This window comes from Streptomyces sp. NPDC126499 (assembly GCF_040302485.1).
Classification (GTDB): domain Bacteria; phylum Actinomycetota; class Actinomycetes; order Streptomycetales; family Streptomycetaceae; genus Streptomyces.
The window spans coordinates 446,103-542,489 of sequence record NZ_JBEOUO010000001.1; the positions used below are offsets into that span (position 1 = coordinate 446,103).

Below are 96,387 nucleotides of genomic sequence, written 5' to 3' on the forward strand. Positions count from 1 at the left end.
CACGACGACGACGGGCGCGCCGAGCTTCTCGACCATGCCGGCGTCGTCGGTGGCGCCCTCGCCGGTGAGGGCGACGGTGGCGTGGGCGTTGACGAGGGTGTCGCGGTCGAAGCCCTGCGGGGTCTGTACGGCGCGCAGGCGGGCCCGGACCGGGGTGGCGACGACCTGTTCGGGGTCGCCCGCCTTCTCGGCCGGCTCGACCTCCTTGACGGTGTCGGCGACGGGCAGCGCGGGGACGACGGCGACGGCCCCGTCCCGTACCGCCTCGATGACGGCGTCGACGGTGTCGACGGGCACGAGGGGGCGGGCGGCGTCGTGGACGAGGACGGTGGTGACGTCCTCGGGCAGCGCCTTCAGGCCGAGGTGGACGGACTCCTGGCGAGTGGCGCCGCCGGGGACAACCGCGTAGTCGGTGCGCTCGGGCAGCGCGTGGGTGTCGAGGAGGTTCTTGACCTCGGCGGCCCCGTCGGGGGGCGCGACCACGACGACGAGGGAGACCGCGCGTGAGGCGGCCATCGCCCGGACGGCGTGGATGAGCATGGGTGTGCCGTTCAGCGCGCGCAGCGCCTTGGGGGCGCCCGGGCCGAGGCGCACGCCCCGGCCGGCCGCGGGGATCACCACGGCGGTACGTGGAGGACGCGCTTCGTCTGTCATCGGTTGCACTCCGGCAGGTTTGTTTCCGCGGACGAGGTGGGTATGGCGTCAGCAAGCTTGCTGAGACGCCTCGACCGGGCCCTTTCCGTGACGACGGTCGGGGCGTCGCCATGCGAGAGGCGTCGCCGCGCCAGTGGCGTCGCCGTGCGAGAGCCGCAGGTCAGGGGGTCGGGAGAAGAGAGACGAACATGCCGCAGTGCCCGGCGACGGCACTGTGGAATCAAAGGATTCACAGCGCGCCGACGGGCACCGCGGCATGTGCTGGGCTTGGCATGGACGCCAGGCGTCAGACGGTTCGGAGCGCAGGCGTCAGGACGCGAGCACCTCGTCGAGGAGTGCCTCGGCCTTGTCCTCGTTCGTGTTCTCCGCGAGGGCCAGCTCGCTCACCAGGATCTGGCGCGCCTTGGCGAGCATGCGCTTCTCACCCGCGGACAGTCCACGCTCGCGCTCGCGGCGCCACAGGTCGCGCACCACTTCGGCGACCTTGATGACGTCGCCCGAGGCGAGCTTCTCCAGATTTGCCTTGTAGCGACGAGACCAGTTCGTCGGCTCCTCGGCGTACGGTGCGCGCAGCACCTCGAAGACCCGGTCCAGCCCATCCTGACCGACCACGTCGCGAACACCGACGAACTCCGCATTGTCCGCCGGCACACGAACCGTCAGGTCACCCTGCGCGACCTTGAGCACCAAGTAGGTCTTGTCCACGCCTTTGATCTGGCGAGTTTCGATGGCCTCGATCAGCGCGGCCCCGTGATGGGGATAGACCACGGTGTCGCCAACCTTGAACGTCATGTGACAGGTACCCCTTCCGTGGCTATCCAGGGTAACACGGATACGGCTTCTTCTGAATGGCGTTTTCGCAGGTCAGGGCATATCTCGGGGCTTGACAACAGCGACGCGGACGTGCTGCGGAGGGCTTCCGGAAGGCGGTATTCGCAGGTGGGAGCGGCTGCGCGGACACAGAGAAACACCCACGTTACAGGTGCCAGGAGGGGCGCGAACGAGGGGCGATGTCCCGTTTTGCCGGGTTCGGTGTGGCCCGGTTCACGTACTCCGTTCGAGGATCGACCACCCGTACGGACGACGCGCGAACGGATTCTCGAATTGATCACGGCCGACCGGACGGATTTTTTCCGAGGACGCGGACGGAGGAATGCGGGACGGCGCGCCGAATTGATCACGACGGATATGTGAACGGCGGGCCAATGGGGCGTGATCCGGCCATGGCGGCGCGTTCGCGACGGTGGCCCGGGGAGGCGGGGAGCGCGCGGGGGGCGGGTCGGGTGCGGGACGGAGAGTGCGGCTCGGTAACCTAAGCGCGCTGACACACCTTTAGCCGTCCATAGCCCGTCCGTACGTCCTAGGAGTTGCCGCCGCCGTGAGCCGCAGCCTTCGACGCGGCGCCCTCGCCGCCACCGCCATCGTGATCTCGATCGCCTCGCTGTCCGCCTGTGGTGCGGGCAACGACGCACAGACGCTCGGTGTCCGGCCGGACAACGCCGCCGTCACGGTGGACGACGTCCAGATCCAGAACGCCGTCGTGATCACCCAGCCCGAGCCGGGCGCGGAGGGTCCCGCGGTCGTGTCCGCGACCGTCTTCAACAACGGCCGCGCCCCCCAGACCCTGGAGTCGATCACCCTGCCGGGCACCCCCGCCAAGGTGACGCTCAAGGCGGCCCAGGGCTCCGGCCCGATCACCGTCCCCGCGGGCGGCTCGGTCGTCATCGGCGGCAAGGGCAACGCGTCCGCCACGATCGAGAACGGCCGCGAGGCCGCGAAGAACGGCGACACGCAGAAGGTCGTCTTCAAGCTGAGCAAGACCGGTGACGTGGAGCTGAGCGCGTTCGTCGTCCCCGCGACCAGCTACTTCAAGGACTTCGGCCCCACCGAGATCCCGAAGCCCCCGGCCGCCACGCCGACCGGCACCGCCACGCCGACCGGCACCGCCACCCCGGGCCACGGCGCCGAGGGCACGGCCACGGCCACGCCGACGGGCGAGGCGAGCCACTCGGCCGGCCACTGAGCCGTCGTACACACGTGAAGGGCGCCCCCTCCCAGGAGGGGGCGCCCTTCACGTACACCCAGGGGCCGTCGTCGGCCTACGGGCCTCAAGCCCTACGGTCCACGGCCAACGGCCTACGGCCTACGGCTCGAACTTGTAGCCGAGCCCCCGCACCGTCACCAGGTACCGCGGCGCCCCCGGGTCCGGCTCGATCTTCGCGCGGAGGCGCTTGACGTGGACGTCGAGGGTCTTGGTGTCGCCCACGTAGTCCGCGCCCCAGACGCGGTCGATGAGCTGCATGCGGGTCAGGACGCGGCCCGCGTTGCGGAGCAGCATCTCCAGGAGGTCGAACTCCTTCAGGGGGAGGTCGACCTTGGCGCCGGCGACGGTGACCACGTGGCGGTCGACGTCCATGCGGACCGGGCCGGCCTCCAGGGCGGCCGGGGTGACCTCCTCCGGCTCGCCGCGGCGGCGCAGGACCGCGCGGATGCGGGCGACCAGCTCCCGCGAGGAGAAGGGCTTCGTGACGTAGTCGTCGGCTCCTATCTCCAGGCCGACGACCTTGTCGATCTCGCTGTCCTTGGCGGTGACCATGATGACCGGGACGTTCGAGCGGCCGCGCAGCTGGCGGCAGACCTCCGTACCGGGCAGACCCGGCAGCATCAGGTCGAGGAGGACGAGATCCGCTCCATTGCGCTCGAACTCGTCGAGGCCGTCGGGCCCGGTCGCCGCGACGGCGACCTCGAAGCCCTCCTTGCGGAGCATGTACGACAGGGCGTCGCTGAAGGATTCCTCATCCTCGACGACAAGCACTCGGGTCACGGAAGGACCTCCGGGGCGGGGAGCGGTTCGGTCATGAGATCAGGGGTGGTCGAGGCGGACTCGGAGGACCGGCGGTCCCGTACGGCGCCCGCCTCGGGCAGCCGCAGGGTGAAGGTGGACCCCTGGCCCTCGGTGCTCCACACCGTGACCTCCCCGCCGTGCGAGGCGGCCACGTGCTTCACGATGGCCAGGCCCAGCCCCGTACCGCCGGTGGCACGGGAGCGGGCGGGGTCGACGCGGTAGAAGCGCTCGAAGATGCGCTCCTTGTCCTTGTCGGGGATGCCGATGCCCTGGTCGGTCACGGCTATCTCGATCATGTCGCCGCCGGGCGCCGCGACGCGGCGGGCGGCGATGCCGACCCGGGTGTGGGCCGGGGAGTAGTTGACGGCGTTCTCGACGAGGTTGCCGAGGGCGGCGGCGAGCTGCCCGCGGCTGCCCCAGACGAACAGGTCCGAGGTCCCTCCGGACGCCATGGTGATCTGTTTCGTCGACGCGGTGTGCCGGGAGCGGTCGATCGCCTCGGCGACCAGCTCGTCCACCCGCACCGGCTCGGAGTCCTCCAGCGGGTCGTCGTTCTGCACCCGGGAGAGGTCGATGAGCTCCTGTACGAGGTTGGTCAGGCGGGTCGCCTCGATCTGCATCCGGCCCGCGAAGCGGGTGACCGCCTCGGGGTCGTCCGAGGCGTCCATGACGGCCTCGGAGAGCAGCGAGAGCGCGCCGACGGGCGTCTTGAGCTCGTGGCTCACGTTGGCGACGAAGTCGCGCCGTACCGCTTCGATACGGCGGGCCTCGGTCAGGTCCTCGACGAGCAGCAGCACCAGGCGCGACCCCAGCGGAGCGACCCGGGCGGAGACGGCGAGGGCTTCGCCCCGGCCGGTGCCGCGGCGGGGCAGGTCGAGCTCGACCTGGCGTATCTCGCCGTCGCGGCGGGTGTCGCGGGCCATGTTGAGCATGGGCTCGACGGCCAGCTTCCCGCCCCGGACCAGGCCGAGCGCGTACGCCGCCGAGCTGGCTTTGACCACCGAGTCGCTCTCGTCGAGGACGACCGCGGAGGAGCGCAGCACGGACAGCACGGTGTCGACGCCGGGCGGCAGCACGGCGTCGGTGTGCAGGGAGGTACGGGTGGGTCGCGCCTGGTCGCGCTCGCTCCAGCGGAACGCCAGCATGGCGATCACGCCGGTGCACACGCCGGCGATCGCGGCCAATGCGGCGACCGCCGCGTTCACGTCCATGCCATCCAGGTTATGCGGGTCGGCTGACACTCTCCCAGCCGTGCGAGTGGCTCCTCGAACAGTCGTCGCCCAGAGTTCACCGGGGGGACGGGGGTGGTTCATTTGCCCTGGTGGCGACCGCGGTGCGAGTCGCCCAGAGTTCACCTGGGGGAAAGTACCGGTTCATGTGTGGGGGTGGAGCCGGACGCGTACGGGCCCGAACGTGGGAGCGTGGGAGTACCGGCCCCCTTCCGGGTCCGGTCCGGCTCCCGGAGCATTGCGCAGGACGACCGGCCGCGAGGCACGTAGTCGCAGGAGATCGCAGGAGAGAGGGACACCCGATGCGGGACGCGTACCACGAGGAACTTGACTCGATCGGCGAGGGCCTGGTCGAGATGGCCCGCCTGGTCGGGTCGGCGATCGGGCGCGCCACGACGGCCATGCTCGACGCCGACCTGAAGCTCGCGGAGAGCGTGATCGCCGCGGACCAGAAGGTCGACGACCTCCAGCACGACCTGGAGGCGCGGGCGATAGCGCTGCTCGCCCGTCAGCAGCCGGTGGCGACGGACCTGAGGATCGTGGTCACCTCGCTGCGGATGAGCGCCGACCTGGAGCGCTCGGGCGACCTGGCCCAGCACGTGGCGAAGCTGGCCCGGCTGCGTTTCCCGGACCGGGCCGTGCCGAACGACCTGCACGCCACGATCCTCCAGATGGGACAGCTGGCGCAGCGCCTGATGGCGAAGGCGGCGGAGGTCATCATCACCAAGGACGTCGACCTGGCGCTCCAGCTGGAGCAGGACGACGACGAGATGGACACGCTGCACCGCACGCTGTTCAAGCACCTGATGGACGACCGCTGGAAGCACGGCATCGAGACGGCCGTCGACGTGACGCTGCTCGGCCGTTACTACGAGCGGTTCGCGGACCACGCGGTGTCGGTGGCCAAGCGCGTGGTCTACCTGGTGACGGGCGAGCACGCGGACGAGCTGCAGCCGGCGGAGGCGCCGGTCGAGGGGGCGTAGGGCGCGGAGCGGCGGGCGCGGAGCGGCGGGGCGCGGACGGCTGCGGGTGGGCGCGAAGGCGGCTTCGGGCCGCCGTTCGCACAACAGTGCGCCGTTGATGCGCCCCGGGACCAGGGCATGCAATGGGGGAGGCGAGGTACGCCTCTCAGGGAGGGACCCCATGGCCCAATCCGCTCCGATCACCGATCCCCAGCAGGAGACCGTGCTCCCGCGCGACGCGGAGTTCCTGCCCGTCCTCGGCGCCTGCGGGTGCGGCTCCGGCTGCGGCTGTGGCTGCCAGTCGGGCGGGCCGTGCCAGTGCGGCGGCTGCTCCGGCTAGACGACACGGGGCGCGGGCCCTGCTCCCGAGCGGAGCGGGGCCCGCGCGACGTCGTGCCGAGGGGGCCGGGGTGCGGGCCTAGGCCGGGGTGATGTCGAGGACGCCGACGGTCTGCCGGCCGGTGGTCTCGCCGGTCGGGCGGAATCCCAGGCCCTCGTAGAAGGCGCCGGGCCCGTCCTCGCCCGGCTCCCAGCTCACGTACATCTCGCGCGTCCCACGCCGCCGCAACTCCTCGCGCACGGCGCCGACGGCGAACCGCCCATAGCCCTTGCCCTGGTGCTCGGCCCCGATGTTCAGCCGCCACAGGCCGCTGCGCCGGTCGTCCGGGTCCTTCTCCGGGTCCCACGGGATGTCGACGAAGGCCATCAGGAAGCCGACGAGCCGGTCACCGTCGAAGATCAGCCGGGGCCAGGCCCGCTCACCGAAGGCGTACGCCTCGGCGAGGGAGCGGACGACGGGCGCGACGTTCTTCTCCTGGTGGGGGTGGACCCGCAGGGCGAGGGCGGCGTCGATGGTGTCCGGGGTGACCGGTTCCAGATGGGGTGCCATGGCGCGCACGGTAAAGGATGGGGGACGGGAGCGCGCGGGAAATACGGTGCGGGCCCCGGGGGGCGGGCGTGGCGGGCCGCCGGCACTGGCGGGGCCCGAGGCGTGGGGACCCGAGGTGGCTGGGACCCGTGGGCCCGTGGGCCCGGATGGGACGTGGGCGAGGATGGGCGGGTGATCATCGCGCTCGCCCATGCCACCTCACCCGCGGACGTGTCCCCCGCGCTCCGCCGACGCCTGATCGACTGCTGGATCGCGGTCACCAACGCGGGCGGCGCCGCCGGTTTTCCCTTTCCGCCGGTCGGCGAGGCGGAGGTCGCGCCGGTGCTCGACGCCCTGGTCGGCCGGCTGGGCCCGGACGGCCACCGGCTGATCACCGCGACGGCCGGCGGGCGGCTCGCGGGCTGGGTCGTGCTGGGCCGCGACCCGAACCCGCTCGTCGCCCACTGGGGCTCGGTCCACCACCTCCAGAGCCACCCGGACTTCCGGGGTCTCGGCGTCGGTACGGCGCTGATGCGTGAACTGCACCGCGTGGCCCGCGAGGAGCTCCGCCTCGACCACCTCCGCCTCGCCGCCCGAGGCGGGGAGGGCCTGGAGCGCTTCTACTCCGCCCTCGGCTGGCAGGAGTCCGGCCGCTGGCCCGACGCCCTGCGCCTCGCCCCGCACGACACGCGCGACGAGGTCCTGATGCGGCTGGACCTGCGGGTCGCGGCGGGCGAGTGAGCGGTCAGGGCTCGAGGAAGGCCACCGAACGCAGCGTCAGCCGGTCCGAGGCGGGGCGGCCGTGCGGCCGGAGGGTGCGGTTTCGTCGGCGGCGGCATGGGCGGGGGCGGCCATGACGGCCGGGAGGTTTCTCCGTCACGTCGTCCGGCCGGGACCGATCACTCGGCGGCGTACGAGCCCGTCTGGTAGTCGAGCCCGGGATCGGGCGGCCCGCAGTGCAGGATGGCGTCGACTGCGGGCCACACCTCAAGGGGCACCTCGTAGCCGAGGTACATCCAGGGGTCGTCCGCGTCCGGCTTGATCACTTCCCGAAGCTGCCGAATCTGATCACGGCTGATGGGAAACTCGGTGCGCAGGAATTCGTCCGCCTTGCTGAACCCCATCAGGGACCAGACGACTCTCGGTTCCTCTGAAGACATCCGCCGATCGTATGCCGAGGTTTTCCCGTGGCTCCCGTCTTTCAGGGCGCCTAGGCTCGCGGTCGCTGAGGAAGGGGGGCGGGTTGGCCGACGACGAGTCCGTCGAACACTTCACGCTGCTCTGCGACGACCCGCCCCACGAGGTGGTGCTCGTCGACTGCGGGCCCCGCGAGAGGGACCTGGTCGTGGCGGTGCGCCAGGTGGCCGGACTGAGCTTGTGGCGCAGCCGGAACCTCATGCGGAAGGCCCCCGTCACCGTCCTCGAAGGGCTGCCCGCCGACCGGGCCCAGGACGCCGTTGCGGTGCTCCAGAGCGCCGGCGCCACAGCGGAATGGCGGCCGGAGCCCGCCCGCTCACGTCGGCGCCCCGCTAGCGGCTGCCCCTTCGCAGGGCATGGGGTCAGCTAGGTCCTGTCCGGGCGATCAGTTGCTGTCGACTCAGTTGGTCACTGCCCGGGTGCCGCCACGTACATACGTAGGGACGGACGGAGAGGCCTGTTCGCCGTAGACGGTCGCTCGCTTACCCGATTCGGCTACGTCGAGATCGAAGTAGCATCTCTCGGCTGTGTCGGGATGCCGGACTTCTATGTGCACCACGCGAGGATCGTCGATATCGCCGAAGGTCCACGTCGCCGCAGCCCGCCCGTCGTGTGCCGGCACCCATGCGCAGGCCTCGGCCTGCGCCTTGGGCTCCAGCTCGGCCGAACCGTCCGCCCGCATCACCAGGCGTACGTCGCCGTCGTCCTCAGCGATCCATGCCCCTTCTACGTCGCCCACGCCGATTGCGGCCTTACCGGCACTCTCCGCCACAAGCCCGTACACACTTCCCCCCACCACCACGGCGACGACTGCCGCCATGACGCCCGCCATCCGGAGCGACGCGCGCCCTTCATCGGCCACAAGGGCTCCTGTCCGTCGGGCGGCGAAAGGTGATACCCCGTGCTGCGGCCCAGGCCGATATCGGCAGCCGCAACGCGACGACTCGCGCCTCCTGGCCATGAGCGTGATCGACCGGACAAGTCCTAGCCATCTGCGTTCGCTTGCTCCTGACGATTACGGGCCATCTGCTCGGTTTGGCCAAGTGCGCCCAGAACCGGCGTCCACTTGGCGAGGAGTTCCATCAGGTCTGGGAGAGTAGCCGCGTACACAAGAAGCAAAGAACCGTCGGTGTTGCCGGTCAGCTCAATGGCGAATCGGGGTACCCGCGTGTGGCGTTCATAGACAACAAGGTTCAGTGGCAGAACACGCTCCCGTTAGATCGAGCTACCAGCCACGTCACTGGGCCGTGAAACGTGCCGCCAACGGCCTCGTTATTGGTCCGAGCCGTCCCCTCGACGTGTACCCCGTCGGCACTGGGGCCTCTTTCCACGCTGCACCCCCGAGTGAGCTTTACGTCCATCGTGCCGCATAGTCGGCCGCGATGACATGCGATCGGGGCGCTCTAACCTGCCGTTACGTGGAGCTCCGGGAGGGCTTTTCAGGGCTCAAGGAATCGCTCCAGGTGAGAGCGCCCTTAGCCGCCGGGCACTGCGGAGGATGGGTCTCCCGCTCGCGGCCACAGCTCGGGGCATCCTCGAGGCCCAGCGTGGGCCCAGAGCGCGAAAATGCCCCCGATCTGCACCTTGGGCGCAGGTCAGGGGCATGATCGCTTTTCCTACTTCTTCTTGCCCTGGTTCTTCACGGCCTCGATCGCCGCCGCCGCGGCCTCCGGGTCGAGGTAGGTGCCGCCGGGGGTGAGCGGCTTGAAGTTCTCGTCGAGCTCGTAGGCGAGGGGGATGCCGGTCGGGATGTTCAGGCCCGCGATGTCGGCGTCCGAGATGCCGTCGAGGTGCTTGACCAGGGCGCGCAGGCTGTTGCCGTGGGCGGCGACCAGGACCGTGCGGCCGGCGAGGAGGTCGGGGACGATGCCGTCGTACCAGTAGGGCAGCATCCGCTCGACGACGTCCTTGAGGCACTCGGTCTGCGGGCGCAGCTCCGGCGGGATCGTCGCGTAGCGGGCGTCGTGGGCCTGGGAGAACTCGTTGTCGTCGGCGAGCGGCGGCGGCGGGGTGTCGTACGAGCGGCGCCAGAGCATGAACTGCTCCTCGCCGAACTCGGCCAGAGTCTGCGCCTTGTCCTTGCCCTGCAGCGCGCCGTAGTGGCGCTCGTTCAGGCGCCAGGAGCGGTGGACCGGGATCCAGTGGCGGTCGGCGGCCTCCAGGGCGAGCTGCGCCGTGCGGATGGCGCGCTTCTGGAGGGAGGTGTGGACCACGTCGGGGAGCAGACCGGCTTCCGTCAGCAGCTCACCGCCGCGCGCCGCCTCCTTCTCGCCCTTCGGGGTGAGGTTGACGTCCACCCAGCCGGTGAACAGGTTCTTCTCGTTCCACTCGCTCTCGCCGTGGCGGAGGAGGATCAGCTTGTACGGTGCGTCGGCCATGCGTCCGAGCCTAGACGACGGCCGACGATTGACGCGCACCGTCAATTCACTGGCGTCCGGCGTATGAGATCCGTAAGTTACGAGAGCCGTACGAGGGACTTACACGCACCAGGGGGCCGGCCACACATGTCCATCGCATCGCTCAGACGATCAGCGCGCGCCACGGTCTCGGGGCTCCCCGGCGGCTTCTGGTGGCTCTGGCTGTCGACCCTGGTCAACCGCACCGGTGCCTTCGTCCTCACCTTCCTCTCCCTCTACCTCACCCAGGAGCTCGGTCACTCCGCCTGGTTCGCCGGGCTCGTCGTCGCCCTGCACGGCCTCGGCGGTGTGGCGGGATCGCCGCTCGGCGGCATGCTCACCGACCGCTGGGGCCGGCGCCCCACCATGGTCACCATGCACCTTGCGGCGGCCGGCTGCACCCTGCTGCTCGCCTTCGTCACCAGCGCCTGGGGCGTCGCGCTCGTCGTCCTCCTCATGGGCGTCGCCATGCAGGGCGTGCGGCCCTCGATCAACGCCACCATCGCCGACCTCGTCCCGGCCCACGAGGTCCGCCGCGCCTACGCCCTCAACTACTGGGCCCTGAACCTCGGTTTCGCCATCGCCGCCATCGGCGGCGGGGCCGCGATCGTCCTCGGCTACCGCACCCTCTTCGTCGTCGACGCCGCCGCCACCGCGCTGTGCGCCCTGATCGTCTTCCTCCGCCTGCCCGAGACCCGGCCGGAGGCGAAGAAGGACCACACCACCGGTGAGCCGGTCGCCGAGGCCAAGGTGAGCGTCCTCACCGTCCTGCGCGACGCGCCCTTCCGCACCCTGGTGGCCCTGAACCTGCTCGTCTGCCTCGTCTTCACCGCGCCCTGGATCGGCCTGCCGCTCACCATGACCGGCGAGGGGCTGGACCCCTCCGCCTACGGTGTCGTCATCGCCGTCAACGGCATCGTGATCGTCGGCTTCCAGCTGCTCGTCAACAAGGTCACGGACAAGCGCTCCCCGGTGATGCTGCTGACCGTCTCCTCGCTGCTCTTCGCCGTCGGCACCGGTGCCACGGCGCTGGCCGGCAGCTCCGTCGCCTTCGCCGCGACCGTCGTCGTCTGGACGATCGGCGAGATGGTCCACGTCCCCACCAACGCCGCCGCCACCGCACGGCTCGCCCCCGAGCACGCCCGGGGCCGCTACCAGGGCGTGATGGGGATGTCGTGGGCGGTGGCCGGTTTCGTCGCCCCGATCCTGGCCGGCTGGGTCGTGGACGGGCCCGGGCCCGACGTCCTGTGGATCGCCTGCGCGGTCATCGGCGCCGTCGCCGCGCTCGGCTACCAGACCCGGCTCCGGTCCGCCCTCGCCGACGCCGAGGAGGACGTGCCCGCCCCGGTCCCGGTCCCGACCCCAGCCCCGGTCCCGGCCACGCCCACGGTCCCGGCCACGCCCACGGCCCTGGCCGAGGAACCGGCTCCCGCCTCCCTCGCCAAGGCCCCGGCGCCCCCGGCGGCCGCCGCCGACACCGTCAGCTCCTCCTGAACCGCCGCTGCGCCTCGTAGAGGTTCGAAGGGCGTACGGCGCCGGGCGCGCCGTACGCCTCCAGGCGGGCGTGGAGCTCGCCCGCGAAGTCCGGTGCGTCGATCTGGTCGAACTCCCGCACCTCGCTGATGCCGACGGTCGCGCTGTACGGGGCGACCGTGTCCAGCCTCACCAGGCCCGCCCGGCCGTTGGTCACCGTCACGTTCCAGTGGGTGAACCGGGCCCCGTAGAGCGGGCCCGCCGAGGCGTCGCCGCCGTGGCGGCCGTCGTTCTCGACCGTGATGCCGGTGCGGACGTTGGCGAAGGGCATCCCCCGGTGGGTGTCGAAGGTGCCCGTCTCCATCACCCCGCGCGACCAGACGTTGTGGCTGGACAGGCCCTCCACGTTGATGCCGTGGAGCTGGGTGCCGGCCGGTGCGGGGACGGTACGGGCGGCGATGCGGAAGTCCTCGACGAGGTTGTCGTGCGCGCCCTCCCGGCAGAAGTACGGATGGTGGGAGCCGCGCCCCTCCACCCGGGTGCGGCGCAGGGTGCAGGCGGAGGCGGCGACGAACCCGAAGCCGTTGTCCCCATGGCGCACCACCACGTCCTCGGCCCAGCAGTCGTACGCGCACTGGAAGGTGACGCCGTTGTAGCCGCGGTCGAGCAGGTGCGGGGCCTGCGGGAGCGGGGGCGCCTCCAGGGTCAGGCCGGCCACCCCCGAGCCGGTCAACGGGGCCGTCCCCGAGACGAGTCGGGGGTCCCACTCGGGGCGTACGTCGAGGGGCAGCGGGCGTTCGAGACGGACGCGGCGGCCCTCGACCCGGGTGATCCGTACGGGCCACTCGTAGGGGACGTACGAGGTCAGCTTCGTCTTGTCGTCCCACGGATACGCCTCGGGGCCGGGGCCGCCACCGGCCATGTGCTCCAGGAGGGTGTGCCCGGCGTCGTCGGCGAGCCGGAGCAGGACGAGCCGGCCGCGGCGAAGGCCCGTGGGGTCGTCGACGGTGACGGTGTGGTCGCCGCGGCGGGCCGGGCGGACCGTGGTGAGGGTGGTCCACTCGTCGCGCCGGTTGCCGGTCCAGCCCTCGAAGGGCCAGGCCCGCTCCCGGATCGCGGCGAGGAGGGCGGCGTGGCGGGCGCGCGGGGAGAGCCAGATCAGGCCGCCGGCCCAGGACCAGGCCGACTTGTCGCCGCCGTACCGGGACCCGTAGGGGCCGATCAGCTGGGTCAGGCTGCGGGTGGCGACCAGGGTCGTACGGCCGGAGCCCGCGCCGCGCAGGACGACGCCGCTGTCGCCGATGTGGAGATAGCCGTCGACGCGGTACCTGCCGGGCGGGAGCAGGACCGTGCCGCCGCCCCGCTCGCCGGCCGCCGCGAGGGCGCGGTTGACGGCGGGGGCGGAGTCGGCCGAGCCGTCGGGGGTGGCGCCGTAGGCGAGGGCGTTCGCGACGACGGGAGGGCGGGGAAGCCGGGTGGCGCCGCGGTGGGCGCCGGCGGAGCCCACGTAGGGGATCTGGGGGTGGGTGTAGGGGGCGTCCAGGTACTCCTCCCAGAGGGAGGCGTACGGGGTGCGGGGCGCGGACGTGAAGCCGGTGGCGGTGGTGGCCGCGACGACGCCGACCGCGCCGCCGACGAACCGCCTTCTGCTGAGCGTGCGCCCGGTGCCGGACCCGGGACTGAGCCTGTCGTCGTCTGCCATGAACCTGAGCCCTTCACGTACATGAATGGTGTTCAGATCTGCGCTGGGCGCGAGCATGGCACTCCTCCGCCCCGTCAGGGAAGAGGCGGGAAGAGGTCGGAGACGGACGTCAGTCGGTGGTTTTCCGCGTCAGGTTCTTGAACGCGTCGAGGTTGCGCGTCGACTCGCCGCGCGACACCCGCCACGCGTACTCCCGGCGGATCGCCGTCGCGAAGCCCAGCTCCAGGAGCGTGTTGAAGTCACCGTCCGCGGCCTCCAGGACGGACCCGAGGAGCCGGTCCAGTTCCTCGGGCGTGACGGCGGACAGCGGCAGTTTGCCGGCCAGGTAGATGTCGCCGAGCTGGTCGATCGCGTAACTCACCCCGTACAGCTTGAGGTTGCGTTCGAGCAGCCAGCGGTGGACGCCCGCCTCGTTCTCGTCCGGGTGGCGGACGACGAAGGCGTTGAGGGAGAGGGAGTGGCGGCCCACCCGCAGGGACAGGGTGGTGAAGAGCTTGCGGGTGCCCGGGAGCTTCACCACGTAGGAGCCGGGTTCGGGGGACTCCCACTCCAGCTCGGCGTCCTTGAAGGTGTCCTCGATGATCCGCCGTACGTCCTCAGCCACGTCCTCAGCCATGGTGCGAGCGTACGCGACGGCGGTGGTCGCGCAGCCGGTGGTCGTGCACGGCGGCGGTGTACACGTCCGCCGTCCCCGACGCCGCCGTGTCCCAGCCGAAGGACGCCGCGTGCCGGGCGGCGGCCGCGCCCATCCGGTCGGAGAGCCGGGGGTCGTCGACGAACCGGCCGAGCGCACGGGCGTAGTCGACCGGGTCGTGGCCCTGGACGAGGAAGCCGGTGACGTCGTCGCGCACGGCCACCGGCAGCCCGCCCACCGCGGCCGCGACGACCGGGGTGCCGGCCGCCTGGGCCTCGATGGCGACCAGGCCGAAGGACTCGCTGTACGAGGGGACGACGAGCACGCTGGCCGCCCGGAACCAGTCCGCGAGCCGGTCCTGTCCGACCGGCGGGTGGAAGCGGACGACATCGGAGATGCCGAGCCTGGCCGCGAGCTTCTGTAGCCCCTCGGGCTTGGCGAGGCCGCTGCCGCTCGGGCCGCCGACCACCGGCACGACCATGCGCGAGCGCAGCGACGGATCGCGCTCCAGGAGCAGGGCCGCGGCCCGCAGCAGGATGTCCGGGGCCTTCAGCGGCTGGATGCGGCCGGCGAAGGCGGGCACGAAGGCGTCCTTGGGCAGGCCGAGCCGGGCCCGGGCGGCGGCGCGGCCGTCGGCGGGGCGGAAGTGGTCCAGGTTCACGCCCGGGTGGACGACGGCGATCTTGGCGGGGTCGGCCTCGTAGAAGCGGGCGAGCTCGTCGGCCTCCTCGGCCGTGTTGGCGATCAGCCGGTCGGCCGCCGCCACGATCTGGGTCTCGCCGATCACGCGGGCCGCGGGCTCGGGCGTGTCGCCCTCGGCGAGCGAGGCGTTCTTGACCTTGGCCATGGTGTGCATGGTGTGGACGAGCGGGACGCCCCAGCGCTCGGCGGCGAGCCAGCCGACGTGACCGGACAGCCAGTAGTGGGAGTGGACCAGGTCGTAGTGGCCGGAGCGGTGGCCCGCCCAGGCCCGCATCACGCCGTGGGTGAAGGCGCACAGCTGGGCCGGCAGCTCCTCCTTGGCGAGACCTTCGTACGGCCCCGCGTCCACGTGCCGTACGAGCACGCCGGGCGCCAGCTCGACGACCGGGGCGAGACCGCCGGTGGTGGCCCGGGTGAAGATCTCCACCTCGATGTTGATCGCGGCCAGCCGCTTGGCCAGCTCCACGATGTAGACGTTCATGCCGCCGGCGTCGCCGGTGCCCGGCTGGTGCAGCGGGGAGGTGTGGACGCTGAGCATGGCGACACGGCGCGGGGTGCGGGACCGGCCGGGGAGCCGGAGCCGTGGCGTCGCCGCCAGGGTGCCGGCGAACCGGGACACGTACTGGCTCACGTCGGCGGTCCTTCCGCTGTCGGGCGCTGTCGGGCATCACGGGCATGACGGAGAGGGGGGCGGGCGGGCCTCCTCCAGGCGCCACAACACCGGAATGCCCCCTTTCATTTCCACCGTCGGGGGCGTTTTGCCAAGTCATTACCGACGAATCCGGCGCGTCGCGCACCCTCGGCGCAGGCCGGAGCCCTCGGGACGCACCTCAGGACCCCGCCGGCAGCACCCTCGGCGCAGGCCGGAGCCCTCGGGACGCACGACAGAGCCCCCGCCGGCGCCCCTTACGCTCGTTGCATGGCCCCCCGCACCACCCCCCGTCCCCTGGGCACCGTCACCCGTGGGACGACCAACCCCAACCGGCTGCGCCGCCAGGACCGCTGGATCGCCGCCGTGCACGGCCCGGCCCTGCGGCGGTCCGCCGAGCCGCCGGTGGCCGTCGACCTCGGTTACGGCGCCGCGCCCTGGACCGCGGTGGAGCTCCTGGCCCGGCTCCGTACCGCCGACCCCCGCACCCTCCTCTACGGCGTCGAGATCGAGCCGGCCCGGGTCGCCGCCGCGCGGCCGTACGAGCGCGAGGGGCTGGCCTTCCGGCACGGCGGCTTCGAGGTGCCGGTGCCCGGCGAGGTCTCCCTGATCCGGGCCGCGAACGTGCTCCGCCAGTACGACGAGGAGCAGGTCGCCGCCGTCTGGGAGCGGCTGTGCGCGCGGCTGGCGCCCGGCGGGCTCCTGGTGGAGGGCACGTGCGACGAGATCGGGCGGCGGCACGTGTGGGTGGCGCTGGACGGAACGGGGCCGCGGACGGTGACCTTCGCGACCCGGCTCGCCTCGCTCGACCGGCCCTCCGACCTCGCGGAGCGGCTGCCGAAGGCGCTGATCCACCGGAACGTGCCGGGCGAGCCGGTACACGCCTTCCTGCGGGACTTCGACCGGGCGTGGGCGGCGGCGGCCCCGTTCGCCTCGCTGGGCGCCCGGCAGCGCTGGATCCGCACCGCCCGCGACCTCGCGGCGGACTGGCCGCTGACGGACGGGCCGCGGCGCTGGCGGCAGGGCGAGCTGACGGTGCGCTGGGAGGCACTGGCCCCGAGGGGGTGACGCCGCACCTGACGCGCCCGCACGCGGGAGGCGTACGGGAGGCGTGCGGGAGGCGCGCGGGAGGTGTGCGAGAGGCGCACGGAAGCGGAGCTGCCGAACTCCCCCTGGTTTTCCCCCGAGTGGGGAACGCAACGGGCGCAACGCTCGTCCCCCGTGGGGGGATGTGACCCGACAGGACCCGCTTTCCCCTGTCGTTTTCCCGCTCCGCATGGCACTATCACCAAGGTCACGACCAAGTTACTGACGGTAAATCAGATATGGGTCACTTGAGGGGGAGCCTGTGAACCGACGCCGCCATGCCATCGCCGCCGCGATCGCCGTGGTCTGCGCCCTGACGGTGCTCGTCTCGCCCGCCCTCACCCTCCCGGCCGCCGCGGCCCCGCTGCCCCCGCCGCCGAAGCAGCCGAAGAAGACCCTCGAAGAGGTCCGCAAGGAGATCGACGGCCTCTACCGTCAGGCCGCGGCCGCCACCGACGCGTACAACCTCGCCGAGGAGCGCGCCGAGGAGCAGTCCGAGGAGCTCGTGAAGCTGGCCCGGATGATCGTGGCCGGCCGCGAGCGGATCGACGACCTCAAGGCGCGCGCGGGCGCCGCCGCCCGCGCGCAGTACCGCAACGGCGGACTGCCCGACGGCGCCCAGTTCGTCCTCACCGACGACCCCCAGCTCTTCCTCGACAACGCGGGCCGGCTCAAGGAGGGCCACAAGGCCACCAAGGACCTGCTCGGCGAGATGAACCGTACGCAGGCCGAGTTGACCACGTACGCGAACGAGGCCAGCCTCAACTGGACGAAGCTCGAGGCCAACCGGGTCAAGCAGGCCCGCGCGAAGAAGGAGATCAACGACAAGATCGAGGCGGCGAAGAGGCTGGAGTCCCAGCTCGCCGCCGAGGAGCGGGCACGGCTGCTGCGCATGGAGGAGCAGGAACGCTCCCGCGCGCAGACCGCCTGGCTCGGCACCGGCGTCCTCAAGGGCGGGAGCGGCAGCGCGACCGCGGCGGGCAAGCGGGCCGTGGAGTTCGCCACGGCGCAGATCGGCAAGCCGTACGTGTGGGGGGCCGAGGGCCCCGGCTCGTACGACTGCTCGGGGCTCACCCAGACCGCCTGGGCCAGCGCCGGCCGCGACATCCCGCGCACCTCGCAGGAGCAGTGGCGGCTGCTGCCGCGCGTGGACGTCCGGGACATGCGGCCCGGCGACCTGATCGTCTACTACAAGGACGCGAGCCACATCGGGATGTACGTGGGCGACGGGATGATGGTGCACGCGCCGCGCCCCGGCCGGAACGTCACGCTCGCTGGCGCGGGCTCGATGGAGATCCTGGGCGTGGTCCGGCCGGACTGAGCGGGGGCCGGCTGCCGGAGTGATGTTCCTCATCCTCCCGGAGCCCTCCTGACGCCGGGCCGACGCGCGGCCGACGCCGTCCTGAGGCCGTTCCGAGGCCGTCCGGGCGGCGGCTACCTCCCCATCCGTGGCATATGCCATACCGCCATGGCGGTTCACAGGGTGATCGCCATTCCAAAGCGGTGCGCGGTACCGCTATGGTCGGTCCCCGGCCCTCGGGGGGAGGGAAGGAAGACCAGACCGATGTCCGTACCCGTCCCGCGACAGAGAATCGATTCTGCCGCGCCGTCCGGCACGCCCGGAGCATCCGGCACGCCAAGCACGTCCGGCACGCCCGGCACGTCCGCCGGCACCGCGACCGATCTCACTCTGCTCGTGGTCGAGGACGACCCGGCCGGTGCGCTCGCCGTACCCGAGCTGCTCGACGCGGCCGGTACGCGGGTCCGTATCCGTACCGCCCGCAATCTCACCGAGGCCGAGCGGCTCCTCACCGACGACGTGCACTGCGTGCTCGTCGACCTCGCGCTGCCCGCACCCCGCACGGCCGAGGACGACCCGCTGGCGCCCCTCCGGCACATCCTGCGGCTCGCGCCCCGGCACGCCGTCCTCGCGCTCGCCGCGTCCGCAGACGCCGAACTCGCGGCCGAGGCGGTACGGGTCGGGGCACAGGACCACCTCTTCCGGGAGGAGCTCGACGGGCGGCTGCTGAGCCGCGCCATCCGGTACGCGGTCGAGCGCAAGCGCGCCGACGCCGTACAGGTCAAGCTCACCGAGTCCCGGCTGCGCGCCCAGGAGAACGCCCGCCTGGAGCGCGGCCTGCTGCCCACGCCGCTCCTGGAGGGCTCGGACCTGCGGTTCGCCGCCCGCTACCGGCCCGGCCGGTCCCGCGCCCTGCTCGGCGGCGACTTCTACGACACCGTCCGCACGCCCGACGGCACGGTCCACGCCATGATCGGCGACGTCTGCGGCCACGGCCCCGACGAGGCCGCGCTCGGGGTGGAGCTGCGGATCGCGTGGCGCGCGCTGACCTTCGCCGGACTGTGCGGGGACGAACTGCTCTCCACGCTCCAGCAGGTCCTGGAGCACGAACGGGAGAGCGACGAGATCTTCGCGACCCTGTGCACGGTCGACATCGCGCCCGACGGCCGCCGGGCCGGCCTGTGCCTGGCCGGGCATCCCTCGCCGCTGATCGCCCGGCACGGCCGGGCCGCACGGCTCCTGCCGTACGAGGACAGCGGGCCGGCCCTCGGGCTGCTGCCCCGCGCCCGCTGGCCGCGCCGCCAGGTCGAGCTGGGCCCGACCTGGAGCCTGCTGATGTACACCGACGGCCTGATCGAGGGCCGCTCGGCCGGACCGGGCTCCCCGCGGCTCGGCCAGGAGGGGATGGTCGACATGATCAACCGGCAGCTGGCGCAGGGGCTGCGGGGCGAGGAGCTGCTGGACGCGGCCGTCACGGAGGTGCGGTCGCTGAACGGCGGGGAGCTGACGGACGACGTGGCCGTCCTCGCCCTGGAACGGGACAGGGCCCGGGGTTAGCCCCCGGGCCCCGCGCGCTCGGCCGCGTCCGTCACCACCGGCGACTGGCGCCACCGGCCTGGTCCGTCACCGGCCGCGTCGGCCACCGGCCTGGTCCGTCGCCCGGCTTGGTCCGCCACCGGTCTGGTCCGTCACCGGCCGCCGTTGTAGGGGCCGTACGGACCGTCGCTGCTGGAACCGCCGCCGCGCCGTCCGCTGCCGCCCGTGACCTCCCGCAGGGCGGGCCGCACGTCGACCATGAAGACGATGGCCGCGATGAGCCCGGCGATCTGCAGGAACAGCATGGGCAGCAGCAGGTTGATCAGGAGGTTGACGCCGAGCAGGATCAGCCAGAACTTCTTCGTCTGCTTGTCGGCGGCGCGGTAGGCGTCCTCGCGCGCCGTGGCGGCGAAGGCGAACGCGGCGATGGCGAAGCCGGTGAAGACCAGGAAGGTCACCAGGGACAGAATCGAGTCGAAGCCGTTCGCCAACATGCTGAGCACCGCCTAGGTGAGTGGGTGTTGCGCCTCGCGGCCAAGGTACCCGTTACAACGCTCCGGACACCGGGATTGGTGCCCGGACCCCCCGCCTACTTCTCGACGCCGTCGGCGACGACCGTCTTCTTGGCCGGAGCCTTGCGGGTGGTGGTCCTGCGGGTGGCCGCCTTGGGGGTCTCGTCCCCGGACTCCGCCTTGGTTTCGTCCTTCGCCTCGGCCCCGGTCTCCGCCTTGGCCTTCGGCTCCGGGTCCGGCTCGACGGCGATGGCGATCTCGGTGATCTCCTCGGCGGCCTCGCCGCGCCAGGCCCTGACGGCCTCCTCGCCGTGCGCGGCGAGCTCCTCGTACTTCTCGCGCGCCTTGACCGCGTACTCGGCGGCGACGCCGACCCCGCGCAGGGCCAGGTCCTGCGCCTGCTCGCCCAGCTTCTTCAGATCGGTGTCCAGGCCGCCCACCAGCTCGGCGAACTTCGCCTGCGCCTTCTCCTGCACCGCCTTGGGGTCCGTCTTCTTGACGGCCTCGATCCGCGCGGGCGCCTCGGCGGCGATCTGCTCGATCAGGCCGGGCACCTTCTTGGCCTGCTGCACGGCGAGGTCGGCGGTGCCGGCGGCGAAGTAGAGGGGGGTACGCAGTTCGTCGATGATGGCCATGGTCGTGGTCCTCCTAAGTGGCGGTGGGGTGCGCCTGCTCGGCGGCGTTGCCGGCGGCGGTCTCGGCGGCGTTCTCCTTGCGGAAGGAGTCGTAGATCTGGAGCAGCACCTGCTTCTGCCGCTCGTTGATCGAGGGATCGGCCAGGATGACGGCACGCGTCTCCAGCTCCTCCCGCTCCTGCTCGTCGAGGATTCCGGCGCGCACGTACAGCGTCTCGGCGGAGATCCGCAGGGCCTTCGCGACCTGCTGCAACACCTCGGCACTGGGCTTGCGCAGCCCCCGCTCGATCTGACTCAGATACGGATTCGACACCCCCGCGGCCTCGGCGAGCTGCCGCAGGGACAACTGCGCGGTGCGCCGCTGCTCGCGGAGGTAGTCGCCGAGATTGCCGACGTTGAGTGAAGCCATGCCTCGACCATGCCAGCCGGTGCTAACTATTGCAAGCAGGCGCTTGCAATAGTTCTGTCACGTGTCGGGCCCCGCGCGCCGGCGCCCGGTTGACGGGTCTTGTTGAAGGTGACCGGATCTCGGCCTATCTGGGTCGGCCGTACCGGTGAGTTCTGTGCGGATCCGCAGTCCACACCATGGATCCACCACAGCGGTGGGCCTGTGCTGGGAACGTTCCAGCGCGGGAGGAAGCACATGGAGGCAGTGATGGGCGCCAACGACTCCGAGCAGGAGCGCACGGTCCGGACGGGCGGGCAGGGGACGCGGGAGAGCGGTCCCAGGGTGTTGGTGGCGGGGGCGAGCATCGCGGGACCCGCCCTGGCCCACTGGCTGCGCCGGCGGGGGGCCGAGGTGACCGTGGTGGAGCGGGCTCCCGAGCTGCGTCCCGGCGGGCAGGCGGTGGACGCACGCGGGGTCGCCAAGGAGGTCATCGGGCGCATGGGGCTGGACGCGGCGGTCCGCGCGGCGTGCACCGAAACCGCCGGCGCGCACACCGTGAACGCGGACGGGCAAGTGCTGGAGACCTTCCGCGCGGACGACGACGGTGGCGACGGGTTCATCGCGGACATCGAGATCCTGCGCGGGGACCTGTCCCAGGTGCTCTACGACGACACCCGCGACGGCGTCGAGTACATCTTCGGCGACCGAATCGCCGCGCTCGCCCAGGACGTGGACGGGGTCGACGTGGTCTTCGCGGGCGGCGACCGGCGGCGCTTCGACCTGGTGGTGGGGGCCGACGGGCTGCACTCGGAGCTGCGGGCGATGGTCTTCGGGCCGCATGAGCGGTTCCTCCGCCATCTCGGGCACGTGCTGGCCTTCTACAGTGTGCCCAACGAGTTCGGGCTGGACCGCTGGCTGCTCGAGTACCAGGACCAGGAGTCCGGGCGCTCAGCCCTCCTGCGACCCAGCCAGGACGCCACCCGGGCGATGGCCATGTTCTACTTCGCCTCGGCCGACTTCGACGTCGACTACCGTGACGTCGCGACCCAGAAGCGCCTGCTGCGTGAGCGGATGGTGGGCCTGGGCTGGCTGGTCCCGGGCATCCTCGCGCACCTGGACGACACCCCGGACTTCTACCTCGACCAGGTCGCCCAGGTGGTGATGGACCGCTGGTCGAGCGGACGGGTGGGGCTGCTCGGGGACGCGGCGTTCAGCTCGTCACCGATGTCCGGGCAGGGCACCGGGCTGGCACTGGTCGGCGCCTACCTGCTGGCCGGAGAGCTTGCCGCCGCCGAGTGGGACCCCGACACCGGGTTCGCCCGCTACGAGGCGCGGATGCGCTCGTTCGTCGAGGCCAACCAGGAGATCGGCCGGCTGAACGCCCGCAGCCGTGACGTCCCCGGACCAGACGCCGAGCCGCGCCCCGATTTCACCGGCGAATGGTTCACCGAGCTGGTCGGGCGCGCGATCAACGGCATCGAGCTGCCCGACTACGCGGGGGCGCCGGACTCGGCAGCCCCAGCCGGATCCCCGATCACCTCGTCATCCAAGCCGTAGGTGTCACATAACGTGTCGAGAGGGAGCCCGGTTCGCTAGGAGACGCCGGACGACCTCCGCCGGAGTCGATCTACGCGACCATCCCCGGAGACTGGGCCTGCGGATACTCCGAACTCCCGGAAGCCGACGAACCGCCCTTCTAGATGAGCGGCTGGAGGGGAAACATCGAGCTCAGCTGCCCAGGGCACACCGTTCTCCGATTGACCGAGACGTCGGGCCGCGCCGCGTCTCACTCAAGATGACCCATCACCGGTCACGGCCTCGCCTGATTCACCTTCACTGAGACAGTGACAACACGTGGCCCTGTCGTCGGCCAGCAGCCCGTACACGTACATGTCCCGCCGCTCGCCGCCCACCTCCTGCCAGCCGCGCAGCAGGCCCTCGCGGCGGAAGCCGGCGCGTTCGGCGGTGCGCTGGGAGGGCTCGTTCCAGGGCTCGACGTGGAGTTCCAGGCGGGGTACGCGCAGGTCGTCCAGGGCCCAGGAGGAGACCGCGGTCAGGGCGGAGGCGGCGGCGCCGAGGCCGCGGGCGGAGGGGGCGAGCCAGTAGCCGAGGGAGGCCCGGCCCTGGGGGAGGTCCCGCACCCAGAGGCCGATGGTGCCGAGGGGGCGGCCGGCGGCGGAGACGATGACGAAGGGGTAGCCCGCGCCGGTGGCCGCCCGGGACCACTGGCGCTCGACGAAGGCGACGCCCTCGGCGTCGGAGTACGGCGAGGGGACCGTCGTGATCAGGGGGATGTACGGGTCCCGCGCGGCCTCGCGGACGAGGGGCAGGTCCGTCAGGCGCCACGGCCGCAGGGTGAGCCCGCCGGGCGCCGCGAGTTCGGGTACGTCAAGCGGCATCCGTCCATCCTGCCCCGCCGACCGTCACGTGCGGGGCCAGAGCGCGCAGGAAGTCAGGGGCGTCGAAGAGGGCGCCCGCCGAGTGGACGCCGCCGCCCGTCAGGCGGGTGTGGCCGGAAAGGAGCCGGGCGAGGGCCTCCACCGCCAAGGGGGCCGTCACCGCGTAGATGTCCCGGCCCCTCGCCACCGCGCGGCGCTCCTCGGCGCCGGAGCGGACCCGCACGTCGACGAGGAAGGTCTGGTCGGAGCGCCCGCTCGCGTCGGCCGGGACCGGTGGCGGGGTGTCGGCGGCGGCCAGGTCGCCGGCCGCCTCCGTCGTCATGTACGTGCGCACCTCGGGGACGGCGAGATGGCTCGGCACCGTCACCACGTCCGCCATCGTGAAATCGCCGATCACCGTCCGCGGCCCCATCGGTGCCGGGAACGCCCACTCCAGCACCGGCGGCGCGTCGTCCCGGTAGCCCAGCCGGCCGCCCGTGTGGACCGGGCGCCGGCCGCCGCGCCGCTCGCGCGAGACCGCCCCCGCCGCGCGCGTCCCGGCCGTCGGGTGCCAGCTGTCCAGGCCGTACGCCACGTGGACCTCGTCGGCGACCGTCCAGTCGCCCATCGCGGCGGTGGCGAGCAGGTCGCCGAGGCCGCCGTAGAACGCCATCGCCGGGACCACGGGGACCCCGGCGGCCCGGGCCCGCTCCCCGAAGAGCGCGAACGTGTCCGCGTTGGCCTCGATCTCGGCCGCCACGTCCACGTACGGGATCCCCGCCCGCAGGGCCGCCTCGATCACCGGCCCGGCCGTCGTCGCGAACGGGCCCGCGCAGTTGACGACGGCCGCCGCGCCCGCCAGCGCCCGGTCGAGCGCCGCCGGGTCGTCGACCGCGGCCGGGCGCACCTCCAGACCGTCGGCCGTCTCCTTCAGCTTCCGCTCGTCACGGCCCGAGAGCACCGGCACGAAGCCCCGCTCCCGCAGCTCCGCCACCACGAAACGGCCCGTGTGCCCGTACGCGCCGTACACCACCACGCTCCGCCCGGCGGTCCGCCGTGCGGTCTTCCCGGCAGTCGTCTCGGCGGTCTTCCCGGCTGTCTGCTCGCTCGTCATGCGGACAGTCTCGCCACCGGCCACGTCCCGCCGTGAGTGTCGGAAACGACGTACCCCGTACAGTTCCCGACATGGCACTTCCGGAGGACCGTTCCCTCGCCCTCGCCGTCACCGACGGCATGCTGCACTTCGAACTCTCCATCGCCCACGAGGTGTTCGCCCGCGACTACGAGCTCACCGTCTGCGGTCCGGGACCGGTCCGCGCCGGACGGTTCCTGCTCGAACCCGACCACGGGCTCGACCGGCTCCCCCTCGCCCGTACCGTCGTCGTCCCCGGCTGGGCCGACGTCGACGTCGCCCCGCCCGCCGAGCTGGTCGACGCCGTGCGCGCCGCGCACGAGGCCGGCGCCCGGGTCGCCTCGCTCTGCACCGGCGCGTTCGTGCTCGCCGCCGCCGGGCTGCTCGACGGGCGGCGGGCCACCACCCACTGGGCCCACACCGACGTCCTGGCCGCCCGGCACCCGAGGGTGACGGTGGACCCGGACGTGCTCTACGTGGACGAGGGCAGCGTGCTCACCTCCGCCGGCAAGGCCGCCGCCCTGGACCTGTGCCTGCACCTGGTCCGCCTCGACCACGGCTCGGCCGCCGCCAACACGGTGGCCCGCCGGCTCGTCGTGCCCCCGCACCGGGACGGCGGGCAGGCCCAGTTCGTCACCACCCCGGTCCCCGCGCCCGGCAACCACCCGCTCGACGCGCTGTTCCCCTGGGTCATGGAACGGCTCGACCGGCCGCTGACCGTGGAGGACCTGGCCCGCCGGGCCGGGATGAGCTCCCGTCACCTCGCCCGCCACTTCCACGCCGTCACCGGCACCACCCCGCTGCGCTGGCTGCTCGCCCAGCGGATCCGCCGCGCCCAGGAGCTCCTGGAGACCACCGACGACGGCGTCGACCGCATCGCGGCGGCCACCGGCATGGGGACCGCCACGACACTGCGCCGCCACTTCGCCCGTACGGTCGGGGTGCCCCCGGACACGTACCGCCGCACCTTCCGCGTACGGGCGAACGGTCAGCGCCGGGCTCAGGCGCCCACGTAGTCCGCGAGGTGCTCGCCGGTCAGGGTGGAGCGGGCGGCGACCAGGTCGGCCGGGGTGCCCTCGAAGACGATCCGGCCGCCGTCGTGACCGGCGCCGGGGCCCAGGTCGATGATCCAGTCGGCGTGCGCCATGACCGCCTGGTGGTGCTCCACGACGATGACCGACTTGCCGGAGTCCACCAGCCGGTCGAGCAGCCCGAGCAGCTGCTCCACGTCGGCCAGGTGCAGACCGGCGGTCGGCTCGTCGAGCACGTAGATCCCGCCCTTCTCGCCCATGTGCGTGGCCAGCTTCAGCCGCTGCCGCTCGCCGCCGGAGAGGGTGGTGAGCGGCTGGCCGAGGGTGAGGTAGCCGAGGCCGACGTCGGCGAGCCGCTCCAGGACGCGGTGGGCGGCCGGGGTGCGGGCGTCCCCCGCGCCGAAGAACCGCTCCGCCTCGCTCACCGGCATCGCGAGCACCTCGGCGATGTTCCGGCCGCCGAAGCGGTATTCGAGCACCGAGGCCTGGAACCGCTTGCCCTCGCACTCCTCGCACACGGTGGCGACCCCGGCCATCATCGCCAGGTCGGTGTAGACGACACCGGCGCCGTTGCAGGTGGGGCAGGCGCCCTCCGAGTTGGCGCTGAACAGGGCCGGCTTCACGCCGTTGGCCTTGGCGAAGGCCTTGCGGATCGGCTCCAGGAGCCCCGTGTACGTGGCGGGGTTGCTGCGCCGCGAACCGCGGATGGGGCCCTGGTCGACCGAGACGACGCCCGCGCCCGCCGGGATCGACCCGTGGACGAGCGAGCTCTTTCCGGAGCCGGCGACACCGGTGACGACGGTGAGGACGCCGAGCGGGATGTCCACGTCGACGTCGCGCAGGTTGTTCGCCGACGCCCCGCGCACCTCCAGGACTCCGTTCGGCTCGCGCACGGACTTCTTCAGGGAGGCGCGGTCGCCGAAGTGCCGGCCGGTGACGGTGCCGCTCCTGCGCAGCCCGGCGACGGTGCCCTCGAAGCAGACGCTGCCGCCCGCCGTCCCGGCGCCCGGGCCGAGGTCGACGACGTGGTCGGCGATCGCGATCGTCTCCGGCTTGTGCTCCACGACCAGGACCGTGTTGCCCTTGTCGCGCAGCCGCAGCAGCAGGTCGTTCATGCGCTGGATGTCATGCGGGTGCAGCCCGGTGGTCGGCTCGTCGAAGACGTACGTGACGTCCGTGAGCGAGGAGCCGAGGTGGCGGATCATCTTCACGCGCTGCGCCTCGCCGCCGGACAGGGTGCCGGACGGCCGGTCGAGCGCGAGGTAGCCGAGGCCGATCTCGACGAAGGAGTCCAGGGTCTGCTGGAGCGTCGCGAGCAGCGGCGCGACGGACGGGTCCTCGATGCCCCTGACCCACTCGGCCAGGTCGCTGATCTGCATCGCGCAGGCGTCCGCGATGCTCACCTCGCCGATCTTCGAGGAGCGGGCGCCCTCGTTGAGCCGGGTGCCGTCGCACTCGGGGCAGGTCGCGAAGGTGACCGCGCGCTCCACGAAGGCGCGGATGTGCGGCTGGAGGGAGTCGATGTCCTTCGACAGCATCGACTTCTGCAGCTTGGGGATCAGGCCCTCGTAGGTGAGGTTGATGCCCTCGACCTTGATCTTCGTCGGCTCCCGGTGCAGCAGGTCGTTCAGCTCGCGCTTGGTGTAGCGGCGGATCGGCTTGTCCATGTCGAAGAAGCCGCTGCCCGCGAAGATCCGGCCGTACCAGCCGTCCATGGTGTAGCCGGGGATGGTGAGCGCGCCCTCGGCGAGCGACTTGGAGTCGTCGTACAGCGCGGTCAGGTCGATGTCGGAGACCGAGCCGCGGCCCTCGCAGCGCGGACACATGCCGCCGGTGATCCGGAAGCTGCGCCGCTCCTTCACGGTCCGGCCGCTCTTCTCGACGGTGACCGCACCGGCGCCGCTGATCGAGGCGACGTTGAAGGAGAAGGCCTTGGGGCCGCCGATGTACGGCTTGCCGAGGCGGCTGAAGAGGATCCGCAGCATCGCGTTGGCGTCGGTGGCGGTGCCGACCGTGGAACGCGGGTCGCCGCCCATCCGCTGCTGGTCGACGGTGATCGCGGTCGTCAGACCGTCGAGGACGTCGACGTCGGGGCGGGCGAGGGTGGGCATGAAGCCCTGGACGAAGGCGCTGTACGTCTCGTTGATCAGCCGCTGCGACTCGGCGGCGATCGTGTCGAAGACCAGGGAGCTCTTGCCCGAGCCGGACACGCCGGTGAAGACGGTCAGCCGGCGCTTGGGGAGCTCGATGCTGACGTCCTTGAGGTTGTTCTCGCGGGCGCCGTGCACGCGGATCATGTCGTGGCTGTCGGCGGCGTGCGTCCTGCTCATGATTCTCCCTGCTCGTGTCCTTGGGAGTCAGGCTAGGCGGGGGCGGGCGGCGGTGCTTCTCGATTCCTGACCGACCCGTTTCGTGTACGCGTTCATGGCAGGGTGGGTGCGTGACGCCGACGCTCGACGACCTGGCCCGACTGCGCCGGGCCCGCGACATGATGGACCGCGACTACGCGGAGCCGCTGGACGTCCCGGCCCTGGCCCGGGCCGCGCTGATGTCCCCCGGGCACTTCTCGCGCAGCTTCCGGGCCGCGTACGGGGAGACGCCGTACGGCTACCTGATGACCCGGCGCATCGAGCGGGCGAAGGTGCTGCTGCGGCGGGGCGACCTGAGCGTGACGGAGGTCTGCTTCGCGGTGGGCTGTACGTCGCTGGGGTCGTTCAGCACCCGGTTCACGGAGCTGGTCGGGGAGAGCCCGAGCGCCTACCGGGCGCGGAACCACGAGGCGGGGGCGGCGATCCCGGGGTGCGTGGCGATGTATCTGACCCGCCCGACGCGGGCCTCCGTCCGCGGGGCCGCCGAACCGGTCAGGAACGGAGAAGCGGAAAGCGCGGACGGCTCGTAGCGTCGACGCCATGAACACCGACGCCACTCAGGCCACTCAGTCCACCCCCCAGTCCACCCAGTCCCCTCAGTCCACCCGGTCCCCTCAGTCCTCCCCGACCACGATCGACCTCGCCCAGTGCTTCATCGCCGTCGACGACCACGACAAGGCGCTCGCCTTCTACCGCGACGCCCTGGGACTCGAGGTCCGCAACGACGTCTCCTTCGAGGGGATGCGCTGGGTCACCGTCGGCTCGCCCACGCAGCCGGACGTCGAGATCGTCCTGGAGCCGCCGCTCGCCGACCCCAACGCCCCCGCCGCCGACCGGCAGGCCGCCGCCGAACTCCTCGCCAAGGGGATGCTGCGCGGGGTCATCTTCCGCACCGACGACGTGGACGCCACCTTCGAGCGGATCCGCGCCGCGGGCGGCGAGGTGCTCCAGGAGCCGATGGACCAGCCGTACGGCGTGCGCGACTGCGCGTTCCGCGACCCGGCGGGGAACATGCTGCGGTTCAACCAGCCGCGCAAGGGCTGATCGTCAGGACGCCGCCTGGGCGAGCCAGACGAGGATCCCCACCGCGATCGGCAGGGTCACGAGGCCGAGGGTGAGGAAGCGGCCGGGCATGGACATGCGGCGGACGACGGGCGTCAGGGCGACGAGGGTCGGCACCGCGACGGTGGCGAGCGCCACCCCGAGGGCGCCGAGGACCCAGCCGTCGACCGCTTCGCCCTCGGCCGCCAGCCAGACCACGGTGAGGAGGACGGCGCACGCGGGCCAGGCGAGCAGGGTCAGCACCGCCGCCCACACGAGCCCGGCGAGGACCGCGAGCACCGTCTCGCCCCCGCGCCCCGCGCGCGCCGGAACCGGCCGTCCGGGTCCGTACAGGGCCGCGTAGGTCTCGGGGTTCATGGTCGGCTCCATCCGTGGGGCGGGTGCGGGGTGCACGGGGCGTGGGTACGGGGTGCGGGGCGTGGGGCGCGGGGCGTGGGGTGCGGGGTGGACGGGGCGTGGGGTTGCGGGGTGCACGGGGCGTGGCCCGGTGCTCTCCGCTCATCCTGGCCGCGCCCCGCGCCACCGGGATGAGCACGACCGCTCATCCCGCCCCGGCCCCGTACTCAGCCGCCCGAAGCACGCACCCAGGCGGCGACCCGTGCGTAGTCCGCCGCCGTGAGGCCCGTGGCCGGGTCCACGCGGTGGAGGAGGGCGGGGGCGGGGTGGTGGGCGCGGGCCCAGGCGCGGTCGGCGCCGGTGATCTCGTCGTCGAGCCAGACGTACGGTCGCCCGTCGGCCCGGGCGGCGAGCGCCCGGGTCTTCCAGTGCAGGCCGCCGGTGAGGGGGGCGGCGTCCTCGTCGGGCCAGTCGACGACCGGGAGCGGCGGAAGGCCGAGCCGGGGCGCGATCACCTCGTTCGCCTCCTCGCCCCAGGTCGTGGCCCAGACGAGCGCACAGTCGAGGGCCGCGAGGCGCGGGCCGTGGGCGGGATCCACGCGGTGCAGGAGCGGGTGGGCGTCCGGGGGAGGCTCGGGGGCGTACGCGGGATGGGGCGCCGAGCCGCCGAAGGGGATCAGGGGGCCGTCGACGTCGAGGAAGAGAAGGGGCCGCATGGGGCCAGGGTCTCTCGTCCCCGCGTTCATTCGTTCGCTCGCCGATCGTCCGCAACGGACCGGTTCTCGCTACCCTGGTCGTATGACCGCCATGGCTCCCGCCCGCACCGAACCCGACCTCTCCTATCTGCTCGACCACAGCAGTCACGTGCTGCGGACGCAGATGGCCGCCCGGCTCGCCGAGATCGGGCTGACCGCCCGGATGCACTGTGTGCTCGTCCATGCCCTGGAGGAGGAGCGGACGCAGGCGCAGCTCGCGGAGATCGGCGACATGGACAAGACCACGATGGTGGTGACCGTGGACGCCCTGGAGAAGGCCGGGCTCGCCGAGCGGCGGCCGTCGAGCGCGGATCGGCGGGCGCGGATCATCGCGGTGACCGAGGAGGGCGCGAAGGTCGCCGCCCGCAGCCAGAAGATCGTGGACGAGGTGCATCAGAGCGCACTCGGCTCACTGCCCGACGAGGAGCGGGAGGTGCTGGTGCGGGCACTGAACCGGCTGGTCACGGGCCATCTGGAGACGCCGGTCGAGGGGCCGCACACCGCGCGGAGGGCCCGCCAGACCAACAAGTGAGTCCGAGAAAGATGGTCTGCAACAAAACTATCTGCTAGCGTCCTTCCTGTCGCCATACCCGACAGGAAGGCCGACCATGCCTGCCACGCCCACGTCCTCGCCCTCGTCCACCTCCTCGTCCACCTCCTTGTCCACCTCCTCGTCCACGTCGACGCCCCCGTCCGCCACCTTGCGCAGCTCCCGCTGGACCGCGCTCGGCGTCCTCGCCAGCTCCATGCTGATGACGATCCTCGACGGCAGCATCGTCACCGTCGCCATGCCCGCCATCCAGGCCGACCTCGGCTTCACCCCGGCCGGCCTCAGCTGGGTCGTCAACGCCTACCTCATCGCCTTCGGCGCCCTGCTCCTCCTCTCCGGCCGCCTCGGCGACCTCATCGGCCGCAAGCGGATGTTCCTCGCCGGCACCGGCGTCTTCACCGCCGCCTCGCTGCTCGCCGGCGTCGCCGCCTCGCCCGGCGTCCTGATCGCCGCCCGCTTCCTCCAGGGCGTCGGCAGCGCGATGGCCTCCGCCGTCAGCCTCGGCATCCTCGTCACGCTCTTCACCGAGCCACGCGAACGCGCCAAGGCCTTCGCCGTGTTCAGCTTCACCGGCGCCGCCGGCGCCTCCCTCGGCCAGGTCCTCGGCGGCCTCCTGACCGACGCCCTCACCTGGCACTGGATCTTCTTCATCAACCTGCCCATCGGCGCCGCCGCCCTGCTCGTCGCCCTGCCCGCGCTGCCCGCCGACCGCCCGGCAGGCACCCGGGGCGGCGCGGACGTCCTCGGCGCCCTGCTCGTCACCAGCGGCCTGACGGCCGGCATCTACGCCGTCGTCAAGATCGAGGAGTACGGGGCCGGTTCGGCCCATACCCTGGGCCTCGGGGCCCTCGCGCTCGCCCTGCTGGCCGGCTTCCTCGTCCGCCAGGCCACCGCCGCCCACCCCCTGATGCCGCTGCGCGTGCTGCGCTCCCGGGCGGTCGCCGGCGCCAACCTCGTGCAGATGCTGATGGTCGCCGCGCTGTTCTCCTTCCAGATCCTGGTGGCCCTCTACCTCCAGAAGGTCCAGGGCTACGGCGCCGCGGAGACCGGCCTCGCGATGCTGCCCGCCGCGGCCGTCATCGGCGCGGTCTCCCTCGGCCTGTCCGCCCGCCTCATCGCCCGCTTCGGCGAACGGAACGTCCTGCTCACCGGCCTCGCCCTGCTCGTCGGCGTCCTCGGCCTGCTCACCCGCCTCCCCGTCGACGCCTCCTACGCCGTCGACCTGCTGCCCGTGATGCTGCTGGCCGCCGGCTTCGGACTCGCGCTGCCCGCGCTGACCGCGCTCGGCATGTCCGGCGCGAAGGAGGAGGACGCGGGCCTGGCCTCCGGCCTGTTCAACACCACCCAGCAGATCGGCATGGCCGTCGGCGTCGCGGTCCTGTCCACCCTGGCCGCCGCCCGCACCGACGCCCTCACCGCCGCCGGCCGCCCCGCCGCCGAGGCCCTCACCAGCGGCTACCACCTCGCCTTCGCCGTCGGCGCCGGCCTCCTCGTCGCCGCCTTCGCCGTCGCCTTCACCCTCCTGCGCACCCCAAAGCCCGCACCGCGCGAGCTGACGATGGCGGCGTGAGCCCCGACCGTCCGCGCCCTCGAAGCCCTGACTGCCGCCGCGTCCCCGCCCTCCCCGGGCGGGACGCGGCGGCCGGCGGCTCGGCACCGGCACCGGCACCGGCACCGGCTCAGCCGGGCGCACCGGCCGCTGACCCCGCCACTGCCCCCGCCGCCGCCTCCGCCAGCGCGTCCGGCAGGGGATCCCGGTGGACCAGGTCCAGGCGGGACACCGCCCGTGTGAGGACCACGTACAGGCGGTGGAGCCCGCGAGGTTCGGCCGCGACGATGGCGGCGGGCTCGGCGACGATGACGTGGTCGTACTCCAGGCCCTTGGCGAGCGACGCCGGGACGAGGGAGACCCGGCCGCCGGATCCGCCCTGGAAGCCGTCCCCAAGGCCGTGCCCGGATCCGTCCCCGGATCCGTCCCCAAGGCCGTGCCCGGATCCGTCCCCGAAGCCGGCCCCGAGGAGGGACGCCGTCAGCTGCTCGACCGCCGCGTCCGCCGCGATCACCCCCACCGAGCCCTCCTCCTTCAGCGCCGCCCGTACCGCCTCGGCCACCCCCTCCGCCAGGTCCCCCACCTGACGTACGGTCACCTCGCCGCCCGCACGCAGCGAGCGTCCGGCCCAGGCCGCCGCGCCGAGGTCCGGAAGGAGCCGGTTGGCGAGGTCGACGACGGCTGCCGGGACCCGGTAGCCGGTGGTCAGCGGCACTATCTCGGCGTCCGGCCTGCCCAGGTGGGCCAGCTGTTCGCGCCAGTCGCGGGCCGCCCACGGGGTCGTCCCCTGCGCCAGGTCGCCGAGCACGGTCAGGGAGCCGAAGCCGGCACGGCGGGCGATGGCCCGGCACTGCATGGGCGACAGGTCCTGGGCCTCGTCGACGACGACATGTCCGTACCCCTCAGGGCGCTCGATCAGGCCGGCGAGTTCGTCGAGGAGCACGAGGTCGGCGGCGCTCCAACGGGCCGTGCGGTACGAACGCGGGGGTCTGGGCCAGCGGATCGCGGCCCGCTCCTCGTCCGTCAGCAGGTCACCTGCCAGGAGACCGGCGTCCGGGTCCGTCAGGACTTCGGCGAGCACCTCCTCCGGGGTGACCTTCGGCCAGCAGGCGTCCACCAACTCCCTGACCGGCCCGGCCCGTTCGACCTTGCGCAACCAGGCGTTCCCCAGCGTCCCGGCCCGCCGCTCGGCCTGGAGCCGCAGGGCGCGGACGACGCGGGCGCGGACCCGTTCGCGGCCGGTCCCGTAGGGCGGGGCCTCCTCCCGTACGGCCGTGACGATCGCGGCGAGCTCGTGGGCCGGCACGCGCCAGCGGTAGGAGCCGTCCGGCACGGTCAGGTCCCCGGCGGGCGCCGGGTCGACCCGCGCGTACAGCGCCCGGCGCAGCACCTCGGCCATGCGGGCGTCGTGCTTGACCCGGGCCGCCGCCTCACCGTCCACCGCGCGCACCTCGTGGCGGGCGAGCTCGTCCTCGAGGGTCGCCTGGCGCACCCCGGTCTCGCCGAGCGCGGGCAGCACCTCGGAGATGTAGGAGAGGAAGGTGCGGTGGGGGCCGAGGACGAGGAGGCCGGAGCGCTGGAAGCGCTGCGGGTGGGTGTAGAGGAGGTAGGCGGCCCGGTGCAGGCCGACGGCGGTCTTGCCGGTGCCGGGCGCGCCCTGCACGCAGATCGACGCGGCGGGCCCGGAGCGCACCAGGTCGTCCTGCTCGGGCTGGAGGGTCGCGGCGATGTCCCGCATGGGGCCGACGCGGGGGCGTTCGATCTCGCCGGCGAGGATCGCGCCGGCCCCGCTCACCTCGACGCCCTGCCCTCCGCCCTCCCCCGCACCCGCACCGGCTCCCGTCAGGTGCTCGTCCTCCAGCGCGGTCAGGTCCTCCGAGGCGCCGAGGCTGCCCGGCGTCCACCCGAAGCGGCGGCGCCGGACGACGCCCTGCGGGTCCTCGGGCCCGGCCTGGTAGTAGGCGCGGGCGACGGGAGCCCGCCAGTCGACGACGAGCGGCGGTGCGGCCGGGTGCTCGGCGATCCGGCGCCGGCCGATGTGGTGGATCTGGCCGTCCTCGCGGTCGAGGCGGCCGAAGAAGAGCGGCCCCGGCGGCAACGCGCGGAAAGCCTTGGCGCGGCTGCGCAGGTGGTAGCCGAGGGCCTCCGCGTCGGCTCCGGAGGCAGCGGTGTCCTCGCCGGTGACGACCTGGTCGTCGATGTCCTCGGCCATCCGGGCGAGGGCGGCGCGGCAGTGGTCGTGGTGGGCTCGTTCCTGGTCGAGGTCGTGGCGGAGCGGCTTCATGGGTCCAGGATAGACCAGAAGCGTTACCGAGTTACATTTTTTATTCGGTTGTGGAAAACGGGCCTCACGTCGGCCCCGGCTCGTCCGCGAGGCCCAGGCCCAGGCCCAGCCCCTCCGTGAGCCGCCGGAACGCCAGCCGCGTCGCGGCCACCGCGCCCGGCAGCACGTCCTCCACCCGCTCCCCCGCCGAGATCCGCCGCACGTTGTCCTCCGCGAGCACCCGCAGCACCGCCACCACCTGCGCCGCCGCCAGCCGCGCCGCCAGCGGGTCGGCGCCGCCGAGCGCCGCCGCCAGAAGCTCCTCCGACCGCCGCTGGTAGGCGTGCATGCGCGCGACAAGCGCCGGAGTGCCGTACAGCAGGCGCAGGTAGGCGCGCACGGCCGGCGCGTCGTTGAGGCCCGTCACCGGGTCGTGCCGCTCCAGACCGGCGAGCACGTGGTCGCGCAGCGCGTCGAGCGGCGGCACCCCGGCCTCCCGCGCGGCCGTCACGATCCTGGCCGGCTCGTCCTGGTGGTCCGCGAATCGGTGGAGGACCAGGTCCTCCTTGGCCGGGAAATAGCGGAACAGGGTCGGCTTCGACACCTCGGCGGCGGCCGCGATCTCCGCGACCGACACCGCGTCGAAGCCCTTCTCCAGGAAGAGCTCCACCGCGGTGTCGGACAGGACCTGCCGCGTCCGCTCCTTCTTCAGCTCCCGCAGCCCGCCCACGACACCCTCCACCCGCTCGCGATCAGAAGATGTCCATACTCCACGGCCGCAGCGGGGTCCGCAGCAGCAGGTCCGCCCGGGCCGCCGCACCGGCCGTGGCCTCCTCGATCCGGCCGAGCGCCGCGAGCCGTACGGCCGACTCGTCTCCGAGCGCCAGCGGCGCCAGGTCCGCCACGTCCAGGACCAGGTCGGCCGGCGCGGTCGTCGGCGTCACGGACGCCCCCTGCGGGGACGCCTCCAGCAGGTGGCGCCCGCCCGCGAAGCCGGCCCCGTCCCGCACGTCCAGGACGAGGCTGCCCTCCGTCGCGTACGTCCGCGGCTCGAACACCTTCGCCACGTCCAGGACCCGCAGCCACAGCATGTCGGCGTGGGTGAGCACGCGCGCCGCGCGCGCGTCGGGCAGCAGCAGCGGCAGGACGTCGTGGGGCGGCCGGTTGCCGGTCGTCACGCGGGTGATCCAGTCGACCGAGCACACGTACCGCCACAGCGCCCGCTCGGCGGCCGGGGTGACCGCGATCAGATCGCGCACGTTCGCCGTGTTGACCGGCTGCTTGGCGTCGCTCCACTTGTCGTCCGCGCCGTACGCGACGAAGCCCTCGACCTCGCCCGACGCGGAGCGGTAGACGGCGTAGAACGGCTCGGTCCACGGATCGGGGCTGTACGCGTTGCCGGTGCCGACGTCCCAGCCGCGAGCCGTGCGGTCGGTCACCCCGGCCCGGCGCGCCGCGACCCGGCGGTGCAGTTCCGGGCCCTCCTTGCGGATCTCGGCGCCGTCCGACAGGTCGATCCGGCCCCCGCCGTCCTCGGCCGTGGGACCCGACCAGCGGCGGTCGAAGCCGGCCCGCGTCAGGTCGACCTCCCAGACGGTGGTCCAGCTCGCCACGCCGAAGCCGAACCGCCCGTAGATCGGATACTCGGCGGCGATCAGCGTCGCGCACGCGTCGCCCCGCTCCTTCGCCGCCGCCAGGTCGTCCGCCATCATGCGGCCGAGCAGTCCGCGCCTGCGGTGGGTCGGGGACACCGTGACGCCGGTGACGGCCGCCGCCGCCAGGTTCGCGCCGCCGACGGTGCTCACCTGCTGCGCGAACGACTGGAAGGTGGCCACGATCCGGCCCCGGTCGAAGACCCCGTACGTACGGGACAGGTCGGTGTGCGGAAGCCGGTCCGCGACCTCCTCGTCCGGCACCACGGGGGGCCGGAGGAACCCGACCCGCTTGGCCCGCTGCCAGTCCCGGAACTCCGACTCGTCGATCGCCCGCACCTCGAAACTCATCCTTCGAGGCTAGGCGGGCGGCCCCGGCCGCCGCACCCGAGTTTCCGCGCCCCTCGGCGCCCTCCGACCGGCCCGCGGCCCGCGGCCTCGGCGCACGGCTCACGGCTCACGGCTCACGGCTCACGGCTCACGCCAGCAGGTCGTCGACCTGCGCCTCGCCCTCCCGGTAGCGGCGCGCGATCTCCGCGCTGCAGTCGTCCGCGGTCCGCTGGAGCTGCTGCCGGCGCCGCGACACCTGCTGCTCGTAGCCCGCGAGGCGCCCCATCGCCGTGTGCAGCTCCTCGTCCGTACGGGCCGTCAGGTCCGACAGCTCGACCTCCGACAGCATCTCGGCCGCGAGCCGCCGGTACTCGTCGCTGCGCGGCGTCGACAGCGTCACGTGCCGCGCCGAACGCGCCACCGCCCCCGGCCGCGACGGCGTGTCCGCGAGGATCTCCGAGAGCCGGTCGAGCACCGGGGCCTCCGGGTCGCTGCGCCGCGCCAGCTCCGCCCGCAGGATGTCGATCCGCCCCTGCAGCATCCGCCGCACATAGCTCAGATCGGCCTCGTCGCCCTGCGCCTCGCGGCGCAGCGCCCGCAGCTCGGGCAGCCGCAGCGCGGCCAGGTCCGGCTGCGGCCGGTCCGGCAGGCCCGGCTCGGCGGTCCGCTGGACGGGCGGCCGTCCGACGGCACCCCCGACGGAGCTGCCGGCACGGGTCAGCGGTACGGGACCGGACGGCGTGTGCCCGGCGCCAGATGCACTCATGTGTATCGTCCCCTCGACCGGTGCGGAGGCGCACCGCCTGACAGGCATGGTGCCACTCCCGCACCGGCCGACGCAGGCCGTCTGCACCCGTTCGGCCCTGCACACGTCCGCTCGGTAGGTTGGTCCGTATGCGAGCAGTGGTGCAGAGGGTCGACGGCGCGAGTGTCGTCGTCGCAGGGGAGACCGTCGGTGAGATCGTCGGCGAGGGGCTGTGCGTCCTGGTCGGGGTGACCCATGACGACACCCCCGAGAAGGCCGCGCAATTGGCCAGAAAGCTCTGGTCCGTCCGGGTGCTGGACGGCGAGAAGTCATGCTCCGACGTGAACGCGCCGCTGCTGGTGATCTCCCAGTTCACCCTCTACGGAGACGCCCGCAAGGGCCGCCGCCCCACCTGGAACGCGGCCGCGCCCGGCCCGGTCGCCGAACCGCTCGTCGACGAGGTCGTCGCGCGACTGCGGGAGCTGGGCGCGCGCGTGGAGACGGGCCGGTTCGGAGCGGACATGCGCGTGTCGCTCACGAACCACGGCCCGTTCACGGTGCTGATCGAGGTCTGAGAGAGACCTCAGGGCGCGGAGGCGCAGGGCGCGGAGGCGCAGGGCGCAGGGCGCAGGGCGCAGGCCCCAGAAGCTCACGGCTCACGGCCCAGACCTCCGGCTCAGGGCTCGACGACGGTCTCCTGCGCGGCGGCCGTCGTCCCCGCGATCAGATCGGCGTCCACCGGCACGTTCCGCTTCACCAGCGCGAGGGCGATCGGCCCGAGCTCGTGGTGGCGCACCGCCGTCGTGACGAAGCCCAGCTGACGGCCCTCGGGGCCGTCGGCGGCCAGCCGCAGCGGCGTGCCGGGGGCGGGCAGGTGCACCTCGCTGCCGTCCAGGTGCAGGAAGACGAGGCGGCGCGGCGGCTTGCCCAGGTTCTGCACCCGGGCGACGGTCTCCTGGCCGCGGTAGCAGCCCTTCTGGAGGTGCACGGCGCTGCCGATCAGCCCGATCTCGTGCGGGATGGTCCGGTGGTCGGTCTCGCAGCCGAGGCGCGGCCGGTGCGCCTCCACCCGCAGCGCCTCGTACGCGAGGATGCCGGCGGCCGGGCCGTGCGAGGCCGCGAACGCCTCCAGGTCCGCCCGCGGCAGGAACAGGTCCCGGCCGTGCGCCGTCTCCCGTACGACCACACCGTCCGGCACCGGGGCGATGGACCCGGCCGGCAGGTGCACGACCGCGAAGTCCTCCGTACGGTCGGCGACCTCGACCCGGTAGAAGAACTTCATCGACTCCAGGTACGCGACGAGCTCGGCCTGCGTGCCCGGCTCGACGTGCGCCCAGACCGTCGCGCCGTCGTCGACCAGGTACAGCGCGTGCTCGATGTGCCCGTTCGCGGAGAGGATCAGGGCCTCGGTGGCCCGGCCGGCCGGCAGCTCGCTGACGTGCTGGGTGAGCAGCAGGTGCAGCCAGCTCAGGCGGTCGTCGCCGGAGACGGTGACGACGCCGCGGTGCGACAGGTCGACGAAACCGGTGCCGTCGGCGAGGGTCCGCTGCTCGCGGAACAGGTCGCCGTAGTGCGCGGCGACACCTTCGTCACGTCCTTCGGCGGGGACGGCGCCGGGCAGGGACAGCAGAGGGCTCTTCATGGGAAAAGCCTACGACCCGGCGGCGGTGTCCTTCGTGGCGCAGTCCTGACAACGGCCGAAGATCGCGAAGTGCTTCATGTCGGTCTCGAAACCGAAGGTCTCGCGCAGCTTCCCGGTGAACTCCGCGGCCACCTCCACGTCCGCCTCGATGACCTCGGCGCAGTCCCGGCAGACCAGGTGCAGGTGGTGGTGCCGGTCGGCCAGGTGATAGGTCGGCGCCCCGTGCCCGAGGTGGGCGTGACTGACCAGACCCAGCTCCTCCAGGAGCTCCAGGGTCCGGTAGACGGTGGAGATGTTGATCCCGGCGGCGGTCTTGCGGACCTCGCCCAGGATGTCGTCCGGGGTCGCGTGCTCCAGCGCGTCCACGGCCTCCAGGACAAGCTGGCGCTGAGGCGTCAGCCGGTAGCCGCGCTGCCTCAGGTCGCTCTTCCAGTCGGTGCTCACCACGCCCCCAGTGTATGAGGGCGCGGCGGGCGGGCCGGGGTCGTCGCCGTCGCCTAGCGGAAGAAGGCGATGCCGTCGTCCGGCATGTCGGGGAGGTTGCGCGCCATCTCGGCGACCTCCTCGGGCGTGACGACCTTCTTCAGGTGCGCCGACATGTACGGCCGCAGCGGGACCTCGGGGGTCGACTTCTCGCCCACCCACATGAGGTCGCTCTTGACGTAGCCGTAGAGTCGCTTGCCACCGCTGTACGGGCCGGAGGCCGCGGTGCGCGCGACGGCGTCCGTCGCCAGGTCGATCTGCGGCTTCTGGTCGGCGAGCTCGCCGTACCAGACCTCGACGACGCCCTGGTCGCGGACCATGACGACCTCGACCTTGCGGTCCTTGTCGATGCGCCAGTAACCGCTCTCGGTCTCCAGCGGGCGGACCTTGTTGCCGTCGGCGTCCAGGACCCAGGAGTACGAGTGGTACTCGAGGAAGTCCCGGCCGTCGTGGCTGAAGGTCACGGACTGGCCGAAGTTGCACTTCTCGGCGCCGGGGAAGTCGGAGACGCCCGCGCCCTCCCACGTGCCCAGCAGGAACGCGAGGGGGACGAGGCCCGGGTTGAGGTCGGACGGGATCTCGATCATGAGCAGCTCAGACGATCTGTGTAGGTCTGGAGGTGTGGGGGGTCAGCGCTGGCCCTGGTACAGCTTCTTCACGGTCAGACCGGCGAAGGCGAGGACCGCGACGCAGACGAGCGCCAGCAGGACTTCGAAAAAGACGATCACTTGGTGCTCCTCGGTGAGCGGTGAAGGCGGAACGGGCCGGACCCCAGCTTAGTGGGCGGGGGCCCGGCCCTCGCGGTGAGGTGGGTCTCGCGGCGCGGGACGGGGCCCTGGCGCCGGCGCTCAGCCGAGCAGCTGGTTCTGCAGGGTCACCGTCTGCTGGAAGGGGACCTGGAGGGCTTCGCCCTTGCGGGTGTGGACGACGAGGGCGAGGGTGTCGCCGGCCTGGATGTAGGCCCAGCGGGTCTGCTCGGGGCCGTAGGGCTCCGGCTCGTGGTAGCCGTACACCATCGTGTCGGCCACATCGATGTCGTCGGCGTAGCCGTCCAGCTTCGCGCTCTGCACACCGGCCGGCAGGATCTCCGGCGTGGCGTCACCGTCGTCCGACGCGATGAGCTCGTCCTTGAACGCCTCGGCGTACGCGACCGACCCGAAGCGGAGCAGGTGGACGGTGCTCCTCGTGCCGTCCGGCATGGTCCACGACCTGGTCGTGACGTGCCGGAGGGTGGAGTCGGCCAGGGTCTGCTCCAAGCCGGGCCTGGCCTCCTTGTCGAAGAAGGCGAGGACGGCGTCCCCGCTCGTGGTCAGACGGCCGTCCGCCTTGGCGTCGACCGTGGCGCCCGCCGGGGCGGGCAGCAGCAGCCGGCGCGGGTCGGCGTGGTGGACCTGTCCCTCGTTGCCGAGGGTGTAGGGGCGCGGGGAGCCCTCGGGCAGGGGCGGGAGGCTCAGCCTGGGGTAGGCCCAGCGGCCGTCGCTCTCGGTCGCGAGGCCGGGCACGTCCGTGCGCTCCATGGAGGTGAGGGCGGCCGCCGTACCGACCCCGGCCCCGCCGCAGACGATCACGGCGGCGGTCCAGCGGGCGATCGCCCGGAGCACCCGCCGCCGCCGGCGGCCGTCCCCGGGCGGTGCCGCAGGCTCCGGAGCCGTCTCCGCCAGCGGCTCCGGTGCGGACTCGGGGGCCGTCAGCTGCTCGGTCATACGTACTCCCCCGGGGTCTTGATGTGGTCGAGCTGCTTCTTCAGCAGGTCGGCGACGGAGCTCTTCTCGAAGGGCGCCGCCCCGTAGGCGCGGACGGACACCAGCAGCTCCGAGTCGTAGGCCGAGCAGCTCATCCCGCCGAGCTCCGCCTTCTCCTTCTTCTTGTCGTCCTCCTCCTCGTCGTCGAGGTCGGGCAGCAGGAAGCAGGACGCGTTCTTGTGGCCCTCGATCTTCGGCCCCTTGGGGAACTCGAAGATCTCGGCGATGTCCTGCTTGACCTCGTGCAGGTCGTGGATCCGCTTCTTGTTCTTCATGCGGACGATCTGGACCTCGACGACGAGGTCGTTGGACAGGGTGCTGTACGAGCGCACGGCGATGCCCTGGACGCCGAGCCGGTCGATCCGCTTCTCGTAGTCGCGGCGCTTCTTGCCGGAGAGCCCGCGCGCGTCGGACTTGAGGAGCGCGACGGCCTCCTTCTCGCCGAGCTCGCCGTCGTTCCCGTACGACTCGGCGTCCGGGCCGAGCCGGAAGCCGTTCGGGGCGGGCAGCAGCAGTCTGCTCATCGGTGTGGACGCCCGGCCCCGGAGGGCGGCCTCGGCGGGGTCCTTCTCGGGAGCCTTGTCGGCGGCGCCGGCGGGCGGGTCCGCCCAGGCGATGGTCTCCGCCGACCGGTCGGCTCCCGAGACGGTCACGGCCGTGTAGGTGATTCCGCCGCCGACGGCGCCGAGCACCAGCACGGCGGGCAGGACGACGGACAGCAACCTGCGGCCCCGGCCCGGGCCCTGGACCGGCGGCACGTCGGCCAGGGGCTCGGCGGGCCGCTCCTGCGGGACCTGCCGATCCTGCGAGTCCTGCGGGACCTGCCGATCCTGCGCGTCCTGCGGCGCCTGCCGGTCCTGCGGAGTGATCTCCTCGTTCACAGGCGCTCCAGCTGCTTCTCGGCGAGCGTGCGGATCTCGTTCTTGCCGATCTTCTTCGTGTCCCCGATCGTGATGTCGACCATCACGTCACCGCGCTGGAAGAGGGCGCGGGTCCGGTACAGATCGAGGTAGCCGGCCTTCTTCCGCACGGGGTAGACGTAATAGCGGCCGTTGCCGCTGCCCTTGAGCGCGTCGCCGTCGTTGCCCGCCCATTCGTCGTCGGGCATGTAGTCCATCTGGCCCTCGGCGTGTTCCAGGGCCCCGAGGGTGTCGCCCGGCGCGAACTGGACCAGCCGCACGATCGTCGTCCGGTGCTCGCCGGAGTCCCAGCTGCGGACCGCGATCCTGCGGACCTCGGTGTCGAGCAGCGACTCGAGCATCCAGCTCTTGTTCTCGAAGTCGGCGGCGTACGAGGAGAGGTCGTACCAGCCGTCCTCCGGCCCGAACTCGGAGGCCCGCGCGCCGGCGGGCCGCGGCACGAGCAGCTTGCGCAGGTCCCCGCTCGTCCTGGCCTGCCGGTCCTCCGCCGCCGACAGCGCCACCGGCTCCTGCCCCTTCGGCAGCGGCTTCGCCGGGTAGGCCAGGCCCGGCTGGTTGAGGGCCGGGAGCGGCGTGGGCTCGCGGTCGGCCTGGATGCCGTAGCCGACGGCCGTGCCGCCGACGATGCCGAGCACGGCGGCGACGGCGATCAGCGCGACCGTACGGCCGAACCGGCGGCGCGGCGGCGTGGCGGAAACCGGCGCGGGTGCGGGTTCCGGGGTCCGGTCCGGCGCGGGCGCCGGGGCGTTCTGAGCGGTTTCCACCGCTTCCGTCGCTTCCAAAAGAGTCCCCCCACGAGACGAGAAGCGCGGATTCCGTTACCCGCGCACCCACCTGACCCGCGAGGGGGGCGTGAGGTTGCCACGTACCGCATTACAGTTCGGTATATGGCGAAGAAGCTCGTGATCAAGGTGACCGCCGGGGCCGACGCCCCCGAACGCTGCTCCCAGGCCTTCACGGTGGCCGCCGTCGCCGTCGCGAGCGGCGTCGAGGTCTCGCTGTGGCTGACCGGCGAGTCCTCCTGGTTCGCCCTCCCGGGGCGCGCGGCCGAGTTCGAACTCCCGCACGCCGCACCGCTGCCCGACCTGATCGACTCGATCCTGGCCACGGGCCGCATCACCCTGTGCACGCAGTGCGCCGCCCGCCGCGAGATCACCGAGGCCGACGTCCTGAAGGGGGTCCGCATCGCGGGCGCCCAGGTCTTCGTCCAGGAGGCGATGGCCGAGGACACCCAGGCGCTCGTCTACTAGGTCTCCCGGGCCCCGCAAGGGCGCTCAGGAGTCGCGGCGCTTCCTGCCGTCCAGCTCGTCCCACCACTCGTCCGACTGAGGATCGCCCGACGGGTCGTCCCACCAGCGGTCGTCCGGGCCCCGGCGGTTCGCGATCACCGCGGCGACCGGCGGGATGACCATGGCGGCCAGGCACATCCCGACGGCCGCCGGCACCGACCACAGGCGCACGACGGCCCAGGCGCCCACGAAGAGGACCAGGCAGACGCCCATCAGCCAGAAGTAGACGCGCCGACGCCGTGCGTACACGCCTTCAGCGTACGACCGGGCGGCCACGGCCGACAGCCGCCGACCGGCGGTCCGCACGGGACCGCGGGGGCGTCGGTACGGGACCGCACGGGCAGCCGTACGGGACCGCGCGGGCGGCCGTACGCGGACAGACCGGAGGGCCGTGCCTCGAATCCTGGAAATGGCGTCCAACCCCCCAGGAGGCACGGCCCTCCGGCCGTTCGGGTGTCGCTGATCAGACCGCGATCGCGACCTCGGCGAGGCCGCCCTGCTGGGCGACGACCTGACGGTCGGCGGTGCCGCCGGGGACCAGGGCGCGGACGGTCCACGTGCCCTCGGCCGCGTAGAAGCGGAACTGGCCGGTGGCGGAGGTCGGGACCTCCGCGGTGAACTCGCCGGTCGAGTCCAGGAGGCGGACGTAACCGGTGACGGGCTCGCCGTCCTTGGTCACGTAGCCCTGGATGGTGGTCTCACCGGGCTTGATCGTCGAGGCGTCGGGGCCGCCGGGCTGCGCTCCACACATGGCTGAGAATCCTTACGGTCGAGGGGTCCGGAGAAGGGGAGGTCCGGGGACTTACTTGGCGGGGCCGAGCTCGATCGGCACGCCGACGAGGGAGCCGTACTCGGTCCACGAGCCGTCGTAGTTCTTGACGTTCTCGACGCCGAGCAGCTCGTGCAGCACAAACCAGGTGAGCGCGGAGCGCTCGCCGATGCGGCAGTAGGCGACGGTGTCCTTCGCCAGGTCGACGTTCTCGGCCTCGTAGAGGGCCTTGAGCTCCTCGTCCGACTTGAAGGTGCCGTCGTCGTTGGCGTTCTTCGACCACGGGATGTTCTTGGCGCTCGGCACGTGGCCGGGGCGCTGCGACTGCTCCTGCGGGAGGTGGGCCGGGGCGAGCAGCTTGCCGGAGAACTCGTCGGGCGAGCGGACGTCGACGAGGTTCTGGGTGCCGATCGCGGCCACGACGTCGTCGCGGAAGGCGCGGATGGAGGTGTCCTGGGCCTGGGCCTTGTACTGGGTGGCCGGGCGGTTCGGGACCTCGGAGCCGTCGACCAGGTCGCGGGAGTCGAGCTCCCACTTCTTGCGGCCGCCGTCGAGGAGCTTGACGTCCTGGTGGCCGTAGAGCTTGAAGTACCAGTAGGCGTAGGACGCGAACCAGTTGTTGTTGCCGCCGTAGAGGACGACGGTGGTGTCGTTGGCGATGCCCTTCGCCGAGAGGAGCTTCTCGAAGCCCTCCTGGTCGATGAAGTCACGGCGGACCGGGTCCTGGAGGTCCTTCGTCCAGTCGATCCGGATGGCGTTCTTGATGTGGTTCTTGTCGTAGGCCGAGGTGTCCTCGTCGACCTCGACGATGGCGACCTTCGGGTTGTCGAGGTTGGCCTCGACCCAGTCGGCGTCGACCAGGACGTCGCTGCGAGCCATGCTTTTCTCCTCCGGGGCAGTGTGCGGCGGTGTCATGCGGGGTGGTGCGGGTACGCCTCGGCCCGGGGGGTCGACGGCGTACGGCTGCGCGAGGGTGGCCCCGACATCACGTCGTAGGGCCTGGGAATCCGAGGAATACGGGCGCTGTGGACGGCGTCCCGCTCAGACGGAGCGACAGAGCATGGCGGCGACGCGGCACAGGTCTACTGCCCGCCGCTTCGTGAGTTCCGCCTGTCGCTTCATGCGGACGATCGTAGGGACGGACGGGCGGCCGTGTCACCGGTGTGTCGTATTTTGAGACGCGATCGTCCGGCATACGGGATACGAGACGGGTGCGGCTCGCCGTGGGGGAGGCTGGGGCACGGCGCGCCGGCCCGGGCATCTGCCTGTCGGACGGCTGCGTCTCAGATGGTGATCAGCGGGTAGGAGAAGGGCAGTCGGCGGGGCGCTCAGCCGGCCGTCAGGACCACATCGCGGCCGGTCACCGTCACCGCGAGACCGTCCTCGCGTGCCTCGACCTTCGTCAGCCGCATGCCCTTCGGCAGGCCCTCGATCCGCCGGTCGAAGTCGGTGCGGGCCCGCACCATGTCCTCAAGGCCCGGGATGCCCTCGCCCGGCACCTCGTCGGCTCGCACCCGGATGGTGTCCCCGTCCACCAGGGTCACCGTGGACAGCACGCTGCGGGTCAGCGTCCGGCCGAGGAGCCGCACCCCGCCGGTGACCTTCAGCTTGCCGTCGCCGCCGTACGCGACGGTGGCCTCCCGCCCCGAGGCGGCGGCCAGGTCGGGGTAGGAGATCAGCGCGGTGCCGTCGGCGCTGCCGGCCCGCTCGATGGCGTAGCCCGAGCCGAGCGTGACGTCACGCAGATCGGCGGTCAGCTCGCCGATGCGCACCGGTCGGCCGCCGGCGGTCGCCTTGAACCCGGTCACCCGCACCTCGACCTCGTCGAGACGCCGGTCCATGACCTGGGTGAGGAACGGGAAGCCCCGGATGTCCACCTCGGTGGACTCCGCCTTCGCGGTGCCGAGCCGCACGCCCTCGGCCGCCTCCGACTCCGCGTATCCGACGGTGATCCGGTCCGCGCCGACGAAGAGCCCCCCGAGCACGACGGCCACGATCAGCACCATCCGCAGTGCTCGCATGTGCCTGTTCCCCCCGAGACGACTCCGGCCGACGAGTCCGGCCCTCCGACACAAGATCGACGTGTCGGAGGGCCGGTCGGTTCCCGAGGGGCGCGGGGCGGCGTGCGCGGGGCCGTTACGCGAGCGCCCTGCCCAGCAGGTGGACGGCCGGGACGGCGGCGGTCAGCGGCAGCGCGACACCGGCCGTCATGTGGACGAACCGCGACGGATAGTCGTAGGCGGCCACCCGCAGCCCGACCAGGGCGCACACCCCGGCGCCCAGGCCGAGCAGCGCGCCGCCCGTGCCGAGCTCGGTGAGCCCGCCGGCCGCGATGCCCGCGCCCGCGGCGGCGAGCAGGGCGACGATCACGGACACCGGTCCGGGCAGCGGGACGGCCCGGGCGAGGACCGCCGCCGCGACCGCGACCGCGCCGACGACCACCGCGTCCGGCTCGGCGCCGAGGTGACCGGCGGCGAGGACGGCGAGCGCCGCCGAGACGACGGTCGCCATCAGGCCGTACATCCTCTCGTCCGGGTCCGCGTGGCTGCGCAGCTGGAGCACCAGGGTGAGCAGCACCCAGACCCCGAGCGTGCCGATGATCGCGGCGGGCGCGTGCTCGCGTCCGGCGACGAGCAGCGCCGCGTCGGCGGTGACGCCGCCGAGGAAGGCGAGGGCGATGCCCTGCCGGGCGGGCCACATGCCGTTGAGCCGGAACCAGCCGGCGGCGGTGACGGCCTGGAGCAGGACGAGCGGCACGAGCAGCGCGTACGGGCCGACGGCCGCGCCCACGGCGAGCAGCACGCCGAGCAGGGCCGTCAGGGCGGCCGGCTGCATCCCCGGTTCGATGATCGGCGACCGGCCTTCGGCGCGGGCCCGCTGGGCGTCGGTGAGCCGGATGTTGCCGGAGGTGGTGGGCGAGGAGTACGCGGGGCCGGCGCCGGACCCCGCCTCGGCCGCCGCAGCCGGGGCCGGGGCCTCGTACGCCGGGGCCTGGGCCGGGGCCTGGTACGCCGGGGCCGGGGTCTCGTACGCCGGGGCCGCGCCCGGGGCCTCGTACGCCGGGGCCTGGGCCCGGGTCTCGTACGCCTGCGGGTAGGCGGGCTCCGACGGGTGGGCCGTCTCCGGCGGCAGGGGGTGGCCGCCGGTCTGCGGGCCGTAGGCGCCCTGCGGCGGCAGGTACGCCGTGTCGTACGAGACGGGCGCCTGCTGCCGCACGGCCTGGGGCTGAACGGCCTGAGGCTCCACGGCCTGGGGCTGAACGGCCTGAGGCTCCACGGCCTGAGGCTGCACGCTCTGCGGGCTCACCGTCGGCTGGTACTGGGTGTCCCAGGTCTGGCCCTGCCACGTCTGGGTGACGTTCGGGTCGTACGGCTGACCGCCCTGCGGCTCGTACGGGTAGCGCTGGTCACTGCTCATGGTGTGCCGTTCACCCTCCTGCGAACGGGGGGAGCACCTCGACCGTGCCGCCCTCCGCCAGCCGTACCGTCTCATGCGCGCGCGTGCCGACGGGATCGCCGTCGATCAGGAACGAGCAGCGCTGGAGGACCCGTACCAGCTCGCCGGGGTGCCGCTCGCGGGCCGCGTCCAGCGCCTCCGCGAGGGTCTCGGCGGCGTACGGCTCCTCGGCGACTCCGGCGGCGGCCTTCGCCGCGGCCCAGTAGCGGATGGTTCCCGCTGCCATAGCGGCACTCCTCTCGTTCGTGTGCGCGCCGCCCCCCATGATGGGCCATGGTGCGCGGCGGCCGTCCTACGGCCGGACGAGCCAGGCCCCGAGCCGGTCGAGCAGCCCGTCGTCCGCCGCGTTCTCGGCGTGGCCCATGCCGTGCTCCAGCCACAGTTCGGCCGTGCCATCGGGGGCCGCCGCCAGGAGGCTGTGCGGGTGGTCGACGGGGAAGTACGGGTCGCGGTCGCCGTGCACGATCAGCAGAGGGGTCGGCGCAATCAGCGGAACCGCCTCGACCGGCGACAGCGGCACCGGGTCCCAGTCCCGGTGGTGGATGCGGGTGCCCAGGCCGTAGCGGCCGATCAGTCGGCCCACCGGACGGGTGATCACCCAGTGGACGCGGCGCATGGACGGCGTCCCCCGGTAGTACCAGCGGGCGGGGGCGGACACGGCGGCGACGGCGTCCGTCCGGGCGTCCGCGCCCCGCTCCAGGGCGGCGTGCCGCAGGACGACCGAGCCGCCCATGGAGAAGCCGACCGTCACCACGCGCGCGTGGCCGAGCTCGCGGGCCCAGCGGACCGCCGCCGCCAGGTCCAGGACCTCGCGGTCACCGACCGTGGAGCGTCCGCCGGAGCGGCCGTGGCCGCGGAAGGAGAAGGTGACGACGTCGGCGTGGCGGCGCAGCACCTGGGCGGCGCGCCGCAGCGCGGGCCGGTCCACCGATCCGGTGAACCCGTGGGCCACGACGATCGCCGTTCCGACCGCCGCTGCGGCCCCCGTACCGGCACCTCGACCGGCCGTCGCATCGGCCGCCGTGCCGGTGACACCGGCCGTACAGGGCTCGTGGAGCGCTTCGATCCGGACACCGTCGTCGGTACGGAGCACGGCGCGGCGGGGTACGGAAGTGAGCCAGGAAACATCCACCATGTGAAATCGACCCTCTGCCGCGGAAGTCATGTGGGCTATTCTGCTGTCAGAGGATCCGGGCAACGCAGCCCCCGGGTCCTTTTGTGTTTTCCGACTGTTGTTACGACCGGATGAACAAACGCTCTCAGGGCGCGAGAGTGATACGCAGACGTCCTCGCAGGGACCGAGGAGGAACCGACGTCATGGACGAGCGAACGACGCAACGCCGAGCGGTGAGCCGGTCGACGACCCGGGCAGGTGGGTCGCGATGAGCTCACTGCTGCTCCTCACCAACGCCCTGCAGCCGTCGACCGAGGTGCTTCCCGCCCTCGGCCTGCTGCTCCACAACGTGCGCGTGGCGCCCGCCGAGGGCCCGGCCCTCGTGGACACCCCGGGCGCCGACGTGATCCTCGTCGACGGCCGCCGTGACCTGCCGCAGGTGCGCTCGCTGTGCCAGCTGCTGCGGTCCACGGGCCCCGGCTGTCCGCTGATCCTGGTCGTGACGGAGGGCGGACTCGCGGCCGTCACCGCCGACTGGGGCATCGACGACGTGCTGCTCGACACCGCCGGGCCGGCCGAGGTGGAGGCGCGGCTGCGCCTGGCCATGGGCCGGCAGCAGATCACGGCCGACGACTCCCCGATGGAGATCCGCAACGGTGACCTGTCGGTGGACGAGGCGACGTACAGCGCCAAGCTGAAGGGCCGGGTCCTGGACCTGACCTTCAAGGAGTTCGAGCTGCTCAAGTACCTGGCCCAGCACCCGGGCCGGGTCTTCACCCGCGCCCAGCTCCTCCAGGAGGTGTGGGGCTACGACTACTTCGGCGGCACCCGGACGGTCGACGTCCACGTACGGCGGCTGCGGGCGAAGCTCGGGCCCGAGCACGAGTCGCTGATCGGCACCGTACGGAACGTCGGCTACCGCTTCGTCACGCCGGAGAAGGTGGAGCGGGCGGCCGAGGAGGCGCGGGCCAAGGAAGGGGCGCGCGTCAAGGACGCCACGCGGGAACTCACTCCTGTGGAGGACCGCTGACGTGGCGTATGCCACAGTCCGACCTGCCGGTAGGTAGGTCCCCCCGCGTAGACTGCCGCGCGTGGCCAAGGTGACGCGGGATGACGTAGCGCGACTGGCGGGTACTTCGACCGCGGTCGTGAGTTACGTCATCAACAACGGACCCCGGCCGGTCGCCCCGGCCACGCGCGAGCGTGTCCTCGCCGCCATCAAGGAGCTGGGCTACCGGCCCGACCGGGTGGCCCAGGCGATGGCGTCGCGCCGCACCGACCTCATAGGCATGGTGGTGCCGGACGCGCGGCAGCCCTTCTTCGCGGAGATGGCGCACGCGGTCGAGCAGGCCGCCGCCGAGCGCGGGAAGATGGTGCTGGTCGGGAACTCCGACTACCGCACCGAGCGCGAGATCCACTATCTGCGGGCCTTCCTCGGCATGCGGGTCTCCGGCCTGATCCTGGTCAGCCAGGGCATGAGCGAGCAGGCCGCGAGCGAGATCGAGGCCTGGGACGCGCGCGTGGTGCTGCTGCACGAGCGGCCCGAGGCCATCGACGACGTGGCCGTCGTGACGGACGACATCGGCGGCGCGCAGCTCGCCACCCGGCACCTGCTGGAGCACGGCCACCCCTACGTGGCGTGCATGGGCGGCATCCCGAACACCCCGGCGGTCGGCGACCCGGTCGCGGACCACGAGGAGGGCTGGCGCCGGGCCATGCTGGAGGCGGGCCTCTCGATCGAGGGCCGGCTCTTCCAGGCCCCGTACAACCGCTACGACGCCTATAAAGTCGCGCTGGAGGTGCTGTCGGGACCGGACCGGCCGCCGGCCATCTTCTGCTCGACGGACGACCAGGCCTTCGGTGTGCTGCGGGCCGCCCGTGAGCTGCGGATCGACGTGCCGACGGAGCTGGCGGTGGCGGGCTTCGACGACGTCAAGGAGGCGGCGCTGACGGACCCGCCGCTGACCACGGTCTACTCCGACCGCCCCGCGATGGCCCGTGCGGCGGTGGACCTGGTCCTCGACGACTCGCTGCGGGTGGCGGGCTCGCGGCGCGAGCGGGTGAAGCAGTTCCCGTCGGCGCTCATCGTGCGCCGCTCCTGCGGCTGCGGCTGACCCTCGACGGGCTCGGAGAACGCCCGCCTTTATTTCGGGCATACAGGCTTCTGTCGGGCTTCTCACCCCGTCCTCAGACGGTTCTCATGTACGGCTCCGAGAGTCGTGGTCATGACGGACCACACGCAGCCCCAGCCGCAGCAGCAGCCGTACTACCCGCCGCGTCCCCCGTACGACCCCACGCGGCCGGTCATGACCGGCCCGGGGACGACGATCTGGCCGTCCGGCGGTCACGTACCGCCCGCCTCGGTGCCCGCCCCGCCCCCGGCGCCGCACCGCAGGGCCCGGCGCGGGGTCGGACTCCTCGCGGCCGTGGCGATCGCCGCGGCGGCGGTCGGCGGCGGGACCGCGACCCTGGTCGATCGGTGGACGGCCGACGGCACCACGGCCGCCTCGGGCGCCGTGAGCGGGACGAACGTGTCGGCGAGCAGCACGGGCACGGTCGCCGGCGTCGCCCAGGCCGTGTCCCCGTCCATCGTGGAGATCTCCGCGAGCTCCGGCTCGGGCCGGTCCACCGGATCGGGCGTGATCATCACCTCCGACGGCGAGATCGTCACCAACAACCACGTGATCTCCGGCGCCTCCGCGATCACGGTGCGCACCTCCGACGGCAAGAGCCACGACGCGAAGGTCGTCGGTACGGACCCGGACAAGGACCTGGCGCTGATCAAGCTGGAGAACGCCTCCGGCCTGAAGGCGGCCACCCTCGGCGACTCCTCCAAGGTGCGGGTGGGCGACGAAGTCGTGGCGATCGGCTCCCCCGAGGGCCTGACCGGCACCGTCACCAGCGGCATCGTCTCGGCCCTCGACCGCGATGTGACCGTCGCCAAGGACGACGGTGACGGCCAGGGGCAGGGCCGGCCGTACGACCCGCGGCAGGGCTGGCCGTTCGAATTCGGCGGGCGGCAGTTCAACGGCGACACGGGTTCGTCGAAGACCACGTACAAGGCGATCCAGACGGACGCTTCCCTCAATCCCGGTAATTCCGGCGGCGCGCTGATCAATATGAACGGCGAGATCATCGGAATCAATTCGGCCATGTACGCGCCCGGTTCGTCGAACGGTTCCACGGCCGGAAGCGTCGGTCTCGGATTCGCGATTCCGGTGAACACCCTCAAGGCGGACCTGGACGACCTGCGCTCGGGCGGTGCCGCCTGAACGCATGGGACGCTGAGTTCATGACCGGCCAGCAGAACGATGCCGAACGCATCCTGATCGTCGACGACGAGCCCGCCGTACGGGAGGCGCTGCGCCGCAGCCTCGCCTTCGAGGGGTACGCGACGCGCGACGCCGTCGACGGGCTCGACGCCCTCGCCGCGATGGAGTCGTACGCCCCCGACCTCGTCGTCCTCGACGTGCAGATGCCGCGGATGGACGGCCTGACGGCGGCCCGCCGGATCAGGGCCTCGGGCTCGACCGTGCCGATCCTCATGCTGACCGCCCGCGACACGGTCGGCGACCGGGTCACCGGCCTCGACGCGGGCGCGGACGACTACCTGGTGAAGCCCTTCGAGCTGGACGAGCTGTTCGCCCGGATCCGGGCGCTGCTGCGGCGCAGCGCGTACGCGGCCGCGTCGGCACCCGCCGACGGCGGCGACGTGCTCTCCTTCGAGGACCTGCGGATGGACCTGGCCACCCGTGAGGTGACGCGCGGCGGGCGGCCGGTGGAGCTGACCCGTACCGAGTTCACGCTCCTGGAGCTGTTCCTGGCCCATCCGCGGCAGGTGCTGACCCGCGAGCAGATCCTGAAGGCCGTGTGGGGCTTCGACTTCGAGCCGAGCTCGAACTCGCTGGACGTGTACGTGATGTACCTGCGGCGCAAGACGGAGGCGGGCGGCGAGCCGCGCCTGGTCCACACCGTCCGCGGGGTCGGCTACGTGCTGCGCGGAGGGGGCGCGGAGTGACCGGTCCCGTCTCCTGGTTCCGCTCCCGCCCGCTGCGCTCCCGCCTCGCCCTGCTCACCGCGCTCGCGGTGGCGGTCGCGGTGGCGGCGGTGTCGCTGGCGTGCTGGTTCGTGACGCGGGCGCAGCTGGAGAGCGAGTTGGACGCGGGCCTGCGCGGCAGCAAGGTCGACAACGGCTATCTGAACCTGGTCCTCAGCGGCTGCCGCTCGGGCCGGCAGGCCCCGCCGCTGCCGCCGTACACCGTGCAGCTGACCCTGGTCGACGGCACGATCTGCACCTCCGGCAAGGCGCCGATCCCGGCGCAGACCTCGGACGTGGCGGTGGCCCGCGGGCTGCTCGACGACACCCTGCACACGACGAAGGACGACGACGGCCGCGAGATGCGGGTCTACACCTACGCCGATCCGAACCGGCCCGGCATGGCGGTCTCGCTGGCCAGGCCGCTGTCCGAGGTGGACAACTCGATGTCCACGCTCGCGTGGGTGCTGCTGCTGGTCTCCGGCATCGGCGTGGTCGGCGCCGGCGCGGCCGGGCTCTGGGTGGCGCGGACCGGTCTGGCGCCGGTGGACCGGCTGACCGGGGCGGTGGAGCACGTGGCGGCGACCGAGGACCTGACGGTGCGGATCCCGGTGGAGGGCGAGGACGAGATCGCCCGTCTGTCGCGGTCGTTCAACGCGATGACGGCGGCGCTCGCGACCTCCCGGGACCGCCAGGCGCAGCTGATCGCGGACGCGGGCCACGAGCTGCGCACCCCGCTGACCTCGCTGCGCACGAACGTCGAGCTCCTCGCGCGCAGCGAGGAGACGGGCCGGGCGCTGCCGCCGGAGGACCGCCGGGCCCTGATGGCCTCGGTGAAGGCGCAGATGACGGAGCTGGCGGCGCTGATCGGGGACCTCCAGGAGCTGTCCCGGCCGGAGGCGGCGGCGCCGGGGCCGCTGGAGGTGGTGCCGCTGCACACGATCCTGCGGTCGGCGCTCGACCGGGCCCGGCTGCGGGGTCCCGAGCTGACCTTCGAGACGGAGCTGGCGCCGTGGTACGTACGGGCCGAGCCGGCGGCCCTGGAGCGGGCGCTGGTGAACGTGCTGGACAACGCGGTGAAGTTCTCGCCGCCGCGCGGGACGGTCCAGGTGCGGCTGATGCGGGGCGAGCTGACCGTACGGGATCACGGGCCGGGCATCGCGGCGGAGGAACTGCCGCATGTCTTCGACCGGTTCTGGCGCTCGCCGTCGGCGCGCAGCCTGCCGGGGTCGGGCCTCGGGCTCTCGATCGTGGCGCGGACGGTCGGCCGGGCGGGCGGCACGGTCGCGCTCGCGCCGGCCGCCGACGGCGGGGGCGGCACGGTGGCGACGGTGCGGCTGCCGGGGGCGCCGACACCGCCGCCGGGCGTGGCCGGTGGGCCGGGAGGGTCGGGTGGTCCGGGAGGGGCAAGCGGGTCAGTTGTGGCGGATGAGGGACTCGACGAGTCCTGAGCGGGTGTTGGGGTAGTCCATGGGGACGATGCCGAGGCCCTTCCAGCCGGCGCCCTCGCCGTCGATCAGGGAGTGCGTCTGGGGGTTGAGGCGGTCGGCGTTCCAGCGGGGCGGGAGTCCGGCGGCGGTGGAGACGAAGTTGACGTAGAAGGGCCCGGGGCGGCCGGCGGCCTCGCGGAACTGGTCGCGGATCCTGGTCCACTTGGCGAAGGGCTCGGCCTGGTAGTCGTCCTGCACGTCGAAGTACGTGCCGTCGGCCCACCGCAGGCCGGGCAGGCCGCCGTTGTCGGCGAGCAGCACGACCTTGCCGCGGGCCTCGCCGAGGGTGGGGACGCCGGGTCCGATACGGAAGAGGGGGCGCCAGCCGCGCCGGTCGAGGTAGTCGTCGAAGACCGCGCGGAAGGTGGCGTCGGACTCGGACGAGTACTCCTGCTTGACCCGCATGAGAACGGTCTCGGTGGGGTGGGCGGCGAGGAAGTTCCAGCAGGCGACGAGGACGTCACCGAACATCAGGTTCTGGTAGAAGGCCCCGTGGTGGATCGCGAAGGAACCTCCGGTGACACGGCAGCGGATGTCCAGGAAGCGGATGCCGCTGTCCAGCTGCTGGGCGATGGTGGTGTTCTGGCACTCGGTCCACAGGCCGCCGAAGCGGGCGCCGGAGTCGTGGGTTCCGGGGATCGTGAGGCTCTGGAGCGGGGTGGGGTCGCCGTGGGCAGCCATCCAGTCCCGGGTGCCGAGCGCGGTGCCGGCCGCCCGGGCGGAGGGGGCGCCGGCGAGGAGGGCGGCACCGGCTGCGGCGGCACCCGCGAGAAAGCGTCGTCGGTCCATGGGCGGCACTATGACAGGGGTTGACGTGACCCTGCCATAGTCGTGCGGACGGGGCTGCGGGCTCCGGCCACGGCCATGTCTTGTGGGCTTCGGGCTACGGGCCACGGGCCACGGCCTACCGCGTCGCGGGAAGCCGGACCGTGACGACGAGGCCGCCCTCAGGACGGGCAGCGAGGTCGAGGGTGCCGTCGTGGGCGCGGACGATGCTGTGCACGAGGGCGAGACCGAGGCCGGCGCCGGCGTGCTCGTCGGTGCGCACGCGTTCCGTCCCGCGCTGGAACGGTTCGGTGAGGGTCGGCACCAGGTCCGGCGGGACGACCGGGCCCGTGTTCTCCACCCGCAGCACGGCGGCGCCGTCCCGCGCCTCGGTGTGGACGGCCACGGTGCCGTGGGCGGGGAGGTTGTGGACGACGGCGTTCTGGACCAGGTTCGTCACCATCCGCAGCAGCAGCTCCGCCGAGCCGCGGACCGGGGCCGCCGTGCCGGTCACGTCGAGCGTGGTGCCGCGCCGCTCGGCGAGGGGCAGCAGGGTCTCGGCGGCCTCTTCGGCGAGGAGGGAGAGGTCGACGCCCTCGCGGGTGAAGGTGCCGCGGTCGCTCCGGCTGAGCAGCAGCAGGGCCTCGGTGAGGCCGATCGCCCGGGTGTGGACGGTCCGCAGCCGTTCCAGGACCTCGTCCCGGTCCCGGGTGGGGTCCCTGCGGGCGACGTCGAGCAGCGTCTGCGCGATGGCCAGCGGGGTGCGCAGCTCGTGGGAGGCGTTCGCGGCGAACCTCCGCTGCTCGGCGACGTGCGATTCGAGCCGTTCGAGCATGGTGTCGAAGGCGTCGGCGAGCTCCCGGAACTCGTCCTGGCGGCCTTCCATCCGGATCCGGTGGGACAGCGAGCCGCCGCCGGCCGTCCGCGCCGCGGCCGTGATCCGGGTGAGCGGGGCGAGCATCCGGCCGGCCAGGAACCATCCCCCGACCAGGCCGCACACCAGCAACAGGCCCATCGCGACGGCCGCGGCGCGACCGAAGATCCGCGACAGGAGGAACCGGTTGGGCGAGATCCCGAGCAGGCCCTGCGAGCTGTCGGGCACGTACCGCAGCAGGAACAGCCACACCACCGCCAGCAGCACGGCACCGGTGACCAGAACCACCCCGGCGTAGCTGAGGGTCAGCTTCAGGCGGACGCTCGGACCGGGAGGTCTACGCACGGGGTCCGCCGGTGTCGATGCGGTAGCCGACGCCCGGCACCGTGGCGATGACCCACGGCTCGCCGAGCCGCTTGCGCAGGGCGGAGACGGTGATGCGGACGGCGTTGGTGAAGGGGTCGGCGTTCTCGTCCCAGGCCCGCGCGAGGAGCTCCTCGGCGCTGACGACCCCGCCCTCGGCGGCGACCAGGACCTCCAGGACGGCGAACTGCTTGCGGGTCAGCGCGACATGGCGCCCGTCGCGGAAGACCTCCCGGCGGAAGGGGTCGACGCGCAGGCCCGCGAGCTCCCGGACCGGGGGCCGGGCGTACGCGCGCCTGCGGTCGAGCGCCCGCAGCCGCAGGACCAGCTCGCGCAGCTCGAACGGCTTGGTGAGGTAGTCGTCGGCACCGAGCTCGAACCCGGACGCCTTGTCGTCGATCCGGTCGGCGGCGGTGAGCATGAGGATCGGCATGCCGCTGCCGGAGGCGACGATCCGCCGGGCCACCTCGTCGCCCGAGGGGCCGGGGATGTCGCGGTCGAGGACCGCGAGGTCGTAGGAGTTGACGGCGAGCAGTGCCAGGGCGGAGTCGCCGTCGCCGGCGATGTCGGCGGCGATCGCTTCCAGCCGCAGACCGTCCCGTACGGCTTCGGCCAGGTAGGGCTCGTCCTCCACGATCAGTACGCGCATGCCCGCAGCCTAGGCAGGACGACGTAGCGCCGGCATGAGGGAAGCCCCTGGCGCCCCGGTCCGCCACCAGCGGCGGGAGGCAAGACCGGCGAGCAGGGCGCCGGTGGCGTTGACCAGGACGTCGTCCACGGACGACACCCGGTCCAGGCGCAGCACGTACTGCGCGGTCTCGACCAGGACCGAGCAGCCCGCCCCGAGCGCGAGGACCCGCGGCACGGTCGCCGGCGCCGCCCACCGCATCGGGGCGAAGAACCCCAGCGCCGCGAAGACCAGCAGATTCCCCGCGATGCCCAGCGACCCCATCGTGACCAGGTCCCGCAGCGGCACCAGACTCACCCGGGCCGGGACGACACCGGCCCCGCCCCCCGGCATCATCGTCAGCCACAGGAACGGCACCGTCCCGTGCACCATCCCCACCTCGGCCAGCGACCTCCGCCACGCCACCGACCCGTCGACCCCCCGGCCCCGCCGGAGGCGTGCCAGCGCCCCCGCCACCAGGAGGGCCGCCGGCAGCGTCACCAGGGTCATGAGCACCACCCCGTTGAACGTGTCGAAGCAGCCGTGCCACCGCCCGGCCAGGCACGCCGGAGCGGACATCATCAGCGGCCGCCGCAGCACGAACAGGACGGCCACCAGGGCGAGGACGGCGAGAGCGAGGACGACGAACCGGAGCGCCGTGCGGCGGGCCGGTCCGGGCGGGGAGAGGCGGTGATCCTGGTTCATGGCTCCATGACAGCCGGGGAGCCGTTGCGGGGGCGTATGCGCTTTTCGATACGCGGGCGATAGGGCGGGGTGCCAGGGGGCCGGGGGCGGGATCCCCGTCGGAGACGACGAAGGGTGGGGCCCCCGTCGTGCTCGACGGGAACCCCACCCTTTCTCGCTCGGCGCGTGCCGCTACTTCGTGTAGTAGCCGAACGCGTCCACGATGATGTCGACCGAACCGAAGCGGTTGAAGAAGTCGACCGTGCCCTCGTGGGACACCCCGACCACGACCTGGTTCGCCACGGTCGCCCGCGGCACCAGGTTCAGGTTCGAGATCGTCGGCATCGTCTCCAGCCACGGGTGGACCGCGATCCACGTCGAGGCGGTCGCGTTGGTGCCCGTGACGTTGAACATCATGGTGGACACGCCGGTCTCCGGGATGCCGGCGTAACCGACGACACCCAGGGTGCCGACGCGTCCTCCCGGAAGCGGTCCGCCCGAGCCCTCCCACCGGCTGTCGAAGAGCCGGGTCGGGGCCAGCGGCTTGAAGCGGTCGCCCTGGCCGGCCACGTTGGTGAAGTAGCCCGCCACGTCACCGATCAGGTCGATCGTGCCGCCGTGGTTGTACAGCGTGACCTTGCCGTCCCTGACCGGCACGGTGACCAGGTTGGCGACGGTCTGCCCCTTGACCACGTTCAGGTTCGAGGAGGTCGGCCTCGGAGTCCCGTACGGGTACACCGAGACGTAGCTCGCCGAGGTCGGGTTGGTCGCGGTCACGTTCATGACCACCGCGGTCACACCGGTCGACGGCACCCCGCCGCGGCCGGCGATCTGCACGCTCACGGTCTTGGCGGCGCCCACCTTGGCCTTCGGCACACCGGTGCCGGCCACGGTGCTCAGGACCCGGGACGGCGTCACGGCCTTGAACCGGTTGCCGTCGCCGGCCAGCGTGTAGTAGCCCGACACGTCGGCGAGCAGGTCGACCGAACCGGCGTGGTTGTAGAGCGTGACCTTGCCGTCCTTGCCGACGGGCACGGTGACGTGGTTGGGGACGTTGCGCCCGGCCGCCACGTTCAGGTTCGAGGAGTCCGGCCGGGGCTCCCCGTAGGGGTACACCGACACGTACGTCCCGGAGGTCGCGTTGGTCGCGGTCACGTTGAGGACCACCGCGGACACGCCGGTCGGGGCCACTCCGCCACGGCTGGTGACCTGGAAGGTCACCGTGCCACGGGGACCGACCTTGGCCTTCGCCGCGCCGATGCCGCTCACCGTGCTGAGGACACGGGCCGGAGGCACCGGCTTGAAGGTCGAGATGCCGCCGTGCGTCACGAAGACCGCACCCGTGGTGCGCAGGGCGTTCCCGGCGCCGTCGGCCGGCGGGGCGGTGAGCTCCCAGGTGTAGCGGCCGTCGGCGACCGGAGAGCCGCTCACACCGTTGCCGTCCCAGGCGACCTTGACCGCGCCGCGGGTCTGGTGGCCGTCGAAGGTGCGGACGACGGTGCCCGCCGGGTTCTTGACGGTCAGCGTCCAGGACGCGGCCGGCTTGGACAGCCACCACGTGCCGGTCCACGCGGGGCCGCCCTCGACGTCGAGGACGTCGGAGGAGAGGTCCGAGTCGAGGACGGACACCGGCGGGGCCGGGACGCCGCTCGGGACGACGTGCAGCTGCTGCTGGGCGTCGGTGAAGACGGTGTGACCGCCGAAGCGGTCGACGCTCCAGCCGCGCTCGGGCAGCACGTCGGCCGGGCGGCCGAGCTCGCGGGTCTGCCCGGTGCCGCGCAGCGGCGTCTGGGACAGCACGCCGTCCTTCTCGTGCGTGACGTAGCCGTCGCCGAGTCGGGCCGTGCGGTGCGCGGGCAGCGCGGTGTTCACCTTCGTCGCGGTGTTGTAGACACCCGACTTCGCGTCGCACTTCCAGTACAGGTCGGCGCCGACGGCCTGGACGTCCTTGAGGACGCAGTCGGCGGCGGTGACCGTACGGAGGGTGGCACCCGTGCGGACGTCGATCGCGGCGACGGCACCGGCGGTGCCGGTCGCGGTCCACAGGGTGGAGCCGCCCAGGGCGGTGGGGCCCGTGCCGAGGTTGCGGGTGAGGACCGCCTGCTTGGCGTCCAGGTCGAAGACCCGGCGCTCACCGCTCGTCAGGCGGTACGAGACGTAGCGGCCGGAGGCCTCCAGGTCGCCCGCCACGGAGCCGGCCGCGAGGGCGGTACCGGGCAGCGACGCACCGTCGGCGAGGACGGACAGGCCGCTCCCGGCCCTGCGGACGACCCGTCCGTCACCGGTGGGCACCACGTCGTTGGACGCGTCGAGACCGGCGACCGTGCCACGGTCGGTGCGGTCTCCGGCGAGCGGGGACCCGGCGGCCTTGGTCTCGATGGAGCGGAGACGGTACTGCTCCGACGGGAGCTGCTCGACGGTGTGCAGGACGCCCTGCGCGACGGAGACCCGGGCCGTGCGCGTCGGTATGCCCGGAGTGTCGGCGACCTTCGTGGCGACGACCTCGCCGTCGGCGCCCACGTCCACCCGGTGGACCGGGCGGGCGGTGCCCTCGCCCTTGGTGACCGCGAGCAGAGCATCGACGCTGCCCCTGGGGGCGCTGAAGACGTTCTCGAGCACCGTCTTCTGCTCGCCGCCGGCGAACGGGCGGGACAGCAGCGTGTGCGTGCCGCTGCCGGCGCTCATGCTCAGGACCCGGTCGCCCCACAGGGCGATCGGCAGGTCCTCGCCGGTCCAGTCGGTCTCGCGGGCCGGAGCGGACCAGTCGCCCTTGAGGTCCCACACCCGCAGCTTCGTGGCGGTCGTGGCCAGCAGCGCGTCGCCGTGGATGACCGGAGCGCGCAGGGCGTCGGTGATGGAGTGCAGCTTCGGAGTGTCGCCGGACAGGTCGACCCAGACGAGGCCGCCGGACTCCCCGTCCACCATGTAGTTCAGCAGGAAGCCGTAGGACGTGTGTCCCTGCACCACGAACTCGTGCGCGCCGGTCGGCAGACCGGTGATCGCGCGGTCCACCTGCGTGCCGTTCTCGATGGACGACGCGCGCAGCCCTGCGTCGGCCGTGGTCCCCGCGGTGACGACCGTGCGTCCGGCGAGGCCGATGACACTCCGGCCAGCGCCGACAGTGATCGTCTCCTGCGGACCGCCGGCGACGTCCTGGAACACCACCTTGCCCTGCGCTTCGTACTCGCGGGCGATGGTGTCCGTGTCGGTGCCGCGGATGCGGGCGCCGTCGGCGTCGAACGGCGTGTAGACGCCCGTGGCGTACGAGAACCAGCGGAAGCCACCGGTCGAGATGCTCTGCAGGAAGCCCGTCGTGCCGGGCACCACGTGCGACGCGGCCGGATCGGCCGCCTGCTCGGCCGGGATGATCACCTCCGCCGGCGCGTCGCCCTCCGCCGCGTATGCGACGCCGACGCCCACCGGCGTCAGCGAGATCAGGGCCGCGGTTGCCGCGGCCAGTGAGAGGGCGCTTCGGCGCCTCGTCCCCCACCCATGTGTCACGTGTAGAACCCCTCCCCAGGTGTCCCAAGTCGAACGACTGTAACAGCAGTTCGAACCCGTTCAGAACGAGAAAAACGCCAAAAGGGGCGGTGCCCGCCGAAGCGGACACCGCCCCCACATCCCGGGTGTTACTTCACGATCGTGATCCGGTCGGCCGCCGGCACCGGCAGCGGCGCCGCCGCCGAGGAGTGGGCCGCCAGGTAGGCGTTGAAGACGTCCAGGTCCGAGGGCCCGACCAGCTTGTTGGTGCCGGTCGCCAGGGCCGGGAAGCCGTCGCCGCCGCCCGCGAGGAACTCGTTCATCGCGACCCGGTAGGTCTTCGCCGGGTCGATCGGCTCACCGTTCAGCTTGATCGTGCCGTCGACGACGCGGTCGGCGCCCGTCTTGGTCAGGTCGAGCGTGTAGGTGAAGCCCTTCGAGACCTGGAGGATCTTCGGCGACTTCAGGTTGGAGCCGCTGACCTGCTGCTTCAGCGCCGAGATCAGGTTGGCGCCGGTCAGGTCGACCACGTGCATCATGTTGGTGAAGGGCTGGACCGTGAAGGTCTCGCGGTAGGTCACCACGCCGTCGCCCTCGGCCCCGGAGGCCTTGTAGACCAGGTCGGAGCGGATGCCGCCGGGGTTCATCAGGGCGATCTGGGCGCCGCCCTTGTCCGCGGGGGCCAGGCCCTCCAGCTGCGCGTCGGCGATCACGTCGCCGAGCGGCTTCTCGTACGCCGTCGAGCCGCGGCCGTTGATGTCGGCGGCGATGTACCCCTGCGGGCGGTTGGCGATCGGGGCGGCCAGCTCGTTCCAGTCGCGGATCAGGTCGCTCATGTCCGTGGCCTTGGGCACGTCACGGGTCACGACGTGGTTCGCCGAGTCGACCGCGGTGCGGACGATGTCCTTGGTGCGGCGGTCGTAGGTCAGCGTCGTGTCGGTGTAGAGCTTGCCGATCGAGGACGCCGAGGTGACCAGGCGCGGGTTGCCCGCGGGGTCCGCGATGGTGCACGCGTACGCCTGGTGGGTGTGGCCGGTGATCATGGCGTCGACCTGCGGCGAGACGTTCTTCGCGATGTCGACGATCGGGCCGGAGATGCCGTCGCCCGGGCCGGGGCTGTCGCAGTCGTAGTTGTACGCGTCCGAGGCCGGCGCACCACCCTCGTGGATCAGGGCGACGATGGACTTGACGCCCTTGCGCTCCAGGATCTTCGCGTACTTGTTGATCGTCTCGACCTCGTCGCCGAACTTCAGGCCCTTGACGCCCTCGGCGGTGACGATGTTCGGGGTGCCCTCCAGGGTCACGCCGATGAAGCCGATCCGGACGCCGTCCTTCTCCCAGACGAAGGTCGGGTCGAGCAGCGGCTTGCCGGTCTTCTCGTCGGTCACGTTCGCCGCGAGGTACGGGAAGTCCGCGCCGCCGAAGGGCTCGAAGCCCTTCTCCGCGCCGAAGCAGCCTTCCTTCGGGTGACAGCCGCCGTTCTGCATGCGGGCCAGCTCGACCGCGCCCTCGTCGAACTCGTGGTTGCCCACCGAGGTGACGTCGAGGTCCAGCTTGTTGAGCGCGTGGATGGTCGGCTCGTCGTGGAAGAGGCCCGAGAGCAGCGGCGAGCCGCCGATCAGGTCACCGGCCGCGGCCGTGATGGAGTAACGATTCCCCTCACGGGCCTGGCGCAGGTGCGTGGCCAGGTACTCCACACCGCCCGCGTCGATCTTGGTGGTGGTGCCGTCCTCGTGGACGTGCGTGACCTGACCGGAGGAACCGGCCGGCGGCTCCAGGTTGCCGTGCAGGTCGTTGAAGGAGAGCAGCTGGACGTCGACCATGCGGCCCCAGCCCTTGCCGTTGGTGCCGTACGCGGCGGTGTCGGCGCTGTCCTGCGACGCGCCGGCCGGCATCGCGGCGACGAGCGCGCCCAGCGTCGCGAGTCCCGCTCCGACGGCGAGGATGCGGCCCCTCGCCTTGCTGTTCTTCCGTGTCGCTGCCATCTCTCCCCTTGATCCTGCCCCTGCGGCGGCATCCGGCGTACTCCCCCGTCTGCCGGTGCAGCCTAGAGTCAACGCGCGTAGCGCAACAGGGGGTGGCTGATTACGAGCTGGTTGCCTTTGTCCGACTCCCGCCCTTCCCTTGCCCGACTGCCGCCCTTCCCTTGCCCGACTCCCGCCCCTCGCGCGTCCGACTCCCGCCCCTCGCGCGTCCGGCTCCAGCCCTCCCCGCGTCCGGAACGTGCCCGCCCGTGTCCACCAGGCAGTCACGCCGGTGAGATCTCCCACGGGCCGGCGCACCCCCGCCGTAATCTCGTGGGCATGACTTCCGACGCGGCACCGGCCCTTGAACCCGGACGGCAGATCAACAGTTACGAAGAGCTGAGCCCCGAGCAGGTCGGCGACGTCCTCGACCTGCTGGAGGCCGCCGACCGCGCCGACGGCGTGCACGCCGTGTCCGAGCAGGGACGGCTCTACCTGCGCCACGGCCGGCGCGAGGGCGTGCGCCATTACCTGCTCACGGTCGGCTCGCACCTCTACGGCTACGCCCAGCTGGAGGAGACCGACCCGGTCGAGGCACCCGCCGCCGAGCTGGTCGTGCACCCCTCGCACCGCGGCCGGGGCCACGGCAGGGCCCTCGGCACCGCCCTCCTCGACGTGTCCGGCAAGCGGCTGCGGGTCTGGGCGCACGGCGGCAAGTCGGCGGCCCGGCACCTCGCCCAGGTCCTCGGCCTGACCCTGTTCCGCGAACTGCGCCAGCTCCGCCGCTCCCTGGTGCCGCTCGACGTGCCCGAGCCGGTGCTGCCGGAGGGCGTCACCGTCCGCACCTTCGTGCCCGGCCAGGACGACGCGGCCTGGCTCGCGGTCAACGCGGCCGCCTTCGCCCACCACCCGGAGCAGGGTTCGCTGACCCAGCGGGACCTGGACGACCGGATGGCGGAGCCGTGGTTCGACCCGAAGGGCTTCTTCCTCGCGGAGCGGGACGGGCGGCTGGTCGGCTTCCACTGGACCAAGGTCCACGCCGAGGAGCAGCTGGGCGAGGTGTACGTGGTCGGCGTGCTGCCCGAGGCGCAGGGCGGTGGCCTCGGCAAGGCCCTGACCGCGATCGGCCTACGCCATCTGGCGGCCCAGACGCTGCCCACGGCGATGCTCTACGTGGACGCGGACAACACGGCGGCGGTGACGGTGTACGAGCGGCTGGGCTTCCGGACGCACGAGGTGGACCTGATGTACCGCACGGAGTCCTGAGCGCCGGCCGTCGCGGCCGGGGGCGAGGCTCAACCCCGTAGGAGAAGGGGGCGGTTGACTCCGACGCCCGTAAGCGAGGGGGCGGTTGACACCGCCCCCTTCTTTGCACCACCCTTTCACTACTTGATTAGTGAAAGGGTGGTGCAAGCACGTGCTCGCCTACCGCATCGACCGGCGCAGCGGAATCGCCACCTACCTCCAGATCGTCCAGCAGACCCACCAGGCGCTCCGCATGGGCCTGCTGAAACCCGGCGACCGGCTGCCCACGGCCCGCGAGGTCGTCGAGGCCACGGCCATCAACCCGAACACGGTCCTCAAGGCCTACCGCGAGCTCGAACGCGAGGGCCTGGTCGAGGCCCGCCGCGGACTCGGCACCTTCGTCCGCGCCACCCTCGGCACCGCCCCGGCCGACTCGCCCCTGCGCGGCGAGCTCGCCGACTGGACACGCCGGGCCCGCGCCGAAGGGCTCGAACGGGACGACGTGGCCGCGCTCTTCACATCCGTACTGAACGAATTCTTCGAGGGGGACGCATGACAGGGGACACTGCGCTGGAGGCCGAGGGCCTCGGCGTACGGTACGGACGGCGGGCCCGGACCTGGGCCCTGCGGGACTGCGCCTTCGCCCTTCCCACCGGCCGGATCTGCGCCCTGGTCGGCCCCAACGGCGCCGGAAAGTCCACCCTCATGACCCTCGCCGCGGGCCTGCTCCGCCCCACCGAGGGCCGCATCCTGACGCCGGGGCGCGAACGGATCGCGTACGTGGCGCAGGACAAGCCGCTCCACCCCCGCCTCACCGTCGCCGACACCCTGCGGATGGGCCGCGAGCTCAACCCCGGCCGCTGGGACGACGCCACCGCCCGGCGGGTCATCGCCGACGAGCTCGACCCGAGGGCGGTCATCCACACCCTCTCCGGCGGCCAGCGCACCCGGGTCGCCCTCGCGCTCGCCCTGGGCAAGCGGCCCGAGCTGCTCCTGCTCGACGAGCCGATGGCCGACCTCGACCCGCTCGCCCGGCACCGCCTGATGGGCCTGCTCATGGCCGACGCCGCCGAGCACGGCACCACCGTCGTGATGTCCTCGCACATCCTCACCGAGCTGGAGGGCGCCTGCGACCACCTGCTGCTGCTCGCCGGCGGCCGGATCCGCCTCGACGGCGCCGTGGACGACCTCCTCGCGGCCCACGCCCTGCTCACCGGCCCCGTCGCCGACCTCGCCCCGCACACCGTGATCGACGCGCGCACGACAGGCCGTCAGCTCACCGCCCTCGTCCGCCGAGAGGGCGCCGTCGAAGGCCCCTGGGACGTCAGCGAACCCTCCCTGGAGGACCTCCTCCTCGCCCACCTCCGCCACCCCGAAGGAGCCGCCGCGTGAGCGCCCTGAGCAGCCTGACCCCGAAGGGCTCGTACTGGGTGACGGTCCGCCAGTACCGCCGCACCCTGTGGCTGACGGCCGCCGCCGTCGTCCTGGCCCTGGCCGTGATCGGCTCCTTGCGGATCTGGGACGCGGGGACCCCCGACTCGTACGTGCACCAGGGCGAGCAGGTCCCCGCGAACGACACCGGATACGCGCTGCTCCGCATCGCCATGGAGTACGGCGGCGGCGTGCTGATCCTGCTGCCGCTGCTCGTCGCCGCCTTCGTCGCCGGCCCGCTCGTCGCCCGCGAGTACGAGTCGGGGACCTACCGCCTCTCCCTCACCCAGTCCGTGAGCCCCGTGGTGTGGCTGCGCACCAAGCTCCTGGCGGCGACCGCCGCCGCCTTCCTCACCGCCCTCGCCCTGATGGGCGTCTTCCGGATCGGCTGGGTCCGGATCTCGGCTCCCGGGGCCACCGCCTGGGATCCCGGCCCGTACGCCGCCACCGGCATCGTCCTCTTCGCGTACCTGCTCGCCGCCGTCGCCGTGGGCGCCCTCGTCGGCCAGCTGATCCGCCGCACCCTCCTCGCCATGGCGGCCACCGGCCTCGTCCTCGGCGTGGTCCTGCTGGTCCTCGGCACCCTGCGCTGGTCCTTCCTCACGGCCGAGCGGATCATCGGCCCCGCCTCGGCCGGCACCCCGCTCTGGCCCTCCGAGAACGGTCTCGTCATGGAGGAGGGCCTGCTCACCGCCGCCGGCGAGCGCTTCGACCAGGGCATCTGCTGGCGGGAGGTCGACCGGACGCCCGGACTGGACGCCGATCCCACCCTGTGGGAAAAGGTGTTCGACCAGTGCCTCGACCGGAACGGCATCACCACCCGCTTCGTGGACTACCACCCGCCGGCCCACTTCTGGCCCACCCAGCTCCTCGAGAGCGGCATCGTCCTCGCCCTCGCCGCCCTCGCCCTCGTCGCCGCCTTCCGCGTCCTGCGCGCCCGGCACCCGTAGGACCGGCGCGAGAACGCCCCGAGGCCCGGCGCGAAAACGCCCCCGCGGACCGGCGCGAAACCGACGGACGAACGGGGGCCGGGCCCGCCACAGGCCCCGCCCCCGATTCCCCGAGGACACGTCCCCGTTACCGACCATTCAGACGCGCTTGCGACGCTCACGCAATGACGCGCTCCGTGCCCGCGCCCGCCAGGGCCCTCACCCAGGGGAGACTTCCCAAGGGGAGACTCCCCTCCCCCACGGCCCGCTCCGACGCGCCCGCCGCCCCCTTCGCGCGGAAGAATGGGTCCATGAGCCAGCAGCCCGCCGAGGTCCCGGTCCAGTCGTCCACGCAGCCCACGCAGCCGTCCGCGCAGACCTCGCCCCAGCCGTCCCTCGGTTCCATAGCCGCCCACCGCCCGCACGTGGTCAACGGCGCGGCCGTGAGCGACCTCGAACCCGATCTGGACTCGGACCTGGACGTCTACGAGGGCGACGCCGCCGCGAGCGAGCTGCCCCAGGGACGCTTCCTCGACCGGGAACGCAGCTGGCTCGCCTTCAACGAGCGGGTGCTGGAACTCGCCGAAGACCCCTCGACGCCCCTCCTCGAACGAGCGAATTTCCTCGCGATCTTCGCGTCGAACCTGGACGAGTTCTTCATGGTCCGCGTCGCCGGCCTCAAGCGCCGCATCGCCACCGGCGTCGCCACCCGCTCCGCCTCCGGACTGCAGCCCCGCGAGGTGCTCGACCTCATCTGGACCCGCTCGCGCGAGCTCATGGCCCGGCACGCCGCCTGCTTCCAGCAGGACGTCGCCCCGGCCCTCGCCGACGAGGGCATCCACCTCATCCGCTGGCCCGAACTGACCGAGAAGGAGCAGGCCCGCCTCTTCACCCTGTTCCGCCAGCAGATCTTCCCCGTCCTCACCCCGCTGGCCGTCGACCCGGCCCACCCCTTCCCGTACATCTCCGGGCTCTCCCTCAACCTCGCCGTCGTCGTCCGCAACCCCGTCAGCGGCCACCGCCACTTCGCCCGCGTCAAGGTCCCGCCGCTGCTCTCCCGCTTCCTGGAGGCCTCCCCCGAGCGCTACGTCCCGCTGGAGGACGTCATCGCCGCGCACCTGGAGGAGCTGTTCCCCGGCATGGAGGTGCTCGCCCACCACATGTTCCGGGTGACCCGCAACGAGGACCTGGAGGTCGAGGAGGACGACGCCGAGAACCTGCTCCAGGCCCTGGAGAAGGAGCTCATGCGGCGCCGCTTCGGCCCGCCGGTGCGCCTGGAGGTCGAGGAGTCCATCGACCCGTACGTGCTCGACCTGCTGGTCCGCGAGCTCAAGGTCTCCGACTCCGAGGTCTACCCGCTGCCCGGCCCGCTCGACCTCACCGGCCTCTTCGGCATCGCCTCCCTGGACCGGCCCGAGCTCAAGTTCCCCAAGTTCATCGCCGGCACCCACCGCGACCTCGCCGAGGTGGAATCCGCCTCCGCACCCGACATCTTCGCGGCCGTACGGGAACGGGACGTGCTGCTGCACCACCCGTACGACTCCTTCTCCACCTCCGTCCAGCTCTTCCTGGAGCAGGCCGCCGCCGACCCCGACGTCCTCGCCATCAAGCAGACGCTCTACCGCACCTCCGGCGACTCCCCGATCGTGGACGCCCTCATCGACGCCGCCGAGTCCGGCAAGCAGGTCCTCGTCCTCGTCGAGATCAAGGCCCGCTTCGACGAGCAGGCCAACATCAAGTGGGCCCGCAAGCTGGAGGAGGCCGGCTGCCACGTCGTCTACGGCCTGGTCGGCCTGAAGACCCACTGCAAGCTCTCCCTGGTGGTGCGCCAGGAGGGCGAGGTGCTGCGCCGCTACAGCCACGTCGGCACCGGCAACTACCACCCCAAGACCGCCCGGCTCTACGAGGACCTCGGCCTGCTCACCGCCGACCCGCAGGTCGGCGCCGACCTCTCCGACCTGTTCAACCGGCTCTCCGGCTACTCCCGCCGCGAGACCTACCGGCGCCTGCTCACCGCGCCCAAGTCACTGCGCGACGGCCTGGTCTCCCGCATCGACAAGGAGATCGCCCACCACCGCGCCGGCCGGCCCGCGTACGTGAAGATCAAGGTCAACTCGATGGTCGACGAGGCCGTCATCGACGCCTGCTACCGCGCCTCCCAGGCCGGCGTCCCCGTCGACATCTGGGTCCGCGGCATCTGCGCCGTACGCCCCGGCGTCGAGGGCCTGTCCGAGAACATCCGGGTCCGCTCGATCCTCGGCCGCTTCCTGGAGCACTCCCGGATCTTCGCCTTCGGCAACGGCGGCGAACCCGAGGTCTGGCTCGGCAGCGCCGACATGATGCACCGCAACCTGGACCGCCGCATAGAGGCCCTGGTCCGGGTCGCCGACCCCGCCCACCGGGCCGCCCTCACCCGGCTCCTGGAGACCGGGATGTCCGACACCACCTCCTCCTGGCACCTCGGCCCGGACGGGAACTGGACGCGGCACGCGACCGACCCCGAGGGCCAGCCGCTCCGGCACGTCCAGGAGATGCTCATCGACGCGCGGAGGCGCCGGCGTGCACAACCCTGACATCACCTCCGAGGTCTCGGCCGGCGAGGTGCTCGCCCCCTACCTCCACGCCCGGGCCGCGGACTTCCTCCGCGGCCTGCGGCTGCACACCGAGAGCGGTGCCGACACGGCCGGCGCGGAAGCGGCGGCCCGCACCCTGCGGGCCGCCGCCCGCCGGATCAGCGGCACCCTCCACACCTTCCGGCCGCTCCTGGACGCCGCCTGGGCCGACCAGCTCCGCACCGAGCTGGCCTGGCTCTCCGGCACCCTCGCCCTGGAGCACGCCTGCACCTCCCGGCTCGTCCGCCTGGTGGACGCGCTGTCCCGGCTGTCGAACGGGGAGGCCGTGCCGGCCCAGCGCGGCCCGGACGGCGGGCGGGGCATGGCCGTCGGCACCGCCCGCGCCGGCGCCCTCCTCGAACGCCAGCTCACCCTGGCCCGCACCCGCGCCCACTCGGCCGCGCTCCAGGCCCTCGGCTCCTCCCGCTTCCACGCCGTCGCCGACGCCGTCGCCCTGCTCGCCTCCGAGGTGCCGCTCGGCCCGGCCGGCTCCGCGCGGGCCGTCGACGTCCTGGACGCCTCCGCGTCGGCCGTCGAACGCCGGCTCCTCGACGCGGTGGCCGCGCTCCCGCTGACCCGGGCGGCCCACCCGTACAACGCGGACGCCCTCGCCCTGGCCGCCGCCGAGGCCCAGGACGCCCCCTGGCACCAGACCCGCAGCCTGCTGCGGCTCCACCGCTACGCCGGCGAGGTGCTGCACGGCGGCACGGAGGCCGACCCGGCCCTGTACGAGGCGGGGCGGGCGCTCGACCGGCACCGGGACGCCGCCGAGGCGGCCGCCGCCGCCGCTGCCGCCGCCCGCACCCCGCGGATCGCCCCGGCCACCGCCTACGCCCTCGGCGTCCTGCACGCCGACCAGCGCCACGAGGTCGAGGCCGCCCGCTTCGCCTTCCAGCGCGCCTGGTCCCGCGCGACGGCGACGGCGACGGTGCCATGACCTCCCCGGACCTCGTCCTCGCGGCGGGCGCCGTCCTGTGGCGCCCGGCCGCGTCGGGCGAGGGCATCGAGATCGCGCTCGTCCACAGGCCGAAATACGACGACTGGTCGCACCCGAAGGGCAAGCTGAAGCGCGGGGAGACCGCCGAGGAGTGCGCCCTGCGGGAGATCCGGGAGGAGACCGGCCAGTCCTGCGCGCTCGGCGCCCGCCTCCCCACCGTCCGCTACATGGCGAACGGCCGCCCCAAGGAGGTCACGTACTGGGCCGCGCGGGCCCTCGGCGGCACCTTCACCCCGACCCGCGAGATCGACGCCCTCGCCTGGCTCCCCCCGGCCCCCGCCCGCCGCCGCCTCACCCAGGCCCACGACCGCGAACTCCTGGACGTCCTGCTGGCGACGACGGCGCGCTAGGGGTCCGAAAACGCGCCCCGGCCGGTGCCCGCGGGCGGCATCCGAGGGACCCGCACCACCGATTCCGGCACGGTTCACTTTCCGTTCACTCTCCCCCGTCGGCGGCTTCACCTGTTCTGCCTAATTTCGGCCGTACAAGGTGCACAGCTCAGCGCCGCACCGGCCACTCCGACACGCGCCGCCGTAGAACGTTCAGGACAGCAAGGTCCACGACAGGCGGCTTCTGGAAGGAACACCCGAAAGTGAAGCTTTCGCGCAAGAACGGGCTTCGCGCCTCCGCGATCGGTGCCCTCGTCGTCTCCGGCGCGCTCGTCCTCTCGGCGTGTGGTTCGGACGACAACACCGGGCCCACCAAGGACGGCGGCACCACGTCCGCCGCCGCGTCCGACATCAAGTGCGACGGCGCCAAGGGCCAGCTGCTCGCGGCCGGCTCCAGCGCGCAGAAGAACGCGATGGACCTGTGGGTCAAGAACTTCCAGGCCGCGTGCTCCGGTGTCGAGATCAACTACCAGGCCATCGGTTCGGGCGGCGGCATCACCAAGTTCAACCAGGGCCAGGTCGCCTTCGCGGGCTCCGACTCCGCCCTGAAGGAGGACGAGGTCGCCGAGTCGCAGAAGATCTGCAAGGGCGGCAAGGGCATCAACCTGCCCATGGTGGGCGGCCCCATCGCCATCGGCTACAAGCTGGAGGGCGTGGACAACCTGGTCCTGGACGCCTCCACCCTGGCCAAGATCTTCGACAACAAGATCACCAAGTGGAACGACCCGGCGATCGCCAAGCTGAACCCGGGCGCCAAGCTCCCCGACACCGCCATCCAGGCCTTCCACCGCTCGGACGAGTCGGGCACCACCCAGAACCTGGGCAAGTACCTGTCGACCGCCGCCCCGGCCGACTGGAAGCACGACCCGAAGTCGAAGTCCTGGCCCGCCCAGGGCGGCCAGGCCGCCAACGGCTCCTCCGGCGTCGCCACCGCGGTCAAGGACGCCGAGGGCTCCATCGGCTACTTCGAGCTCTCCTACGCCACCGCCAACAAGATCTCCACGGTGAGCATCAACACCGGCGCCTCCGCCCCGGTCGCCGCCACCTCCGAGAACGCCTCCAAGGCCATCGCCGCCGCCAAGATCAAGGGCACCGGCAGCGACCTGGCCCTGTCCCTCGACTACGCCACCAAGGCCGAGGGCGCCTACCCGCTGATCCTCGTCACGTACGAGATCGCCTGCGACAAGGGCAACAAGGCGGAGACGCTGCCGACGCTGAAGGCCTTCCTGAACTACACCGTCAGCGAGGCGGGCCAGAAGGTCCTCACCGACGCCGGCTACGCCCCCCTCCCGGCCGAGATCGCCACCAAGGTGCGCGAGATCGTCCCGACCCTGTCCTGACCCCCGGCCGGGCCCGGCCCCTCACCTCCCGTGGAGGGGCCGGCCCCCCGGCATCCGGTGCACCGCCGCCAGGAGCCCGTACGACGCCGCAAGGCACCCCGTACCGGCTCCGCAGACCGGAGAAGAAACAGATGTCTACGACCACACCCGACATACGAGGGAGCCGGCCCGCCAAGGGCGCCTCCCGGCCCGGGGACCGCATCTTCAGCGGTCTGTCCCGCGGCTCCGGCATCACCCTCCTCGTGATCATGGCCGCCATCGCGGTCTTCCTCACCTACCGCGCCGCCCTCGCCATCTCGAAGGACAGCACCAACTTCTTCACCACCTTCGAGTGGAACCCGGCCGGCGACCCGCCGGTCTTCGGCATCGCCGTCCTGGCCTTCGGCACGGTCGTCTCGTCGATCATCGCCATGGTCATCGCCGTGCCGGTCGCGATCGGCATCGCCCTGTTCATCTCGCACTACGCCCCGCGCAAGCTGGCCAAGCCGCTCGCGTACGTGGTCGACCTGCTCGCCGCCGTGCCCAGCATCATCTACGGCCTGTGGGGCGCGATCTTCCTGGTCCCGTACCTGGCCGGCCTGAACAAGTGGCTCGACCAGTACCTGGGCTGGACGTACATCTTCGACAAGTCCGCCGAAGGCCTCGCCCGCAGCCTCTTCACCGTCGGCATCCTGCTGGCGATCATGATCCTCCCGATCATCACCAACGTGACCCGCGAGGTCTTCCTCCAGGTCCCGAAGATGCACGAGGAGGCGGCCCTCGCCCTCGGCGCCACGCGCTGGGAGGTCATCCGCATGTCGGTGCTGCCCTTCGGCCGCTCCGGCATCATCTCCGCCTCCATGCTCGGCCTCGGCCGCGCCCTCGGTGAGACCATGGCAGTAGCCGTCGTCCTCTCCCCCAGCTTCGTCATCTCGGGCCACCTGCTCGACCCGGGCGGCGGCACCTTCGCCCAGAACATCGCCGCGAAGTTCAACGAGGCCAACGAGTTCGGCCGGGACGCCCTGATCGCCTCCGGTCTCGTCCTCTTCGCCATCACCCTGCTGGTCAACGGCGCCGCGCGCTGGATCATCGCGCGCCGCAAGGAGTACTCGGGGGCGAACGCATGAGCAACGCCATACAGGAGCGTCCCGTCACCGTGACCCCGCGCCGCTCGCTCTCCCACGCGCGCCTGCCGCGCTGGACCCCGGCCGCCGTCGCCGTCTTCTCGATCGCCGCCGGCTGCGGCATCGGCCTCGCCGCCGGCTGGCACAGCAAGGTCCAGTGGGGCCTGATCGCCGCGCTGGTCTTCGTCCTCGCCACGTACGTCCTCACCACCAAGGTCGAGGGCTCCCGCCAGGCCAAGGACCGGGTCGCCACCAGCCTCGTCTGGGTCTGCTTCGTCCTCGCCGTCGTCCCGCTGCTCTCGCTGGCCTGGGTGACCATCAGCAAGGGCATGGAAGTCCTCGACGGCTACTTCCTCACCCACTCCATGAACGGCGTCCTCGACGCCGAGGCCGGCGGCGGCGTCTACCACGCGCTGCTCGGCACGATCGAGCAGGTCGGCATCGCGACCCTGATCGCCGCGCCGATCGGCCTCCTGACCGCGGTCTACCTCGTCGAGTACGGCGGCGGAAAGCTCGCCCAGGCCGTCACCTTCTTCGTCGACGTCATGACGGGCATCCCGTCGATCGTCGCGGGCCTGTTCATCCTCGCCACCTGGAACCTGATGCTGGGCTTCGGCCCCTCCGGTTTCGCCGGCGCGATGGCCCTCGCGATCCTGATGATGCCGGTCGTGGTCCGCTCCACCGAGGAGATGCTGAAGCTCGTCCCGAACGAGCTGCGCGAGGCCTCCCTGGCCCTCGGCGTCCCCAAGTGGCGCACGATCCTGAAGGTGGTCCTGCCCACCGCGATCGGCGGCATCACCACGGGCGTCATGCTCGCGGTCGCCCGCATCACCGGTGAGACGGCCCCCGTACTCCTCCTCGTGTTCGGTACGAAGCTCATCAACCCGAACCCCTTCGAAGGCGCCCAGTCCTCCCTGCCGCTCTACGTGTACGAGCAGTACGCGGTCGGCACCGACGCCGCCGTCGCCCGTGCCTGGGGCGCCGCGCTCGTCCTGATCGCCTTCGTCATGATCCTCAACCTGGTGGCCCGCGGCATCGCCCGCTGGAAGGCCCCGAAGACCGGCCGCTGACCGCGGCAATTGGAAGTGATTCAGATGGCCAAGCGAATCGACGTCAGCGGCCTCTCCGCCTACTACGGCAACCACAAGGCGATCGACGACATCTCCATGACCGTCGAGCCCCGCTCCGTGACCGCCTTCATCGGCCCGTCCGGCTGCGGCAAGTCCACCTTCCTGCGCACCCTGAACCGCATGCACGAGGTCACCCCCGGCGGCCGCGTCGAGGGCAAGGTGATGCTGGACGACGAGAACCTGTACGGCCCCGGGGTCGACCCGGTCGCCGTGCGCCGCACGGTCGGCATGGTCTTCCAGCGGCCGAACCCCTTCCCCACCATGTCGATCTTCGACAACGTGGCGGCCGGCCTGCGCCTGAACGGCTCCTACAAGAAGGCGGAGCTCGCCGAGATCGTCGAGCGCTCCCTCAAGGGCGCCAACCTCTGGAACGAGGTCAAGGACCGCCTGAACAAGCCGGGCTCCGGCCTCTCCGGCGGCCAGCAGCAGCGCCTGTGCATCGCCCGCGCCATCGCGGTCGAGCCGGACGTCCTGCTGATGGACGAGCCCTGCTCGGCGCTCGACCCGATCTCGACGCTCGCGATCGAGGACCTCATCGGCGAGCTGAAGGAGCGCTTCACGATCGTCATCGTGACGCACAACATGCAGCAGGCCGCCCGCGTCTCCGACCGCACGGCCTTCTTCAACCTGGCCGCGGTGGGCCAGCCCGGCAAGCTGATCGAGCTGGACGACACCGAGCGGATCTTCTCCAACCCGAGCGTCCAGGCGACCGAGGACTACATCTCCGGCCGCTTCGGATAACCACGTTGTACGGCGCTGCATGGCGGTGCCGCCGTACGACGAAGAGGGCCCGGCTCCCCCACGGGGGAGCCGGGCCCAACCACGTTCTGGATATCGGATCCGATATCCAGAATCCGTTATCCAGGTCCTTTCCAGGATCCGTTATCCGAAGAACATCAGCCGAAGAACAACTGCACGATGTAGAAGCTGACCGCCGCGACGAGCGCCGCCGCCGGCATGGTGATGAACCAGCCGAGGATGATGTTCTTGGCGACGCCCCACCGCACCGCGTTGACGCGCTTGGTGGCGCCCACGCCCATGATCGCGGAGGTGATGACGTGGGTCGTGGAGATCGGCGCGTGGAAGAGGAACGCCGAGCCGAACATGATCGACGCGCCGGTGGTCTCGGCGGCGAAGCCCTGCGGCGGGTCCAGCTCGATGATCTTGCGGCCGAGGGTCCGCATGATGCGCCAGCCGCCCGCGTACGTACCGAGCGAGAGCATCACGGCACAGGCGACCTTCACCCACACCGGGATCTCGTCCCCGGCCTGCTGCACATCGGCGATGACCAGGGCCATCACCACGATGCCCATCGTCTTCTGGGCGTCCTGGAGACCGTGGCCGAGGGCCATGCCGGCCGCCGAGACGGTCTGCGCGATGCGGAAGCCGCGCTTGGCCTTGTGCGGGTTGGTCCTGCGGAAGATCCACATGATGCCGCACATCACCAGATAACCGGCCACCAGGCCGACCACCGGCGAGATGAACATCGGGATGACGATCTTCTCGAGCACACCGGACCAGATGACCTCGGTCCCGCCGGCCAGCGCCGCGCCCACCATGCCGCCGAAGAGGGCGTGCGAGGAGGAGGACGGCAGGCCGAAGTACCAGGTGACCAGGTTCCAGATGATCGCGCCGACGAGCGCGGCGAAGAGGATGCCCATCCCCTTGTCGCCGGTCGGGGTCTCGATGAGCCCCTTGCTGACGGTCTTGGCGACTCCCTGACCGAGGAAGGCGCCGACGAGGTTCATGACCGCCGCCATGGCGAGCGCCGCCCGGGGGGTCAGCGCCCGGGTCGACACCGAGGTGGCGATCGCGTTGGCGGAGTCGTGGAATCCGTTCGTATACGTGAAGCCGAGCGCGACACCGATGGTGACGATCAGAGCGAAGGTGTCCACGAAGCTCAGGACTCCTTGACCGCGATGGTCTCCACGGTGTTCGCCACGTGCTCGAAGGCGTCGGCGGCCTCCTCCAGCACGTCCACGATCTGCTTGAGCTTGAGCACCTCGATGGCGTCGTACTTGCCGTTGAAGAGGTGGGCGAGCAGCTTGCGGTGGATCTGGTCGGCCTGGTTCTCGAGGCGGTTGACCTCGATCCAGTACTCGGTGAGGTTGTCCATCGTCCGCAGGTGCGGCATGGCCTCGGCGGTCAGCTCGGCCGCCCGGGCCAGGACCTCGATCTGCTGCTCGACGCCCTTGGGCAGTTCCTCGACGTTGTAGAGGACGACCAGGTCGACGGCCTCCTCCATGAAGTCCATGATGTCGTCGAGGGAGGAGGCGAGGGAGTAGATGTCCTCGCGGTCGAACGGCGTGATGAACGAGGAGTTCAGCTGGTGGAAGATCGCGTGGGTGGCGTCGTCGCCGGCGTGCTCCGCTGCCCGCATCCGCTCGGCGATCTCGGCCCGGGCGGAGGGTTCCGCTCCGAGCAGTTCCATCAGGAGCTTGGAGCCCGTGACGATGTTGTCCGCGGACGCGGCGAACATGTCGTAGAAGCTCGTCTCCCTGGGGGTCAGACGAAATCGCACGTGGGGTCCTCGGGGTGCTGGGTTTCGGTCAGGCTGATGCTAGGCGCATCATCCGGCCACGGCTAACCGGCGTCCCTTCAGTGTCGCCCATCAGGCACAGTGATCTGCACGGGACCCCGCCCCGATCGGCGGGGATCGGTACCATATACCCACGAGGGGTATACACACCCTTTCTGGACAGCGGGAGGACGCGATGACGACCACCGAGGCGGCGGCCGAGGTCACCCCCGACACCACCGAGCCGTCGCCGGACCACGGCCACGAGCACGGCGTGCACGGCTACCACAAACAGAAGGACGAGCACCTCAAGCGGCTGCGCCGGATCGAGGGCCAGATCCGCGGCCTGCAGCGGATGGTCGACGAGGACGTCTACTGCATCGACATCCTCACGCAGGTCTCGGCCTCCACCAAGGCGCTGCAGTCCTTCGCCCTCCAGCTGCTGGAGGAGCACCTGCGCCACTGCGTGGCGGACGCGGCCACCAAGGGCGGCGACGGGATCGACGCCAAGGTCGAGGAGGCCACGAAGGCCATCGCGCGCATGATGCGCACCTGAGCCGGACGCGGACCTGGGCCGGACACGGACCTGGGCCGGACACGGACCTTGGCCGGACGCGTGCCTGAGCTGGACGCGTGCCTGGGCCGGACGCGTGCCTGAGCCCGGACGCGTGCCTGAGCTAGCGGCCTTCGGCGCCGACCCGGAGCACCTCGTCGATGCGGTCGGCGCTCAGCCTCTCCTCGTCGATCGCGGAGGCCGCGATGATCAGCTCTCCGCACAGTTCGATTTCGGCCAGGGCGACGCACTCGGGGTCGCTGAGCGCGGTCGCGGTACCGAGCGGCGGGGCCATGCGCATTCACCTCTTCCTGCCGGCGTCGGTCTCCCAGCGTAGGGAGCGGCCTACGGACCGCACATGACACGTCCGGACCATTTGGCGATGACCCCCGGGCGGCCGGGACGCGTCGAGCGGCTACGCCTTGATCTTCCCGGCGTAGATGTCCTTCCGGTCGGGCAGCACCACGGCCACCCGCGCCCCGAACCCGTACAGCAGCGTGGTCGAGGCGACCGCGACCGTACGGCCCTGGTTGCTGAAGCTGAACTGGTGGCGGACCTTGCGCAGCCGCCCCTCCCGGTCCAGATACGCGTCGAAGGGCACCGTGTCCGTGGTGAACCCTTTCGCCGCCGCGGCGAGCGCCCCGCGCACCTGCGGGGACGCCCGCCGGGCCGCCGCCGCGAGGTCCGCGACGCCCCGGTAGTGCCGGACCTTCACGCCCGCGAGGTCGACCTCGCCCAGGTAGTCCACCCGGTGCGCCCCGCGCAGCAGCTCGGCGGCGGCGGCCGGGTCGGTGGCGCCGCCGGTGACCAGGTTGCCGTCGTCGAGGGTGGTGGTGTCGACCCGTACCCACTTGTCGGCGGGGACACCGGCGCCCCGGTTCTTCATGTAGAGCGCGCCGGGGGCCAGCAGCTCGGTGATCGGCCGGTGCGCGCTCTCGCCCGACGCGGCCTTGGGGAGCACCACCTGGAGGCTGCCGGTGCGGCGGCGGAAGTCGTAGGTGCCCTCGCCGCGGATGGTGACGCGGGTGCCGCCGGAGGCCATCTCCATGGAGGTGCTCGCCTTGGACGACCCGGCGCGGGCCAGCGCCTCGGCCGCGCCGCGCACGGACGCGACGGGGTCGCCGCCGGGCTCGGCCTCCTCCGCCGGGGTCGCGCAGCCGCCGGTCGCCACGGTCCCGACCAGCGCTGCTGCGGCGGCCCACGCCCCGCCCGAGCGTCCCTTCCGCACCACCATCGCCTGCCAACCCCCAACGCCGTGCCGCTGTCCGTCCGGAACCGCCCGACCGGATAACGACGGTCCGGACGCCCCGTCACGCGCGCGTGGTGGCGCAGTACGGTGGTGAGCGTGCATCACACGGAGACGACGGAGCGCGGCTCGTTCGCGATCGCCCGGTGCAGCTGCGGCTGGCGGGGACCGGCCCGCCGATCCCGTGAACGGGCCCGTACGGACGCGGCGGAGCACGAGGCGTCGGTGGGAGTGGAGGCGGGGCGGCCCGCGGGGTCCTGAGGCGGGGCCGGGGGCGGGAGCGAGCGGAGGGCGAGCCGAGGGCCCGCCGCCTGGCCTGCGCCAGACCGAGACCGCCGGCCCCCGCCCTTACCCCGGTCCCGGACCGGAAGGCCCGGGCCAGGAGTCCGCCCCTCCCTCACACCGGTCCGCGACCGGAAGGCCCGGGCCCGGGATCAGCCCTTACGCCGGGCCCGGACCAGGAGGCCCGGGGCCGGGATCGCCCCTCTACGCCGCCAGGTCGTTCTGCCCGGTGCCGTGCCGGGGTTCGGGGATGCCGAGCGTCTCGGCGCCGGTGCCGGCGCCGGCCATCGCGGCCCGGTCGGCGGCGCGCCGGGAGCGTACGAGCCGGGCGCCGCGCGGGGAGCGGGCGACGGCGGAGACGACCGGGGTGAGCAGCGCCAGCGCGAGCGGGGCGAGCAGCAGCGCGACGGCGGTGCCGAGGGCGAGTCCGCCGACGACGTCGGTCGGGTAGTGGACGCCCATGTAGACCCGGCAGAAGGCCTCGGCGAGCGCGAGGCCGATGGCGGCGAGTCCGAAGCGGCGGCTGGCGACGAAGACGCCGACGGCGACGGCCATCGCCATGGTGGCGTGGTCGCTGACGAAGGAGTAGTCGGTCTTGCCGGCGACGAGGACCTCGAGCCCCTGGTGGTCCTTGAAGGGCCGGGGACGTTCGACGAAGCCGCGGATCGGGATGTTGACGAGGAGGGCGATGCCGGCCGCGAGCGGGGCCCAGACGAGCCCGACGAGCCCGGTCACGGAGTCGCCGAGCGAACCTCTCCTGCGGATGCTCCACCAGCACCCGAGTCCGACGAGGACGAGGCCGAGCATGATGCCGTACTCGCCGACGAACTCCATGGCGCGGTCGAACCACGGTGGGGCGGCCTTCGCCAGCCCGTTGATGTCGTAGAGCAGGCTGACATCGGGGTTCGAACCGTCCGATGCGAGTCCAGCCATCTGCTGCGGCCCCTTGCTGTGTGTTGGTGTCCAACCCCCGTGGTCAGAGTGGTCGGATCGGGAAACGATCCGCCCGAGGGCAGCGTTCCGCTCTTCGCCCAAGATCACTACGACGTTATCGAAAGGTGACGGGTCATCGCAGCCCAGGGCCCGGGCCTCACGGAGAGTTCCGAGCGGGGGTCACGGCTGAGGCAGGTGGGTCGGCAGCGCCGCCGCGCCGTCCTGGGTGACGCGGGTGGCCCCGAAGTAGTCGGGCGTGTCGATCGGGTCGAACCGGATCACGGCCCCGGTGCGCGGCGCGTCGATCATGTAGCCGCCGCCGACGTAGATGCCCACGTGCCGGATGGCGCGGGAGTTCGTCAGGTCGTCGGAGAAGAACACGAGATCGCCCGGCAGCAGTTCGTCCCTGCTGGGATGCGGCCCGGCGTTGTACTGGTCGTTGGCGACGCGCGGGAGCTTGATGCCCACCGACTCGTACGCCGCCTGGGTGAGCCCGGAGCAGTCGAACCGGCCGTTCTGCGCCGCCGTGCCCGTACCGCCCCACAGATACGGCGTGCCGAGCTTCTGCTGCGCGTAGTAGATCGCCCCGGCGGCCTGCCGCGAGGGATCGACCCGCCCGACGGGCCGGGCGAAGCTCTTCTCCAGGGACCGGATGATCCGCACGTAGTTCTGCGTCTCGCGGATCCGCGGCACCCCGCCGGACTTGATGACCCGGTACGCCCCCGCGTTGTAGGCGGCCAGCATGTTGTTCGTCGGGTCGCCCGGCACGTCCTTCACGTAACGGGCGAGCTCGCAGTCGTAGGAGGCGGCCGACGGGATCGCGTCCTTGGGGTCCCAGACGTCCCGGTCCCCGTCCCCGTCCCCGTCGATGCCGTGCCCGGCCCAGGTCCCGGGGATGAACTGGGCGATCCCGCGCGCGTTGGCGGGCGAGACGACGGTCGGGTTCCAGCCGCTCTCCTGGTACAGCTGCGCGGCCAGCAGCGCCGGATTGATCGCCGGGCAGAGGTTCCCCCACTGCTGCACCAGTCCCTGATACGCGGCCGGCACCGCCCCCTTCGCCAGCGCCACGGTCCCGTTCTTCCCGTTCCCGGCCCCGCCGAGCAGCCCGGAGGCGGCGGAGTACGTCCCGACGACGATCAGCGCGACAAAGCTGAGGCAGACCCCGAACACCCCACCGGCCACCAGCCACGCCCTGCGCGCCTTACGCACCGTCAACCACCCCTCGGCTCCTGGCAGTACGCCCCACCCCAGTCTAGGCGCGACCCCCCGCCTCAGGGCGTGGACGAACCGGACGGAACGGAAGTCTCCACGGACCAGAAGGAAGACCGGACGGAGGGGTCGGGGACGACGGGGCCTTCGAAGGGGGTACCGGGGGCGGGGGTCTTGGGCCGCTGGACGTCCGAGGCGAGGAAGCAGGGAGTCGTGACGCTGAACTGGAACCGGCCCCCCGCACCGACCGCGACGCTCATCCTGAAGTCGTCGGGCGTACGGGCGTAGATCGCCGGGAGCTCCCTGCTCGCATCCACGCTGGTGATGGTGTAGCCCCTCCCCTTCCAATGACGCTCCACGAGCCCGAGCAGACTGCCACGCCGTGCCTCGGAGACGATGGTCATCACCTCCGCCCGCCGGGTCACGGAACCGGTCTTCTTCCCGTCGATGGTGTAGTCACCACAGCCGATGTCGGTCGACGCCCCATGCACCCAGTTCAGCGCCGGGCGCACCGACGAGACGGAGTCCAAGATGATCGCGTCGGCGTGCTCCGCGGCCTCCTGAAGGCTCTTCCTGCTCACGTTGCGCTTCTCCTCCTGGTGACCGGCCGATCCTCCCGCTCCCCCGCATCCGGTGGTCAGCGCGACCAGCGCGACCGCGGTGAACAGGCGCAGAAGCAGGGGCTTCATCGGTACTCCTGAGTGGTGATCTGGTCGCTCCGGCCCGCGACGATCTTCGCAATGTTGCGGGCGGACTCGTCATCGGTGGTGGGGTCGAAGTAGTTCGAATGTGCGGGGGTGGGGTCGTCAGCGCTGCGGAAGGCCGGCGGGCCGTCATCGACCTTGAAACGTCGCGCACCGAACTCCTCGTGGGCCGGATCCGTTCCGTAATAGATCTTGCTCTCTGGAGCGACCGCATTGCCCGCCGCGAAACCCGCCGCCCCGGTGACAGCACCGGCGAAGACTCCTGCGACGGGGTTCGTCTGATTCCGGTAGCCGAGTTCGAACCCCTCCTTCAGTCCGTGGACAGACATCTGATCGGGCAACTTGGTCACGGGATCGTTCTCCGCTGCGCCCACGAAAACGTGATCCCTCCCGACACCCAGGTCATCGGCCGTACGTGCTTCAGTACCAGGGCTGCCCAGCAGGATGATGTCGTCGGCACCGGGGATGCCGCCCTCCCGCTGGGCGGCCAGCCCCACGGTGAGCGAGCCGTACGAGTGGCCGATCGCGGTCAGGTGCGGGTCCTGGTGCTCGTTCGTCGCCGAGAGGCCCTCCATGAACGCGTTGTACGCCACAGCGCCGACACGGGCATGCGTGTCTCTGGTCACCGCGAGGTTCTCTGCGAACTGCTCGGCGGGAAGTTGGGGCGGGTCGTATCCCAGCCACACGATCGAGGCGCTGGACTGGTCGTAGAAGGTCGCGCCGGCTGCCGTCTGGCGGGCGCGCTTGATGTCGTTCTCGGCGAAGTGCTCATCGAGCGCGGTACCGAGACCCGGCACGTACGCCGACACGTTCTTCGCCGTGTCCGGATTGCCGAACGACACGATCGCCCGACCCGTCCCCTGGTCACCGATGCCGAGCAGATACATCGGCGGCACACCGGGCTCCGGTTCCGCGCGCAGTTGCCGGTCGATCGAGTAGAGCCCCGCCAGCTGCGTCCGCGCCCGCTCCCCCTCCTGTCCCTCCAGCTTCCCGATCAGCAACTGCAGGTTGTCCCGGTTCGCCGTGTCGCGGACCTCGGCCGGGATGCCGTCCAGGTTCCCGATGACGTCCGGGTAGACCGCCAGGTACGCCTCGCGCTGCTCCTGCGTCAGGTACGACCACCAGGCCCTGCGTTCCGCGGGCGACTTGTCCAGCGGGATGTCGTTCCGCAGATAGTCGTCGGCCATCCCCCGGACGGCCGCCGCGTCCGCCGCCGCGTCCGTCCACGTCCTGGTGTCCACGGTCAGCCCCGGCGCGGCCTTCAGCTTCGCCAAGGTCTCGCTGAAGCGCAGGTCGATCTCCGTCGCCTCCCGGACGGCCTTCGCGATGCGGTCGGCGACGTCCTGGGCCTTGGCGTGATGGGGGTTCTGGCTGGCCAGGCCCGGCGGGCCCCCGCCGGCGCCCAATGGCGTGGTGGGCAGGGTGAGCGGTGAAGTGGGGAGCGCCCGGCCGCCCGGCAGGGGCTTGCCGTCGATGATGTTCTCGCCGCCCGCCGGATAGCCCACCGACCCGTCCCCGTGCACGGTCAGACGGAGGCTCGCCGCGTCCTCCAGGGCATCCTGTACCTGCCGCTGCGGCCCGCTCAGCTCGTACGCGAGGCTGTTCAGCGCCGTCCGGACGAGACCGCACTCGGTGTAGAGGTACTCGAAGTTCCGGTCGAGGCGGGTCAGCCGCGTGAGCGCCGCCTTCGCGGCCTCACCCTTCTGGGTCGACGCCAACCGGTTCGCCATCTCGTTGCTCAACCGGTCCCGGCCGGCGTCCGCGCGGTTGCTCGCCTCGGCCCAGCCGTCGGCGGCGCCCTGGAGCTCGGCGAGCCTGAGGTCCCGTAACCGCTGCCACGTCAGCACGACGTCACCGCCCCTTCGCGGCCGACGCCGCGTGGACGCTGCCGAAGGCGGCCTTCACCGCCGTGTCCTGCTCGCCCTGCTCCTTGGCGACCCGGCGCAGAGCGGGCGCGAGCGAGTCGCACTCGTCCCGGACGGTGCCGATCCGCTCCTCCCAGGAGGTGAGCACGGTCCTCAGCGTGGCGGCGCTCGTCAGTCCGGCGGTTCCGGCGGCGACGCCGTCATGTGCCGAGGTCAGCCGGCTCCTCGCGATGCCCATGCTCGTGGTCAGGGCCTCCGCGCTCGCCGCGGCCTTCGTCCACGGCCCGCCGCTGTGCCGAAGGTCCCCGTCCCCCGCTCCGCCCGCGCCACCACCAGTCGTCGAGGCCAAGGACATCCGCGCAGTGGGCGAACCGTCCCGGCTCTGCCCGGCCTGGTCCCACAGCCTCTGCCACGCCTCCGAGCGTGCTCCCGACTCCATGCGGTCCCCCTGGTCCTCTGATGCCCCGGCGGTCCGAGTCTGCCCCCGGATGTTTCGGACGCTAACAGCCGCGGCATCCACCTACGCAAGCGCAAATGACAAGAGGAACGAATCACTTGGTCCGTGCCATAACAGCTTCGCTCACCCCTCCACAAGCGCAAACAACCTCGCTTCCACCCGAAGGTGTGAGTACAAGCGAGGAGGTGCCCGAGTGGTTCGGCTACGCCTACTCAGGCGTCCAGCGCCGCCCGCTTCGTACGGTCGCGGCAGGAAGAGGACCGGCCAAGGACGTGCGGACCTACGGGCTCCGCTCTCCCCGCCGGCTCTGACACCCTGTCCGAAAGGCGCCGACACCGCCCCAAAGGTGCCACAACGACAATCATTGCCCGGAGTCACCCTGCGTGATACACAGAGTGACCACACACTTCTTCGCATAGGAACCGGCCGCACCGTCGCAGGTCAAGACGGCCAGATCGGTCAAGTGTGCGGGGATCGGGTAAAGAGAGCCGTCAAGCCGTCACACGCGAGCGGTTTCATCAGCGAAGATAGGGTCGACGGCCCATGCCATCCGGCAGGGGCGACGAACTACCCAACAGGGGCGGTGAGTTACATGTACCTGGCGGCAGAGAAGGGCGACATCACCACCATCATCGGTGGAATCGCCCCGAACTGGGGGCCTTTCGGCAGCCTGGGCGCCGAGGCCAAGGTGATGATCGAGGTCGTGATGGCCGTGGCCATCCTGCTCTGCCTCGGCATCGCCATCTGGGGAGCGGCCAAACAGCGCATCGGCGCGACCGCCCTCCGGGACACCTTCAGCGCCGAACAGGGCAAGGGCCTGATCGTGGCCGGTCTGACCGGTGTCTTCATCATCGGGTCGCTGGGGACGCTCTTCACCATCGTGTACGGGATGGCCGTCTAACCCGTTTCTCACCACCGAGGTCGCGTTCCCTGATGTCCAGTCACCACGCCGCGCCCGCGCGGAAACCAGCACGGCTTTCGTCGTACCCGCGAACGGTCGAGGGGGCGTACCCGGCATGAGCCTCGGCGACGAGCACGACGGCCAGACCCGCACCCGCCTCCCCGACCCCGGCACCCCCCGTCCCCCCGCCCGCGGCTCCCGCTCCCTCGTCGCGGTCGTCGGCGTGGTGGTCCTCCTGGTCGCCGCCATCGCCCTCGCCAACCGCGGCGACGGCTCCACCCCCGCCACGTCCGGCGCCGGCCCCGACGCCCCCGCGAAGGCGACCTCGACGGCGGCGACGGGGGTCCGCCCGGTCACGGGCAAGAACGGGACGATTCCGTCGGGGTTCGCGCGGGACGAGCAGGGGGCGCAGAGCGCGGCGGCGAATTACGCGGTGGCGCTGGTGTCGGCTGACATCCTCAAGCCGGACCGGCGCGGTGACATCGTGCGCGGGCTCTTCGCCGAAGACCGGGTGGCCGAGCTGGAGGCCAGGCTGAACCAGGCCTACAGCAAGGAGTTCCTCGACAAACTGGGCCTTGACGAGCACGGCAACGCCGCGCCCGGCATGACGTACGTGTCGCGCACCGCGCCCGTCGGGACCAAGGTGACCGCCTACACCGACGACGCGGCGACGGTCGAGGTCTGGTGCACGGGTGTGTTCGGAACGGCCGGTGTCAGTTCGACCAACCCCGTGACGAACGACTGGTTCACGATGACGCTCGCACTGCGCTGGACCGGCAACGATTGGAAGGTCGACTCCTTCTCGCAGAAGGAGGGGCCTGCACCGGTGAACACCGACCGCACCGCTTCCGATGCCGACGCCATCGCCCAGGCTGTCCAGGAGTTCGGAGGCTTCACCTATGCGCGCTGACCCCCGCACCGCGCTGCGCACGGCAACGGCGCTGCTCGCCGTCCAAACCACGGCCGTCCTGCTGGCCTCCCGTGCGTACGCGGAACCGACCCCCACTCCGACACCTCCGGCCGCGCCGACCCCCTCGCCGTCGCAGTCCGCGAAGGACGAGTGCGACCTCATCGTCGGCCCCGCCCGCGAATACTGCGAAAACGGCCAACCCAACGGCGGCGGCTCCCGTACCCGTCTCGACGACCCCGCCACCGCCCTCGACCCCCTCTCCTCCCTCGCCAACGGCTGCGCCAAGGCCGCCGCCTGGGTCGTCGACACCCTCTCCGGGGCCGTGAAGGAGACCGCCGACGTCGACTTCACCAACCTGGAGTTCCTCGGCCGCTACGCCGTCGTCTTCGCCGCCGCCACCTTCCTCACCCTCCTCCTCTGGCTGCTCGCCGTCGCCAAGCGCGCCATCCGCGGCGTCCCGCTCACGACCGCGATCTCCGAGGCGATCGGGTTCCTGTGGCTGACCGTCCTCGCGTCCGCCTTCACGCCGCTGATCCTCTACACCGTCGTCAACGCCACCGACGCCATCACCGAGGTCATCGCCTCCGGCACCGGCCAGCAGACCGACGTCTTCTTCGGCAGCTTCAAGCAGGCCCTGGAGAAGGGCGACAGCATCGGTGGCGGGCCCATCATGCTGATCATCGTGTCGCTGGTGACGATCCTCGCGGCCGGCGTGCTCTACCTGGAGCTCGTCCTGCGGGCCGTGCTGCTGTACGTCGGCGCGCTGCTCGGCGTCGTCGTCTACTCCGGGCTCGTCGACAAGAACATGTGGGGCCACGTCCGCCGCTGGGCCGGAATCATGATCGCCGTGATCCTGGTCAAGCCGGTCATCGTCATCGTCCTCGGCCTCGCCGGCGCGCTCTCCTCCGGCACCGGCCCCGACGCGTTCTCCGCCGTCGTGTCCGGGCTCGCCATCATCCTGCTCGCGATCTTCGCCTCCGCGATGATCTACCGCTTCGTCCCCGGCTTCGGCGACGAGATCGTCGCCTCCCGCAACAACCGCCTGCACCGCGCCGGCGAGAACGCCGCGGCCGCCGTCATCTCCTCCCCCGCCTCCCTCGTCTCCCAGGGCATCAAGACCCACAGCACCCGCAGCGACGGCGGCCAGGGCGGTGGCGGCCAGAGCAGCGCCCCCCGCCCCGCCAACCCGCTCTCCGGCGGCGTCGCCGCCCACAGCAGCCGCGGCACCGGCGGCGGCACCGGACCCACGCCCCCGCCCGCCCCCCGCAGCGGCAGCCCCACCGCCGGGACCCCGCACACCAGCCGTAGCAGCACCAGCAGCAAGAACACAGGAGGTGGAGGGCGTTGACGACCCAGTCCCAGCCGGTCTCGCCCCGCCGCACGTATCTCATCGGCCGCGCCCGGCCCAACGCGATCGTCGGCAAGAACCGCGAGACCGGCGAGATCGCGCTGATCATCGCCGGCGCCTTCCTCGGCATGATGAGCGGGCTGATCGTCCCCGTCCTGTCCCTGCGCATCGTGCTGCTCATGGGCTTCCCGATGCTCGCCCTGGCCGCGGTCTACGTCCCGTACAAGCACCGCACCTTCTACAAGTGGTTCGAGATCAACCGCAGTTACAAGCGGATGCTCAAGCGGGGCACCGCCTACCGCTCCGGCGCCATCGAGGCCGGCACCCGCCTCGACGGCCGCGAGGTCGAGGTCGGCCCGCCGCCCGGCATCGGCCGCATCAACTGGCTCTCCGCCCCCTTCGGCCCCGACGAGATCGCCGTCCTCCTGCACGCCGACCGCCGCACCGTCACCGCCGCCATCGAGATCGAGGGCCCCGGCGTCGGCCTGCGCGACTCCGAGGACCAGGAAGCCCTCGTCGACCGCTTCGGCACCCTCCTCAAGCACGTCGCCAACGGAGACGGCTTCGTCACCCGCCTCCAGATGCTCGCCCGCACGCTGCCCGCCGACCCCGACGCCCACGCCAAGGACGTCGCCCAGCGCGGCGACCACCAGGCCCCGGCCTGGCTCCAGGAGTCCTACGACCAGCTCCAGTCCATGGTCTCCACCTCCAGCGAGCAGCACCGCGCCTACCTCGTCGCCTGCATGCACTACACCCGCGAGCTCGCCGCCGAGGCCAACGCCATGGCCCGCGCCGCCCGCCACGCCTCCGGCGCCCGCAAGCTCGACCGCGACGCCGGCCTCGCCGTCGTCATGGCCCGCGAGCTCACCGACATCTGCGCCCGCCTCGCCGAGGCCGACATCCGGGTCCGCCAGCCCCTCGGGCAGTCCCGCCTCGCCTCCCTCGTGCACTCCATGTACGACCCGGACCACCCCATCGACCACATCCAGGCCATGACGAAACGAAACGCTTGGCCGGCCGAGCTGGACGCGATGGAACCGACGTACCTCCAGGCCAAGACCCGCGAGTCCGCCACCCGCGCGCCCTGGTGCCACGCCACCGCCTGGATCAAGGAGTGGCCGATGACGCCCGTCGGCGTCAACTTCCTCGCCCCGCTCCTCGTCCACACCCCCGACGTCATCCGCACCGTCGCCGTCACCATGGACCTGGAGCCCACGGAGGTCGCCATCGAGCGCATGCTCACCGAGAAGACCAACGACGAGGCCGAGGCCTCCCGGCAGGCCAAGATGAACCGCACCGTCGACCCGCGCGACATCGCCGCCCACGGCCGGCTCGACCAGCGGGGTGAAGATCTCGCCAGCGGCGCCGCGGGCGTCAACCTCGTCGGGTACATCACCGTATCGGCGCGCTCGCCCGAGGCCCTCGCCCGGGACAAGCGCACGATCAGGGCCTCCGCCGGCAAGTCGTATCTCAAGCTGGAGTGGTGCGACCGCGAGCACCACCGGGCCTTTGTGAACACCTTGCCGTTCGCGACCGGCATCCGCCGCTAGGGCCGAAGGGGCACAGACCGATGCGAGATCCGCTGTCCGTCCTCACCGAAGCCTTCACCTCCTTCCTCTTCGGGAAGGTGGAGACGACCCGCCTGCCCGTCCGCACCTCCACCGGGCAGGCCCAGGCCGTCTACCTGCCGACCGCGGCCCCCGGCCTCGGCGACTCCGGCGTGATCATCGGCCGTGAGGTCTACAGCGGCAAGGGGTACATCTACGACCCCTTCCAGCTGTACGGGCAGCAACTCCCCGCCCCCCACTGGCTGGTCCTCGGCGAGTCCGGAAACGGCAAGTCGGCGCTGGAGAAGACCTACGTGCTGCGCCAGCTCCGCTTCCGCGACCGCCAGGTCGTCGTCCTCGACGCCCAGGGCGAGGACGGCGTCGGCGAATGGAACCTCATCGCCCAGGAGCTGGGGATAACCCCCATCCGCCTGGACCCGATGGTCGCCAACGACGCCGGGATCCGCCTCAACCCCCTCGACCCGTCCATCACCACCACCGGACAGCTCGCCCTCCTGCGCACCATCATCGAGGTGGCGATGGGCCACGGCCTCGACGAGCGCTCCGGCTTCGCGCTCAAGGTCGCCCACGCCTACGTCAACGAGCACATCACCGACCGCCAGCCGATCCTCACCGACATCGTCGAACAGCTCCGCCACCCCGAGGCCGAGTCCGCCGAGGCCATGAACGTCGACATAGACGACGTACGGGCCTGGGGCCTGGACGTCGCCCTCGTCCTCGACCGGCTCGTCGACGGCGACCTGCGCGGCATGTTCGACGGGCCCACGACCGTCGGCATCGACCTCGACGCCCCGCTGATCGTCTTCGACCTCTCCCACATCGACCGCAACTCCATCGCCATGCCGATCCTCATGGCGATCGTCGGCGTGTGGCTGGAACACACCTGGATCCGCCCCGACCGGAAGAAGCGCATCTTCCTCGTCGAGGAGGCCTGGCACATCATCAACAGCCCCTTCGTGGCCCAGCTGTTCCAGCGCCTGCTCAAGTTCGGCCGCCGCCTCGGCCTGTCCTTCGTCGCGGTCGTCCACCACCTCTCCGACGTCGTCGACGGAGCCGCCGCCAAGGAGGCCGCGGCGATCCTCAAGATGGCCTCCACCCGGACCATCTACGCCCAGAAGGCCGACGAGGCCCGCAACACCGGCCGGGTCCTCGGCCTGCCCCGCTGGGCGGTCGAGATCATCCCGACCCTCACCCCCGGCATCGCCGTCTGGGACGTCAACGGCAACGTCCAGGTGGTCAAACACCTCATCACCGAGAAGGAACGCCCGCTCGTCTACACCGACCGCGCCATGACGGAATCGTCCATGACCGACGAGGAACTGGAGTGGGAGACGGAACAGCGCGCGATCCTCATCGAGCAGCAGATGAACGACTCCTCGCAGTCGACGGTGGCGTGACGTGAGGACGGTCTGACATGGAGAAAGAGGTACGGCGGGAGGGCGGCATCCCCGACGGTCTCGTCGTCGGACTGCTCGCCCTCCTGCTGAGCCTCGCCGTCCTCGTCTGGACGGCGACCGGCCTCTCCGGCCTCCTCGCCCACGGCGCCTGGCCGGACGGCGTCACCTTCACCCGCACCCCGCTCGCCCTGCGCTCCCTGCTCTCCGCCCCCACCGACCTCCCCGCCGCCTGGCCGGCCACCCCACCGGGGGCGCTGTCGGGCTACGGGCTGTTCTGGGGCCTCGTCATCGGCGAGGCGATGATCCTGGCCGTCCTCACGGTGTTCGCACTCGGCACCCTGGCCCGCTGGCGCACGGTCCGCGAGGGCCGCAGGACGGGCACGTACGGGAACGGGCCGGCCGGGACGTCGCACGGGAAGGGGCCGTACGGGAACGAGTCGGCCGGGACTTCGCACGGGAAGGGCCCGTACGGGTCGGACGGCGTCCCGGCCCGGGAAGCCCACGGCCCGGACCACGGCCACGACCCGTACGACCCGGCGCTCGGCCCCTCGCGGCCCGGCCCCGACCTCCCCCGCCCCGGCGAGACCCCGGGCCCGGCCCCGTACGGCAGCGCCACCGAGCCGCACGCCCACCACGACGGCCCCGGCCCGCACCCAGGCGTCCACACCCCCGCCCCGTACACCCCCGCCCCCGCCGGCCACGGCCCGACCGCCCGGCCCCCGGCCCCCCGCCTGCCCGACCAGGGCATCCCGTACGGGCCGACGGGCCCGGGCCCCGCGCGCGCGGGAGACCCGTCCCCCGCGCCCCGGATCGTCTACGGCCCCGCCGCCACCCGCCGTCCCCTCGCCGTACAGGCGGTACGGGACGCCGAGGGCGCCGTGCTCGTCGTGACCTCCGACCCGAGCCTGTGGGCCGAGACCAAGGACGCCCGCGCCAAGCTCGGCCCGGTCCTCGTCTACGACCCGGGCCACCTCTGCGACACCCCCTCCCGGCTCCACTGGAACCCGGCGGAGGGATGCGAGGACGCGGCCGTGGCGCGGGAGCGGGCGGCCGCACTGCTCGCGCCCGTACGGCCGCAGGCCCGCCTGGACGCGGCGCTCGCCGACACCGCGGAAACGCTCCTTCGCTGCTGGCTGCACGCCGCCGCCACGGACGGCCGCCCGTTCAAGCAGGTCCACCGCTGGGCGCAGGGCGCCGACGCCCACGACCCCGTACGGATCCTCCGCACCCACCCCAAGGCCGCCGCGGGCCACGCCGGGCTCCTGGAGTCCGCGCTCACCGCACACCCCGAACGCCGCCGGGCCGCACAGGAGCTGACGGCCCGTGCGCTGTCCTCCCTCGCCTCGATCCACATCAGGCAGGCCTGCACGGCGAATCGAACGGATTCGCTCGCGCTGGCATCATTCGTCGCCGAACAGGGCACCCTTTACGTGGTGGGTGAACCGATCGAGGACCCGCGCACCCACCCGGGCGCGATGCCGCTGCTGACCGCCCTCGCCGCAAGCGTGGTCGAGCACGGCCGCCGCATGGCCGCACGGTCATCCGACGGTCGGCTCGACCCACCACTGAGCCTCGTCCTCGACGACGTCGCCGCCGTCGCGCCGATCCCCGGCCTTCCCGGCCTCGTCGCGGAGCGCCCCGAGGGCACCGACCGGGTCCTGCCGGCCCTCGCCCTGATGCGCTCCCCGGAGCAGGCCCGCTCCCGCTGGCCCGAGCCGCTCCCCCTGCCGTGACCGGGTCCGACGGTCAGACCGGCCGCGGGATCTCGTACTCCAGCTCCCACTCCTCCTCGCGCCCCGGCACCGTCACCTTCTCGCCCGTCGGCACGAACCCGAACCGCCGGTAGAAGGCCGCGGCCCGGGCGTTGTCCTCGTGGACGTACAGCCGCACCCGCCGGATCTCCGGCTCGGGCAGCGTCCAGGACCACTCCACCGCCGCCCGGAACAGCGCGTCGATCACGCCGGCGCCCCGCGCCTCGGGCCGCACGAACACGGCCACCAGATGCGTCTGGTCGACCGTCGCCGCCTCCCCGAACCTCACCCCGTCGTCCGACGGCCGCTCCACGAGCACCGTCACCGTGCCGATCCAGCGCCCGTCCGGCGTCTCCGCCACGAACTGGCGCACCCGCCCGTCTCCGGTCTCGGCGGCGCCCTCCGCCCGCTCCTGCCAGAAGGCGTCGGGCCGCCCGGCGGCGTCCTCGTACGTCTCCAGGAAGGCGAGGTGCGCGACCGGGTCCTGAAGGGCGGCCAGCCGCAGCTCGCGCGCCTTCTCCCACTCGTCGGCGCGGATGGTGCGTATCGAATAGTCCATGCCGGGATACTCCCCACCCCCGCACCCTTCTGACAAGGCATTTCCTTCCGCGAGGCACGCCCGCGTCGTACCCCGGTACTACGCCCGCCGCCCACCTGACACCCCCGGTCGGACGCCCCGCCGCCCGCCGCTGCCTAGCGTCGAGGTCATGATCCGAGCGGAAGAACTCACCAAGCGGTACGGCCACCGCACCGTCGTCCAGGACCTCTCCTTCACCGTCCGGCCCGGCTCCGTCACCGGCTTCCTCGGCCCCAACGGCGCCGGCAAGTCCACCACCCTGCGCATGCTCCTCGGCCTCGACGCCCCCACCCGCGGCCGCGCCACCATCGCCGGCCGCCGCTACGCCGACCATCCCGCACCGCTCACCCAGGTCGGCGCCCTCCTCGAAGCCCGCTCCCTGCACCCCGGCCGCTCCGCCCGCAACCACCTCACGGCCCTCGCCCTCACCCACGGCATCCCGCGTTCCCGCGTCGACCACGTCCTCGACCTCACCGGCCTCACCGAGGTCGCCGACCGCAGGGTGAAGGGCTTCTCCCTCGGCATGGGCCAGCGCCTCGGCATCGCCGCCGCCCTCCTCGGCGACCCGGCCGCCGTCGTCCTCGACGAACCCGTCAACGGACTCGACCCCGAAGGCGTCCTCTGGATCCGCACCCTCCTCAAATCCCTCGCCGCCGAGGGCCGCACCGTCCTCGTCTCCTCCCACCTCATGAGCGAGATGGCCCTCACCGCCGACCACCTCGTCGTGATCGGCAAGGGCCGGCTGCTCGCCGACACCACCGTCGCCGACCTCGTACGAGAGGCGGGCGGCACCACCGTCAAGGTCGTCACCCCGGACCCCGACCGGCTGCGCGCCCTGCTCACCGGGCTCCGGCCGAACGGCGCGGCCCGCGTCACCACCGAAGCCCCCGAAGGCCCGGAGGGCCCCGACGCCGCCCACGTCCCCGGCACTCCCCACACCCTCCACGTCACCGGCCTCGACGCCGCCGAGATCGGCCGCACCGCCGCCGCCCACGGCCTGCCGCTGTACGAACTCACCCCGCAGACCGCGTCCCTGGAACAGGCGTTCATGGACCTCACCCACGACTCCGTCGAATACCAGGGCGCCGAACTCCAGGGAGCCGAACTCCAGGGAGCCGCCGCATGACCACCTACGGCATCACCCCGACCCTCACCCCCACGCGCGTCCTGCGCTCCGAATGGCACAAGCTGTGGACGGTCCGCTCCACCTGGATCACCCTGGTCACCGCCGTCGCCCTCGTCCTCGGCATCGGCATCCTCATGGGCGCCACCTACACCTCCGACGGCGGCGACTCCGACGTCGACACCGTCGTCCTCACCCTCTACGGCTCCCAGCTCAGCGGCATCGCCCTCGCCGTCCTCGGCATCCTCCTCACCGCCGGCGAGTACGCCACCGGCCTGATCCGCGCGACGCTCACCGCCGTACCGCACCGCACGCCGGTCCTCTGGGCGAAGGCCGCGGTCTACACCGGGGTCGTCTTCACCGGCTCCCTCCTGACCGCCCTGCTCACCTTCTCGGTCGCCCAGATCTTCCTGGGCGACACCGACCAGGCCGCCTCCCTCACCGACGACGGCGTCCTCGCCGCGATCGCCGGCAACGCCGCCGGCGTCACCCTCCTCGGCCTGATCGCCCTCGGCCTCGGCGCCGCCCTGCGCTCGGTCCCGGGCGCGCTCGGCGCCTTCATCGGAGGGGTGATGGTCCTGCCGGAGATCCTGGGCATGCTCCCGTACGAGGTCGTGGACACGGCCGTCCGCTACTTCCCCACCCAGGCCGCCGGCGCCCTCGGCTCCGCCACCCCGCTGCCGGGCGCCGCCTCTCCCGGCGCGGCCCTGCTCGCCCTGCTGTTGTGGGCGGGCGCGGCCCTCGCCGTACCGGCCGTGTTGCTCACCCGCCGGGACGTATGAGGATGTGCGGGTGACCACGGACACGACGCCCGGGCAGGACCCGACCCGGCAGGGCCTGACCGGACACGGCACGACCGGACAGGGCACGACCACACGCGGCTCGACCGGAAAGGGCACGCCCGTACGCGGCTTGACCGGAAAGGGCACGCCCGTACGCGGCTCGACCGCACACGGCTCAACGGCACACGGCTCGACCGGGCCGAGTCGCTACGTCCGGCGTGTCCTCGCGCGGGCGCGGGCCTTCGACGCGGCCCGCCCCTGGGTGTGGGACGCGGTCCTGACCGCCTCCTGGACGCTGGCCGCGCTCGTCGACGCGGCAGGCGGCTGGCGCAACATCGCCCGCGACCCGTCCGTGCCGACCTGGCTGGTCCTGGTGACCAGCCTGGTCCTGGCCCTGCCCCTCTACGGGCGCCGCCGCCGGCCGACGGCCGCGCTGGCCGTCATGGCGTGCGGGGCGCTCGTCAGTGCCGCCTCGGGGGCGTTCCTGCAGGCCGCGTTCCTCCAGGCGATCCCCGTGTTCCACATCGCCCTGACCCGGCCGCCGCGGGCCCTGCTGTGGTCCACCGCCCTGATCCTGCCGCCGCTGCTGACGGGCGCGATCCGCTTCCAGGCGGACACGTGGGACCAGCACGTCGTCCCGAACCTGTGGGCGTACGCGATCGTCGCCCTCCTCGGCATCACGGTCCGCTCCCGCCGGGAGGAGCGCGACCAGGAGGTCCGCCTGGCGGCCGCCGCCGAACGGGCCCGGATCGCGCGTGAGATGCACGACATCATCGGCCACAACCTGTCGGTGATCACCGGCCTCGCCGACGGCGGCCGGTACGCGGCCGCCAAGCAGCCCGAACGCGCCGCCCAAGCCCTCGACGCCATCGCCACGACCAGCCGCCAGGCCCTCGACGAACTCCGCCGTCTGCTGGGCGTGCTGAGGGAGGAGGAGCACGATGGTGAGGCAGCGGTACGGAACCCGCAGCCCGGCCTCGCCGACCTGCCGGCCCTGATCGACGGCGTACGGAAGGCGGGCCTCCCGGTCCACGCCGAACTGCCCTCCTCCGGTGACGCGGGTCTGTCGGGCGGCGCGCAGCTGACGGTCTACCGCGTCCTCCAGGAAGCTCTGACGAACACGCTGAAGCACGCCGGCGACGGGGCGGAGGCGCGGGTGACGCTGTCGTACGGGCCCGCGGCCCTGGTCCTCACCGTCACGGACACCGGCAAGGGGCCCGTGGACCAACTGCGATGGCAGGGCCAGGGGCAGGGCCAGGGCCTGGCGGGAATGCGCGAGCGCGCGGCGCTCTACGACGGCACACTCGAATGCGGCCCGTCACCGGCCGACGGCGGCTGGCGGGTCCGGCTCGCCCTGCCCCATCCGACCCGGGAGGACTCCCCCACGTGACCACGGTCCTGATCGCGGACGACCAGCCGATGCAGCGCTTCGGCTTCCGCATGCTGCTGGAGAGCCAGGACGACATGACGGTCGTCGACGAGGCCGGCAACGGCACGGAGGCCGTCCGCCTGGTCGACCGTCACCGACCGGACGTGGTCCTGATGGACATCCGGATGCCCGGCCTCGACGGCATCGAGGCGACGCGCCGCATCATCACCGCGGGGGCCCGCACTCGCGTCCTGATCGTGACGACCTTCGACCTCGACGAGTACGCGTACGAGGGCCTGCGCGCCGGCGCGAGCGGCTTCCTGGTGAAGGACGCCCAGCCCGAGGAGCTCCTCGCCGGCATCCGCGCGGTGGCGAGCGGCGACGCGGTGGTGGCGCCGAGCCTGACCCGCCGTCTCCTCGACGCCTACATCCACCACTTGCCCGCCTCGCCGACAGCCGCCCCGCCAGCCTCGGCCCCGGCCCCGGCCCGGAGGGAGGATCCTCGCCTGGCCTCGCTGACCGAGCGCGAGCGGGAGATCCTCACGGTCATCGCCCAGGGCTGGAACAACACGGAGATCGCGACCCGACTCCACCTCGCCGAATCGACGGTGAAGACCCACGTCACCCGCATCCTCGCCAAGACCGGCTCCCGCGACCGCGTCCAGGCGGTCATCCTGGCCTACGACACGGGCCTGGTGACGCCGGCCTGAGGCCGTCCGCGGTCCGGTCCGGGCAGGGCCGGTTCCGGCCGACCGGGCCGTGAACGCAGAAAAGCCCCGCACCAAAAGGTGCGGGGCTTTCCCACAATGATTGTTCGGCGGCGTCCTACTCTCCCACAGGGTCCCCCCTGCAGTACCATCGGCGCTGAAAGGCTTAGCTTCCGGGTTCGGAATGTAACCGGGCGTTTCCCTAACGCTATGACCACCGAAACACTATGAAGTTGAACCGCCGCGCCCCGACCAAGAGGGGGCGTGTTCGTTACTTCAGAACTAACACAGTGGACGCGAGCAACTGAGGACAAGCCCTCGGCCTATTAGTACCGGTCAGCTCCACCCATTAC

Annotated in this window: 98 protein-coding genes and 1 rRNA gene (1 of these 99 cut by a window edge); 45 read left to right on the top strand and 54 right to left on the bottom strand. The window is 72.2% G+C overall.

The features are described from left to right. Positions 1–654, bottom strand: the 5' portion of a protein-coding gene (gene ispD / locus ABTZ91_RS02220; RefSeq protein WP_352075170.1) for a 2-C-methyl-D-erythritol 4-phosphate cytidylyltransferase. 96 nt of this gene lie to the left of the window's left edge; the window shows 654 of its 750 coding nt (coding positions 1–654); it begins with the start codon at positions 652–654; its stop codon lies beyond the left edge, outside the window. Positions 655–963: 309 nt separating this feature from the next. Beyond that, positions 964–1,446 (bottom strand): CarD family transcriptional regulator, encoded by a 483-nt coding sequence (locus ABTZ91_RS02225; protein WP_003953493.1) that lies wholly within the window; start codon positions 1,444–1,446, stop codon positions 964–966. A 586-nt stretch (positions 1,447–2,032) separates the two neighbouring features. On the opposite strand from ABTZ91_RS02225, the gene ABTZ91_RS02230 reads away from it, so the two are divergent. After that, positions 2,033–2,677 carry a DUF461 domain-containing protein gene (locus ABTZ91_RS02230; RefSeq protein WP_352075171.1) on the top strand — a complete coding sequence of 215 codons (645 nt, stop codon included), beginning with the start codon at positions 2,033–2,035 and terminating at the stop codon, positions 2,675–2,677. Between the two features lie 120 nt (positions 2,678–2,797). On the opposite strand, the gene ABTZ91_RS02235 is transcribed toward ABTZ91_RS02230, so the two are convergent. Next, positions 2,798–3,478, bottom strand: coding sequence for a response regulator transcription factor (locus ABTZ91_RS02235; RefSeq protein WP_046419660.1), 681 nt, complete (start codon positions 3,476–3,478; stop codon positions 2,798–2,800). Beyond that, a complete protein-coding gene (locus ABTZ91_RS02240) occupies positions 3,475–4,710 on the bottom strand; it encodes an ATP-binding protein (protein ID WP_352075172.1) in 1,236 nt (411 codons plus the stop codon). Before ABTZ91_RS02240 ends, ABTZ91_RS02235 begins: the two co-directional genes overlap by 4 nt. 320 nt (positions 4,711–5,030) lie before the next feature. On the opposite strand from ABTZ91_RS02240, the gene phoU reads away from it, so the two are divergent. Then, complete coding sequence (gene phoU / locus ABTZ91_RS02245; protein ID WP_345486630.1) at positions 5,031–5,711, top strand: phosphate signaling complex protein PhoU; 681 nt, start codon at positions 5,031–5,033, stop codon at positions 5,709–5,711. 160 nt (positions 5,712–5,871) lie between these two features. Next, positions 5,872–6,030, top strand: a complete 159-nt coding sequence (locus tag ABTZ91_RS02250) for a hypothetical protein (RefSeq protein ID WP_352075173.1) — start codon at positions 5,872–5,874, stop codon at positions 6,028–6,030. Positions 6,031–6,108: 78 nt separating this feature from the next. Here the strand turns inward: ABTZ91_RS02250 and ABTZ91_RS02255 are convergent, their stop codons facing one another. Beyond that, entirely contained in the window at positions 6,109–6,579 is a 471-nt protein-coding gene (locus ABTZ91_RS02255) for a GNAT family N-acetyltransferase (RefSeq protein WP_352075174.1), read from the bottom strand. A 171-nt stretch (positions 6,580–6,750) separates the two neighbouring features. On the opposite strand from ABTZ91_RS02255, the gene ABTZ91_RS02260 reads away from it, so the two are divergent. After that, on the top strand, positions 6,751–7,299 hold the full coding sequence (locus ABTZ91_RS02260) for an N-acetyltransferase family protein (protein ID WP_407077879.1): 549 nt from the start codon (positions 6,751–6,753) through the stop codon (positions 7,297–7,299). Between the two features lie 158 nt (positions 7,300–7,457). Here ABTZ91_RS02260 and ABTZ91_RS02265 read toward each other — a convergent pair whose 3' ends face one another. Further along, positions 7,458–7,718, bottom strand: coding sequence for a hypothetical protein (locus ABTZ91_RS02265; protein WP_352075175.1), 261 nt, complete (start codon positions 7,716–7,718; stop codon positions 7,458–7,460). Between the two features lie 83 nt (positions 7,719–7,801). Between ABTZ91_RS02265 and ABTZ91_RS02270 the strand changes: the two genes are divergently transcribed. Next, positions 7,802–8,125: a ribosomal protein L7/L12 gene (locus tag ABTZ91_RS02270; protein ID WP_352075176.1), complete on the top strand. Its 324-nt coding sequence runs from the start codon at positions 7,802–7,804 to the stop codon at positions 8,123–8,125. Positions 8,126–8,155: 30 nt separating this feature from the next. Here ABTZ91_RS02270 and ABTZ91_RS02275 read toward each other — a convergent pair whose 3' ends face one another. Continuing rightward, the gene (locus tag ABTZ91_RS02275) at positions 8,156–8,617 is read right to left on the bottom strand and encodes a hypothetical protein (protein ID WP_352075177.1); all 462 of its coding nucleotides are present in this window, start codon (positions 8,615–8,617) and stop codon (positions 8,156–8,158) included. Between the two features lie 754 nt (positions 8,618–9,371). Beyond that, a complete protein-coding gene (locus ABTZ91_RS02280; RefSeq protein ID WP_352075178.1) occupies positions 9,372–10,133 on the bottom strand; it encodes a phosphoglyceromutase in 762 nt (253 codons plus the stop codon). A gap of 126 nt (positions 10,134–10,259) precedes the next feature. Here ABTZ91_RS02280 and ABTZ91_RS02285 point away from each other — a divergent pair, with 126 nt between their 5' ends. Next, complete coding sequence (locus ABTZ91_RS02285) at positions 10,260–11,645, top strand: MFS transporter (protein WP_352075179.1); 1,386 nt, start codon at positions 10,260–10,262, stop codon at positions 11,643–11,645. On the opposite strand, the gene ABTZ91_RS02290 is transcribed toward ABTZ91_RS02285, so the two are convergent. From ABTZ91_RS02290 to mshA, 3 genes are all read right to left on the bottom strand, one after another. Next, positions 11,632–13,326: a glycosyl hydrolase family 28-related protein gene (locus ABTZ91_RS02290; RefSeq protein WP_352075180.1), complete on the bottom strand. Its 1,695-nt coding sequence runs from the start codon at positions 13,324–13,326 to the stop codon at positions 11,632–11,634. The genes ABTZ91_RS02285 and ABTZ91_RS02290 overlap by 14 nt on opposite strands. A gap of 109 nt (positions 13,327–13,435) precedes the next feature. Continuing rightward, on the bottom strand, positions 13,436–13,942 hold the full coding sequence (locus ABTZ91_RS02295) for a YbjN domain-containing protein (RefSeq protein WP_352075181.1): 507 nt from the start codon (positions 13,940–13,942) through the stop codon (positions 13,436–13,438). Further along, entirely contained in the window at positions 13,935–15,293 is a 1,359-nt protein-coding gene (gene mshA / locus ABTZ91_RS02300; RefSeq protein WP_352075182.1) for a D-inositol-3-phosphate glycosyltransferase, read from the bottom strand. Before mshA ends, ABTZ91_RS02295 begins: the two co-directional genes overlap by 8 nt. Positions 15,294–15,581: 288 nt before the next feature. Between mshA and ABTZ91_RS02305 the strand changes: the two genes are divergently transcribed. The 3 genes from ABTZ91_RS02305 (at position 15,582) to ABTZ91_RS02315 (ending at position 19,254) form a co-directional block, all read left to right on the top strand. Next, positions 15,582–16,379 (top strand): class I SAM-dependent methyltransferase, encoded by a 798-nt coding sequence (locus ABTZ91_RS02305; RefSeq protein WP_352075183.1) that lies wholly within the window; start codon positions 15,582–15,584, stop codon positions 16,377–16,379. Between the two features lie 280 nt (positions 16,380–16,659). Then, the gene (locus ABTZ91_RS02310) at positions 16,660–17,718 is read left to right on the top strand and encodes a C40 family peptidase (protein WP_352075184.1); all 1,059 of its coding nucleotides are present in this window, start codon (positions 16,660–16,662) and stop codon (positions 17,716–17,718) included. Between the two features lie 243 nt (positions 17,719–17,961). Then, on the top strand, positions 17,962–19,254 hold the full coding sequence (locus tag ABTZ91_RS02315; protein WP_352075185.1) for a SpoIIE family protein phosphatase: 1,293 nt from the start codon (positions 17,962–17,964) through the stop codon (positions 19,252–19,254). A 131-nt stretch (positions 19,255–19,385) separates the two neighbouring features. On the opposite strand, the gene ABTZ91_RS02320 is transcribed toward ABTZ91_RS02315, so the two are convergent. The 3 genes from ABTZ91_RS02320 to ABTZ91_RS02330 form a co-directional block, all read right to left on the bottom strand. Next, positions 19,386–19,727 carry a DUF2516 family protein gene (locus ABTZ91_RS02320; RefSeq protein WP_352075186.1) on the bottom strand — a complete coding sequence of 114 codons (342 nt, stop codon included), beginning with the start codon at positions 19,725–19,727 and terminating at the stop codon, positions 19,386–19,388. A 95-nt stretch (positions 19,728–19,822) separates the two neighbouring features. Beyond that, the gene (locus tag ABTZ91_RS02325) at positions 19,823–20,380 is read right to left on the bottom strand and encodes a hypothetical protein (RefSeq protein ID WP_352075187.1); all 558 of its coding nucleotides are present in this window, start codon (positions 20,378–20,380) and stop codon (positions 19,823–19,825) included. A 13-nt stretch (positions 20,381–20,393) separates the two neighbouring features. Continuing rightward, positions 20,394–20,789 carry a helix-turn-helix transcriptional regulator gene (locus ABTZ91_RS02330; protein ID WP_352075188.1) on the bottom strand — a complete coding sequence of 132 codons (396 nt, stop codon included), beginning with the start codon at positions 20,787–20,789 and terminating at the stop codon, positions 20,394–20,396. A gap of 234 nt (positions 20,790–21,023) precedes the next feature. Between ABTZ91_RS02330 and ABTZ91_RS02335 the strand changes: the two genes are divergently transcribed. Then, positions 21,024–22,325 (top strand): FAD-dependent monooxygenase, encoded by a 1,302-nt coding sequence (locus ABTZ91_RS02335; RefSeq protein WP_352075189.1) that lies wholly within the window; start codon positions 21,024–21,026, stop codon positions 22,323–22,325. 233 nt (positions 22,326–22,558) lie between these two features. Here the strand turns inward: ABTZ91_RS02335 and ABTZ91_RS02340 are convergent, their stop codons facing one another. Together ABTZ91_RS02340 and ABTZ91_RS02345 are read right to left on the bottom strand one after the other, a co-directional pair. Further along, positions 22,559–23,167 carry a GNAT family N-acetyltransferase gene (locus ABTZ91_RS02340; RefSeq protein ID WP_352075190.1) on the bottom strand — a complete coding sequence of 203 codons (609 nt, stop codon included), beginning with the start codon at positions 23,165–23,167 and terminating at the stop codon, positions 22,559–22,561. Next, positions 23,157–24,260 carry a saccharopine dehydrogenase NADP-binding domain-containing protein gene (locus ABTZ91_RS02345; protein ID WP_352075191.1) on the bottom strand — a complete coding sequence of 368 codons (1,104 nt, stop codon included), beginning with the start codon at positions 24,258–24,260 and terminating at the stop codon, positions 23,157–23,159. The genes ABTZ91_RS02340 and ABTZ91_RS02345 overlap by 11 nt, the downstream gene beginning before the upstream one ends. 71 nt (positions 24,261–24,331) lie before the next feature. On the opposite strand from ABTZ91_RS02345, the gene ABTZ91_RS02350 reads away from it, so the two are divergent. Beyond that, positions 24,332–25,294 (top strand): helix-turn-helix domain-containing protein, encoded by a 963-nt coding sequence (locus tag ABTZ91_RS02350; protein WP_352075192.1) that lies wholly within the window; start codon positions 24,332–24,334, stop codon positions 25,292–25,294. Here the strand turns inward: ABTZ91_RS02350 and ABTZ91_RS02355 are convergent. Further along, positions 25,279–27,639 carry an excinuclease ABC subunit UvrA gene (locus ABTZ91_RS02355; RefSeq protein WP_352075193.1) on the bottom strand — a complete coding sequence of 787 codons (2,361 nt, stop codon included), beginning with the start codon at positions 27,637–27,639 and terminating at the stop codon, positions 25,279–25,281. The genes ABTZ91_RS02350 and ABTZ91_RS02355 overlap by 16 nt on opposite strands. A gap of 158 nt (positions 27,640–27,797) precedes the next feature. Here ABTZ91_RS02355 and ABTZ91_RS02360 point away from each other — a divergent pair, with 158 nt between their 5' ends. Next, the gene (locus ABTZ91_RS02360; RefSeq protein ID WP_352075293.1) at positions 27,798–28,208 is read left to right on the top strand and encodes a helix-turn-helix transcriptional regulator; all 411 of its coding nucleotides are present in this window, start codon (positions 27,798–27,800) and stop codon (positions 28,206–28,208) included. Positions 28,209–28,218: 10 nt separating this feature from the next. After that, positions 28,219–28,722: a VOC family protein gene (locus ABTZ91_RS02365; protein WP_352075194.1), complete on the top strand. Its 504-nt coding sequence runs from the start codon at positions 28,219–28,221 to the stop codon at positions 28,720–28,722. Between the two features lie 3 nt (positions 28,723–28,725). Here the strand turns inward: ABTZ91_RS02365 and ABTZ91_RS02370 are convergent, their stop codons facing one another. Further along, the gene (locus ABTZ91_RS02370) at positions 28,726–29,097 is read right to left on the bottom strand and encodes a hypothetical protein (protein ID WP_352075195.1); all 372 of its coding nucleotides are present in this window, start codon (positions 29,095–29,097) and stop codon (positions 28,726–28,728) included. A 206-nt stretch (positions 29,098–29,303) separates the two neighbouring features. Continuing rightward, positions 29,304–29,792, bottom strand: a complete 489-nt coding sequence (locus ABTZ91_RS02375) for an HAD domain-containing protein (protein ID WP_352075196.1) — start codon at positions 29,790–29,792, stop codon at positions 29,304–29,306. Positions 29,793–29,874: 82 nt separating this feature from the next. Here ABTZ91_RS02375 and ABTZ91_RS02380 point away from each other — a divergent pair, with 82 nt between their 5' ends. Continuing rightward, complete coding sequence (locus ABTZ91_RS02380; protein WP_352075197.1) at positions 29,875–30,363, top strand: MarR family winged helix-turn-helix transcriptional regulator; 489 nt, start codon at positions 29,875–29,877, stop codon at positions 30,361–30,363. 214 nt (positions 30,364–30,577) lie between these two features. Further along, on the top strand, positions 30,578–31,951 hold the full coding sequence (locus tag ABTZ91_RS02385; RefSeq protein WP_407077881.1) for an MFS transporter: 1,374 nt from the start codon (positions 30,578–30,580) through the stop codon (positions 31,949–31,951). 109 nt (positions 31,952–32,060) lie between these two features. Here ABTZ91_RS02385 and ABTZ91_RS02390 read toward each other — a convergent pair whose 3' ends face one another. The 4 genes from ABTZ91_RS02390 to ABTZ91_RS02405 form a co-directional block, all read right to left on the bottom strand. Next, positions 32,061–34,214, bottom strand: a complete 2,154-nt coding sequence (locus ABTZ91_RS02390) for an AAA family ATPase (RefSeq protein ID WP_352075199.1) — start codon at positions 34,212–34,214, stop codon at positions 32,061–32,063. A gap of 64 nt (positions 34,215–34,278) precedes the next feature. After that, positions 34,279–34,923 carry a TetR family transcriptional regulator gene (locus ABTZ91_RS02395; protein ID WP_352075200.1) on the bottom strand — a complete coding sequence of 215 codons (645 nt, stop codon included), beginning with the start codon at positions 34,921–34,923 and terminating at the stop codon, positions 34,279–34,281. 22 nt (positions 34,924–34,945) lie between these two features. Then, complete coding sequence (locus ABTZ91_RS02400) at positions 34,946–36,196, bottom strand: GNAT family N-acetyltransferase (protein ID WP_352075201.1); 1,251 nt, start codon at positions 36,194–36,196, stop codon at positions 34,946–34,948. Positions 36,197–36,323: 127 nt separating this feature from the next. Next, positions 36,324–36,941: an ABC transporter substrate-binding protein gene (locus ABTZ91_RS02405; protein ID WP_352075202.1), complete on the bottom strand. Its 618-nt coding sequence runs from the start codon at positions 36,939–36,941 to the stop codon at positions 36,324–36,326. A 128-nt stretch (positions 36,942–37,069) separates the two neighbouring features. Between ABTZ91_RS02405 and dtd the strand changes: the two genes are divergently transcribed. Beyond that, entirely contained in the window at positions 37,070–37,495 is a 426-nt protein-coding gene (gene dtd / locus ABTZ91_RS02410; protein WP_352075203.1) for a D-aminoacyl-tRNA deacylase, read from the top strand. A 101-nt stretch (positions 37,496–37,596) separates the two neighbouring features. On the opposite strand, the gene ABTZ91_RS02415 is transcribed toward dtd, so the two are convergent. From ABTZ91_RS02415 to ABTZ91_RS02440, 6 genes are all read right to left on the bottom strand, one after another. Further along, the gene (locus ABTZ91_RS02415) at positions 37,597–38,562 is read right to left on the bottom strand and encodes a folate-binding protein (protein WP_352075204.1); all 966 of its coding nucleotides are present in this window, start codon (positions 38,560–38,562) and stop codon (positions 37,597–37,599) included. A 9-nt stretch (positions 38,563–38,571) separates the two neighbouring features. Further along, positions 38,572–39,009: a Fur family transcriptional regulator gene (locus ABTZ91_RS02420; RefSeq protein WP_352075205.1), complete on the bottom strand. Its 438-nt coding sequence runs from the start codon at positions 39,007–39,009 to the stop codon at positions 38,572–38,574. A gap of 50 nt (positions 39,010–39,059) precedes the next feature. After that, on the bottom strand, positions 39,060–39,632 hold the full coding sequence (locus ABTZ91_RS02425; RefSeq protein WP_352075206.1) for an FABP family protein: 573 nt from the start codon (positions 39,630–39,632) through the stop codon (positions 39,060–39,062). Between the two features lie 261 nt (positions 39,633–39,893). Beyond that, the gene (locus ABTZ91_RS02430; RefSeq protein WP_352075207.1) at positions 39,894–40,748 is read right to left on the bottom strand and encodes a hypothetical protein; all 855 of its coding nucleotides are present in this window, start codon (positions 40,746–40,748) and stop codon (positions 39,894–39,896) included. Continuing rightward, positions 40,745–41,668 (bottom strand): hypothetical protein, encoded by a 924-nt coding sequence (locus ABTZ91_RS02435; RefSeq protein WP_352075208.1) that lies wholly within the window; start codon positions 41,666–41,668, stop codon positions 40,745–40,747. The genes ABTZ91_RS02430 and ABTZ91_RS02435 overlap by 4 nt, the downstream gene beginning before the upstream one ends. Next, positions 41,665–42,471 carry a hypothetical protein gene (locus tag ABTZ91_RS02440; RefSeq protein WP_352075209.1) on the bottom strand — a complete coding sequence of 269 codons (807 nt, stop codon included), beginning with the start codon at positions 42,469–42,471 and terminating at the stop codon, positions 41,665–41,667. The genes ABTZ91_RS02435 and ABTZ91_RS02440 overlap by 4 nt, the downstream gene beginning before the upstream one ends. Positions 42,472–42,594: 123 nt before the next feature. On the opposite strand from ABTZ91_RS02440, the gene ABTZ91_RS02445 reads away from it, so the two are divergent. Then, positions 42,595–42,957, top strand: coding sequence for a DsrE family protein (locus ABTZ91_RS02445; protein WP_352075210.1), 363 nt, complete (start codon positions 42,595–42,597; stop codon positions 42,955–42,957). A 24-nt stretch (positions 42,958–42,981) separates the two neighbouring features. On the opposite strand, the gene ABTZ91_RS02450 is transcribed toward ABTZ91_RS02445, so the two are convergent. The 8 genes from ABTZ91_RS02450 to ABTZ91_RS02485 form a co-directional block, all read right to left on the bottom strand. After that, positions 42,982–43,272, bottom strand: coding sequence for a DUF3099 domain-containing protein (locus ABTZ91_RS02450; protein ID WP_352075211.1), 291 nt, complete (start codon positions 43,270–43,272; stop codon positions 42,982–42,984). Between the two features lie 187 nt (positions 43,273–43,459). Further along, entirely contained in the window at positions 43,460–43,747 is a 288-nt protein-coding gene (locus ABTZ91_RS02455) for a DUF1416 domain-containing protein (protein ID WP_352075212.1), read from the bottom strand. A gap of 51 nt (positions 43,748–43,798) precedes the next feature. Continuing rightward, complete coding sequence (locus ABTZ91_RS02460) at positions 43,799–44,644, bottom strand: sulfurtransferase (protein ID WP_352075213.1); 846 nt, start codon at positions 44,642–44,644, stop codon at positions 43,799–43,801. A 162-nt stretch (positions 44,645–44,806) separates the two neighbouring features. After that, a complete protein-coding gene (locus ABTZ91_RS02465; RefSeq protein ID WP_352021666.1) occupies positions 44,807–44,887 on the bottom strand; it encodes an Ms5788A family Cys-rich leader peptide in 81 nt (26 codons plus the stop codon). A gap of 206 nt (positions 44,888–45,093) precedes the next feature. Beyond that, entirely contained in the window at positions 45,094–45,786 is a 693-nt protein-coding gene (locus ABTZ91_RS02470) for a DUF2993 domain-containing protein (RefSeq protein WP_352075214.1), read from the bottom strand. Positions 45,787–45,901: 115 nt separating this feature from the next. Next, positions 45,902–47,182 carry a hypothetical protein gene (locus tag ABTZ91_RS02475; RefSeq protein WP_352075215.1) on the bottom strand — a complete coding sequence of 427 codons (1,281 nt, stop codon included), beginning with the start codon at positions 47,180–47,182 and terminating at the stop codon, positions 45,902–45,904. Between the two features lie 10 nt (positions 47,183–47,192). Next, entirely contained in the window at positions 47,193–47,447 is a 255-nt protein-coding gene (locus ABTZ91_RS02480; protein WP_345486670.1) for a MoaD/ThiS family protein, read from the bottom strand. Positions 47,448–47,513: 66 nt separating this feature from the next. Continuing rightward, positions 47,514–48,386 (bottom strand): alpha/beta fold hydrolase, encoded by an 873-nt coding sequence (locus tag ABTZ91_RS02485; protein WP_352075216.1) that lies wholly within the window; start codon positions 48,384–48,386, stop codon positions 47,514–47,516. 217 nt (positions 48,387–48,603) lie between these two features. Here ABTZ91_RS02485 and ABTZ91_RS02490 point away from each other — a divergent pair, with 217 nt between their 5' ends. From ABTZ91_RS02490 to ABTZ91_RS02510, 5 genes are all read left to right on the top strand, one after another. Further along, complete coding sequence (locus tag ABTZ91_RS02490; RefSeq protein WP_352075217.1) at positions 48,604–49,365, top strand: response regulator transcription factor; 762 nt, start codon at positions 48,604–48,606, stop codon at positions 49,363–49,365. Between the two features lie 61 nt (positions 49,366–49,426). After that, positions 49,427–50,449 (top strand): LacI family DNA-binding transcriptional regulator, encoded by a 1,023-nt coding sequence (locus ABTZ91_RS02495; protein ID WP_352075218.1) that lies wholly within the window; start codon positions 49,427–49,429, stop codon positions 50,447–50,449. A 111-nt stretch (positions 50,450–50,560) separates the two neighbouring features. Continuing rightward, positions 50,561–51,607: a trypsin-like peptidase domain-containing protein gene (locus ABTZ91_RS02500; RefSeq protein WP_352075219.1), complete on the top strand. Its 1,047-nt coding sequence runs from the start codon at positions 50,561–50,563 to the stop codon at positions 51,605–51,607. Positions 51,608–51,627: 20 nt separating this feature from the next. After that, positions 51,628–52,353 (top strand): response regulator transcription factor, encoded by a 726-nt coding sequence (locus ABTZ91_RS02505; RefSeq protein WP_352075220.1) that lies wholly within the window; start codon positions 51,628–51,630, stop codon positions 52,351–52,353. After that, positions 52,350–53,822: a HAMP domain-containing sensor histidine kinase gene (locus ABTZ91_RS02510; protein ID WP_352075221.1), complete on the top strand. Its 1,473-nt coding sequence runs from the start codon at positions 52,350–52,352 to the stop codon at positions 53,820–53,822. Before ABTZ91_RS02505 ends, ABTZ91_RS02510 begins: the two co-directional genes overlap by 4 nt. Here ABTZ91_RS02510 and ABTZ91_RS02515 read toward each other — a convergent pair. The 6 genes from ABTZ91_RS02515 to ABTZ91_RS02540 all read right to left on the bottom strand — a co-directional run bounded on the left by ABTZ91_RS02515 (position 53,787) and on the right by ABTZ91_RS02540 (position 62,679). Continuing rightward, positions 53,787–54,650, bottom strand: a complete 864-nt coding sequence (locus ABTZ91_RS02515) for a phosphatidylinositol-specific phospholipase C (protein ID WP_352075222.1) — start codon at positions 54,648–54,650, stop codon at positions 53,787–53,789. The genes ABTZ91_RS02510 and ABTZ91_RS02515 overlap by 36 nt on opposite strands. A gap of 115 nt (positions 54,651–54,765) precedes the next feature. Beyond that, entirely contained in the window at positions 54,766–55,845 is a 1,080-nt protein-coding gene (locus ABTZ91_RS02520; protein ID WP_352075223.1) for a HAMP domain-containing sensor histidine kinase, read from the bottom strand. Further along, complete coding sequence (locus ABTZ91_RS02525) at positions 55,838–56,512, bottom strand: response regulator transcription factor (protein WP_352075224.1); 675 nt, start codon at positions 56,510–56,512, stop codon at positions 55,838–55,840. Before ABTZ91_RS02525 ends, ABTZ91_RS02520 begins: the two co-directional genes overlap by 8 nt. A 9-nt stretch (positions 56,513–56,521) precedes the next feature. Further along, on the bottom strand, positions 56,522–57,235 hold the full coding sequence (locus tag ABTZ91_RS02530) for a VanZ family protein (RefSeq protein WP_352075225.1): 714 nt from the start codon (positions 57,233–57,235) through the stop codon (positions 56,522–56,524). Between the two features lie 171 nt (positions 57,236–57,406). Next, complete coding sequence (locus ABTZ91_RS02535) at positions 57,407–60,634, bottom strand: FlgD immunoglobulin-like domain containing protein (RefSeq protein WP_352075226.1); 3,228 nt, start codon at positions 60,632–60,634, stop codon at positions 57,407–57,409. Between the two features lie 209 nt (positions 60,635–60,843). After that, positions 60,844–62,679, bottom strand: coding sequence for a bifunctional metallophosphatase/5'-nucleotidase (locus tag ABTZ91_RS02540; protein ID WP_352075227.1), 1,836 nt, complete (start codon positions 62,677–62,679; stop codon positions 60,844–60,846). 318 nt (positions 62,680–62,997) lie between these two features. On the opposite strand from ABTZ91_RS02540, the gene mshD reads away from it, so the two are divergent. From mshD to pstB, 11 genes are all read left to right on the top strand, one after another. Then, positions 62,998–63,924: a mycothiol synthase gene (gene mshD, locus ABTZ91_RS02545; protein WP_352075228.1), complete on the top strand. Its 927-nt coding sequence runs from the start codon at positions 62,998–63,000 to the stop codon at positions 63,922–63,924. A gap of 151 nt (positions 63,925–64,075) precedes the next feature. Beyond that, on the top strand, positions 64,076–64,459 hold the full coding sequence (locus ABTZ91_RS02550) for a GntR family transcriptional regulator (RefSeq protein WP_352075229.1): 384 nt from the start codon (positions 64,076–64,078) through the stop codon (positions 64,457–64,459). Beyond that, the gene (locus ABTZ91_RS02555; RefSeq protein ID WP_352075230.1) at positions 64,456–65,295 is read left to right on the top strand and encodes an ABC transporter ATP-binding protein; all 840 of its coding nucleotides are present in this window, start codon (positions 64,456–64,458) and stop codon (positions 65,293–65,295) included. The genes ABTZ91_RS02550 and ABTZ91_RS02555 overlap by 4 nt, the downstream gene beginning before the upstream one ends. Next, positions 65,292–66,284 (top strand): ABC transporter permease, encoded by a 993-nt coding sequence (locus ABTZ91_RS02560; protein ID WP_352075231.1) that lies wholly within the window; start codon positions 65,292–65,294, stop codon positions 66,282–66,284. The genes ABTZ91_RS02555 and ABTZ91_RS02560 overlap by 4 nt, the downstream gene beginning before the upstream one ends. Before the next feature lie 290 nt (positions 66,285–66,574). Then, positions 66,575–68,836 (top strand): RNA degradosome polyphosphate kinase, encoded by a 2,262-nt coding sequence (locus tag ABTZ91_RS02565; protein ID WP_352075232.1) that lies wholly within the window; start codon positions 66,575–66,577, stop codon positions 68,834–68,836. Next, a complete protein-coding gene (locus ABTZ91_RS02570) occupies positions 68,823–69,812 on the top strand; it encodes a CHAD domain-containing protein (RefSeq protein ID WP_352075233.1) in 990 nt (329 codons plus the stop codon). Before ABTZ91_RS02565 ends, ABTZ91_RS02570 begins: the two co-directional genes overlap by 14 nt. Beyond that, positions 69,809–70,222, top strand: coding sequence for an NUDIX hydrolase (locus ABTZ91_RS02575; protein WP_352075234.1), 414 nt, complete (start codon positions 69,809–69,811; stop codon positions 70,220–70,222). The genes ABTZ91_RS02570 and ABTZ91_RS02575 overlap by 4 nt, the downstream gene beginning before the upstream one ends. A 242-nt stretch (positions 70,223–70,464) precedes the next feature. Further along, positions 70,465–71,601 carry a phosphate ABC transporter substrate-binding protein PstS gene (pstS, locus tag ABTZ91_RS02580; RefSeq protein WP_352075235.1) on the top strand — a complete coding sequence of 379 codons (1,137 nt, stop codon included), beginning with the start codon at positions 70,465–70,467 and terminating at the stop codon, positions 71,599–71,601. Between the two features lie 131 nt (positions 71,602–71,732). Further along, positions 71,733–72,707 carry a phosphate ABC transporter permease subunit PstC gene (gene pstC, locus ABTZ91_RS02585; protein WP_352075236.1) on the top strand — a complete coding sequence of 325 codons (975 nt, stop codon included), beginning with the start codon at positions 71,733–71,735 and terminating at the stop codon, positions 72,705–72,707. After that, entirely contained in the window at positions 72,704–73,774 is a 1,071-nt protein-coding gene (pstA, locus tag ABTZ91_RS02590) for a phosphate ABC transporter permease PstA (RefSeq protein WP_352075237.1), read from the top strand. Before pstC ends, pstA begins: the two co-directional genes overlap by 4 nt. Before the next feature lie 24 nt (positions 73,775–73,798). Further along, a complete protein-coding gene (pstB, locus tag ABTZ91_RS02595) occupies positions 73,799–74,575 on the top strand; it encodes a phosphate ABC transporter ATP-binding protein PstB (protein ID WP_352075238.1) in 777 nt (258 codons plus the stop codon). Between the two features lie 155 nt (positions 74,576–74,730). On the opposite strand, the gene ABTZ91_RS02600 is transcribed toward pstB, so the two are convergent. Then, a complete protein-coding gene (locus ABTZ91_RS02600) occupies positions 74,731–75,729 on the bottom strand; it encodes an inorganic phosphate transporter (RefSeq protein WP_352075239.1) in 999 nt (332 codons plus the stop codon). Between the two features lie 5 nt (positions 75,730–75,734). Further along, positions 75,735–76,355, bottom strand: a complete 621-nt coding sequence (locus ABTZ91_RS02605) for a DUF47 family protein (protein ID WP_352075240.1) — start codon at positions 76,353–76,355, stop codon at positions 75,735–75,737. 193 nt (positions 76,356–76,548) lie between these two features. Here ABTZ91_RS02605 and ABTZ91_RS02610 point away from each other — a divergent pair, with 193 nt between their 5' ends. After that, positions 76,549–76,908, top strand: coding sequence for a metal-sensitive transcriptional regulator (locus ABTZ91_RS02610; RefSeq protein ID WP_352075241.1), 360 nt, complete (start codon positions 76,549–76,551; stop codon positions 76,906–76,908). Positions 76,909–77,029: 121 nt separating this feature from the next. Here the strand turns inward: ABTZ91_RS02610 and ABTZ91_RS02615 are convergent, their stop codons facing one another. Further along, a complete protein-coding gene (locus ABTZ91_RS02615; RefSeq protein WP_352075242.1) occupies positions 77,030–77,200 on the bottom strand; it encodes a hypothetical protein in 171 nt (56 codons plus the stop codon). Between the two features lie 120 nt (positions 77,201–77,320). Next, complete coding sequence (locus ABTZ91_RS02620) at positions 77,321–78,139, bottom strand: hypothetical protein (protein ID WP_352075243.1); 819 nt, start codon at positions 78,137–78,139, stop codon at positions 77,321–77,323. 111 nt (positions 78,140–78,250) lie between these two features. On the opposite strand from ABTZ91_RS02620, the gene ABTZ91_RS02625 reads away from it, so the two are divergent. Then, positions 78,251–78,412, top strand: coding sequence for a hypothetical protein (locus tag ABTZ91_RS02625; RefSeq protein ID WP_352075295.1), 162 nt, complete (start codon positions 78,251–78,253; stop codon positions 78,410–78,412). A gap of 225 nt (positions 78,413–78,637) precedes the next feature. Here the strand turns inward: ABTZ91_RS02625 and ABTZ91_RS02630 are convergent, their stop codons facing one another. The 5 genes from ABTZ91_RS02630 to ABTZ91_RS02650 form a co-directional block, all read right to left on the bottom strand. After that, the gene (locus ABTZ91_RS02630) at positions 78,638–79,366 is read right to left on the bottom strand and encodes a phosphatase PAP2 family protein (RefSeq protein ID WP_352075244.1); all 729 of its coding nucleotides are present in this window, start codon (positions 79,364–79,366) and stop codon (positions 78,638–78,640) included. 180 nt (positions 79,367–79,546) lie between these two features. Continuing rightward, complete coding sequence (locus ABTZ91_RS02635) at positions 79,547–80,575, bottom strand: NlpC/P60 family protein (RefSeq protein ID WP_407077882.1); 1,029 nt, start codon at positions 80,573–80,575, stop codon at positions 79,547–79,549. A gap of 62 nt (positions 80,576–80,637) precedes the next feature. Further along, on the bottom strand, positions 80,638–81,264 hold the full coding sequence (locus ABTZ91_RS02640; protein WP_352075246.1) for a hypothetical protein: 627 nt from the start codon (positions 81,262–81,264) through the stop codon (positions 80,638–80,640). After that, positions 81,261–83,126, bottom strand: a complete 1,866-nt coding sequence (locus ABTZ91_RS02645; protein ID WP_352075247.1) for an alpha/beta hydrolase — start codon at positions 83,124–83,126, stop codon at positions 81,261–81,263. Before ABTZ91_RS02645 ends, ABTZ91_RS02640 begins: the two co-directional genes overlap by 4 nt. A 4-nt stretch (positions 83,127–83,130) precedes the next feature. Further along, entirely contained in the window at positions 83,131–83,583 is a 453-nt protein-coding gene (locus ABTZ91_RS02650) for a hypothetical protein (protein WP_352075248.1), read from the bottom strand. Between the two features lie 610 nt (positions 83,584–84,193). Between ABTZ91_RS02650 and ABTZ91_RS02655 the strand changes: the two genes are divergently transcribed. The 6 genes from ABTZ91_RS02655 to ABTZ91_RS02680 all read left to right on the top strand — a co-directional run bounded on the left by ABTZ91_RS02655 (position 84,194) and on the right by ABTZ91_RS02680 (position 91,458). Next, complete coding sequence (locus ABTZ91_RS02655; RefSeq protein WP_046908545.1) at positions 84,194–84,502, top strand: hypothetical protein; 309 nt, start codon at positions 84,194–84,196, stop codon at positions 84,500–84,502. 115 nt (positions 84,503–84,617) lie between these two features. Then, positions 84,618–85,412: a hypothetical protein gene (locus ABTZ91_RS02660; RefSeq protein WP_352075249.1), complete on the top strand. Its 795-nt coding sequence runs from the start codon at positions 84,618–84,620 to the stop codon at positions 85,410–85,412. Continuing rightward, a complete protein-coding gene (locus tag ABTZ91_RS02665) occupies positions 85,402–86,760 on the top strand; it encodes a hypothetical protein (protein WP_352075250.1) in 1,359 nt (452 codons plus the stop codon). The genes ABTZ91_RS02660 and ABTZ91_RS02665 overlap by 11 nt, the downstream gene beginning before the upstream one ends. Next, on the top strand, positions 86,757–88,310 hold the full coding sequence (locus ABTZ91_RS02670; RefSeq protein ID WP_352075251.1) for an SCO6880 family protein: 1,554 nt from the start codon (positions 86,757–86,759) through the stop codon (positions 88,308–88,310). Before ABTZ91_RS02665 ends, ABTZ91_RS02670 begins: the two co-directional genes overlap by 4 nt. 20 nt (positions 88,311–88,330) lie before the next feature. Further along, positions 88,331–89,725 carry an ATP-binding protein gene (locus ABTZ91_RS02675; protein WP_345486706.1) on the top strand — a complete coding sequence of 465 codons (1,395 nt, stop codon included), beginning with the start codon at positions 88,331–88,333 and terminating at the stop codon, positions 89,723–89,725. A 17-nt stretch (positions 89,726–89,742) separates the two neighbouring features. Then, the gene (locus ABTZ91_RS02680; RefSeq protein ID WP_352075252.1) at positions 89,743–91,458 is read left to right on the top strand and encodes a type VI secretion protein; all 1,716 of its coding nucleotides are present in this window, start codon (positions 89,743–89,745) and stop codon (positions 91,456–91,458) included. A gap of 13 nt (positions 91,459–91,471) precedes the next feature. Here the strand turns inward: ABTZ91_RS02680 and ABTZ91_RS02685 are convergent, their stop codons facing one another. Then, the gene (locus tag ABTZ91_RS02685) at positions 91,472–92,035 is read right to left on the bottom strand and encodes a GNAT family N-acetyltransferase (protein ID WP_352075253.1); all 564 of its coding nucleotides are present in this window, start codon (positions 92,033–92,035) and stop codon (positions 91,472–91,474) included. Between the two features lie 148 nt (positions 92,036–92,183). On the opposite strand from ABTZ91_RS02685, the gene ABTZ91_RS02690 reads away from it, so the two are divergent. From ABTZ91_RS02690 to ABTZ91_RS02705, 4 genes are read left to right on the top strand one after another with little or no spacing between them, the layout of a single operon-like run. Continuing rightward, positions 92,184–93,179: an ABC transporter ATP-binding protein gene (locus ABTZ91_RS02690; RefSeq protein ID WP_352075254.1), complete on the top strand. Its 996-nt coding sequence runs from the start codon at positions 92,184–92,186 to the stop codon at positions 93,177–93,179. Further along, complete coding sequence (locus ABTZ91_RS02695) at positions 93,176–93,958, top strand: ABC transporter permease (protein ID WP_352075255.1); 783 nt, start codon at positions 93,176–93,178, stop codon at positions 93,956–93,958. The genes ABTZ91_RS02690 and ABTZ91_RS02695 overlap by 4 nt, the downstream gene beginning before the upstream one ends. A gap of 10 nt (positions 93,959–93,968) precedes the next feature. Further along, complete coding sequence (locus ABTZ91_RS02700; protein ID WP_352075256.1) at positions 93,969–95,348, top strand: histidine kinase; 1,380 nt, start codon at positions 93,969–93,971, stop codon at positions 95,346–95,348. After that, entirely contained in the window at positions 95,345–96,037 is a 693-nt protein-coding gene (locus tag ABTZ91_RS02705) for a response regulator transcription factor (RefSeq protein WP_352075257.1), read from the top strand. Before ABTZ91_RS02700 ends, ABTZ91_RS02705 begins: the two co-directional genes overlap by 4 nt. Before the next feature lie 102 nt (positions 96,038–96,139). Here the strand turns inward: ABTZ91_RS02705 and rrf are convergent. After that, positions 96,140–96,256 (bottom strand): 5S ribosomal RNA (gene rrf / locus ABTZ91_RS02710). Positions 96,257–96,387 lie beyond the last annotated feature (131 nt).

Coding starts and splice junctions, on each gene's coding strand:
- ABTZ91_RS02380 (WP_352075197.1), top strand. CDS start 29,875: ATGACCGCCATGGCTCCCGCCCGCACCGAACCCGACCTCTCCTATCTG.
- ABTZ91_RS02525 (WP_352075224.1), bottom strand. CDS start 56,512: ATGCGCGTACTGATCGTGGAGGACGAGCCCTACCTGGCCGAAGCCGTA.
- ABTZ91_RS02375 (WP_352075196.1), bottom strand. CDS start 29,792: ATGCGGCCCCTTCTCTTCCTCGACGTCGACGGCCCCCTGATCCCCTTC.
- ABTZ91_RS02630 (WP_352075244.1), bottom strand. CDS start 79,366: ATGGCTGGACTCGCATCGGACGGTTCGAACCCCGATGTCAGCCTGCTC.
- ABTZ91_RS02430 (WP_352075207.1), bottom strand. CDS start 40,748: ATGACCGAGCAGCTGACGGCCCCCGAGTCCGCACCGGAGCCGCTGGCG.
- ABTZ91_RS02695 (WP_352075255.1), top strand. CDS start 93,176: ATGACCACCTACGGCATCACCCCGACCCTCACCCCCACGCGCGTCCTG.
- ABTZ91_RS02480 (WP_345486670.1), bottom strand. CDS start 47,447: ATGGCAGCGGGAACCATCCGCTACTGGGCCGCGGCGAAGGCCGCCGCC.
- ABTZ91_RS02320 (WP_352075186.1), bottom strand. CDS start 19,727: ATGTTGGCGAACGGCTTCGACTCGATTCTGTCCCTGGTGACCTTCCTG.
- ABTZ91_RS02365 (WP_352075194.1), top strand. CDS start 28,219: ATGAACACCGACGCCACTCAGGCCACTCAGTCCACCCCCCAGTCCACC.
- ABTZ91_RS02330 (WP_352075188.1), bottom strand. CDS start 20,789: ATGGCTTCACTCAACGTCGGCAATCTCGGCGACTACCTCCGCGAGCAG.
- ABTZ91_RS02390 (WP_352075199.1), bottom strand. CDS start 34,214: ATGAAGCCGCTCCGCCACGACCTCGACCAGGAACGAGCCCACCACGAC.
- ABTZ91_RS02280 (WP_352075178.1), bottom strand. CDS start 10,133: ATGGCCGACGCACCGTACAAGCTGATCCTCCTCCGCCACGGCGAGAGC.
- ABTZ91_RS02685 (WP_352075253.1), bottom strand. CDS start 92,035: ATGGACTATTCGATACGCACCATCCGCGCCGACGAGTGGGAGAAGGCG.
- ABTZ91_RS02690 (WP_352075254.1), top strand. CDS start 92,184: ATGATCCGAGCGGAAGAACTCACCAAGCGGTACGGCCACCGCACCGTC.
- ABTZ91_RS02460 (WP_352075213.1), bottom strand. CDS start 44,644: ATGGCTCGCAGCGACGTCCTGGTCGACGCCGACTGGGTCGAGGCCAAC.
- ABTZ91_RS02340 (WP_352075190.1), bottom strand. CDS start 23,167: ATGCCGCTTGACGTACCCGAACTCGCGGCGCCCGGCGGGCTCACCCTG.
- mshD (WP_352075228.1), top strand. CDS start 62,998: ATGACTTCCGACGCGGCACCGGCCCTTGAACCCGGACGGCAGATCAAC.
- ABTZ91_RS02640 (WP_352075246.1), bottom strand. CDS start 81,264: ATGAAGCCCCTGCTTCTGCGCCTGTTCACCGCGGTCGCGCTGGTCGCG.
- ABTZ91_RS02265 (WP_352075175.1), bottom strand. CDS start 7,718: ATGTCTTCAGAGGAACCGAGAGTCGTCTGGTCCCTGATGGGGTTCAGC.
- ABTZ91_RS02615 (WP_352075242.1), bottom strand. CDS start 77,200: ATGGCCCCGCCGCTCGGTACCGCGACCGCGCTCAGCGACCCCGAGTGC.
- ABTZ91_RS02325 (WP_352075187.1), bottom strand. CDS start 20,380: ATGGCCATCATCGACGAACTGCGTACCCCCCTCTACTTCGCCGCCGGC.
- ABTZ91_RS02675 (WP_345486706.1), top strand. CDS start 88,331: ATGCGAGATCCGCTGTCCGTCCTCACCGAAGCCTTCACCTCCTTCCTC.
- ABTZ91_RS02225 (WP_003953493.1), bottom strand. CDS start 1,446: ATGACGTTCAAGGTTGGCGACACCGTGGTCTATCCCCATCACGGGGCC.
- ABTZ91_RS02415 (WP_352075204.1), bottom strand. CDS start 38,562: ATGAAGAGCCCTCTGCTGTCCCTGCCCGGCGCCGTCCCCGCCGAAGGA.
- ABTZ91_RS02305 (WP_352075183.1), top strand. CDS start 15,582: ATGGCCCCCCGCACCACCCCCCGTCCCCTGGGCACCGTCACCCGTGGG.
- ABTZ91_RS02360 (WP_352075293.1), top strand. CDS start 27,798: ATGATGGACCGCGACTACGCGGAGCCGCTGGACGTCCCGGCCCTGGCC.
- ABTZ91_RS02285 (WP_352075179.1), top strand. CDS start 10,260: ATGTCCATCGCATCGCTCAGACGATCAGCGCGCGCCACGGTCTCGGGG.
- pstC (WP_352075236.1), top strand. CDS start 71,733: ATGTCTACGACCACACCCGACATACGAGGGAGCCGGCCCGCCAAGGGC.
- ABTZ91_RS02355 (WP_352075193.1), bottom strand. CDS start 27,639: ATGAGCAGGACGCACGCCGCCGACAGCCACGACATGATCCGCGTGCAC.
- ABTZ91_RS02475 (WP_352075215.1), bottom strand. CDS start 47,182: ATGAGCAGTGACCAGCGCTACCCGTACGAGCCGCAGGGCGGTCAGCCG.
- ABTZ91_RS02470 (WP_352075214.1), bottom strand. CDS start 45,786: ATGCGAGCACTGCGGATGGTGCTGATCGTGGCCGTCGTGCTCGGGGGG.
- ABTZ91_RS02655 (WP_046908545.1), top strand. CDS start 84,194: ATGTACCTGGCGGCAGAGAAGGGCGACATCACCACCATCATCGGTGGA.
- ABTZ91_RS02385 (WP_407077881.1), top strand. CDS start 30,578: ATGCTGATGACGATCCTCGACGGCAGCATCGTCACCGTCGCCATGCCC.
- ABTZ91_RS02350 (WP_352075192.1), top strand. CDS start 24,332: ATGGCACTTCCGGAGGACCGTTCCCTCGCCCTCGCCGTCACCGACGGC.
- ABTZ91_RS02445 (WP_352075210.1), top strand. CDS start 42,595: ATGGCGAAGAAGCTCGTGATCAAGGTGACCGCCGGGGCCGACGCCCCC.
- ABTZ91_RS02610 (WP_352075241.1), top strand. CDS start 76,549: ATGACGACCACCGAGGCGGCGGCCGAGGTCACCCCCGACACCACCGAG.
- ABTZ91_RS02500 (WP_352075219.1), top strand. CDS start 50,561: ATGACGGACCACACGCAGCCCCAGCCGCAGCAGCAGCCGTACTACCCG.
- ABTZ91_RS02345 (WP_352075191.1), bottom strand. CDS start 24,260: ATGACGAGCGAGCAGACAGCCGGGAAGACCGCCGAGACGACTGCCGGG.
- ABTZ91_RS02575 (WP_352075234.1), top strand. CDS start 69,809: ATGACCTCCCCGGACCTCGTCCTCGCGGCGGGCGCCGTCCTGTGGCGC.
- ABTZ91_RS02295 (WP_352075181.1), bottom strand. CDS start 13,942: ATGGCTGAGGACGTGGCTGAGGACGTACGGCGGATCATCGAGGACACC.
- ABTZ91_RS02620 (WP_352075243.1), bottom strand. CDS start 78,139: ATGGTGGTGCGGAAGGGACGCTCGGGCGGGGCGTGGGCCGCCGCAGCA.
- ABTZ91_RS02250 (WP_352075173.1), top strand. CDS start 5,872: ATGGCCCAATCCGCTCCGATCACCGATCCCCAGCAGGAGACCGTGCTC.
- ABTZ91_RS02405 (WP_352075202.1), bottom strand. CDS start 36,941: ATGAGTGCATCTGGCGCCGGGCACACGCCGTCCGGTCCCGTACCGCTG.
- ABTZ91_RS02485 (WP_352075216.1), bottom strand. CDS start 48,386: ATGACTTCCGCGGCAGAGGGTCGATTTCACATGGTGGATGTTTCCTGG.
- ABTZ91_RS02540 (WP_352075227.1), bottom strand. CDS start 62,679: ATGGCAGCGACACGGAAGAACAGCAAGGCGAGGGGCCGCATCCTCGCC.
- ABTZ91_RS02665 (WP_352075250.1), top strand. CDS start 85,402: ATGCGCGCTGACCCCCGCACCGCGCTGCGCACGGCAACGGCGCTGCTC.
- ABTZ91_RS02370 (WP_352075195.1), bottom strand. CDS start 29,097: ATGAACCCCGAGACCTACGCGGCCCTGTACGGACCCGGACGGCCGGTT.
- ABTZ91_RS02400 (WP_352075201.1), bottom strand. CDS start 36,196: ATGAGTTTCGAGGTGCGGGCGATCGACGAGTCGGAGTTCCGGGACTGG.
- phoU (WP_345486630.1), top strand. CDS start 5,031: ATGCGGGACGCGTACCACGAGGAACTTGACTCGATCGGCGAGGGCCTG.
- ABTZ91_RS02650 (WP_352075248.1), bottom strand. CDS start 83,583: ATGGAGTCGGGAGCACGCTCGGAGGCGTGGCAGAGGCTGTGGGACCAG.
- ABTZ91_RS02240 (WP_352075172.1), bottom strand. CDS start 4,710: ATGGACGTGAACGCGGCGGTCGCCGCATTGGCCGCGATCGCCGGCGTG.
- ABTZ91_RS02255 (WP_352075174.1), bottom strand. CDS start 6,579: ATGGCACCCCATCTGGAACCGGTCACCCCGGACACCATCGACGCCGCC.
- pstB (WP_352075238.1), top strand. CDS start 73,799: ATGGCCAAGCGAATCGACGTCAGCGGCCTCTCCGCCTACTACGGCAAC.
- ABTZ91_RS02505 (WP_352075220.1), top strand. CDS start 51,628: ATGACCGGCCAGCAGAACGATGCCGAACGCATCCTGATCGTCGACGAC.
- ABTZ91_RS02425 (WP_352075206.1), bottom strand. CDS start 39,632: ATGATCGAGATCCCGTCCGACCTCAACCCGGGCCTCGTCCCCCTCGCG.
- ABTZ91_RS02565 (WP_352075232.1), top strand. CDS start 66,575: ATGAGCCAGCAGCCCGCCGAGGTCCCGGTCCAGTCGTCCACGCAGCCC.
- ABTZ91_RS02315 (WP_352075185.1), top strand. CDS start 17,962: ATGTCCGTACCCGTCCCGCGACAGAGAATCGATTCTGCCGCGCCGTCC.
- ABTZ91_RS02465 (WP_352021666.1), bottom strand. CDS start 44,887: ATGAAGCGACAGGCGGAACTCACGAAGCGGCGGGCAGTAGACCTGTGC.
- ABTZ91_RS02515 (WP_352075222.1), bottom strand. CDS start 54,650: ATGGACCGACGACGCTTTCTCGCGGGTGCCGCCGCAGCCGGTGCCGCC.
- ABTZ91_RS02660 (WP_352075249.1), top strand. CDS start 84,618: ATGAGCCTCGGCGACGAGCACGACGGCCAGACCCGCACCCGCCTCCCC.
- ABTZ91_RS02290 (WP_352075180.1), bottom strand. CDS start 13,326: ATGGCAGACGACGACAGGCTCAGTCCCGGGTCCGGCACCGGGCGCACG.
- ABTZ91_RS02680 (WP_352075252.1), top strand. CDS start 89,743: ATGGAGAAAGAGGTACGGCGGGAGGGCGGCATCCCCGACGGTCTCGTC.
- dtd (WP_352075203.1), top strand. CDS start 37,070: ATGCGAGCAGTGGTGCAGAGGGTCGACGGCGCGAGTGTCGTCGTCGCA.
- ABTZ91_RS02555 (WP_352075230.1), top strand. CDS start 64,456: ATGACAGGGGACACTGCGCTGGAGGCCGAGGGCCTCGGCGTACGGTAC.
- ABTZ91_RS02455 (WP_352075212.1), bottom strand. CDS start 43,747: ATGTGTGGAGCGCAGCCCGGCGGCCCCGACGCCTCGACGATCAAGCCC.
- ABTZ91_RS02490 (WP_352075217.1), top strand. CDS start 48,604: ATGAGCTCACTGCTGCTCCTCACCAACGCCCTGCAGCCGTCGACCGAG.
- ABTZ91_RS02530 (WP_352075225.1), bottom strand. CDS start 57,235: ATGAACCAGGATCACCGCCTCTCCCCGCCCGGACCGGCCCGCCGCACG.
- pstA (WP_352075237.1), top strand. CDS start 72,704: ATGAGCAACGCCATACAGGAGCGTCCCGTCACCGTGACCCCGCGCCGC.
- ABTZ91_RS02335 (WP_352075189.1), top strand. CDS start 21,024: ATGGAGGCAGTGATGGGCGCCAACGACTCCGAGCAGGAGCGCACGGTC.